We start from the raw sequence: 114,535 nt of genomic DNA, 5'->3' as shown, positions 1-114,535 counted from the left end.
GGCGAGGTCGTCGTCCGCCTGCGCAGGAGGGGCGTGTGATGCGCCAGTACGCCGGCAACCGCATCGGGCTGGCCGTGGTCGGAGCGACCCTGCTCGTCCTCGGCGGCTACGCCTGGCTACGCGGCCACGGCCGCCTCCTCGACCTGTCGCGCGGCGGCAAGGTGCTGCCGCAGGACGTCGTCCGCCCGCTGTCGGGCGACCCGTGGCCGCTGTGGACGCTCGCGCTGGTGCTGGCGCTGCTGGCGGTGCTGTGCCTGCGCTGGCTGCTGCTCGCGCTCGGCTACGGCCGCCGCGGCGTGCGCGCCGGCACCGCCACCGCGATGCTGTGCGTGGGGCTGAAGTCGGTGGACGGCCTGGCCAGGGCGGGCGTGCGGGTGGCCCCGCAGGGCATCCGCATCGCCCTGACCTGCCCGTCCGCCACCGACATGGGCGCCGTGGTGGCGAAGCTCGACCAGGACATCGTGGGACGCATCAGGCGCGAGGTGGGCGACGACGAGACCGGCGCCGTGGTGCGGCTGCACGTCCGACGGTAGGGGTGTCAGGCCAGGAAGCCGCGCAGGAGGGCGGCGGTGCCCTCCAGGTGCTCGCAGACCGCGCGCCGGGCCGCGTCGGGGTCGCCGGCCAGGACGGCGTCGACGATCGCCTGGTGCTGGGCGGCGGCGTGGTCGATGTTGACCTGGAGCATCGGGATGGCGTTCAGCAGGTCGCTCACCCGCGAGCGGGCGTCGGCGCAGGTCGTCGCGAGCAGCGTGGAGCCGGTCAGCTCGGCGATCGACAGGTGGAAGGCGGTGTCGAGGCGGCGGTAGTCCTCCAGCGTCGCCTGCTCCAGGTCCGACAGGCGGCGCAGCAGCACCTGGCGCTGCTCGGCGGTGAGCGGGGTCGCCGCCAGCACCTGGGCCGCGCCGCACTCGACGGCCAGGCGGAAGGTGAGCGCGTCGTCCAGGTCGTCGCCGCCCATCTCGGCCACCATGCGGCGCAGGCTGCCGGTGCCGGGGCGGGGCGGGGTGTAGGTGACGAACGCGCCGCCGTAGCGGCCCCTGCGCACGTCGAGGTAGCCGGAGTCCTGCAGGGCGCGGATGGCCTCGCGAAGGGTCACCCTGCTGATGCCGAGTCGCGCCGCGAGCTCGCGCTCGGGCGGCAGCTTCTCGCCGGGCGCGACCACGCCCAGTTTGATCGCCTGGAGCAGCCGCTCCACGGTCTCCTCGAAGGCGTTGCCGGCGCGTACCGGCCTGAGCACCGTCATCAACCGCGCGGAGTCGTCCAACGTGTCCCGTCCAACGTGTCCTCGAAGTCTTGACAACAGATCCCGGCATGCACCTCAATGGTCTGAGACTAGCCCAATCAATGGCCTGGCGCGCGCGTCGGGCCGGATCGGAGCGGCGTAGCGTGAACGAGCGAGCGAGCACGGGCCTCCTCTCGGTCGAGGAGCTGCGCGACGAGGTGGCGGCCGGGCGGATCGACACCGTGCTGCTCGCCATCGCCGACATGCAGGGCCGCCTGCAGGGCAAGCGGCTGTCGGCCCGCTTCTTCCTGGACGAGGTGCTCGCCCACGGGTCGGAGGGCTGCAACTACCTGCTCGCCGTGGACGTCGACATGAACACCGTCCCCGGCTACGCCATGTCGTCCTGGGAGCGCGGGTACGGCGACTTCGTCATGCGTCCAGACGTGTCCACCCTGCGCCGGATCCCCTGGCAGGAGGGCACTGCCCTGCTGATGGCCGACCTGGTCTGGGAGGACGGCGCCGACGTCGCCGCCTCGCCCCGCCAGGTCCTGCGCAGGCAGCTCGACCGGCTCGCCGAGCGCGGCCTGGCCGCGTACGTCGGCACCGAGCTGGAGTTCGTCGTCTACGAGGACACCTACGAGGACGCCTGGCGGCGCGCCTACCGCGACCTGACCCCCGCCAACCTCTACAACGTCGACTACTCCCTCCTCGGCACGGCCAGGATCGAGCCGCTGCTGCGCCGCATCAGGCGCGAGATGGAGGGCGCCGGCCTGTACGTCGAGTCGGCCAAGGGCGAGTGCAACCTGGGCCAGCACGAGATCGCCTTCCGCTACGACGAGGCGCTGAGGACCTGCGACAACCACGCGATCTACAAGAACGGCGCCAAGGAGATCGCCGCCCAGGAGGGCAAGTCGATCACCTTCATGGCCAAGCCCAACCAGCGGGAGGGCAACTCCTGCCACATCCACATCTCGCTGCGCGGCCTCGACGGCGACCCGGTGATGGCCGGGCAGGGACCGCACGGCCTGTCGGAGCTCGGCGCCCGCTTCGTCGCCGGCCAGCTCGCCTGCATGCGCGAGCTGACCCTGCTGTACGCGCCCAACGTCAACTCGTACAAGCGGTACGTGCCGGGCAGCTTCGCGCCGACGGCGGTCAAGTGGGGCGTGGACAACCGCACCTGCTCGCTGCGGCTGGTGGGCCACGGGCAGTCCCTGCGGGTGGAGAACCGGGTGCCGGGCGGCGACGTCAACCCCTACCTGGCGGTGGCGGCGCTGGTCGCGGCCGGGCTGCACGGCATCGACAGGGAGCTGCCCCTGGAGGACGCCTTCGAGGGCAACGCCTACGCCTCGGGCGCCGAGACCGTCCCGCACACGCTGCGCGACGCGCTCACCCTGTTCGAGGGGTCGAAGCTGGCCAGGCAGACGTTCGGCGACGAGGTGGTGGAGCACTACGCGAACAACGCGCGCGTGGAGCTGTCCGCCTTCGAGTCGGCGGTGACGGACTGGGAGCTGTTCCGTGGTTTCGAGAGATTGTGACGTCGCATGAAGATCATTAATCCGGCGACCGAGGAGGTCATCGCCGACGTCGAGCTCGCCGACGCCGCCGAGGTGGACCGGGCGGTCGAGCGGGCCCGCGCGGCGTACCGGGGCTGGCGCGAGGTCGCGCCGGGCGACCGGGCGCGGCTGCTGCGCGGGTTCGCCGAGCTGGTCGACGCGCACGGCGAGGAGCTCGCGCGCCTGGAGCTCGACAACGCCGGGCACACCATCGGCAACGCCCGCTGGGAGGCCGGCGCGGTGCGCGACGTCCTGCACTTCTACGCGGGCGCGCCCGAGCGCAACCACGGCAAGCAGATCCCGGTGCCCGGCGGCGTGGACGTCACCTTCCAGGAGCCGCTGGGCGTCGTGGGCGTCATCGTGCCGTGGAACTTCCCCATGGTCGTCATGACGTGGGGCGTCGCGCCGGCGCTGGCCGCGGGCAACACGGTGATCGTCAAGCCGGCCGAGTGGACGCCGCTCACGGCGCTGCGGCTGGCCGAGCTGGCGCTGGAGGCGGGCCTGCCCGAGGGCGTGCTGCAGGTGCTCCCCGGCGAGGGCGAGGTCGCCGGCGCCAGGCTGGTCGACCACCCCGGCGTCGCCAAGATCGTCTTCACCGGCTCGACCGAGGTGGGCAAGCAGATCGCCGCCAGGGCCGCGGCGCACGTCAAGCGCGTCACGCTGGAGCTGGGCGGCAAGTCCGCCAACATCGTCTTCGCCGACGCCGACCTCGACAGGGCGGCCGCCACCGCGCCGTACGCGGTCTTCGACAACTCGGGCCAGGACTGCTGCGCCAGGTCGCGGCTCCTCGTGCAGGCCGACGTGTACGACGCCTTCATGGAGCGGCTGGCGGAGGCCGTCAGGAACGTCAAGGTCGGCGACCCGCTCGACGAGGCCACCGAGATGGGCCCGCTGATCAGCGCCGAGCACCTCGACCGGGTCCGCGGCTTCGTCGAGGGCGCCCCCTACCTGCAGGGGGCCTGCCCCTCGGGCAAGGGCTACTGGTTCCCGCCGACCGTGCTCACCCCGTCGCTGACCGACCGGGCGTTCACCGAGGAGATCTTCGGCCCGGTCGTGTCGGTGGTGCCGTTCGCCGACGAGGCCGAGGCGGTGCGCATCGCCAACGACACCGTCTACGGGCTCAGCGGCTCGATCTGGACGCGCGACGTCGGCAGGGCGCTGCGCGTCGCCCGTGCCGTCGAGGCGGGCAACCTCTCGGTCAACTCGCACTCGTCCGTCCGCTACTGGACCCCCTTCGGCGGATTCAAGCAGTCCGGCCTCGGCCGGGAACTCGGCCCGGACGCCCTCGCGGCGTTCACCGAGACCAAGAACGTCTTCATCTCCACGGACTGACACAGGCCGACACAGACTGACACGGAGTGACAATGCAGCGTTTGCAGGACCGCGTCGCCGTCATCACCGGCGCGGGCAGCGGCATCGGGCTGGCCACCGCCCGCAGGTTCGCCGAGGAGGGCGCGAAGGTCGTCTGCGTCGACATCGACGAGGAGGCGGGCACCAAGGCCGCCGCCGAGGTCGGCGGCCTGTTCGTCAAGGCCGACGTGACGAGCGAGGCCGACGTCGAGCGGATGTACCGCACCGCGTTCGAGACGTACGGCAGCGTCGACATCGCGTTCAACAACGCCGGCATCTCCCCGCCCGACGACGACTCCATCCTGGAGACCGGCATCGACGCCTGGCGGCGCGTCCAGGAGGTGAACCTGACCAGCGTCTACCTGTGCTGCAAGCACGCGCTGCCGTACATGCGCCGGCAGGGCAAGGGGTCGATCGTCAACACGGCGTCGTTCGTGGCGGTCATGGGGTCGGCCACGTCGCAGATCTCGTACACGGCCTCCAAGGGCGGCGTGCTGGCCATGTCGAGGGAGCTCGGCGTGCAGTTCGCCAGGGAGGGCATCAGGGTCAACGCGCTCTGCCCAGGGCCGGTCAACACGCCGCTGCTGCAGGAGCTGTTCGCCAAGGACCCGGAGCGGGCCCAGCGGCGGCTGGTGCACGTCCCCGTCGGACGGTTCGCCGAGGCGAGCGAGATCGCGGCGGCGGTCGCGTTCCTCGCCAGCGACGACGCCTCGTTCATCACGGCCAGCGAGTTCCTGGTGGACGGCGGCATCTCCGGCGCCTACGTCACCCCGCTGTAGGGAGGCGGCGTGCGGCGTCCGTTGATCGGGATCACGACGTACGTGGAGCCCGCGCGGTTCACGGTGTGGGAGCTGCCGGTGGCGCTGCTGCCGTCGATGTACGTGGAGCAGGTGGCGCGGGCCGGCGGGCAGCCCGTGCTCCTGCCCCCGGCGGGCGACCCGGCGCAGGCCGTGGCCCGCCTGGACGGGATCGTCCTGGCGGGCGGCGGCGACATCGACCCCGCCAGGTACGGCGAGGAGCCGCACGAGCGCACCGGGTACGTCAGGGACTTCCGCGACACGGCGGAGTTCGCGGCCCTGGCCGTCGCGCTGGACGCGGAGCTGCCGTTCCTCGGCGTGTGCCGCGGCCTGCAGGTGCTGAACGTGGCGCTCGGCGGCACCCTGCACCAGCACCTGCCCGACGTGGTCGGCCACGGCGGGCACTCGCCCGCGCCGGGCCGGTTCGGGCACCTGCCGGTGACGGCGACGCCGGGCAGCCGGATGGCGAAGGCGCTGGGGACGCGGCCCGTCACCGTCCCGCACTACCACCACCAGGCGATCGACCGCCTGGCGCCGGGGCTGACCGTCACGGCGACGGCCGAGGACGGCACGGTCGAGGCGGTCGAGCTGGACTCGGCGCCCTTCGTGGTGGCCGCGCAGTGGCACCCCGAGGCCGCCGAGGGGGGAGAGCTGTTCGAGGCGCTGGTCGCCGCCTGCTGACCGGGGCCCATATCACGGTGGTATGGGAAAGTGCTGGGTACCGCGCGGCCCGCGCGCGGTGTCACCCTGGGGTGCGTCCCCAGCCGGCCGGGGTCCTCCCACTCCACACCCCCCTGAGGAGCCACGAGAGTGAACCCCAGACTCGGGTCGGGTGCCGTCGCCGTGCTGGCGCTGGCCCTGGCCACCGCGGCGCCGGCGGACGCCGCCACCCTTCCGCCGCCGGCCTCCGTCTCGGCCGCGTCGCACGCGGTCTCCGCCGCCGGGCCGCCGGGCCCGGACGAGCGCAGGAACGCCATCTCCACCGCCCGCGCCGCGATCACGTCCCGCGCCGGCGCGGTGCGGGCCGCCGACGGCGACTCCTTCGCGCTCGCGTCCACCGTGGCGGGCCCGCGCGGCCTGCAGTACCTGACCTTCTCCCGCGCCCACCGCGGCCTGCCCGTGTACGGCGGCGACGTGGTCGTCGCCACCGACGGGTCGGGCGCCGTCGTCACCACGCTCACCACCGGGCAGCGGGCCGCGATCGACGTCCCCACCAGGCCCGCGGTGAAGGCCGCCGACGCGGCAGTGACGGCCAGGGCGGAGCTGCCCGGCGCCGCGGGCGTCGCCGACCCCGTGCTCGTCGTCCACGCCGCGTCCGGGCGGCCGCGCCTGGCCTGGGAGGCCGTCGTCACCGGCGCCCCCGGCCGGCCGGCCGCCCTGCACGTGTACGTGGACGCGCGCACAGGGGAGGTGTTCGACCGCTGGGACGAGGTGCGTGACGGCACCGGCAACAGCCGCTACAACGGCAACCCGGTGACCATCGACACCAGCCCCTCGTACACGATGCGCGACCCGCGCAGGAGCGGCGTCCAGTGCGGCGGGCAGAACGGGCAGCCGTACACGAAGAGCACCGACAGCTGGGGCAACGGCAGCGGCACCGACCTGGAGACGGCCTGCGTGGACGCGCTGTTCGCCGCGCAGAAGGAATGGGACATGCTGCGCGACTGGCTGGGCCGCAACGGGGTCAACGGCCAGGGCGGCGGCTACCCGGCGCGGGTCGGCCTGGCGGAGGTCAACGCGTACTGGACCGGCTCGTACGCCACGTTCGGCCGTAACTCGGGCGGCACCCAGCAGCTCACCTCCATGGACGTCGTCGGCCACGAGTTCGGCCACGGCGTCTTCCAGTTCTCCGGCGGGGGCGGCGCGGGCAGCGGCAACGAGACCGGCGGGCTGAACGAGTCCACCGGCGACATCTTCGGCGCGCTGACCGAGGCGTACGCGAACGAGGCCGCCGACCTCGACCCGCCGGACTACCTGGTGGGCGAGGAGGTCAACCTGTCGGGCTCGGGGCCGATCAGGAACATGTACAACCCGTCGGCGCTCGGCGACCCGAACTGCTACAGCTCCGCGATACCGAACACCGAGGTGCACGCGGCGGCCGGGCCGCAGAACCACTGGTTCTACCTGGTGGCCGAGGGCACGAATCCGGCGGGCAAGCCGGCGAGCGCCCGCTGCGACGGCGGGGCGGCGATCACGGGCCTCGGCATCCGCAAGGCGGGCGAGATCTTCATGGCCGCGCTGAACACCAAGACGGCGCCGTGGACGCACGCCAAGGTCAGGGTGGCCACCCTGCAGGCGGCCAAGACGCTGTACCCGGGCAGCTGCGCCGAGTTCGCGGTGGTCAAGGCCGCGTGGGACGGCGTCAGCGTGGGCCGCCAGGCCGGCGAGCCGACCTGCGAGCAGCAGAGCGACGACTTCTCCGTCGGGCTCCAGCCCGCCTCGGGCACGGCCGCGCCCGGCCAGAGCGTCACCACCACGGTGACGACCACGGTCACGGGCGGCTCGGCCCAGCAGGTCACGCTGCGCACGGGCCCCCTGCCCGCCGGGGTCACCGCGTCCTTCGACCCGGCGACGATCAGCGCGGGACAGAGCTCCAGGCTGACGCTGGCCACCTCGGCGGCCAGCCCGCAGGGCACGCACGCGATCACGGTGATCGCCGACGGCACCGCCGTGGACCGGCAGGCCGCCTTCACCCTCCAGATCGGGCAGGCGTCGCAGGACGACTACACGATGACCGTGACGCCGTCGTCGGCCTCGGTGCCCGCCGGGCAGTCGGCCACGGCCACGCTGAGCACCCAGGTCACCGCCGGCCAGGCGCAGAGCGTGGCGCTGTCGGCCTCGGGCGCGCCGTCGGGTGTGAGCGTGTCGTTCAGCCCGCGCACGGTCACGGCGGGGCAGTCGGCCACGGTGACGGTGACGACGACGGCGTCGGTCGCGCCGGGCACGTACCCGATCAGCCTGAACGGCGACGGCACGAGCGCCGACCACGCGGCGGCGTTCACCCTGACCGTGACCGGCGGGCAGGACACGACGTGGGCGCCGTACACCGCGTACGCCGCCGGTGACCAGGTGACCTACCAGGGCGTGCGCTACCGCTGCCTGCAGGGGCACACCAGCCTGCCCGGCTGGGAGCCGCCGGGAGTGCCGGCGCTCTGGCAGCCGGTCTGACCGGTCCGGCCCAGGAAGGCCCCGGCATGCACCCGCGTGCCGGGGCCTGTCCGATTTGGGGAGGCCCGGGGCGCGACAACACCCCCGTCGCGGCACTAGGCTGGCCTGCATCACCGACGGAAGCCGTGCGGGAGAGCGTCCTGACAGCCGGTCAGGGCCCCTGAAGGAGCAAGCCCTCCCCGCGAACCTCTCAAGGCAAAGGACCGCTCGGCCGAGGTGACCTCTGGAAAGCAGGCCGTTGGGCCTCGCCGAAGGTGAAAGTCCGGCAAAACCCGGGCGAAGCTCTCAGGCATCGATGACAGAGGGGGAGGATCCTGGCATCCGATCCTGCCCCGAGGTGCGACACATGTCCCGACCGACACCGCTGAGAGCCGTCCACGAGGAGCTGGGCGCCACCCTCACCGACTTCGCCGGATGGCTCATGCCCCTGCGTTACGGGAGCGAGTCCGCCGAGCACAACGCCGTGCGCACGGCCGCCGGGCTGTTCGACCTCTCGCACATGGGCGAGATCTACCTGACGGGCCCGCAGGCGGGCGAGGCGCTCGACCACGCGCTGGTCGGCCACCTGTCGGTGCTGGTCCCCGGCCGCGCCAGATACACCATGATCGTGAACGAGCGCGGCGGGGTGCTCGACGACCTCATCGTGTACCGGCTGGCCGACGACGAGTTCATGGTCGTGGCCAACGCCTCGAACTACGAAAAAGTGGCCGAAGAGCTGATCAATCGCTCTAAGTCGTATGACGTGGTTGTCGAGGACCGCTCCGACCGCGTCGCGCTGATCGCCGTCCAGGGCCCGCGCGCCCAGGAGATCCTGGCCACCCTCACCGACGCCGACCTCGACGGCCTCAAGTACTACGCGGGCCTGCCCGGCGTGGTCGACGGGCGCAAGGCGCTCATCGCGCGCACCGGCTACACCGGCGAGGACGGCTTCGAGCTGTTCGTGGCCAACGACGACGCCGCGCCGCTGTGGCACGCCCTCATGGCCGCCGGCGAGCCGTACGGCATCAGGCCCGCCGGGCTGTCCAGCCGCGACACGCTCAGGCTGGAGGCCGGCATGCCGCTGTACGGCAACGAGCTGAGCGTCGAGCTGACCCCGTTCGACGCCGGGCTGGGCAGAGTGGTGAAATTCGACAAGCCGGGCGACTTCGTCGGCAGGGCGGCGCTGGAGGCGGTCAAGGACCAGCCGCCCGCGCGCCGGCTGGTCGGCCTCGTCGCCCGGGGCCGCCGGGTGCCCCGTCACGGGTACCCCGTCACCAAGGACGGCGCCGTCGTCGGCGAGGTCACCAGCGGTGCGCCCTCCCAGTCACTGGGCAAGCCCATCGCGATGGCCTACGTCGACGCCGGGGCGCACGAAGGTCTGGCCGTGGACATCCGGGGCAGCCAGGAACCCGTGGACCTGGTAGAGCTGCCCTTCTACAGGAGGAACAAGTGAGCAACATCCCTGACGACCTGAGCTACACCAAGGAGCACGAGTGGGTGGCCGGGCTCGACGACGGCATCACCGTGACCGTCGGCATCACGGCCTTCGCGGCCGACGCCCTTGGTGACGTGGTCTACGTGCAGCTTCCCGAGGTGGGCGCCAACGTCGAGGCGGGCGACTCCATCGGCGAGGTCGAGTCCACCAAGTCGGTGAGCGAGATCTACACGCCGGTCGGCGGCGAGATCGTCGAAGTGAACCAGGCCGTCGTGGACGACCCGTCGCTGGCCAACAGCGACCCGTACGGCGACGGCTGGATGTTCCGCGTGCGCGTCGAGGGCGAGCCGGAGGACCTGCTGTCCGCCGAGGAGTACACCGCCCTCACCTCGGGCCAGTCCTGACCTGACCGCCGGGGCCCGCAGGGGCCCCGGCCCCCGAGACACGAAGGGCGCCTTCCATGGCGATCAGCGTCTTCGATCTGTTCAAGATCGGCATCGGGCCGTCGAGCTCGCACACGGGCGGCCCCATGGCCGCCGCGCACAAGTTCGCGCGGGGCCTGCACGAGGACGGCCTGCTCGACCGCGTGGCACGCGTCGAGGCCATCCTGTACGGCTCGCTGGGCCTGACCGGCAAGGGCCACGGCAGCGACAAGGCCGTGCTGCTCGGCCTGTCCGGGGAGAAGCCCGAGCTGGTGGACGTCGACTCGATCGACGGCCGGCTGGCCGAGATGCGCGCCTCCGGCACGGTCGAGCTGTTCGGCGTGCGCGAGATCCCGTTCGTCGTGGGCGAGGACCTCGTGTTCGAGCGCAAGATCTCGCTGCCCGAGCACCCCAACGGCATGCGGTTCACCGCCTTCGACGCCTCCGGCGAGAAGGTGCGCGAGAAGGTCTACTTCTCCGTCGGCGGCGGCTTCGTCGTCGACGAGAAGGCCACGGGCGCCGACCGCATCAAGCCCGACGACACCGTGCTGCCCTACCCCTTCAGCACGGCCGAGGAGCTGCTCAAGCACTGCTCGAACACCGGCCTGTCGATCTCCGGTCTCATGCTGGAGAACGAGAAGGCCTTCGGCCGCACCGAGGACGACATCCGCGAGGGCGTGCTGAACCTGTGGCGGGTGATGTCGGCGTCGGTGCGGCGCGGCATCACCAAGGAGGGCGTGCTGCCGGGCGGGCTGAAGGTCAAGCGGAGGGCCCACCAGCTCTACCGCCGCCTGCAGACCGAGCCGCCGGAGAAGGACCCTCTCCAGGCGATCGACTGGGTGACCCTGTTCGCGCTCGCCGTCAACGAGGAGAACGCGGCGGGCGGCCGCATCGTCACCGCGCCCACGAACGGCGCCGCCGGCATCATCCCGGCCGTCCTCACCTACTACACCCGCTTCATCCCGCAGGCCGACGACGAGGGCGTGATCCGCTTCCTGCTGACGGCCGCCGCCATCGGCGTGCTGTTCAAGGAGAACGCCTCCATCTCGGGCGCCGAGGTCGGTTGCCAGGGCGAGGTGGGCTCCGCCTGCTCCATGGCCTCCGCCGGGCTCACCGAGGTGCTGGGCGGCACCCCCGAGCAGGTCGAGAACGCCGCCGAGATCGGCATCGAGCACAACCTGGGCCTGACCTGCGACCCGATCGGCGGGCTGGTGCAGATCCCGTGCATCGAGCGCAACGCGGTGGCCTCCAACAAGGCGATCACGGCGGCGCGCATCGCCCTGCGCGGCGACGGGCGCCACTTCGTCTCGCTCGACAAGGCGATCAAGACGATGCGCGACACCGGCCGCGACATGCTGGACAAGTACAAGGAGACCTCCCGGGGCGGCCTCGCGGTCAACGTCATCGAGTGCTGACCCGTCCTGAGTGGTACCGTAAAGTGGTACCACTCGGAGGGAGGGTCATGTCCATCACCGCCAGCGAGGCGCGCCGCCGCCTGTTCCCGCTCATCGAAGAGGTCAACAACGACCGCACCGCCGTGGAGATCGTCTCCAAGAGCGGGAACGCCTACCTGGTGGCCGCGGAGGAGTACGAAGCCCTCCGGGAGACGGCCTATCTGCTGCGTTCCCCCGCCAACGCCCGCCGGCTGATCGAGTCCTACCGGGAGGCCGTCGAGGGACGCCACGAGCGGCACGAACTGCTGGACGACGAGGCTCCGCGGTGAAGGTGGCCTTCACCAGCCAGGGCTGGGAGGACTACGTCCACTGGCAGACGGCCGATCGCCAGATCCTCAAGCGGATCAACCGGCTCATCGAGGACGCGCTGCGCGACCCCTTCGACGGGATCGGCAAGCCCGAGCCGTTGAAGTACGCCCTGGCGGGCGCCTGGTCACGGCGCATCACCGAGGAGCACCGCCTGGTGTACCTCCCGACGGACGACGAGATCGTCGTCCTGCAGGCCCGTTATCACTACGAGTGGTGAGCCGGTCCCTCGTGGCGGGCTTTACGATCGGTTCGTAGAGCCATGGGGAACTGGTTGCAGCAAAGCATCGTCGCCACGGGACGGCTCCCGCTGTTCTGCTTCTTCGTCGCGCTCATCGTGGCGTTCATCGCCACCCGCATCAACGTCCGGCTGATCAGGGCGAAGATCGGGTGGTTCCGCGACGTGAACGTGGGCGAGATGCACATCCACCATGTCGTCTTCGGCGTGGTGCTCATGTTGGTGGGAGGCGTGGCGGGGCTGATCGTCTCGGCGGCCTCCCAGGTGGGCTACGCCGTCGCGGCGTCGGTCTTCGGCGTGGGGTCGGCGCTCGTGCTGGACGAGTTCGCGCTGATCCTGCACCTGCACGACGTGTACTGGGAGGAGGAGGGGCGGACGTCGGTCGACGCGGTGTTCGTCGCCGTGGCCGTCACCGGGCTGCTGCTCATCGGGCTGCGCCCGCTCTCCTGGGACTACGGCACGCCGGTCAACCCCGCGGCGCTGATCGTCGCCAACCTGCTGCTGGCCGTCGTCACGCTGCTCAAGGGCAAGATCTGGACAGGCCTCGTGGGCCTGTTCGTGCCCGTCCTGCTGCTCGTGGGGGCGGTCAGGCTGGCCAGGCCGGGCTCGCCGTGGGCGCGCTGGTTCTTCGTGGGGCGCTCGCCGCGCAAGCTGGCCAAGGCGCTGCACCGGGAGGAGCGCTGGCGCCGCCCGGTCATCAGGGCCAAGATCGCCTTCCAGGAGTTCCTGTCGGGGCGGCACGACCTGCCGCCGTCGCGCCGCGGCCGCCGGTCCCGGTGAGGATCCCGATGGCGGGCCCGGCGGTGGTGCGGTGAGCGGCGACCTCGTGGGCGGGTTCGCGCCCTTCCACGCGCGGGTGGCCGCCGCCCTGGCGCCCGCGCGCGAGCGGTACGCCCTGGTGCTTGCCGGGGGGTACGCGCTGCGCCCCTACTCGGGGCGGATCTGCGGCGGGCTCGGCTTCGTCACCGCGGCCGCGCCGCTGATCGACGCCGCCGCGGCCGCGGTGCGGGCGTGCCGGGCCGCCGGTCTCGACGTGCTGGTGGGCGACGCGACCGTCCGCGAGAGCCGCCTGACCGTCACGGACCCGGACTCCGGGCGGTCGTGCCCTCTCACCCTGCTGCGTGAGGCGCTCCAGCGGCCCCCGGTGCGGTGGGAGGGCCTGCCTGTGCTGCACCCCGACGACGCCGCCGGGCTCGCCATGCGGGCCCTGCACGGGCGGGGGCTCGCCCGTGACCTGATCGACGTGGCCGCCGTCTCGCACCTGTACTCCTTCCGCGAGCTGGAGCGGCTGGCCGGACCGCACTGCGACGGGTTCTCCCCGAGGGAGCTCGCGGGCCGCCTGGAGTTCGCGGCGCTCATGCGCGACGAGGAGTTCGAGGCGTACGGGCTGGGGGAGGGGCGCATCGGCGAGATCCGCCGGTTCGCGGACGCCTGGGTGGAGGACATCAAGCTGCGCCGGGCCGACGACGGCGACACCGACCACGACTTCCCCGACCTCCCGCCGGTGGACTGACCACCCGGCGCTGATCGGGATCGCCTCTCTTCACCTCAGTGACGCCGCTCCTTGCCGGAGGGCGCCGGGGCTCCTTCTCAAGGAGGAGACGTCAATGAAAGTTGACATACTTGGGTCGTCAATTTAGGTTGACGGGTGCGGATCGGGATGTCCCGTTCGTTGGAGCCTTTCGGAAAAGTGGGAGAGGAGGCGACGTGGTCAAGGAACTGCTCGCCTATGTGAAGCCGCACAGGAAGGTCCTGGTCGCGGGGGGATTATTGGGGCTTGTCGGCTCGGTGGCGGGTCTGGCGATGCCCTTGCTGGCCAAGTACGTGGTGGACGCCTTCGGCAGCGGCAGCTCGCTGGCCGGCCCGCTGGCCGGGCTGGCGGTCGCCGTCGTGGTCGGCGCCGCCGTCTCGGCGGGCGGCAACTACCTGATGGAGCGCACCGGCGAGGGCATCGTCCTCGGCGCCAGGCGCAGGCTGGTCGACCGCCTGCTGCGGCTCAGGGTGGCCGACGTGGACCGGCTCAAGCCGGGCGACCTGCTGTCGCGCGTGACCGGTGACACGACGTTGCTGAGGGCCGTGCTGACGAACGGCATCGTCGAGTCGATCGGCGCCGCGTTCATGCTGGTGGGCGCGATCGTCATGATGGCCGGCATGGACGCCGTGCTGCTCCTGGTCACGCTGCTCGTCGTGATCGTGGTCGGCGGCCTGGTGGGGCTGATCATGCCGAGGATCCGGCGGGCGCAGGCCGAGGCGCAGGACGCCGTGGGCGAGATGGGCGCGGTGCTCGACCGGGCGCTGCAGGCCTACCGTACGGTCAAGGCGAGCGGCGCCGAGGAACGGGAGATCGGAGTCGTCGGCGCGGCCGCCGAGCGGGCCCGCGACAGGGGCCTGCAGGTGGCCTGGTGGACCTCCCTGGCCGGGGTGGCGACCTGGGCGGCGGTGCAGATCGCCTTCCTCGCCGTGCTGGCGGTGGGCGGCTCGCGCGTCGCCTCCGGAGCGCTGGAGATCTCGTCGCTGATCGCGTTCCTGCTCTACCTGTTCTACCTGGTGCCCCCGATCGGGCAGCTCGTGCAGGGCGCCGTACAGCTCCAGCAGGGCCTGGCGGCGATGAAGCGGATCAAGGAGATCGAGGACCTGCCGGCCGAGCCCGTCGCCGAGCCCGTGTCGACGGACGCCGAGCCGGTGGGCGTGACGTTCGACGACGTGGTGTTCCGCTACGGCGACGACCGGCCGACGGTGCACGACGGCGTCACCTTCGAGGTGCCCCCCGGGGGGCTGACGGCGCTGGTGGGCCCGTCGGGCGCGGGCAAGTCCACCGTGTTCGCGCTGCTCGAACGCTTCTACGAGCACCAGGGCGGCACGATCAGGGTGGGCGGCAGGGACATCCGCGACTGGCCGCTCGCCGAGCTGCGCGCCTCGCTCGGCTACGTCGAGCAGGACGCGCCGGTGCTCGCGGGGACGCTGCGCGAGAACCTGCTCTTCGCCGCCCCCGACGTCACCGAGGAGGAGCTGCGCCGCGCGATCAGGCGCACCCGCCTGGACGACCTCGTGGCCAGGCTGCCCGAGGGCCTGGACACGGCGGTCGGCCACCGCGGCGTGCTGCTGTCGGGCGGCGAGAGGCAGCGGGTCGCCATCGCCAGGGCGCTGCTGCGCAGGCCGCGGCTGCTGCTGCTCGACGAGGCCACCTCGCAGCTCGACGCCGTGAACGAGCTGCGGCTGCGCGAGGTGATCGCCGAGGTGGCCACCGAGACGACCGTGCTGGTCATCGCGCACCGGCTGTCCACCGTCACGAACGCGGACCGGATCGTCGTCATGGAGTCGGGCGGGGTGCGCGCGGTCGGCACCCACGACCAGCTGGTCGGCGCGGACGAGCTGTACCGCGAGCTGGCCGCCACCCAGTTCCTGGCGGGATAGCGCAGGTTCGCGGCGGGCGCCGTCCGGCGTCCCGCGGGATCCGGGTCTCGCGGGACGCGGCCGGTTGCCGTACCCTTCGAGTGACATACGTGAATTTTTTCATTCAGGAGGGGCGATGAGCCGCACCGTGCGGGCGCCGCGAGGCACCACGATGACTGCGAAGGGGTGGCCGCAGGAGGCCGCGCTCCGCATGCTCCAGAACAACCTCGACCCCGAGGTCGCCGAGCATCCCGAGCAGCTCGTCGTCTACGGCGGGTCGGGCCGGGCCGCCCGCGACTGGCCCTCCTTCGACGCCCTGGTGCGCACGCTCACCACCCTGGAGGGCGACGAGACCCTGCTCGTGCAGTCGGGACGCCCCGTCGGCGTCTTCCGCACCCACGAGTGGGCGCCGCGCGTGCTCATCGCGAACTCCAACCTCGTGCCCGACTGGGCCAACTGGGAGGAGTTCCGCCGCCTGGAGGCGGCCGGGCTCACCATGTACGGCCAGATGACCGCCGGCTCGTGGATCTACATCGGCACGCAGGGCATCCTCCAGGGCACGTACGAGACGTTCGCGGCGGTGGCGGAGAAGCGGTTCGGCGGCTCGCTGGCCGGCACGATCACGCTGACCGCCGGGCTCGGCGGCATGGGCGGCGCGCAGCCGCTCGCGGTCACCATGAACGGCGGCGTCGCCATCTGCCTCGACTGCGACCCGCGCTCGGTCGCGAGGCGCATCGAGCACCGCTACCTCGACGTGCGGGCCGACTCGCTCGACGAGGCGCTGCGCCTGGCCTACGAGGCCCGCGACGCGCGCCGGCCCCTCTCGATCGGGGTCGTCGCCAACGCCGCCGACGCCGTGCCCGAGCTGCTGGCCCGCGGCGCGGAGATCGACATCGTCACCGACCAGACGTCGGCCCACGACCCGCTGATGTACCTGCCGGCCGGGGTGGCGTTCGAGGACATGGCCGCCGAGCGCGACAAGGACCCCGCCGGCTTCACCGAGCGGGCCCGCGCCTCCATGGCCCGCCACGTCGAGGCCATGGTCGGGTTCAAGGACGCCGGCGCCGAGGTGTTCGACTACGGCAACTCGATCAGGGGCGAGGCGAAGCTCGCCGGCTACGACCGCGCCTTCGACTTCCCCGGCTTCGTCCCGGCCTACATCAGGCCGCTGTTCTGCGCCGGCAAGGGGCCGTTCCGCTGGGCGGCGCTCAGCGGCGACCCCGCCGACATCGCCGCCACCGACCGCGCGATCCTGGAGCTCTTCCCCGAGAACGAGCCCCTCGCCAGGTGGATCAGGAAGGCGGGGGAGAAGGTGCACTTCCAGGGGCTGCCCGCGCGCATCTGCTGGCTCGGCTACGGCGAGCGCCACGTCGCCGGCGAGCGCTTCAACGACATGGTGGCCTCGGGCGAGCTGCGGGCGCCCGTCGTCATCGGCCGCGACCACCTCGACAGCGGCTCGGTGGCCTCGCCGTACCGGGAGACCGAGGCCATGGCCGACGGCTCCGACGCGATCGCCGACTGGCCCCTGCTCAACGCCATGCTGAACACGGCGTCCGGCGCGGCCTGGGTGTCGATCCACCACGGCGGCGGCGTCGGCATCGGGCGCTCCATCCACGCGGGCCAGGTCACGGTGGCCGACGGCACGGCGCTGGCCGGGGAGAAGCTCAACCGGGTGCTCACCAACGACCCGGGCACCGGCGTCATCAGGCACGTCGACGCCGGGTACGAGGAGGCGGTGGAGGTCGCCGAGGCCAGGGGCGTGCGCGTGCCGATGCGGGAGTCCTGACCTCGCGCGCTCGCCGCCGGTGGATGAGAATGCCGGGCGGGACGCGTTGGAGGTGGCGTGGCTGACGGACATCACGGTGACGATCACATCGTGTACCAGCGTGGGTACCACGGCGGGCTCGGCGTGCTGCTGGACGGGCGCAGGCTGTCGCCCGTCCAGCGCAGGATCGCCCACTACCTGTCGGAGCACCTGGACGAGGCCATCTTCCTGTCGAGCGTGGAGCTCGCGGAGCGGGCCGGGGTCAGCCAGCCGTCCGTCACCAGGTTCGCCACGGCGCTCGGCTTCGCCGGCTACCCCGAGCTGCGGCAGGCGCTGCGGCCGCTGGTGCTGGGCAACGGGGCCGAGGCGCCGCAGGAGAACCTCCTGCGCGGCGCCGTCGACTCCGAGATCAGGAACCTGGTGGCCGTGCGCGAGCGCCTCGCCGCGTTCCCGCTGAGGGAACTGGGCGAGGCGCTGGCCGCGACGGAGCCGCTGCCCGTGCTGGGCCTGCGCGTCTCGTGCGGGCTGGCCACCACGTTCGCGTACTATGCCCGCCGCATCCACCCCGACGTGCGGCTGCTGACGCACGGCGGCTCCGAGCTGTCCGACGGGCTGCACGCGGCCCGCAGGGCGGGCGCGGAGTGGCTGGTGGCGGTGGTGCTGCCGCGCTACCCCCGCGAGGCGCTGCAGGCCCTGGAGTACGCCGCGAAGCTGGGGCTGCGCGTGGCCGCCATCACCGACAAGCCGGGCCTGCCGGCCGAGGTGGTGCTCGACGCGCCGGTCGGCGACCGGCTCGTGTTCGACTCGCACGCGGCGCCGCTGGCGCTGGCGATGGCCCTGGTGGAGGCCATGGCCGACGCGGCGCCGCTGCGCACCCAGGCCCGGCTTGAGGAGTACGAGCGGATGGCCGAGGAGAACGGGACGTTCCTACCCGGCGATCCTGCGTAGCGACCGCATCGACCACATCGTGGTGAGCGCGGCCAGCGCGATGAACACCGCGAAGGAGATGGGGATCGACGAGTCGGACAGCCGCCCGGCGAACAGCGCCCGCCCCGCCTCGACGGCGTGGTAGAGCGGGTTGACCGGCGCGACCGCCTGCATCCAGCCGGGCGCGAACGAGATCGGGATGAACAGCCCGGCCAGCAGCATGACGGGCAGCATGAACAGGTTGAGCGTCTGCGACATGCCGTTCTCGTCGCGCACGGTCAGCGCGAGCCCCTGGGAGAGGCTGGAGGCGAACAGCCCGGTCGCGGCCATGAGCAGCAGCAGGAGCAGCAGCTCGGCAACGCCGATGCGCACCCCCATGAGCACGGCGACGACCAGCACGAGCACGGCCTGGACGACCAGCGTGGCCATGTCCCTGGCCACGCGGCCGAGGACGAGGGCGGGCCGCCAGGCGGGGCTGACGGCGTGGCGTTCGAGCGAGCCGTTGCGCAGGTCGGCGATCAGCCCGAACCCGGAGAACAGCGACCCGAACACCGCGATCATCATCATGGACGCGGGCGTGAACATCCGCAGCGCCTCGGCGGTGGTGCCGCCCGGGGTGAGCGACTTCAGCAGCGGGGCGAACATCAGCAGGTACAGCACCGGCTGCAGGATGCTGAACAGCGGCCAGATCGGGTTGCTGAAGGTCTTCTTCAGCTCGTAGCCCGTGAAGAGCAGAACGTGCCGGATCATGCGGCGGCTCCCGCGTCGCGGAGGGATCGGCCGGTCTTGGCCAGGAAGACGTCGTCGAGGGTGGAGCGGTCGAGCGCGATGGAGCTCAGGCCGATGCCCTGCTCCTCCAGGGCCCGCAGCAGCACGGGCAGGGTGTGCTCGCCGTCGTCGACGTAGACGCGCAGGGCGTCGCCGTCGACGCGGGTCTCGCGTGCGTACGGCTTGAGCGTCTCGGCGGCGCGCGCGGTCTCGTCCAGCCTGAGCGTGACGACGTCGCCGGAGACCTCGCGCTTCAGCTCGCCCGGGGTGCCCTCGGCGACGACGCGGCCGTGGTCGACGATCACGAGCCGGTCGCAGAGCGCGTCGGCCTCGTCGAGGTAGTGGGTGCTGAGCAGGACGCTGGTGCCGGCGTCGCGCAGCTCCCTGATGCGGTCCCAGAGGTTGGCGCGGTTCTGCGGGTCGAGCCCGGTGGTGGGTTCGTCGAGGAAGAGCAGGGGCGGGCCGTGGACCAGGCCGAGCGCGATGGACACGCGCCGCTTCTGGCCGCCCGACAGGGTGCGGCCGGGCCGGTCGGCGACCTCGGACAGGTCGAACCTGGCGAGCACGTCGGCGGCGGCCCCCTTGGGGTCGGGGACGCCGTGGATCCTGGCCGCCATGACGACCTGCGCCCTGGCGGTAGTGGTGTCCTCGACGCCGCCGGCCTGGCTGACGTAGCCGAGCCTGGCGCGCACGGCGGCGGGCTCCTCGCGCAGGTCGTGCCCGGCGACGACGGCCGTGCCCGCGTCGGGGGCGATGAGCGTGGCGAGGATCCTGATCGTGGTGGTCTTGCCGGCGCCGTTCGGGCCGAGCACGCCGAAGATCTGGCCGCGCTCCACGTCGAGGTCCACGCCGCGGACGGCCTCGACCGTCGTGGCGCCCTTCCTGTTCCTGGTGGTGAAGGTCTTGCGCAGTTCCTGCGCATGGATGATCACGGGGTATCAGCTCCTCATGGCAGTTCGTCCGCCTCGACGCGTGGGATGGCGTTCTCGACCCAGTCGAGCTGGGCCTGGTACATCGCCTGCGTCAGGCGCAGGTTCTCGTTCACGTGCCTGGGCGCGCCGTAGTGGTGTTTGACGCCGAAGATGTGGCCGATCGTCTCCACGTTCGTCCTGAGCCGGGCGGCCCTGGCATGCAGGCCGTCCAGGATCTCCTGCTTGCTGAGCTTGTCGATGAACGTCACGGCCACCTGGAACGGGTCGACGACGGGCTTGACCTCGTGCCAGGAGATCAGCAGCAGGCGGTGGAACTCCTGCCGCCCGGCCTCGGTCAGGGCGTAGACCGTCTTGCCGCCCCTGCCGCTCTCCACCACCTCCAGCAGCCCCTCGTCGGCCATCTTGCCGAGCCCGTGGTAGATCGAGCCGAACGCCACGCTGGCCCAGCCGTCGGCGCCCATCACCTCCAGGCGTCTGCGGACCCCGTAACCGCTCATGGGCCCGTCGAGAAGGCAACCGAGGATGAGGACGCGCGTCGAAGACATGCTCAAGTTTGTACTCAAATTTGAGCACCGGTCAAGGTCATCTAGGCTTGCCGCATGAGTGAACGACCGAAAGCGCTGGTCACGGGCGCGTCCCGAGGGGTCGGCGAGGCCGTCGCGCGGGCTCTGGCCCCCACACACCACGTCCTGCTGGGCGGCCGGGACGAGGCCGCGCTCGCCCGCCTGGCGGCCGAGCTGCCCGACGCCCGGCCCTGGCCGGTGGAGCTGTCCGCGGTCACCGAGGCCGACCTCGACGGCGTGGACCGGCTCGACGTCCTCGTGCACAACGCCGGGATCTGCCGCCTCGGCGGCATCGCCGAGCAGACCGCCGCCGACTGGCGGGAGACGTTCGAGGTGAACGTCGTGGCCGTCGCCGAGCTGACCCGGCTCGCGCTGCCCGCGCTCCGCGCCGCCTCCGGGCACGTCGTCTGCGTCAACTCGGGCTCCGGGCAGCGCGCCAACCCCGGCTGGGCGTCGTACGCGGCCAGCAAGTTCGCCCTGCGCGCCTTCGCCGACGCGCTGCGCCTGGAGGAGCCCGGCATCAGGGTCACCACGGTCTACCCGGGGCGCGTCGCCACCGACCTGCAGCGCGCCGTGCGCCGGCAAGAGGGCGGCCCGTTCGAGCCGGAGAAGTACCTGACGCCGGAGACCGTGGCCCGCGCCGTGGTCGCCGCGCTCACCGCCGGGCCCGACGCCCACCTGACCGAGCTGACCCTGCGGCCGAGCGCGGGCCCCGCCAACTGACCCCGCGATGCCACGGTGAATGGATCCATTCACTACAGTGGGTCCATGCTTGAACCACTCGCGCCCATAGGACGAGACCCCGACACCGACGGCTACGTGAGAGACGCCTGGTCACCGGCCGAGATGGAGCTGCGCGAGTGGTTCGCGGGCGAGGCCGCCAGGCGCGGCCTCGACCTCCGCGAGGACCGCAACGGCAACCTGTGGGCCTGGCAGGGCGAGCCCGGCCCCGGCCGGCCCGGCGTCGTCACCGGCAGCCACCTCGACTCCGTGCGCCAGGGCGGCGCGTACGACGGCCCGCTCGGCGTGGCGTCCGCGTTCGCCGCGCTCGACCTGCTGCGGGCGCGCGGCGTCACGCCGGCCAGGCCGCTCGGCGTCGTCTGCTTCACCGACGAGGAAGGCGCCAGGTTCGGCGTGCCCTGCGTCGGCTCCCGCCTGCTCACCGGCGCGCTCGACCCGGCCAGGGCCCTCGCGCTGAAGGACGACGACGGCGACACCCTCGCCGACGTCCTGACCAAGGCGGGCCGCGACCCCGGGCGGCTCGGCCGCGACGACGAGACGCTGTCGGCCGTCGGCACGTTCGTCGAGCTCCACGTCGAGCAGGGCCGGGGCCTCGTCCACGAGGGCCGCCCCGTCGGCGTGGCCTCCGCCATCTGGCCCCACGGCCGCTGGCGCTTCGACTTCCGCGGCCAGGCCAACCACGCGGGCACCACCCGGCTGGCCGACCGCGACGACCCGATGCTGCCGTTCGCCCGCATGGTGCTCGCGGCCCGCGAGGCGGCCGCGCGGCTCGGCGTCGTCGCCACCGTCGGCAAGGTACGCGTCTCGCCCGGCAACGCCAACGCCGTACCCGGGCAGGTGTCGGCCTGGCTCGACGCGCGCGGGGCCGGCGAGCGGGACGTGCGCGCGCTCGTCCGCGAACTCGCCGAAGGCGCGGGCGCCGCGGTCGCCGAGGAGTCCTGGACCCCCGTCGTCAGCTTCGACGAGGCGCTCAGGGACCGGCTGGCCCGCGTCGCGGGCGGCGGAGGCACGCCCGCGCCCGTCCTGCCCACCGGGGCCGGGCACGACGCCGGGATCCTCGCCACGGCGGGCGTCCCGAGCGCGATGCTCTTCGTCAGGAACCCCACCGGCGTGTCCCACTCCCCGGACGAGCACGCGGAGCAGGCAGACTGCGAGGCGGGAGTCGTGGCGCTGGCGGACGTGCTGGAGGACCTGTGTCGGTGACCTACTGGTGCGAGCGGGCCTGGCTGCCCGGCGGCGTCGCCGAGAGCGTGCTCGTCGAGGTCGAGGGCGGCAGGATCGCCGCGATCGGGCCCGGCGCGCCAGGCACGGCGCAGCGCCTGGCCGGCCTGACCATCCCCGGCCTGGCCAACGCCCACTCCCACGCCTTCCACCGCGCCCTGCGCGGCGCCACCCAGACCGGCGCCGGCGACTTCTGGACCTGGCGCACCCAGATGTACGAGATCGCCGCCAGGCTCGACCCCGACACGTACCTCGACCTGGCCAGGGCCGTGTACGCGGAGATGGCGCTCGCGGGCGTCACCACCGTCGGAGAGTTCCACTACCTGCACCACGCGCCCGGCGGACGCCCCTACCAGGACCCCAACGTCATGGGCCACGCGCTGATCCAGGCCGCCCGCGACGCCGGCCTGCGCGTCGCGCTGCTCGACACCTGCTACCTCACCGGCGGCATCGGCACGCCGCTGTCCGGAGCGCAGGAACGGTTCGGCGACGGCGACGCCGAGCGGTGGGCCGCCAGGGCCGAGGACCTCGCCGCCGCGTACGAGGGGCAGCCCGACGTGGAGATCGGCGCCGCGATCCACTCCGTGCGGGCCGTGCCGCCGGAGCAGATGGCCACCGTGGCCGAGTTCTCCCACCGGCACGCCGCACCGCTGCACGCGCACGTCTCCGAGCAGCGCGCCGAGAACGCCGCCTGCGCCGAGAGGTACGCCGCCACGCCCGTCGAGGTGCTGCACGAGCACGGCGCGCTCGGCCCGCGCTCGACCGCCGTCCACGCCACCCACCTCTCCGACGTGGACGTCGAGCTGCTCGGCCACTCGCGCACGTACGTGTGCATGTGCCCCACCACCGAACGCGACCTCGCCGACGGCATCGGCCCCGCCCGCGCGCTCGCCGACCGGGGCGCCAGGATCACGCTCGGCTCCGACAGCCACGCCGTCATCGACCTGTTCGAGGAGGCGCGCGCCGTCGAACTGGACGAGCGGCTCGCCTCCGAGCGGCGCGGCCACTGGCGCGCGGCCGACCTGCTGGCCGCCGCCACCTGCGACGGCCAGGCCTCGCTCGGCTTCCCCGACGCGGGCGAGCTCGTGCCCGGCGCCTGGGCCGACCTCGTGTCGGTGCGCCTCGACTCGGTCCGCACCGCCGGCGCGGGCGACCTGGAGGCCGTCGTGTTCGCCGCGACCGCCGCCGACGTCCACTCGGTCGTCTCCGGCGGGCGCCGCGTCGTCGCCGAGGGCAGGCACGTCCTCGGCGACGTCGGATCCATGCTGGCAGAAGCGATAGGACGGGTGCGATGACCACGACACTGCTCGACGGGATCGGGCTGCTCTACACCGGCGACCCCGAGCGGGAGGAGATCGAGGACGCCGCCCTGGTCGTCGAGGACGGCCGCGTCGCCTGGGTCGGGCACTCGCGCGGCGCGCCCGGCGCCGACGAGCGCGTCGACGCCGGCGGCAGGGCCGTCATCCCCGGGTTCGTCGACAGCCACGCGCACCTCGTCTTCGCGGGCGACCGCACGGCCGAGTTCCAGTCACGCATGTCGGGGCGGCCGTACACCGGGGGCGGCATCAGGACCACCGTCGCCGCCACCCGGCGGGCGGGCGACGCGGAGCTCGCCACCCGCGCCGCCGCCCTCGTCCGCGAGATGCTGCGCCAGGGCACCACCACCGTCGAGATCAAGAGCGGGTACGGGCTCACCGTCGAGGACGAGCGGCGCTCCCTGGAGATCGCGACCGGCCTGACGGACGAGACCACCTTCCTCGGCGCGCACGTCGTGCCCGAAGGCGTGGCGGCCGACGACTACGTGCGGCTGGTCACCGGCGAGATGCTGCAGGCGTGCGCCCCCTACGCCAGGTGGGTGGACGTCTTCTGCGAGCGCGGCGCCTTCGACGGCGACCAGTCCAGGGAGATCCTGACGGCCGGCATCCGGGCCGGGCTGCTGCCGAGGATCCACGCCAACCAGCTCGGCGAGGGGCCGGGCGTGCGCATCGCCTGCGAGCTGGGCGCCGCCTCCGCCGACCACTGCACCCACCTGACGTCCGCCGACGTCGACGCGCTCGCCTCCTCCGGCACCGTGGCGACCCTCCTGCCGGGGGCCGAGTTCTCCACCCGGTCGCCGTACCCCGACGCGCGGCGGCTGCTCGACGCCGGGGTCACCGTCGCCCTCGCCACCGACTGCAACCCGGGGTCGTCGTTCACGTCGTCCATGCCGTTCTGCGTGGCGCTCGCCGTGCGGGAGATGCGGATGACGCCGCTGGAGGCCGTCAGGGCGGCCACGTACGGCGGGGCGCGCGCCCTGCGGCGCACCGACGTAGGCTGGTTGCGTCCGGGCTCCCGCGCGGACCTCGTCGTCCTCGACGCGCCCTCCTACGTACACCTGGCCTACCGCCCCGGCGTCCCCCTCGTTCACCAGGTGTTCCATTCCGGCCTCCTCCTTGAGGAGGACGTCCAGAACCCTTCCGCGGTCGGAGCGTTTTAGGGAATCTTTGCTTGGGTCCGCACGTTGGCCGGGTATAGGACGCAGCTGCGGAACGAGGTGCCAGGGGATGGCAAGACCTACGGGGAGTCGCACGCAGGAGCAGCACGTCGCGGAGCGCGATCTGCTGGGGACGTACCTGGCCGAGATCGGTCGCGTCCCGCTGCTCACGGCGGAGGAAGAGGTTGAGCTCGCCAAGCGGATCGAGGCGGGACTCTTCGCCGAGCAGCTGCTCGACAGCGGCGGCACGGAGCCGCGCATCGGCGACGCGGCCGACGAGGAGCTGGAGCGCCTGGCGATCTCCGGCAGGCGGGCGAAGGACGAGTTCATCCAGGCGAACCTGCGCCTGGTCGTGGCGGTGGCCAGGAAGTACTCCGGCCGGGGGATGCCGCTCATCGACCTCGTGCAGGAGGGCAACCTGGGGCTGGTACGGGCGGTCGAGAAGTTCGACTACCGGCGGGGGTACAAGTTCTCGACGTACGCGACGTGGTGGATCAGGCAGTCGGTGGGGCGCGCCATCCACGAGCAGGCCCGCCCGGTGCGGCTGCCGACGCACGCCGGGGAGCAGATGACCCGGCTGATGCGGGTGCGCAGGGACATGCTGGCCGAGTTCGACGCGGAGCCGACCGACGACGACCTCGCCGCGATCCTCGACCTGCCGATCGAGCGGGTGCGCGAGCTGCGCCGCTGGGCGTCCGACCCGGTGTCGCTCCAGCTCGGCGTGGGCGACGAGGACGAGACCGAGCTCGGCGACATGATCGCCGACGAGACCTGGGCCGACCCGGAGCAGCAGGCCATCGACATCCTGGAGCGCGAGCGGCTCGACCAGTGGCTGACCGGCCTGGAGGGCCGTACCAGTGAGATGCTGCGCTGGCGCTACGGCCTGCTCGACGGTCGTGAGCACACGCTGACGGAGGTGGGGGAGCGCTACGGCATCGGCCGCGACCGCGCCCGCCGCATCGAGCGCGACGCGCTGGCCCGCCTGCGCAAGATGGCGACCGCCGCCGCCTGACCCCGCCACTTCCCGGCGAAGGCGCTCCCCTCGGGGAGCGCCTTCGCCGTTTTTCATGGGGGCACGCCGTCCAGCCGCATCCGTGGGGAACGTGCAGCCGCATCTGTGGGGAGGTCAAGCCGCGGCCGCAGGGGAGGTTCAGGCGCGTCCGTGGGGGAGGGACGGGACGCCGCATCTCGCCGACCGTGTGTCTGAGCGGTTGCTGTGCGTCGAGAGTGGTGAATGTCCGGGGTTGCGAGGAAATCTGCAGTTAACACTTGTGCCGGTGTAGTTCACACTCTACGCTGCGATTATCACAGACTTCCTGAGCACTTCCCCTCTGTCTTCCCAGAGTCTGTGGTGATCCCCCCTCTGGAGGTAGCGGGCATGAGTCCCGATCTCAAACATCGATCTGCCTCGGTGAAGTGGCTCGTGGGTGTCGTCGCCCTCGCGGCTCTGGTGGTCGCGGCGGCGCTCGACACCAAGGTCCTCTCGCCGCAGCAGGTGGCGGCACTCAACCCGCCCGCCTTCAACGCGGAGAGCTATGCGGCGGACAGGTTTCCCAAGGTCACAGCCCTGATCAAGGAGAAGGCCGTCGATCTCGCCGTGCTGGCCGCGGCCGTCGGATCCGACCAGGCGGCGGCCGGCGAGAAGTACGGTCAGGACCTCGGCAGCGGCAACTTCGCGTTCCCCGTCAAGGCGACGGGCACGGTCGAGGAGGTCGCCGACGGCTTCCTCCTGCTGGCCGTCCCTGACGTGCCGAAGGACGCCGTGGTGCGCGTCGCGGTGGGGCCGGCCGTCAGCGGGACGCCGGTTCGGGACGCCACGGGAACCATCAAGTTTGGTGATTTCACAGATCAAACTGACTACCAGTCCGTGGCGAACCAGTTCAAGCTTCAGATCCAGAAGACCGTGCTGGCCGGGCTCGACACCTCGTCGCTGAAGGGCAAGCAGGTCACCGTCCACGGAGCGTGGTCCACCGGCGGGCCCCCGAAGTCGTTCCTCATCCAGCCGGTCGCCGTCGAGGTGGCCCCGTGAGCGCCCGCCGCGACGGAGCCGCACGGGAGAACGCCCCGCTCCCCGACGACGTCGTCCTGCGCGCGGTCGACATCACCAAGACGTACGGCGTCACCCAGGCGCTCAAGGGCGTCAACTTCGAGGTTCGCCGTGGGAAAGTAACGGTTCTTTTTGGTGAGAACGGCGCGGGAAAGTCGACCCTGATGAAGATCCTCTCCGGGGTCGAGAAGCCGACGAGCGGCCACCTCGAACTCGACGGCGAGGTGATCGCCCTGGAGTCGACGACCCACGCGGTCGATCGAGGCATCTCGATCATCCACCAGGAGCTCAACCTCTGCCCCAACCTGAACGTGCGCGACAGCATCTTCCTCGGCCGCGAGCTGCGCCGCCGCGGCGGCGCGATCGACTACGCCAGGGAAGGCGAGATCACCCGCGAGGTGATGGCCCGGCTGGAGGAGGAGATCGCGCCGACGACGCTCGTCTCCGACCTGCGCCTCGGCCAGCAGCAGGTGGTGGAGATCGCGCGGGCGCTCGCCACGGACGCCCGCATCCTGATCATGGACGAGCCCACGTCGGCGCTGAGCGCGGCCGAGGTCATCGTCCTGTTCAAGGTGATCCGCGAGCTGAAGGCGCAGAACGTGGCCATCGTCTACATCTCCCATCACCTCGAAGAGGCGATCGAGATAGCCGACCACGCCGTCGTCTTCCGGGACGGGACGCTGGTCGCCACGGCGGACGCGGCCGACATCGACCTCCCCTGGGTGGTGTCCAAGATGGTCGGGCGGGCCGCCGAGTACGACTTCACCGGCGAGCCGCGCGAACACGGGGATCTCGCCCTCTCCATCGAGAACGTCCGGGTGCCGGACCAGGACGCGGGCGGCCGGCTGGCCGTCAACGACGTGTCGTTGCAGGTCCGGGCGGGTGAGATCGTCTGCCTGTACGGGCTGATGGGCGCCGGGCGGACCGAACTGCTGGAGGCGCTGGCCGGGCGGCAGCCCGTCGCGGCCGGTCGGGTGCTGCTCGGCGGGCAGGACCTGCGGCCGCTCTCCATCTCCCAGCGCATCGCCGCGGGCATCGGGCTGGTGCCGGAGGACCGGCAGCGCGACGGCCTCGTCCAGCTCATGTCGGTCGGGTCGAACATGTCGCTGGCGAGCCTGCGGTCCATGGTCAGGAGCTGGTTCGTCTCCAGGAAGAAGGAGAGCGCCGACGTCGGGTCCATGACCGGGGAGGTGCGGGTGAAGACCGCGGGTCCCGAGGCCCTGATCACCTCGCTCAGCGGCGGCAACCAGCAGAAGGTCGTCATCGGGAAGATGCTGCTGACCCGGCCCAAGGTGCTCCTGCTCGACGAGCCCACACGCGGCATCGACGTCGGCGCGAAGGGCGAGATCTTCGCGTTGCTCTTCCGCGAAGCCCGCAGAGGACTCGCGGTGCTGTACGCGACGTCCGAGATCAGCGAGGCGCTGACGGCCTCGCACCGGGTGGTGGTCATGTCGAAGGGACGCGTCGTGCGGGAGTTCGACCCCCGTACCACCAGCCGTGAGGAAGTCCTGGCCGCCTCCGGCGAGCCCGAGCCCGAAGCCCTACACATCGGAGCGAAGGAATGAGCGACACCCAGGCGGGCACCCAGGCCGCCACCGGCCCGCGGGCCCTGAGCCGCCGCGTGAACGTCAACAAGCTGCTCGTCGAGGGGCGCGCCCTCATCGCCCTGGCGATCATCATCATCGGCTTCTCGGCGATGTCGCCCCACTTCCTGGAGCCGGACAACCTCATCCTGATGACCCGGCACGTCGCCATGAACGCGATCCTGGCGATCGGCATGCTGCTGGTGATCCTCAACGGCGGCATCGACCTGTCGGTCGGCTCGACGGTCGGGGTGACCGGCGTGATCGCGGGATACCTGCTGCAGGGAGCGAACATCCCCTTCACGGATCTCGTCGCCTACCCGTCGGTGTGGGTGGTGATCCTCATCTCGGTGGCGGTGGGAGCCCTGGTCGGCTACGTCAACGGGCTGGTGATCACCCGGCTGAACGTCGCCCCGTTCATCGCGACCCTCGGCATGCTGTACGCCGCGCGCGGCATCGCCCTGCTGATCACCAACGGCGAGACCTTCACCGCGCTGCGCGGCGAGGAGAAGCTGGGCAACACCGGGTTCCTCTCCCTGCTCGCCGGCACCCCCCTCGGCATTCCGATGCCGGTGTGGCTGATGGTCGTCTTCGCCGTCGTGTTCTCCCTGCTGCTCAACCGCACCGCCTTCGGCCGCTGGCTGTACGCCACCGGCGGCAACGAGCGGGCGTCGGAGCTGTCGGGCGTACCGGTGAGGCGGATCAAGGTCCTGATCTACGTCCTCGCCGGCTTCTGCGCCGCCACCGTCGGTCTCCTGCTGACCGCCGACCTCCCGGCCGCGACCCCGCGCGGCGGTGAGCTGTACGAGCTCAACGCCATCGCCGCGGTGGTCATCGGCGGCGCGGCACTGTCCGGCGGCCGGGGCACGATCCGCGGCACGATCATCGGAGCCTTCGTCATCGGCTTCCTCGTCGACGGCCTCGTCCTGGTCGGGGTCTCCGTGTTCTGGCAGCAGGTGATCAAGGGCGCGGTCATCGTCCTCGCCGTCGCGGTCGACCAGATCCAGCAGAAGCTGCAGAAGCGCCGCGAGTTCAAGCGGGCCGCCGCGAGCCCGCCGTCCACGCCCGCCCCCGGCTCGGATCCGGCGCTCGTCGGCAGCCGGTGACACCGCCCCCGACCGATCACATCCCACCCCCATCCCCCACCATGAAAAGAAGGTGTCCGATGAAGCGCAGGCTCGCTCTGCTCTGCCTGCCGATGGCCCTCGCCGTCAGCCTGTCGGCTTGCGGCGGCTCCGGCTCCGGCTCCGGTTCCAGCTCCGGTCCCAGTTCCTCCGGCGGCTCCGGCGGCGGCGGCACGTTCGCCGTCATCACGGTCGACCCCTCCAACCCGTACTGGAAGGCCGAGGTCACCACCGCGGCGGCCGAGGCCAAGAAGCTCGGGTACGACACCACGGTGGACGCCCACAACAACGATCCGGACAAGCAGAACCAGTTCATCGACGCGGCCATCTCCAAGAAGGTCAAGGCGATCATCCTCGACCCGGCGGGCGCCAAGGAGAGCGTCGGGGCGGTGCAGAAGGCCACCGACGCCGGCATCCCGGTGTTCCTGGTCAACGCCGAGATCAACGAGCAGGGCATCGCGAAGTCCCAGATCGTGTCCAACAACGCCCAGGGAGCCACCCTCGGGGCCCAGGAGTGGGCCAAGGCCATGGGCGGCAAGGGCGAGTACGTGGAGCTGCTGGGCAACCCCACCGACAACAACGCCAAGGTCCGCTCCGACGGCTACGCCGAGGTGCTGTCCCAGTTCCCCGACCTGAAGCGGGTGCAGCAGGAGACCGCGAACTGGGACCGGGCCGAGGGCAAGCAGAAGATGGAGGTCATGCTGCGCGCCCACCCGGACATCACCGGTGTGGTGGCCGGCAACGACGAGATGGCCCTGGGCGCGGTCCAGGCGCTCAAGGACGCGGGCAAGCTGTCGAAGGTCAAGGTGCTCGGCTTCGACGGCAACCAGGACGCCGTCAACGCGGTCAAGGCGGGCGAGATGGTCGCCACCGTGCTCCAGCCCATCGTCCAGGGCACCACCCTGGCCGTGCAGCAGGCCGACAGCTACCTCAAGACCGGCAAGACCGGTGCCGCGCAGGAGAAGCAGGCACTCGACTGCATCCTCATCAACAAGGACAACGCGGACAAGCTCAACAACTTCGTCCTCAGTAACTGATTCACGACTAGGACGGACCGTTACCCGTCGACGGGCGGTCGGTCGTGGGCGGTGGCCGGTCCACCTCGCCCGCCGGCAAGGGCCTGGCCCGGCGGAGCGGCGGGGCAGCCGGTCGCCACATCTGGAGGATGCTATCCAGCGGCACGCGGGCCTTCTCCAGCGTCGCCTGTGTGCCAGTCCATGACCGACCCCCGCGATCACGAGGACATCAGATGAGCAACGGCCAAGGGCCATTCCGGCAGCGGGAGCGCAAGACCGAGACGCGGCAGCGGCAGATCGCCGAGCACGTCGCCGCTCAGGGCTCCTGCTCACCCCAGGAACTCGCCGCCGAGTTCAAGGTGAGCATCATGACGATCCACCGCGACCTCGAACAACTCGAGCGGCGCGGGATCGTGCGCCGGTTCCACGGCGGGGTCACCGCCCAGCCGTCCGGCGTCTTCGAGTCGCAGATGTCGTACCGGATGATGTCCAGGACGGAGGAGAAGCAGGCGATCGCGGCGGCGGCGCTGCGGTACGTCGACGCCGGCATGTCCGTGCTGCTCGACGACTCGACCACGGTCATGCACATGATCGACGGACTGCGCGACCGGGCCCCGCTGCACGTGGCGACGACGTTCCTGGAGGGCCTTCGCCGGCTCAGCCAGCTCGCGACCGAGGTGGACCTGACCGTCATCGGCCTCGGCGGGGTCTACGACATGCCGCACGACTCGTTCGTCGGGCTGCAGACCATCGAGCAGATCGCCGGCCTGCAGGCCGACGCGCTGTTCCTGTCCACCTCCGCGATCTCGCTGACGGACGCCTTCCACCAGGAGGAGCGCATCGTCGCACTCAAACGGGCGATGGTGCAGGCGGCGACCCGGCGGTACCTGCTGGTGGACCACAGCAAGCTGGGCCGCGTCGCCCTGCACAAGATCGTGCCGCTGGACGTGTTCGACCTCGTCATCACCGACTCGGGAGCGGACCCGAACGTGCTGGCCGCGTGGAAGGCGGCCGGCATCCGGTACGAGGTCGCCACATGACCGCCCATCGGCACCACCCCACATCGACACGCGCTTAGGGAAACTGGCGATGACGCATATCTACGACAACCCCTCGGACTTCAAGGAACACGTCATCGAGGGCTTCGCCGCGGCGTACGCCCGCTATGCCGAGCGGGTGCCCGGCGCATCCGGCTTCGTCCGGAGGGGCGGGCCCCGGGCGGGCAAGGTCAGCCTGGTCGTGGGCGGCGGCTCGGGTCACTACCCGTCGTACTCCGGCACGGTCGGCCCCGGCTTCGCCGACGGCTGCGTCCTGGGCGACGTCTTCGCCTCCCCCTCCGCGGAGCAGGTCGTGCGGGTCGCCCGGGCGGCCGACGGCGGCGCCGGCGTGATCCTGTCCTACGGCAACTACGCCGGGGACCGGCTCAACTTCGGCGCGGCGCAGGAGCGGCTGCGCGCGGCCGGCATCGACTGCCGCATGGTGTACGTCACCGACGACATCGCCTCGGCCGGTCCCGAGGAGGCCGACCGGCGGCGCGGCATCGCGGGCACCTTCCTCGTCTACAAGATCGGCGGTGCGGCCGCGGACAGCGGGTGCGACCTGGACACCGTCGAGCGGGTGATGCGCGCGGCCAACGCCGCCACCTTCTCGTTCGGGGTCGCGTTCGCGGGATGCACCCTGCCCGGCCGCGCCGAGCCGCTGTTCTCCGTCGACAAGGACCAGATGGAGTTCGGCCTCGGCATTCACGGCGAGCCGGGGATCCGTACGGGGGGCTGGATGCCCGCGGCGGAGCTGGCCCAGGCGCTGGTCGACGCCGTCCTCGCCGAGCGGCCCGCGGGCGCCGGCGGGCGGGCGGCGGTGATCCTCAACGGCCTGGGCAGCACCAAGTACGAGGAACTGTTCGTGCTCTACGGACACGTCCACCGCCTGCTCGCCGCCGCCGGGGTCGAGGCTGTGCTGCCCGAGGTCGGCGAGCTGGTGACCAGCCTCGACATGGCGGGCTGCTCGCTGTCGCTGACCTGGCTGGACGACGAGCTGGAACGGTACTGGGTCGCCCCGGCCGACACTCCCGCCTTCCGGCGCGGCGAGACCTCCACGCTGCCGACGTACGACCGCCGGGCCGCTGCGACGGAGCAGGAGGTGGCCGACGACCGTCCGGCGCAGGCCAGCCCCGCGTCCCGCGCGGCGGCCGCGGTCGCCCGGCGGGCCGTCGCGGCCATGACCGCGGTCGTGGCCGAGCACGAGGAGGAGCTCGGCCGGATCGACGCGGTCGCGGGTGACGGCGACCACGGCATCGGCATGCTCCGCGGGCTGCGCGCGGCCGAGGCGGCGGCCGAGGCGGCCGACGGCGGCGTCGGCGACGTGCTGACCGCCGCGGGCGACGCGTTCGGCGACAAGGCCGGCGGCACCAGCGGCCTGCTGTGGGGCGTGGCCCTGAGCGCCGTCGGCGCCGCACTCGGCAGCACCGCCGAGATCACCCCCGCGCTGCTCCGGGACGCCGTGCACGCCGGTGCGGCGGCGATCCAGCGGGTCGGCAAGGCCGAGCGCGGCGACAAGACCATGCTCGACGCCCTGCTGCCGTTCACCGAGGAACTGGACCGGCAGCTCGGCGCGGGAGCCGGCCTGTCCGGCGCGTGGCGCGCGGCCGCCGCCGCCGCGGTCGAGGCGGCGGCGGCGACCGCCTCCATGCGGGCGCGGGTCGGCCGGGCCCGGCCGCTGGCCGAGCGCGGCGTCGGCACGCCCGACGCCGGTGCCGTCTCGATGGGACTGATCCTCACCGCCGTCGGCGAGGTGCTCGCGCAGGCCGCGACCCTCGCGGACGCGCCCCCGACTCATGTGAATTCCACGAATCCGACCCCGGCCGATGTGACCGAAGGAGAACCGCGATGACCGCGACGAGCATTCAGCCGATTCCCGAGACCATGCAGGCCGTGGTCTGCCACGGCCCGGAGAACTACCGCCTGGAGGAGGTGCCCGTGCCCACGCCCGGCAAGGGCGAGGCACTCGTCCGCGTCGAGGCGGTCGGCATCTGCGCCAGTGACCTGAAGTGCTACCACGGCGCGGCGAAGTTCTGGGGCGACGAGAACCGGCCCGCGTGGGCCGAGACCGAGGTCATCCCCGGCCACGAGTTCGTCGGTGAGATCGTGCAGCTCGACGAGGAGGCCTCCCGCCGCTGGGGCGTGCAGGTCGGCGACCGGGTCGTGTCCGAGCAGATCGTGCCGTGCTGGACGTGCCGGTACTGCCTGCGCGGCGAGTACTGGATGTGCGCCCCGCACGAGATGTACGGGTTCAAGCGCCGCCACCCGGGAGGGATGGCGTCCTACATGGTCTTTCCGGCGCAGGCGCTCGTCTACAAGATCAGCAAGGACCTGCCTCCGGCCCACGCGGCGTTCACTGAGCCGCTGTCGTGCGCGCTGCACGCCGTCGAGCGGGCGAACATCCGGTTCGAGGACGTGGTGGTCGTGGCCGGCTGCGGCCCGATCGGACTCGGCATGATCGCCGGTGCGGCCGAGAAGTTCCCCGCCGAGGTGATCGCCCTGGACATGTCGGACGAGAAGCTGGAGCTCGCCAAGCTGTGCGGCGCCACCCGGACGATCAACGTCGCCGAGCAGGACGCCGTCGCGATCGTCAAGGAGCTCACCGACGGCTACGGCGCCGACGTCTACCTGGAGGGCACCGGGCATCCCTCGGCCGTGGCCCAGGGCCTGAACCTCCTCCGCAAGCTCGGCCGCTACGTCGAGTACAGCGTCTTCGGCTCCGACGTCACCGTCGACTGGAGCATCATCAGCGACGACAAGGAGCTGGACGTCCTCGGCGCGCACCTCGGGCCGCACTGCTGGCCGGCCGCGATCCGGCTGCTGGAGTCCGGGAAGCTGCCGATGGACCGGATCTGCAGCCACCAGTTCCCGCTGAGCCGGTTCCAGGACGGGCTGGACATGGTCGCCGACGGCTCGAAGTCGATCAAGGTGAGCCTGATCCCCGAGTGACGGCGCCGGCGGGCCCGGCCTCCGGCAGGTCCTGCCGCCGGCCGGCGGCAGCCGGCGGGCCCCGCGCCGGCTCCCGCCCACACCATGCCGGCGCGGCGCCCGCCGGCTGCCGCGGGCCTCGCGCCCAGGACCGAACGGGGCGACGCCGCCGCACCCGCGGCGGCGTCGCCGAAGAACCCCACGAAGGAGAACGTCGATGGGTGACAGACTGCGGATCGCGCTCGGCAGTGACGACGCCGGGCTCCGCTACAAGACACAACTCGCGAAAGATCTGCAGGCCGACGACCGGGTGAGCGAAGTGATCGACGTCGGCGTCGACGAGGACGAGGAGACCCACTACCCGCACGTCGCCGCGGCGGCGGCCCGGCTCATCGTCGAGGGCAAGGCCGACCGGGCCCTGCTCATCTGCGGCACCGGCATGGGTGTGGCGATCACCGCGAACAAGGTCCCGGGGATCCGGGCGGTGACCGCCCACGACAGCTACTCGGTGGAGCGGGCGGTGCTGAGCAACAACGCGCAGGTGCTCTGCATGGGCGAGCGGGTCGTCGGCCTGGAACTCGCCCGGCGCCTGGCCAAGGAGTGGCTCGGCTACCGCTTCGACCCCGGCTCCGCCTCGGCGGAGAAGGTCGCCGCGATCAGCGCGTACGAGGCCGGCGGCGAGGCGTGACGGCACGTCGGCGCCCCGGCCTCCCCGGTGGGGGACACAGCGGGCGACGGCGATGACTCCACGACCGAGCGAGAGAGAGGAGCCGGCGCGGGCCATGGTCTGGATCGGTACGAGCTGGAAGATGAACAAGACCATCGCGGAGAGCCGCGAGTACGCGCGGCTGCTCGCCGAGGCGCTGGCCCGGACGCCGCTGCCGGACGAGGTGCGGCCTTTCGTCCTGCCGGCGCACACGAGTCTCGCCGCCGTCCGCGACCAGCTCGCCGGAGCTCCCGTGCTGCTCGGAGCGCAGAACGCGCACTGGGCGGAGGAAGGCGCCGGTACCGGCGAGGTCTCCATGCGCATGGTCGCCGACGCGGGCGCCCGGCTCGTCGAGATGGGCCACTCCGAACGGCGGGAGCAGTTCGGGGAGACGGACGAGACGGTGGCGCGCAAGGCCAGGGCGGCGGTCGATCACGGCCTGCTGCCGCTGATCTGCGTCGGGGAGCCGGGGGCGGTGCGCGGGGCGGGTGACGCGGAGCGGTTCGTCACCGCGCAGGTGCGGGCGGCGCTGTCGCGGCTCCGCCCGGACGAGGTACGTCAGACCTTGATCGCCTACGAACCGGTGTGGGCCATCGGGGCCGGCGGCACGCCCGCGACCCCGGAACAGGTCGCGCCGGTGATGGGCCGGATCGCCGAGGAGGCCCGGCGGCTCGGTGACGGCGACGGCTGCCTGGCCCTGCTGTACGGGGGCGGCGTCGACGCCGGCAACGCCGCCGCGCTGCTGCGCGAGACGCCGGCCGACGGCCTGTTCGTCGGGCGGGCCGCGTGGAGCGTGGACGGGTTGCTGCGGCTGCTCGCGATCGGCCGCCGGCACGCCGAGGCGCCGGCGCTCGGAGGGGCCTGAAGCCGAAGGCCGACCGGCCCGGCGGGGGAGGAGAGATCCAGGCGCGCGCTGCCGAGGAGGGGATCCGGGGCGGGCTGCCGGGGAGGGGTCCGGGTGGCGGGCTGCCGGGGAGGGGTCAGGACCGCCGCGAACGGCCACCGGCCACGCCTGGGCTTCGGCCGCTGTGGCCGGTTGAACCTGTGCGGGCCTTTGGGGCGGCTGTGGCGGCGTTCACGGGGTTTTGAGCAGGCGGTTGAGGAAATCCTCCACGGCGGCCTCGGCGGTGGCCGTGGCGCCTCCACGGGCCACCAGGAGGGCGCTCTCGTTGATCGCCCCCAGCAGCATGTGCGCGTAGACGTCGAGATGCTCGCGCGGCACCGTTCCCGCGGCCTTCAGTGCGGCCTTCAGCATCCCGAACGAGTAGCGCTCCTCCATGGCGCGCCAGCGCTCCCACCCCAGCACCGACGGCGCGTCGATCAGCACCACGCGCCGGATCACCGGGTCGCCGGCGAGCCTGATCCAGGCAAGAGCGCCCGTCCTGAGCGCCGCCGCCGGGTCGGCCACGCCGCGCACCGCGTCGGCGATCCTGGCCCCGATGGCCGACTCGGTGGCCTCCAGCACCGCCTCGAACAGGGCGTCCTTGCCCGCGTAGTGGTGGTAGAGCGCGCCACGGCTGAGCCCGGTCTCCTGCAGGACGGTCTCGATCGAGGTGTCGTCGTAGCCGCGTTCGGCGAACAGCCGGGTGGCGATGGCGAGCACCCGCTCGCGGGTGGCCGCGCCGCGGTCCGCCTTGAGGTTCATGCACCCACTCTAGACAAACCGACTGTCAGTCGGTAATTTCACCGACCGACAGTCGGTCTGGAATCTGGAGGGGGACCCGTGGATGGCATCACCTACGTGGACGAGGGCAGCGGCCCCGTCGCGCTGTTCGTGCACGGCGTCGGCACCGGCGCCCACCTGTGGCGCAACGTCATCGCCGAACTGCGCGGCGAACGCCGCTGCGTGGCGCTCGACCTGCCGCTGCACGGCGGCAGCGCGCCGCGCGACGACCTGTCCATACCGGCGCTCGCCGACGCCGTCGAGGAACTGTGCGACGGGCTCGGGCTCGACCGGGTGGACCTCGTCGCCAACGACACCGGCGGCGCGGTCGCCCAGGTCTTCGCCGTCCGCCACCCGGAACGGCTGCGCACGCTCACCCTCACCAACTGCGACGTCCACACCAACACGCCGCCGGAGGCGTTCAGGCCCACGGTGGAGCTGGCCGAGCGGGGCGAGCTGGCGCCGCTCGTCGGCGCGCTGCTCGATCGGCCCGAGCTGATCGTCCACACCGCCTTCGGCCAGAGCTACGAGCGCATCGACGACCCCGCGGCGGTCGTGGACGCCTACCTGCGCCCGATCCTCGCCAAGCCCGGCGGCGCCCGCGCCTTCGAGCGGCTCGTCGCCTCGATCGACGCCGCCGACCTCGTGGCCGTCGAACCGGGCCTCGCCGCGCTCACCGTGCCCACCCTCCTGGTCTGGGGCACCGGCGACGTGTTCTTCGACGTGAGCTGGGCGTACTGGCTGCGGGACACGATCCCCGGCGCGCGCGAGGTGGTGGAGATCCCGGGCGGGCGGCTGTTCTTCCCGGAGGAGCGGGCCGCCGAGCTGGTGCCCTGCCTGCGGAGGTTCTGGGCGTCCTAGGCTCGGACCATGCGCATACGGACGATCTTCAGGTACCCGGTGAAGTCGATGCTGGGCGAGGAGGTCGCCGAGAGCGGGCTGAGCGCGCGCGGGCTCGACGGCGACCGGGCCAGGGCGGTGCTCGACGTGGCCACCGGCCTGATCGCCAGTGCCAAGAACCCGCGGCTGTGGCGCGGCCTGCTGGCCGTGGAGGGCGCCGCGGCGCCCGGCGACGAGGAGCTGTCGGCGCTGCTCGGACGCGAGGTGCGCCTGGTGGACGTGCCGCCGGGGGACGCGCGGCTCGAACGGTCGGTGCCGGAGGAGGTGCTGGACCGGGGGGTGGAGGCCGAGGTGCCCGCCACGCTGTCGACGCTGGGCGGCGCCGCGCCCGAAGGGACGTTCTTCGACTTCGCGCCGATCCACCTCGTCACCACCTCCACGCTGGCGGCGATCGGGGCGCTGAGCCCGCGCGGCGTCGTCGAGGCGGTCCGCTACCGCCCCAACCTGGTCGTCGAGACCGGGGGGTGGAGCGGGGGCGACCTGGGAGGTGGCTTCGCGGAGGCCGGAGGGCGGGGCGGGGGCGACCTGGGGGGCGGCTTCGCCGAGAACGCCTGGGTGGGCCGTGAGCTGCGCGTCGGGGAGGACGCGGTGCTGGAGGTGATCGCGCCCAGCCCGCGCTGCGCCGTCCCGACGCTGGAGCACGGCGGGCTGGGCCGTGACCCCGAGGCGCTGCGCGTGCCCGCCCGCCACAACCGGGTGCCGGTGCTCGACCTCGGCCCGCACCCCTGCGCCGGCGTGTACGCCAGGGTGGTCGAACCCGGCCGGATCAGGCGGGGCGACCCCGTCCGCCTCGTCCCCGGTCCCTGACCCCGCGGGCGGGAAAGGGCCGGAACCCCCGCTGTGAAGAGCCCGAAACGGGGGTGAAACACCGGCGCGGCGAGATTCACGAACGTGAAACACACCTGGTCGAGCCACGAAACCGCGACCGAACACGCTGTGGCCACACGTCACACGTAAGGAGGGTCGCGTCGTGAAGATCGATAGCGGCACCACAGCCTGGATGCTCGCGGCCACCGCGTTGGTGCTGCTGATGACTCCGGGGCTCGCGTTCTTCTACGGGGGCATGACCAGGGCGAAGAGCGTCCTGAACATGATGATGATGTCGTTCGGCGCCATCATCACCGTCACCGTCGCCTGGGTGCTGTACGGGCACTCGCTGACCTTCACCGACAACGGCAGCTCGATCCTCAACAAGGTGGTCGGCGGCTTCGACGCGCTGGGCCTGCAGAGCCTGGTGGACACGGCGACCAAGGACGACGGCACGGGCATGCCGAGCCTGGTCTTCTCCGCCTTCCAGCTGACGTTCGCCATCATCACGGTGGCGCTGATCAGCGGCGCGATCGCGGACCGGGCGAAGTTCGGCGCGTGGATGCTGTTCAGCGTCCTGTGGGCGACGCTCGTCTACTTCCCCGTGGCGCACTGGGTGTGGGGCACGGGCTGGCTCAACACCATGGGCATCGAGGACTTCGCGGGCGGCACGGTCGTCCACATCAACGCCGGAGCCGCGGCGCTGGCGCTCGCCCTCGTGCTGGGCAAGCGGCAGGGCTGGCGCAAGGAGCCGATGCGGCCGCACAACCTGACCCTGGTGCTGCTCGGCACCGGCCTGCTGTGGTTCGGCTGGTTCGGGTTCAACGCCGGTTCCGAGCTGGCCGTGGACGGCACGGCCGGGCTGGCGTTCATGAACACCCAGATCGCCGCCGCCGTCGCGGCGGGCGCCTGGCTCGTCGTGGAGAAGATGCGCGACGGCCACGCCACCAGCCTGGGCGTCGCCTCCGGCGCCGTGGCCGGCCTGGTCGCCATCACCCCCGCCTGCGGCTTCGTCGACCCGTGGGCCGCGATGCTCATCGGCCTGATCGCCGGCGCCGTCTGCGCGTACGCCGTGGGCATGAAGTACCGGCTCGGCTTCGACGACTCGCTCGACGTGGTCGGCGTGCACCTGGTGGGCGGCGTCATCGGCGCGGTCTCGCTGGGCTTCCTGGCCGCCTACCCCTTCCTCGACCAGCAGGGCAAGGGCCTGTTCTACGGCGGCGGCCTCGGCCAGCTCGGCCTGCAGGTGCTCGGCCCGGTCGCGGTCGGCGGCTACTCCTTCGTCCTCACCTGGGTCATGGGCAAGATCATCGACAGGACGATGGGCTTCCGGGTCTCCACCGAGGACGAGATCACCGGCATCGACGTCACGACGCACGCCGAGACCGGGTACGACCTCGGCACGGTCTACGCATCGGGCGTGGCCGGCTCCAACGGCTCCGCCGTCACCACTGCCGCGAAGAAGGTGGACGCATGAGGCTCATCACGGCGATCATCAAGCCGTTCAAGCTGGACGACGTGAAGGCGGCGCTCGAACAGTTCGGCGTCAAGGGCATGACGGTCAGCGAGGCGAGCGGCTACGGCCGCCAGCGCGGCCACACCGAGGTCTACCGCGGCGCCGAGTACCAGGTGGACCTGGTGCCCAAGGTGCGCCTGGAGGTGCTGGCCGAGGAGGACGACGCCGACGACGTGCTCGACGTCATCGTCAAGGCCGCCCACACCGGCAAGATCGGCGACGGCAAGGTGTGGTCGGTGCCCGTGGACACCGTGATCAGGGTGCGTACGGGAGAGCGGGGTCCGGAAGCCCTGTGATGACCCGCAGCGAAGCGCGGACGACGGGGTCCGCGCAGAGCACGGCGAGGGGGCGGCGCAGGTGAGGGGAGAGGCCCGCTCGTTCGCCGCGGCCCGCAAGGACCGGGTCGCCGAGGTCGACCGCTGGCTCAGGGACCTGTTCCGCACCGCGGCCTCCGGCGGCCGCGTCTCCCTGGTCGCCGTCGGCAGCCTCGGACGCGGCGAGCTCGCTCCCGGCAGCGACCTCGACCTGGTGCTCCTCCACGACGGCAGGGCCGACGTGGCGCGGGTCGCCGACCGCGTCTGGTACCCCGTCTGGGACTCCGGGCTCGGGCTCGACCACTCGGTCCGCACGGTGGAGGAGGCCGTCGCCGTCGCCGGGCAGGACCTGAAGGCGGTGCTCGGCCTCATCCAGGCCAGGCACGTGGCGGGCGACCCCGAGCTGACCAGGAAGGCCAGGGAGGCGGTGCTCGCCGGGTGGCGGGCCGACTCCAGGCGGCGGCTGGGCGAGCTGCGCGAGGCGGCGGACCGCCGGGCGCAGGCGAGCGGCGAGCTGGCCTTCCTCCTCGAACCGGATCTGAAGGACGGCCGCGGCGGGCTGCGGGACGTCCAGGCGATGCAGGCCGTGGCGGCGGCCTGGGTCGCCTCCGCGCCGGGGCCCCGGGCGCGGGAGGCGTACGAGTTCGTCCTCGACGTCAGGCACGCCCTGCACGTCGTCACCGGGCGGGCCGCCGACCGGCTGGTGCTCCAGGAACAGGACGCGGTGGCGGGCCTGCTCGGGCTGCTCGACGCCGAGGCGCTCATGCGCAGGCTCGCCGAGGCCGGGCGCACGATCGCGCACGCCTTCGACGCGACCTGGCGCACGGTTGACAGGTACCTGTCAGGGCCGGTGCCGCGGGGGCGCCGTCCGCTGGCCGACGGCGTGGTCGAGCACGGCGGCGAGGTGGTGCTCGCGAGGGGCGCCGACCCCCGCAGGGACCCGGTGCTCGTGCTGCGGGCCGCCGCCGCCGCGGCGGACTCGGGGCTGCCGCTCGCGCCCGCCACCGTCTCGGTTCTCGCGGCTCAGTCGGCTCCGATGCCGGTGCCGTGGCCGGACGAGGCCCGCGACGCGCTGGTGTCGATCCTCGGCGCGGGACGTGCCGCGGTCCCCGTCTGGGAGGAGCTCGACCAGGCGGGCGTCCTTGTCAAGTTGATCCCTGACTGGGAGCGCGTGCGGCACCGCCCGCAGCGCAACCCGATCCACCGGTTCACCGTCGACAGGCACCTGATCGAGGCGGCGGCCGACGCGGCGGGCCACACGCGCGAGGTGTCGCGTCCCGACCTGCTGCTGATCGCGGCGTTCCTGCACGACGTCGGCAAGGGCTGGCCCGGCGACCACTCGGCGACGGGCGAGGTGGTCGTACGCGACATCGCCGCCAGGATCGGCCTGCCGCCGCGCGACGTCGAGGTCCTGGCCACGGTCGTGCGCCACCACCTGCTGCTGCCCGAGACGGCCACCCGCAGGGACCTGGACGACCCGGTGACGATCGAGAAGGTCGCGGCGACGGTCGGCTCGCGCGAGGTGCTGGAGCTGCTCGCCGCGCTGGCGGTCGCCGACGGCCACGCGACGGGCCCGGCCGCGTGGAACGCGTGGAAGGCCGGGCTGGTCGCGGACCTGGTGCGCCGCGTCAGGTCGGTGCTGGCCGGGTCGCCGCCGCCGAAGGCGCCGACGCTCTCGGCGGAGCAGGCCGCGCTCGCCCGGCACGGCGGCGGCGCCGTCAGGGTGAACAGGGGGGCCGTCACGGTGGTCGCGCCCGACCGGCCGGGGCTGCTGTGGAGCGCGGCGGGCGTGCTGGCCGCCCACCGCCTCGTCGTCCGCTCGGCGTCCGCCGCGTCCGCGGGCTCGACGTCGGTGATCGAGTTCTCGGTCGTCCCCGAGTACGGCTCGCCTCCCGACCCCGCGACCCTGGAGGCGGACCTCCGGCTCGTCCTTGCCGGCCGTCTTGACATCGAGCAGCGGCTGGCGCGGCGCGCGCGGTCCATGAGGCCGCCCCGCGTACCTGTGGCTCCACCTCGGGTGACGCTGGTGGACGACGCCTCCGCGACGGCCACCGTGGTGGAAGTCAGGGCCCATGACAGGCCGGGTCTGTTGTGGCGGATCGGCCGTGCCTTCGGCGCGTGCGGTCTTGACGTGAGAGCCGCCCGCGTGGAGACTCTCGGCGCGGAGGCGGTGGACGTCTTCTACGTGGTGGACCGCGCCGGACGCCCCCTCAGCGACGACGCGCAGCGGACACAGGTCCGCGATCGGGTTCTTGCCGCGCTGCGGTAACCAACAGCACACAACTGACGGTCACCTTTGTAACGATTTTGTCCGAAATGCCTGGTACGTGAGGTGCTGCGGATACCTTGTGGACGGCTTTGTGGCCCGTAGCCGGAACGGGGACGATTGAGGGGTAGCGAGCAGTGACAACGGGGATCTCCGACAGCGGCGCCGGGGGGCGACGGGATCGCAGGAAGCGGCCGTTGCCACGGCTGGCCCTGCGCAACTGGCGCGTCAAGTGGCGCCTGACCGCACTCATCCTGGTCCCCACCGTCGCCGCCGTCGTGCTGGCCGGCGCCCGTGTGACCGCCTCGGTGCAGAGCGTCGCCGCCTACGACCGCACCGCCACCGCCGCCCAGCAGGCCACGCACCTGCGCGACCTGCTGCAGGCGCTCGGGCTGGAGCGTGACACGGCCGGCTGGTCGGCGGTCTCCAAGCAGCTGCGCAAGAAGCTCGCCCAGCGGCTCAGCCAGAGCAAGGCCACCGTCGACAGGCTCACCGCCGTGGTGCGCTCCGACCTGGAGGCGATGGACGACTCGTACGGCGTCCGCGTGGCCCACGCCGCCCAGCAGGCCCTCTACGACCTCGGCCGGCTGTCGAAGGTCAGGGCGGAGGGCACGCAGGACACCATCAGGTACGACTTCGTCGCCGACACCCTGCTCAAGCTGCACGACGAGCTGACCCTGATGGCCGACGACTCGCAGATCGTCGGCAACATGCGGGCTCTGAGCGCGCTCGCCCAGGCCAAGGAGGAGATCTCCCGGCAGCGCATCCAGCTGCTCAGGGCCTCGTACGCCCCGGCCAGTGTGGACGCCAAGGAGGTCGAGCGGTTCATCGCCTCCAACGCCCGCGAGCAGGGCGACATCGCCACGGTCGGCGCCGAGGCGGGGCCCGAGATCGGCCAGAAGCTGTCCAAGGCCCTCATGGGCCGCCCCGAGTACGTCAACTCGCAGCTCACCAAGTCCCGCGCGGTCACGCTGGCGAGCGGCAAGACCCCGGGCGCGACGCTCAACGACAACCTGATCTCGCAGCAGGCCACCGCCCGCGACGACTGGTTCCAGAACAACACCGTCACCATCGAGGTCCTGCACGACATCGAGAAGGAGCTCGCCGACAGGGTGAGCCTGCGCAGCCAGGAACTGCGCGAGTACGAGCTGCGCGCCGCGATCATCGCCGGCGCGCTGATCCTCGCGCTGCTGCTCGTCGTGCTGCTGCTGACCGTCGCGATCGCCCGCTCCCTGGTCGGCCCGCTGCGCCGGCTGCGCACCGAGGCCCTGGAGATCGCCGGCTTCCGCCTGCCCGACGTGGTGCGCAAGCTGCGCGTCTCCGGCGACACCGCCGGCGAGGTGCAGCCGATCGGCATCGAGGGCAACGACGAGATCGGCGAGGTGGCGAGGGCCTTCGACCAGGTGCACCGCCAGGCGGTGCGGCTGGCCGGCGAGGAGGCCGAGCTGCGCAGCAACATCAGCTCGATGTTCGTCAACCTCTCGCGCCGCACCCAGACGCTGGTCGAACGGCAGATCTCCCTCATCGACGGCCTGGAGAAGGGCGAGCAGGACGGCACCAGGCTGGCCGACCTGTTCAAGCTCGACCACCTGGCCACCCGCATGCGCCGCAACTCCGAGAACCTCCTGGTCCTCGCGGGCCACGAGGCCACCCGCAGGCGCAGCCAGCCGGCCAAGCTGATCGACGTGGTGCGCGCCGCGCTGTCGGAGGTCGAGGGCTACGAGCGGGTGCAGGTCAAGGTGCACCGCGCGATCTCCGTGGTCGGCAGCTCAGCCAACGACCTCGTGCACCTGGTGGCCGAGCTGGTCGAGAACGCCATCCAGTTCTCGCCGAACAACTCCCAGGTCGTGGTCTCCAGCAGCCTCATCGAGGGCGGCGGCGCGCTGCTCTCGGTCAGCGACACCGGCATCGGCATGACGGAGGAGGAGCTGGCCGAGGCCAACCGCCGCCTGGCCGAGCCGCCCGTCGTGGACGTGTCGGTGTCGCGGCGCATGGGCCTGTTCGTGGTCGGCCGCCTGGCGCTGCGCCACGGCATCCGCGTCCAGCTCAGGAGGGGCGACGACAACGGCCTGATCGCCATGGTGCTGCTGCCGCCCGCGCTGATCCCCGACGGCGCGCAGCAGCCGCTGCCGCAGCGGCCGGCGTTCGGCGGCGGCCACGTGCCGGTGCCCGCCTCGCCGGTGTCGCAGAACGGGACCTTCCGGTCGTTCAACAGCTTCGACTCCTTCGAGGGCGCGGCACGGCCGACCGGGTACACCAACGGCTCGCGGCCGGGCCCGCTGTCCTTCGACAGCGGGCCGGGCGCCGCGCCCCGGCAGGACTCCCCGCCGCACGACGCCGCCCCCGGCCCCGCGCGTCCCGGCGCGTTCGCCTCCGATCCCGGCGCGGCGCGTCCCGGCGCGTACCCGTCCGATCCCGGCGCGGCGCGTCCCGGCGCGTACGCCTCCGACCCGGGCGTGAACGGCTTCACGGCCGACACCGACGGCGGGACGTACCGCCGGTTCAGGTCCGGGACCGACAGCGGGTCGTTCCCGTCGTACCCGTCCGGCGGCGGCTCCTTCCCGCCGTTCCCCGCCGCCGGGGAGGGCGGGTTCCCGACGCCGCCGCCCGCGCAGGCGCCGGACGGCCGGGGCCCCTCCGGCCCGAACGTGCAGGTCCCGCCCTCGTACGGCACCAACGACGTGCGCAGGCCGGAACCCCCGGCGCCCTCGGTCGAGGTGTCGCCGCTGGAGCACGACCAGGAGGAGTTCCTCCCGATCTTCGCCTCGGTGGAGTCGGCCTGGTTCCGCAGGCCGCTGGAGGAGCAGGCGGCGCAGGGCTCCGAAGATGAGGCCAGCCCCCCGCAAGCCGTACCCTCTGGGGAGGAAGCGTGGCGAACGGCCGCGGACGCCGGATGGCGCGCGGCGGCCGCCGCCAGCGACCCCAGTCTCGGCGGCATCACCGCCGCCGGGCTTCCGAAGCGCACCCCCAAGGCGAACCTGGTGCCCGGTTCGGCGAGCCAGCCCGCGCAGCAACAGCAACGGCAGGCGCCGGCTCCGCCCGTGTCGGCGGACCGGATCCGCAACCGGATGGCCAGTTTCCAGCAGGGGGTGCGGCGGGGCCGCCAGGAAGTACGTGGACAGGAGGAACAGAGTGAGTGAGCGTCCCGCTGGGGAGGATGCGTGACAACCCTTAGCCATGAGGCGCACCGGTTCGACTGGCTGATCACCGACTTCGTGCGCAACACTCCCGGAGTGGCGCACGCGGTGGTGGTCTCGGCCGACGGCCTGTGCCTGGCCGCCTCGGAGGGCTTCCCGCCGGACCGGGCCGACCAGCTGGCCGCCGTGTCGGCCGGACTGCTCAGCCTGACCGTGGGCGCCTCCAGGGTGTTCGAGGGCGGCGCGGTGACGCAGACCGTGGTCGAGATGCAGCGCGGGCTGCTTCTCGTCATGGCGATCAGCGACGGCTCCGTGCTCACGGTGCTGGCCGGTCCCGACTGCGACATGGGGCTGGTCGCGTACCAGATGACGCTGCTGGTCGACCGGGCGGGGCAGGCGCTGACGCCGGCCCTGCGCGCGGAACTCCAGGCCGCCAGGACGCGGTGATGTGATGGAACTGACGGGAGCAGGCCGTGTACGGCAGTGACGGAGCAGGGGACGAGGAGCCCCTGTTCCGGCCTTACGCGGTGACCGGCGGCCGTTCGGAGCCGCGTTACCACCTGGCGATGGAGACGCTGATCTCGTCCATGTCGATCCCGGACGACGAGATGGCCCTGCTCACCCCCGAGCAGGAGGCCATCATGCAGCTCTGCCGCTCGTTCCGGTCGGTCGCCGAGATCTCGGCCCTGCTCCGCGTCCCGCTGGGCGTGGCCCGGGTGCTTGTGGCGGACATGTCCGACGAAGGGCTTGTCCGCCTGCACCAGCCACGCCTCAGCCAGGGACAGCCAGACCTCAACATGCTCGAAAGGGTGCTCAGTGGACTTCGCAGGCTCTAGCCCCGGCCTCACGTCGACGAAGATCGTCGTGGCGGGCGGGTTCGGCGTCGGGAAGACGACGTTCGTGGGGGCGGTGTCCGAGATCCTGCCGCTCACGACGGAAGCGGTCATGACCGACGCGTCCGCGGGCATCGACGACCTCGGCATGACGCCGAACAAGCAGACCACGACCGTCGCCATGGACTTCGGCCGGCTCTCGCTCGACCGTGACCTGATCCTGTACCTGTTCGGGACGCCCGGCCAGCACCGGTTCTGGTTCATGTGGGACGACCTGGTGCGCGGCGCCATCGGCGCGGTGGTGCTGCTCGACACGCGGCGGCTGGCCGACAGCTTCCCCGCCATCGACTACTTCGAAGAGGCCAAGCTGCCGTTCGTCGTCGGCGTCAACGGCTGGGACGGGCAGTTCATGCACTCCGACGAGGAGGTGCGTGAGGCGCTCGCGCTGGGTCCGCACGTCCCGATCGTGCGCACCGACGCCCGCAACCGCGAGTCGGTCAAGGCGACGCTGATCGCGCTGGTCGAGCACGTCGTGCGGCTGCGGGCCGCGCCCGCGTACTAGCCGATCGTCGCCGGGCGGGGCCGGTCCGCCCGCCGGCCCGCCCGCGGGCTCAGCCCTCGGCGCGCTGCTCGACCAGGGCCTCGATGCCGTCGAGCACCCGCCGCAACCCGAACTCGAAGGCGTGCTCGGCGCTGTAGGCGGCGCCGAGCTCCTCGCCGGCCGCCTGGCCGACCCTGGCCGCCACGGGGAACCTGGCGGGGTCGGCGATGCGGTGGAAGAACGGCGCGTGCGCGGCCCACCACTGCTCGTCGGTCAGGCCCGTGCGGCTCTCCGCCTGCGCGGCCTCCACCGCGCCGCGCGCCGTGCCGTGGACGAACCCGGTGATCAACGTGATCACGGAGTCCATCTCCAGGTCCGACAGGCCGATGCCGTCGACGGCGCGCAGCTCGTAGTCGTACTTGGCCGTGACGTTCGGGCCCAGCACCGGGCGGCTCACCGCCACCTGCAGCAGCCACGGGTGGCGCAGGTAGAGGGACCAGTTCTCTCTGGCGATCAGTTCCAGCCTGGCCCGCCAGCCCCCTGGCACGTCGTCGGGTTTGGCGGTCTCGCCGTACACCGTGTCGAGCATGACGTCGAGCAGCTCCGGCTTGCCCGGCACGTACGTGTAGAGGGACATCGTCCCCACGCCCAGCTTCTCGGCCACGCGGCGCATCGACAGCGCCTGCAGGCCCTCGGCGTCGGCCACGTCGATGGCGGCGCGCACGATGCGGTCGACGCTCAGCTCCGGCTTGCCCTTGCGGCTGGCGCGCTCGCTGGTGCGCCACAGCAGGGCCAGGCTGCGGGCGGGGTCGCCCTTCCCCGAGTACTCCACGGTCACCTCCGTACGGTACAACGTACGCTTGTCCGTGCGTTACCGTAAGCTGTACGGTACGGCGTACGGCAAGAGGGAGGCGGCATGCTCGTCGCGCGGGGACTGCGCAAGACGTACGGGAAGCACACGGCGCTCCAAGGCATCGACCTGGACGTGGGCCGCGGCGCCGTGTGCGGGCTGCTCGGGCCGAACGGCGCGGGCAAGACCACGGCGGTCCGCATCCTCACCACGCTCCTGCGGCCGACGGCGGGCCGCGCGTCCGTCGCCGGGTACGACGTGGTCACCCAGGCGTCCCAGGTGCGGCGCAGCATCGGCCTCGTCGGCCAGCACGCGGCCGTGGACGAGCTGCTGACCGGCAGGCAGAACCTGGAGCTGTTCGGCCGGCTGCACCACCTGGGAGCGGCGCGGGCCAGGGCGCGGGCCGCCGAGCTGCTCGAACGGTTCGGCCTCGACCACGACGGCCCGGCGGGGGAGTACTCCGGCGGCATGCGGCGCAGGCTCGACCTCGCGGCCGGGATGATCGTGGACCCGCCCGTGCTCTTCCTGGACGAGCCCACCACCGGCCTCGACCCGCGCAGCCGGGCGGAGATCTGGGACCGCGTGCGCGAGCTGGTGTCGGACGGCACGACCGTGCTGCTGACCACCCAGTACCTGGAGGAGGCGGACCGGCTCGCCGACCGGGTCTGCGTCGTCGACCGGGGCCGCGTCGTGGCCGAGGGCACGCCGGGCGAGCTGAAGGCCGAACTCGGCGGCGACCGGCTCGACCTGGTGGTGCTAGACGGTGAGCGGCTGGCCGAGGCCGCCGCGATCGCGGCGGGCGCGGCGTCGGGCCCGGTGGAGACCGACCCGCACACGCGGAGGGTCAGCGCGCCCGTCGCCGGGCCGAAGGGCGCGGGCGGCGTCCGGGTGCGCGTCCTGACCGAGGTGCTGGCCGCGCTGGCCGACGCCGGGGTCGAGGTCGAGGACGTCGCCCTGCGCCGCCCCACCCTGGACGAGGTCTTCCTGACCCTAACCGGCGGCGGGGCCGCCGACGCGGCGCGGGAGAGGGCCGGGAGTCCCGAGCGAACGGAGGAAGGAGTCCGATGACCATCGCCGCACCCGCCCTGGACGGCCCCCTGACACGCCTCGGCCGGGCCCTGGCCGACGGCTGGACGGTCGCCAGGCGCGACCTGGTCCACTGGGCCAACCAGCCCCTGACGGTCGTCTTCGGGGCCGCGTTCCCCGTGCTGATCACCCTCGTGTTCGGCTACCTGTTCGGCGGCGCGGTGGACGTCCCCGAGGGCGCCGGCTACTTCACCTTCCTCATGCCCGGCATGTACGGCATGACGATGCTGTTCGGCCTGACGATCACCACGACGGCCGTCACCGCAGACGCCGCGAAGGGCGTCACCGACCGGTTCAGGTCCATGCCGATGGCGCCCTCGGCGGTGCTGGTCGGCCGGGCCGTCGCCGACATGCTGAACTCCGTGCTCATGCTGGCGGCCCTGCTCGCCTGCGGGCTGGCGGTCGGCTGGCGGCCGTCGGACCTGCCCGGGGCGGCCGCCGCCGTCGGCCTGCTGCTCCTGCTCCGCTTCTCCCTGCTGTGGGTCGGCGTGTACCTCGGCCTGCTCATCAGGAACCCGGGCGGCGTGACCGTGATGCAGACCCTGGAGTTCCCGGTCGGGTTCCTGTCGAACGCGTTCGTCGCGCCGTCCACGATGCCGGGCTGGCTCGGCGCCGTCGCCGAGTGGAACCCGCTGTCGTCCACGGTCGCGGCGGCCAGGCAGCTCTTCGGCAACCCGGGCTGGGGCGGCGGCTCCTGGATCGCCGAGCACGCCGTGCCCATGGCCGTGGCCTGGCCGCTGCTGATCACGGCCGTCTTCTTCACCCTGTCGGCACGGCTCTACCGGCGCCTGGACCGTTAGGGGCGGTGCCGGTGGAACTCCACCGGCTCGGGTGGGAGGGGCGGGTTGCCGAGGATGAGGTCGGCCGCCTTCTCGGCGAGCATCATCACCGGGGCGTAGATGTTGCCGTTGGTCACGTACGGCATCACCGAGGCGTCCACCACGCGCAGCCCGTCGAGCCCGTGCACGCGCATGGTCTCGGGGTCGACCACCGCCATCTCGTCCACGCCCATCCGGCACGTGCAGGACGGGTGGAGCGCGGTCTCGCCGTCCCTCGCGACCCAGGCGAGGATCTCCTCGTCGGTGCGCACCGACGGGCCGGGGGAGATCTCGCCGCCGTCGAGATCGGCCCAGGCCGGCTGGGACAGGATCGCCCTGGCGTGCCTGATCGCCTCCACCCACTCGCGGCGGTCCTGGTCGGTGGACAGGTAGTTGAAGCGCAGCGCCGGCTTCTCCCTCGGGTCCTTCGACCTGATCCGCACCGAGCCGCGGGCGTCGGAGTACATCGGGCCGATGTGCACCTGGTAGCCGTGCCCGCCCGCGGGCGCCGACCCGTCGTAGCGCACCGCGATCGGCAGGAAGTGGAACATCAGGTTCGGGTAGGCGACGTCGTCGTTGGAGCGGATGAAGCCCCCGGCCTCGAAGTGGTTGGTGGCGCCCGGACCGCGCCGCAGGAACAGCCAGTTCGCGCCGATGAACGGCCTGCGCCACAGGGCGAGCGAGGGCTGCTGCGACACCGGCAGCCTGCACGCGTGCTGGACGTACACCTCCAGGTGGTCCTGGAGGTTCTCGCCGACGCCCGGCAGGTCGTGCACCACGTCGATGCCGAGCGGCTCCAGCAGGGCGCGCGGCCCGACGCCGGACAGCTGGAGGAGCTGCGGCGAGTTGATCGCGCCGCCGCACAGGACGACCTCGCCGGCGTCGACGCGCTCGCCGTCGCAGACGACGCCGACGGCCCGCGTGCCCTCGAACAGGATCCGCTCGACGAAGGCGCGGGTCCTGACCGTCAGGTTGCGGCGGTGGCGCACCGGGTGCAGGTAGGCGCGGGCGGCGCTGAGGCGCCGGCCCCGGTGGATGTTCCTGTCGAAGGCGGCGAAGCCCTCCTGGCGGTAGCCGTTGACGTCGTCGGTGAGCGGGTGCCCGGCCTGCTGCACGGCCTCGAAGAACGCCTCGAACAGCGGCCCGCGGGCGGGGCCGCGTTCCAGCTTGAGCGGCCCGGAGCCGCCGCGGAAGTCCGACCCGGGCTCGGCCAGGCAGGTCTCCATCTTCTTGAAGTACGGCAGGCAGTGCGCGTAGTCCCAGTTCTTCATGCCGGGGTCGGCGGCCCAGCGCTCGTAGTCGAGGGGGTTGCCGCGCTGGAAGATCATGCCGTTGATGCTGCTCGACCCGCCGAGGACCTTGCCGCGGGCGTGGTAGATGCGCCGGCCGTCCATGTGCGGCTCGGGCTCGGACTCGTACTTCCAGTCGTAGAAGCGGCTGCCGATGGGGAACATCAGCGCGGCGGGCATGTGGATGAAGACGTCCCAGAGGTGGTCGGGGCGGCCGGCCTCCAGGACGAGGACGGAGACCGACGGGTCGGCGCTGAGCCGGTTGGCCAGGGCGCAGCCGGCGGAGCCGCCGCCCACGATGACGTAGTCGAAGCTCACCGGGGCATCCAGTCCTTCCAGATGATCTTGTTCTCGGCCACCCACTGCCTGGCGGCCTCCTCGGCGGTCATCCTCTTGTTGATCATGTTGCTCGCGACCGCGTTCTGGTTGTCGTTCGTCCAGGTGAAGTTGCGCACCAGCTCGTACGCCTTGCCGCCGCGCTCGGCGAAGCCCCGGCTGACGATCTTGTCGAGCAGATACGGCGGGTAGTCGCAGGCGACCGCGGCCGGGTCGCGGTCGCAGCCGACGGCGTACGGCGGCAGGTTCACCTTGACCAGCTTGACCTTGGTGAACAGCCATTGCGGCTCGTAGAAATACATGAGCAGCGGTTTCTTGTTGCGGGTCGCGTACTGCGCGGCCTTGATGAGGGCGTCCTCGCCGCCGGAGTAGACGACCCGGTAATTGAGCTTGAGGTTCTTGATGAGGGCCTCGTCGTTCGTCACGAATGAGGGGTCGCCATCCAGAACCTGTCCGGCATTTCCGGTTTTGTCGGTCCGAAACAGGTGGGCATACCTGTTCAAATTCCGATAGTCGGTTATGTCGGGATATTCCTTGGCCATCCACTCAGGGACATACCACCCGATCACCCCTTTGTTCCCGGTGAGCCCTGCGGACAGCGCGACCTTCCGCTTCTCGATGTACTCCTGCTTGAGGTCCTCGTGCCCCCAGCTCTCGACGATGACATCGACCTTGCCGCTCTCGAAATCCCTCCAGGAATCGCTTTCCTTCATCTCCCGCGTCTTGACCTGGTAGCCCAGCTCGTGCTCCAGCAGGTAGGCCAGCACGGCGGCCTGGGCCTGGTAGCCGACCCAGCCGTGGATGTCGATGTTGACCGTGCCCTTCGACCCGGCGGCCGGCGCCGGCTCCTCGCCCGAGCAGGCCGACAGGAGCAGCGCCACCGCCAGGGGCACGGCGAGCGTCTTCGTACGCATGAGAGGTCTCCGCGGCCGGGCCCCGTGGCGGAGGCCCGGCCCGACAAGGGGTGCGGTCAGGAGGGGGAGGTCACTTCGGCAGCCACGCCTGCCACTTGGCGGTGTTGGCGTCCAGCCACTTCTTGGCGGCCTGCTCGCCGGTCATGCCGTTGTTCGTCATGTCGTTGGCCACGGCGTTCTGGTCCTCGTTCGTCCACTGGAAGTTCTTGACCAGCTCGTACGCCTTGCCGCCGGTGTCGGCGAACCGCTTGCTGACGACCTTGTCGAGGTCCATCTCCGGGTAGTCGCAGGCGACCTTCTTCGGGTCGGCGTCGCAGCCCTCGGTGTACTCCGGCAGCTTGACCCGGACCAGCTGGGTCTTGTTGAACAGCCAGTGCGGGTCCCAGAAGTAGAACAGCAGCGGCTTCTTCTGCTCCTGCGCCTGCTGGGCACCCTTGATCAGCGACGCCTCGCTGCCGCCGACGACGACCTTGTAGTCCAGCTTGAGGTTCTTGATCAGGGCTTCCTCGTTGCTGACGTACGACGGGTCGCCGAACAGCAGCTGCCCCTTGCCGCCCGACTCGGAGGTCTTGAACAGGTGGGCGTACTTGTTGAGGCTCTTGTAGTCGGTGATGTCCGGGTACTGGTCGGCCATCCACTTCGGGATGTACCAGCCGATCACGCCCTTGTTGCCCGTCGAGCCCGCCTCGACCGCGACCTTCTTCTCCTCGACGTACTTCTTCTTCAGGTCGGGGTGGCCCCAGTTCTCGATGATGACGTCCACGTCGCCGGTCTCGAAGCCCTCCCACGCGAGCTGCTCCTTGATCTCGGGCAGCTCGACGTCGTAGTGCAGCTCGTTCTTGAGCAGGTACGCGACCACGTTGGCGCTGGCCTCGTACCCCACCCAGGGGTTGATCGCGATCTTCACGGTGCCCGCCGAGCCGGGGGCGGCCGAGCCGCCGCCGGGCTGCGGCGCCGCCGAGCCTGAAGGGGTGCCGACCGTGGCGCCGCCGCAGCCGGCGGCGGCCATACCGAGCACGAGGAGGCCTGCGAGCAGGCGAATCTTCATGTGAGTTTCCTTCTCCGGGGGGACGGGCGCCCGTCGGCGCCCTGCGTGATGCGGTCGAGCATGACTCCGAGCAGGACCGTGGCGACGCCGGCGACGAACCCCATGCCGAAGTCGGCCCGCTGGGAGAAGCCGACGACGACGTCGTAGCCGAGCGCGCCCGCGCCGACCAGGCCGCCTACGACGACCATCGCCAGCGTCATGACGATGCCCTGGTTGGCGGCGAGCAGGATGGCCCGCCTGGCCATGGGCAGCTGCACCTTCCACAGGAGCTGGCCCGGCGTGGACCCGGCCGACAGGGCGGCCTCCACCACCGGGGCGGGCACCGCCCTGATGCCGTCCTCCACCAGGCGGGCCACGGGCGGCACCGCGTAGACGACCGACGCGAAGATCGCGGTGAACCTGGTGCTGCCGAACAGCGCCAGCGCGGGCAGCAGGTAGACGAAGGCGGGCATGGTCTGGGCCGCGTCGAGCAGGGGCCGCTGCAGGGCCGAGTACCGCGGCGAGCGGGCCGCGGCCACCCCCAGCAGCAGGCCGAGGACCAGCGTGACGAGCACCGCCACGGCGACGGTCGTCATCGTCTGCATGGCGTGCTCCCACAGGCCGAGCAGCGCGATCGCGAGCAGGCAGCCGAGCGCGGTCAGCGCGGGCCGCGCGCCGCTCACCCGCCAGGCGAGCGCCAGCACCGCGAGCGCGACGAGCCACCAGGGGGCGGTCGTGAGCAGGCCCTCCAGCGGGTTCAGCAGGGCGTGGGAGGTGAGGTCCTTGACGAACGTCGTGGCGCCGTACCAGGTGGACTCGACCCAGTGGACGGCCTCGTTCACCGGCGCGGCCAGGTTCACCGTCCACTCCTGCGGCCAGGTCGCGGGCAGCACGGGGGTGAGCGCGAGCCCGGCGGCGGCGAGCGCCCCGGCGGCGGCCAGGTCCAGGCGGCCGGCACGGGAGCGGGGGCCGCGCCGGGCGAGCGCCGAGAGCATCCGGTCGAGCACCACCGCCGTGACCACGATCGCCACGCCCGCCGGGAGCATGAGGCCCACCTGCGCCCTGGACAGCCCGCGGATGATGTCGCCGCCCAGGCCGGGGGCCGAGATGAGGTTCGCGATGACGACCATCGACAGCGCCATCATGACGGTCTGGTTGGCCGCCAGCGCGATCCTGGGCCTGGCCAGCGGCAGGCGCACCTTGAACAGCGTCTGCGCCGGGGTCGCCCCGAGCGATGCCGACGCCTCCACGGCGGCGGGGGAGACCTCCTGGATCGCCAGCGACGTGATGCGGATGGCGGGCGGGATCGAGTAGATCATCGTGGCGATCGCCCCCGCGGGCGCGCCGATGTGGAAGAACAGCACCAGCGGCGCCAGGTAGGCGAACGTCGGCATGATCTGCATGACGTCCAGCACCGGCGTGACGAGCCCCCGCACGCGGCGGGACAGGCCCGCCCAGACGCCGAGCGGCACCCCGATCGCCAGCGAGAGCAGCACCGAGGCCCCGACCAGGGCCAGCGTCTCCACGCTCGACTCCCACAGCCCCAGCACGCCGAACGAGCCCACGCCCGCCACGGCGAGCAGCGCCACCCGCCACCCGCCCGCCAGCCAGGCCATGCCGCCCATGACGCCGACGAGCCCCGGCCACCCGAGCGCGTTCAGCACCGTCTGGAAGAGCCCGTGGACCTCGGCGACGTAGAGGCGGACGTAGTTGAGGAAGTACAGGAACACCGGGTTGAGGTCCCGCTGGTCGTCGATCCACTCGCGCAGCTCGGTGACGGCCAGGAACTGCGGGGCCTCCTTGTCGTGGGGCAGTGTCCCGGTGCCGCGGAAGACCGCGTACGCGGCCGCCAGCAGCGCCGCCGCGCCCGCGTACCACGCCCAGCGCGGCAGCCCGCCACGTGACGCCGCGCCTTCGGCCGTGCCGGCCGCCGTGACCTCCACCGGGGCGGGGAGCCGCTGCTGGGTGGTCATGCGCCCGCCCGCTCCGTCAGGTCCCGGCCGGACAGGAACGCCAGCAGGTCCACCCGGTCCACGACGCCGACGAGCGTGCCGCCGTCGACCACCCTGATCGGGCGGGACGAGACCGACGCCGCTTCGAGCGCGTCCTTGACGAGCGTGGCGGCGGGCAGCTCGGGCCCGTCCAGCGGCTCGCCCGGCTCGGGCTCACGGCTGATCCTGCGCAGCGTCAGGACGTGGCTCCTCGGGACGTCGCGCACGAAGTCGGCCACGTAGTCGTCGGCGGGCGAGCCCACCAGCTCCTCGGCCGTGCCGACCTGCACGATCGAGCCGTCGCGCATGATGGCGATGCGTTCGCCGAGCTTGAGCGCCTCGGACAGGTCGTGGGTGATGAAGACCATCGTCTTGCCCACTTCCCTGTGCAGGCGGACGACCTCGGCCTGCATGTCGCGGCGGATCAGCGGGTCGAGCGCGCTGAACGGCTCGTCGAACAGCATCACCTGCGGGTCGACGGCCAGCGCCCTGGCCAGGCCGACCCGCTGCTGCATGCCGCCGGAGAGCTGGTCGGGGTAGGCGCCGGCGTGGCCGTCGAGGCCGACGAGGGAGAGGATCTCCGCGGCGCGGGCGTGCCTGGCCGCCCTGCCCACGCCCTGGATCTCCAGCCCGTACGCCACGTTGTCGACGACCCGGCGGTGCGGCAGCAGGCCGAAGTGCTGGAAGACCATGCTGACCCGGTGGCGGCGGATCTCGCGCAGCCGCGCGGGGGAGGCGCGGGCGATGTCCTCGCCGCCGATCCTGATCTCCCCGGCGGTCGGCTCGACCAGGCGGGTCAGGCACCGGACGAGCGTGGACTTCCCGCTGCCCGACAGTCCCATGACGACGAAGACCTCGCCGGGGCGCACGTCGAAGCTGACGTCGCGGACGGCGGCGGTGCACCCGGTCCTCTCTCGCAGTGCGGCGGGGTCGAGGTGCCTGTCGTCGCCGCCGAGCACCCGGTGCGCCCCGGCGCCGAAGATCTTCCAAAGGCCCTCGACGGTGATGGCCGCGCTGTCGGGAGAATCCCGCACACTCGCCTCCTCGTTTATGACGGGCCACAACATATGGCGTGCATTAGGCAAAGCTCAATGGTGTGACTCTCCAGAGACCTGCGTGCTCCTCCGGCGTTACGCAGTTGGAACGCGCTAATCACCCATAAGTGGACACTGATCGCATGAGGGGTTTATTTCTCTCTTGATCATTTCGAAGTAGGGGCTCCAGGTTCTCTGCTCTCCAGTCACATGAATCAACTTTTGTCGCGTTATGTTCGATTGGCCGTACTGGGTGGGATGTGTTCCAATTACCCGGCACTTGCTGATTTCCCCCGGGGTCCGGAACCCCTCATATACGCCGATTCGGGCGAGAGGTTGCGTTCGGTGAGTACAGAGTTGGGCGAACGGCAGTCAGCCGAGGGAAACTGGCGGCTGCGCAACTGGCGGGTCCGGGCACGCCTCGTCGCCCTCATTCTGGTCCCCACCACCGCGGCCGTGCTGCTCGGCGGCATCCAGGTGTTCACCTCCACCGGCGCCGCCTCCGACTACGCGGCCACCAACCGCCTGGCCCGCCTGTCCGCCCAGGTGGGAGAGCTCACCCACCTGCTGTCCGCCGAACGCGCGCGGACGTCCTGGTTCATCGCCCGCAAACGCCCCGAGAGCCTGCTGGGCACGGTCAGGAGCCAGATGTCCGCGGTGGACCAGTCCGTCAGCGAGGTGCGCGCCACCGCGCACCAGGTGGCCGGCGAGGTCACCGGGCGCACCGCCGACCAGATCGAGAACATGCTCAGCCGCCTGGACGACCTCGCCGGGCTCCGCCAGCAGGCCCTGGAGGCCAACCTCCTGCCCGGCGCCGCCGTCGAGCTCTACACCACCGTGATCGACAACCTGCTGTCGATCCACGGCGAGCTCATCAAGGGCAGCACCGACGACGAGCTGTTCCGCCAGAGCCGCATGCTCGACGGCCTCGCCCGCGCCAAGGAGAGCCTGTCGCTCCAGCAGGCCCTCGTCACCGTCGCGCTCGCCGAGGGCGCGTTCGACCAGGCGCAGCTCAGGACCTTCCTCGGCGAGCTGTCCAGGGAGACGGCCGAGCGCAGGGACTTCGCCGCCGAGGCCACCGCCGGGGAACGCCGCTTCTTCGACGAGACCGTCAACGGCCAGTCCGCCGACCGCATGCTGTTCCTGCGCGAGCTCGTGCTCATCAGGGCCACCAGGGGGCTGCCGCTGCGCGGGCTCGACCTGTCCGCCCGCGACGACGCCAAGGAGTGGTTCGACGCGGCGACCGTCGTCGTCGACGCCATGCGGCAGGTCGAGCGGCGCCAGGCCGACGGCATCGTCGGCCACAGCGAGACGCTGAGCTCCGGCGAGCGCGGCCAGGCCCTCGTCACCGCGGGCGCCGTGCTCGCCCTGCTCGTGGCCGTCCTGCTGATCACCACGGGCGTCGCCAGGTCGCTCGTACGGCCCCTGCGCAGGCTGCGCGGCGAGGCACTGGAGATCGCCGGACGCCGGCTGCCGGAGTTCGTCCAGCAGCTGCGCGAGTCGCGGGACGGCGCCACCACTCCCGACGTGCCGCCCATCGGCGTCTTCACCAGGGACGAGGTCGGCGAGGTCGCCCGCGCCTTCGACGAGGTGCACAGGGAGGCCGTCAGGCTCGCCGGCGACGAGGCCAGGCTGCGCGCCAACGTCAACGCCATGTTCGTCAACCTCTCCAGGCGCAGCCAGACCCTCGTCGAACGGCAGCTCACGCTCATCGAACGGCTGGAGCGCGGCGAGCGCGACGACACCAGGCTCGGCGACCTGTTCAAGCTCGACCACCTGGCCACCCGCATGCGGCGCAACAGTGAGAACCTGCTCGTCCTCGCCGGGCAGGAGGCCGCGCGCAAGTGGAGCGAGCCGGTCGAGCTCATGGACGTCGTGCGCGCGGCGGTCGGCGAGGTGGAGAGCTACGACCGGGTCAGCGCCCAGGCGCACTCCGAGGTGGCCATCGCGGGCCAGGCCGTCACGGATGTCGTCCACCTGCTCGCCGAGCTGGTCGAGAACGCCGTGTCGTTCTCGCCCGGCGACACCAAGGTGGTCATCAGCAGCAGCCGCATCGACGGCGGCGGGCTGATGGTGTCGGTCACCGACAACGGCATCGGCATGAGCCAGGAGGAGCTGGCCCAGGCCAACGACCGCCTCGCCAACCCGCCCGTCGTGGACGTGTCGGCGTCGCGCCGCATGGGACTGTTCGTGGTCGGCAGGCTCGCCCTGCGCCACCGCATCAGGGTGCTGCTGCGGCGGGGCGACGTCGGCGGGCTGACCGCCATGGTGCTCCTGCCGGAGGTCCTGCTGGCGCCGGTGCCCGCAGCACCTGGGATGCCCGGGATGGCGGGGACGTCCGGCATGGGCGGGATGCCGGGGATGGCGGAGGCCGGGGGACCCCGGCACGCCGTCGCCGCACCGCTGGCGGCTCCGACGCACGACCCGACGCACGACCCGACGCCGGGAACCCTCCAGCCGGGCGGCCTTCCGGCTGGGGGCCTTCAGGGTGGGGGCCTCCACCCTGGGGGCCTCCAGCCGGGGGGCCTCACGGGCGGGGCGGCGTACGGGACGCCCTCCACGCCGGGACCCGGCCACCCCTCCTTCGACCTGCCCACGCCCGAGCCGTCCTCCTGGTTCAGCTCGCCGCACACGTACTCCGGGGAGACGTCCATGCCGGACCTGCCCCCTGCGGCGCCGTCCGGGCCCGCCCGTCCGGGGCCGCAGGAGCCCTCGCACCTCCCCGCCGACGACTTCCCGCCCGGGTTCTCCGAGGTCGAGACGGGCTGGTTCACCAAGCCCGCCGCGACCCAGGACCACCGGGACCCCGGCTGGTCGTCACCCGCCGACCAGGGCTGGCGCGCCGCCGGCGCGGCGGAGCAGCCGGTGATGGACGGCACCACCGGCTCGGGACTGCCCAAGCGGACGCCGAAGGCGAACCTCGTCCCCGGCGTGGCGGCCACGCCGCCGCCCCCGCCCCCGGCCCCGCCCCCGTCCCCCGACCGGCTGCGCAGCAGGCTGGCCAGCTACCAGCAGGGCGTGCGCAAGGGCCGCGCCGAGCTAGAGGAGGACTGATGCACGAACTGAGCCAGGGTGCCAGAGACGTCAACTGGCTGGTGAGCGGCTTCGTCGACGACGTCCCCGGGGTGGCGCACGCCGTGGTCGTCTCCGCCGACGGCCTGCCCATGGCCTTCTCCCACGGGTTCCCGAAGGACCGCGCCGACCAGCTCGCCGCCGTCGCGGCCGGCCTGGTCAGCCTGACGCACGGCGCGGCCAGGGTGTTCGAGGGGGGAGCGGTGACCCAGTCCCTCGTGGAGATGGAGCGCGGCCTGCTGCTGGTGATGTCCATCAGCGACGGCTCCTGCCTGGCGGTGCTGGCCGCGCCCGACTGCGACATGGGGCTGGTCGCGTACCAGATGACGGTCCTGGTCGAGCGCGCGGGGCAGGTGCTCACCCCCGCCGTACGGGCCGAGCTGTCGGCCACCCGGGCCCGGTGAGGGACGCGCTGGTGAGAGACGGACTGGTGAGGCTGGGCGACGGCCTGAGGGGAGCGGACGTTGACATCGTGGCATGACGGGGAGCCGGAGCCCGAGCGCAGCTCGCTGGTCCGGATGTACGCCGTCACCGGCGGACGCACCGCTCCGCGCACCGGCCTCGCCATGGAGGCGCTGGTGTCGTCGGCGACGTCGGCGCAGCTCGGCATGGCGTACACGCGGGAGTACCGCGCGATCAGCGAGCTGTGCCGCCAGGTGCGGTCGGTGGCGGAGATCTCCGCGCTGCTGAACGTCCCGCTAGGGGTGGCGCGCGTGCTGGTCGCCGACATGGAGGCGGAGGGGCTGGTACGGGTGTACCAGCCCCAGCTCGACGCGGGCCTGCCCGACAGGAGGCTGCTGGAACGCGTCCTCATCGGGCTGCGCAGGCTCTAGGCCGCGGGTCCTACGACTGGGCGCCCCACCAGTAGGCGGCGACCAGTTCGGCCACCAGGGTCTCGGTGAGCAGCGCGACCGCCGGGTCGTCGTCGTGCGGGTAGCGGACGGCCGCCGCCGCGTCCTTGACCTCGCCGCCCACCGTGACGACGGTGGAGCCGCGCTGCCTGACCCAGTCCATCGCCTGCTCGTCGTAGCGGGAGCCGGGGAAGAGCAGCGCCCGGTAGTCGAGCGTCTTGGTGAGGTAGACGTCCACGTGCGACCAGTCGCCCGCCTCGCAGGCGTCGGCGGCGCGGCGCGGGCCCTCGCGCAGCATCAGCGCCGACTGCTCGGCCGACGACAGCCGCTCGGCGGGCGCGACCGCGTAGACGCCGTGCGGGCCGTCGAGCAGCTCCAGGGTGAGCGGCAGCCACTCGTCCCTGCGCTCCAGCAGGTCGGCGGTGGCCTCGGCGCTCCTGCGCAGCAGGCCGGGGACGTCCGGGCCGGCGCCGGTGAGACGCCGCTCCAGCGCCAGCAGCAGCGCCAGAGTGTGCTGGAACGTCCGGCAGGCCACCCCGCCGCGCTCCTCGCCCGCCCGCATCGGCACCACGAGGTCGGCGTGCTCGGTCAGGGGGGAGCCGGGGACGTTGGTGAGCGCCGCCATGAACGACGGGCCGCCCGCGTACCTCGCGGTGGCGTCCAGGGTCTCCCTGCTGCCGCCGGTCGCCGAGATCGGCACGACCAGCGTCTCCGGTGAGGCGGGGAAGGCCGCGGCGGCCGACGCGTACTCGGCGTAGGCGTCGATCCCGGCGGCGCGCAGGCGCAGCGCGGCCACGCCGGCGGCGTAGCGGGAGCTGCCCATGCCGAGGAACACCACCCTGCGCACGGTTCCGGGCAGCGCGGCGAACGGGTCGTCCGCCTCCAGGGACGCGGCCAGGGCGGCGAGCGCCGCGGGCTTGGCCTCCAGGTCGGACAGGAACAGCTCGGGGTTCACGGGGTCTCCTCGGGGTACCAGGTGCGCAGCACGCCCATGGGGGCGTAGCGCCAGCGGGGCAGGTGGCGGGCCGCGTAGATCAGCTCGCGGCACTCCTGCTCGATCTCGAAGGGGCGCAGCAGGGACTCGTCCAGCAGGTCGGGCCGGCCGCGCGCGGCCAGCCTGCCGCGGTAGGCGTCGAGCAGCAGGGCGCGCGCCCGCGCCGCCCAGGCCGTGGCGCGGCCGGCGGGCACGCCGCGGCGCAGGATCGCCACCTGGGCGACGTGCTCCAGGCTGGTGGCGAGCTGCGCGACGTCACGCGCGGCGGGCTGGTACGGCTGGGCGCCGGCGACGGTCGGGTTGCCGTCGAAGTCGATGACCGCGTAGCCGTCGCGCCAGCGCAGGATCTGGCCGACGTGCAGGTCACCATGAATCCTGATGAGCGCCCCCGCCGCTGTGCCCGTCGCCGCGCCCGCCGCTGTGCCCGTCGCTGCGCTTGTCACTGTGCCCCTGGCTGGGGTGGCGAGCGGTGCGAGGCCGGCCCGCAGCGTCTCCGCGTGGGCGGCGAGCCAGCGGCCGTCGTCGCCGTCGGTCAGCTCCAGCGCCTCGCGCAGCGCCTCCTCGGCCCTGGCCAGCAGCCCCCCGCCCTGGCTCCCCGCCTCCCCGCCCTCAGGGAAGCTCGCGGAGGAGGGCCCGGAGGAGCTCGTGGGGGAGGGCGCCGGGGAGGGCCCGGGGGAGTGGCCCGCAGATGCCGGGGTGGGGGCCGGGTAGGTGGACAGGGCGAGGTGGAGGTCGGCGGTGAGGCGGCCGAGGTCGGCGGCGAAGGCCGTCTCGTCCGCCTCGGCGTCGTCCACGCACCACTCCCAGCCGTCCCTCGCCTCCGGCAGGTATCCGGTGACGAGCGCGACGAGCAGTTCCCGGCCCTTGTCAAACAGAGTCAGGGCCGCGTAAGGGGGAGCCGTGTCGTTGAATCCTGCCTCAACGAGATGAGCGAGCAGCTCGGGTGCCGGATGAGGGAGAGGAACAGGCGGAGTGAGCCATTTGACCACCACCTGCTCGGCCACCACCACCGAGTAGTTGGTCTGGTCGACATGGGGTCCGAAGTCGCGTTCAGCCGGCACCCCGGTGTGCGGACTCCCAGGATCGTACGAGAGGGTGGGCAGCGCGCGGAAACGGCGTACCGCAAGGGGATGCGGCACGTCCCCCGCCAACAGCGGCAGGAGCGCGGCGGTGATGCCGCGATCTCGCGCGGTGAGTGGCTTCTCACCCAGAGAGAGCAACCGGCTGGTTATTGAATCCCAATTCAACTGCTGGACCAAACTTCCAGGTAGCAATGTCGGGAAAAGTCTTGCCCATGTTGATTTCTGCTGCAACACTCCTGGTCTGGTCTGCCGTGCCGCCTTGGTCGCGCGACCCCTTGTACATCGCAATCCAGAAGGAGTAGCGGCCGTGTCCCGTACCCGGTTCACCAGTCGTCTTCCGGCCGCCGTGGCGGTGGCCGGCCTAGCGCTCGCCGCCGCGGCGTGCGGTGGTGAGTCGTCGAACAGTTCAGGCGGCACGAGCGCAGCGGCAGCCGACCTCAAGCCCAACGCCGACCTGTCGAAGCAGAAGCTGCAGATCACGGTCTGGGACGGCTACACGCCGAAGGAACTGCCCGAGAAGGCCAAGGAGAAGCTCAAGGTCTCGGAGGTCGAGGTCACGCTCCACGCCACGAACGAGGAGGCGATGACCAAGCTGACGGCCGGCGGCGACAGCGGCATCGACGTGGCGTTCGTGTCCGGCCAGTACGCCCAGGCGCTCAACGCCCAGGGCCTGCTGGAGCCGATCCACCCCGAGCTGATCCCGAACCTGGCCAACCTCTACCCGGAGGCCACGCAGCTCTCGTACGACAAGGGCAACAAGTACTCCGTGCCCTACACCTGGGGCACCACCGGCATCTGCTACCGCAGCGACCTGGTGAAGGCGAAGCCGACCAGCTGGAACGACATCCTCAAGCCGCCGTCCTGGGCCGACAAGAAGGTCACCATGATGACCACCGAGCGCTGGCTGGCCCTGCCGGCGCTCAAGGCGCTCGGCTACTCGGTCAACACCGAGAAGGACGAGGAGATCGAGAAGGTCAAGCAGCTTCTCCTGGACGCCAAGCCGCACCTGCTGGCCTACGACGACACCACCTTCGGCGACCGGCTGAAGAGCGGCGAGGCCGTCATGGTCGAGGCGTGGGACGGCTGGTGCCCCACCACGGACGAGAAGCAGAACATCAAGTTCGAGGTGCCGAAGGAGGGCAGCGACCTCTGGGTGGACACCATGGTGATCATGAAGTCCTCCAAGAACAAGGAGGCCGCGCACGCCTTCATCAACTACATCCTCGACCCCGAGATCCACCGCTGGGCCGCCGAGAACATCAACTACAAGGTCCCGAACAAGGCCGCCATGGACAAGGTGACCATCTCGCCGGGCTCGCTGCTGGGCATCAAGCCCGCCGAGCTGCTCAACGGCGAGTCGCTCATCGACCTGGGCCAGGCCTCGACCAAGTACACGCGGCTCGCGGAAGAGATCAAGGCTCAGTCGTAAGCAAGTAGTCGTAGGCACATCGTGAAGTCAGAAGCAAAGGCCCGGCCGGCGTCCCGAGGACGCCGGCTGGGCGCGTTCGTCTTCCTCTCGCCGGGCCTGACGTACCTGATCGTGCTGCTCCTGGTGCCGCTCGGCCTGATGGTGAGCTACACGGTCTTCCAGCGCGGGCGCTTCGGCGGCGTGGTGTACGAGTTCACCACCGAGAACTTCTCCCGGCTCGTCGACCCGCTCTACCTGGGCGTCCTCGGCACCTCGCTGCGCATCGCCGCGGTGACGACGCTGATCGCGCTGCTCGTCGGCTACCCGACGGCGTACCTGATCGCGCAGCTCCCGAACCGGTGGAAGACCGCCGCCCTCGTGGCGATCGTGCTGCCGTTCTGGACGAACTTCCTCATCCGGGTCTACGCCTGGATCATGCTGCTCAGCGGCCCCGGCGTGGTGAACTCGCTGCTCGGGACCAAGCTGGAGCTGCTGTACAAGGAAGGCACCATCGTCGCCGGGCTGCTCTACTCGTACCTGCCGCTGATGGTGCTGCCGCTGTACGCGACGATCGAGAAGCTCGACCCGCAGCTGCGCGAGGCGTCGGCCAACCTGGGCGCGTCGGCCTTCACCACGTTCCGCAAGGTGACGCTGCCGCTGACGCTGCCCGGCGTGATGACGGGCTGCCTGTTCGTGTTCGTGCCGAGCTTCGGCAACTTCGTCATCCCCGAGATGCTCGGCGGCAACAAGACCGTGATGGTGGGCAACCTGATCCGCAACCAGTTCCTGTCGGCGCGCGACTGGCCGTTCGGCTCGACGCTGGCGCTGGCGCTCGTCGCGGTGCTCGTGGTGCTCCTGCTCGTGCAGTCCTGGGCGGCCCGCCGTGCGTAGGCCGAGACTCCTGTACGTGCCGTTCTGGGCCACGTACGTCTTCCTGTACCTGCCGATCGTCGTGCTCGTGCTGATGTCGTTCAACTCGGGCAAGTCGGTCTACACCTACGAGGGCTTCAGCCTGAAGTGGTACGGCGAGCTGGCCGGCGACGAGCGGATCAGGGAGGGCCTGGTCAACACGCTGATCGTGGCCGCGGGCTCCACGGTGATCGCCACCGTGCTGGGCACCCTGCTGGCCGTCGGCCTGGCCAGGCACACCCGCTCGAAGCTGCTCGACGCGCTGGCGCTGATGCCGGCCGTGCTGCCCGACCTGGTGCTCGCCATCGGCCTGCTGGTCTTCTACGGCATGATCCAGATGACGCTGGGCCTGCACTCGGTGATCCTCGCCCACGGCCTGTTCTCGATGGCGTTCGTGGCGGCCGTGGTGCGCACCCGGCTGACGAACGCCGACACGTCGCTGGAGGAGGCCTCCCGTGATCTCGGGGCGGGCCCGGTGTCCACGTTCATGCGGATCACGCTGCCGCAGCTCCTGCCCGGCATCGTGGCGGGCGCCCTGCTGGCGTTCACGCTGTCGCTGGACGAGTTCGTGATCGCCTTCTTCACGGTCGGCAACAGCGACCAGACGCTGCCGATCGTCATCTATTCGATGATCCGTTTCGGGGTGACCCCGAAGATCAACGCGCTGGCCGCGATCCTGCTCCTCGTGAGCTTCACGGCCGTGATCGCGGGGCAGCGCCTGACCAAGATCGGGGAGACGCGTGCTCAAGATTGACGGGGTGACGCGCAGGTTCGGCGACGTCACCGCGCTGGACGAGGTGTCGCTGGAGATCGGCCAGGGCGAGTTCTTCGCGCTGCTCGGGCCGTCGGGCTGCGGCAAGACGACGCTGCTGCGCATCATCGCGGGCTTCGAGACCCCCGACGCGGGCACGGTCACGCTCGACGGCGAGGACCTGCTGGCCAAGCCGCCGAACCGGCGTCCCATCAGCCTGATGTTCCAGTCGTACGCCCTGTTCCCGCACATGACGGTCGCCAAGAACGTGGCGTACGGGCTGGAGCGGGAGCGGCTGCCCCGGCAGGAGATCAAGCAGCGGGTCGGCGAGGTGCTGGAGACGGTCGGCCTGTCGGCGCACGGCGACAGGAAGCCGCACCAGCTCTCCGGCGGCCAGCGCCAGCGGGTGGCGCTGGCGCGTTCCATCGTCAAGCGGCCCCGCCTGCTGCTGCTGGACGAGCCGCTGTCGGCCCTGGACAAGAAGGTCAGGGCGGACATGCAGCTGGAGCTCAAGCGGCTGCAGAACGAGGTCGGCATCACGTTCGTGGTCGTCACGCACGACCAGGAGGAGGCCATGTCGCTGGCCGACCGCATCGCGGTCTTCGACAGCGGCAGCGTGCGCCAGGTGGACGAGCCGATCGAGCTGTACGAGCGGCCCCGCTCGCCGTTCGTCGCCGACTTCGTCGGAGCCAACAACATCTTCCGCGGCACCGCGAGCGGCCTGGACGGGCTCAAGAGCGCCGAGTTCGGCATGCTGCCCGGCACGCCCCTGGAGGAGCTGGAGGCGGACGCGGAGGCGCTCCTGGCCGTCCGGCCCGAGAAGGTCGAGCTCGTGGACGAGAGCGCGGCCCGCGGCTTCAAGGGCACCGTCCTCGACGTCAGCTTCTACGGCGGCGTCTCCCACATCTCGGTGGAGGTGGAGGGCCGCGACAGGCCCGTGCTGGCCGCCGTGCAGGGAGCCGGCAAGATGAAGCAGGGCGCCAAGGTGAAGGTGCGCTGGAACGCCGAGGACGCCGTCATCATGGCGGCGGCGGGTCAATGACAGAGGTCGTTGCCCGTCGCCGTGCGGGCGTACGACAGGATCAGCTCGGCCGCCTCGGCCGGGCCGATCAGGGGGTGCCTGGCGGTGATGCGGTAGCCGTAGGCGTCCTCCAGCGCCACCAGGTTGCGCGAGATCGTCAGGGAGTCGGCGCTGAGCCTGAACACGCCCAGCGCCGCCCCCGTGTCCAGGATCGCCTGGTACATCGACACCTGGCGGTCGTAGAGCGACGTGAGCAGCACGCCGTACACGCGGTGCCGGCCCGCGGCGCCGCCGAGCTCGTTGAGCAGGCGGACGTCCGGGTCGAGCGGCCCGGTGGGCAGGCCCGACCTGATGGTGACGACGAGCTTCCTGACCGGGTCGGTGAGGGACGAGAGCTGGCGCAGCCGCTGCTCGTAGAAGCGCTCCATGCCCGAGTGCTGCGCCTCGACCAGCAGCTCGCCCAGGTCGGGGTAGTGGTAGAGCACGGCGCCGGAGGTCAGACCGGCCTCCTCCGCGACGTGCGAGAGCTGCACGCCGTCGACGCCGTGCCGGATGATGGCCCTGCGCGCCGCCTCGATCAGGTCGATGCGCCGGTCGTTACGGCTTTTGCGCTGAGCCACGCCCACCACCTTCACTCGTTCTGCTGCCGTTCAGTTAGTCGTGACCATAGTGCCGCGAAGTTGACCTTCCCGCTAGATGAGTATTTGAATTCCTCTTCAATTCGCTAGTGCCCCGGAGGGCTCGATGTCTCTCACCATCCTGTTCATGCCTGAAAGCGCCTACGGGCCGACCAACAACTGCATCGGCATCGGCGACATCCTGCGCCGCCGCGGCCACCGCGTGGTCTTCGCGGCGGAGGCGTCCTGGAAGGGCAAGCTCGAGGCGCTCGGCTTCGAGGAGGACCTCGTCGATCTCGCGCCCCCCGCGGAGGACGCCGAGGAGCAGGACCCGGGCCAGTTCTGGAAGGACTTCATCCGCGAGACCGCGCCCGAGTACCGCAAGAGCACGCTGGAGCAGCTCGAGACCGTCACCAAGCCGATCTGGGAGTCGCTGATCGACGGCGTCAAGTACTGCGAGCCGCAGCTCAAGGCCATCATCGAGCGCGTGCGGCCGGATGTCGTCGTCGAGGACAACGTCATCACGTTCCCCGCGCTGCTGACCACGGGTAAGAAGTTCGTCCGCATCGTCTCCTGCAACCCGCTGGAGATGCGCGGCGAGAACGTCGCCCCGGTCTTCTCCGGCCTGTCCGCCGACGACCGCGCCGAGTGGGACGCCTTCCGCGCCGAGTACGACCGCACCCACCGTGAGCTGTGGAGCGCCTTCAACGAGTGGTGCGTCGAGCAGGGCACGCGGCCGCTGCCCGATCTCGACTTCATCCACGAGGGCGACCTGAACCTCTACGTGTACCCCGAGGCGCTCGACTACGTCGACGCCCGCCCGCTCGGCCCCTCCTGGCACCGCCTCGACTCGTCCGTGCGCGAGACCGACGAGGACTTCGAGCTGCCCTTCGAGCGCGGCGAGGGCTCCCTCGTGTACTTCTCGCTGGGCTCGCTCGGCTCCTCCGACGTGGAGCTCATGCAGCGCGTGATCGACGTGCTGGCCACCACGCCGCACCGGTACATCGTCTCCAAGGGCCCGCTGCACGAGGAGATCAAGCTCGCCGACAACATGTGGGGCGCCGAGTTCGTGCCGCAGACGAAGATCATCCCGCTCTGCGACCTCGTCATCACCCACGGCGGCAACAACACCACCACCGAGGCGATCCACTTCGGCAAGCCGATGATCCTCCTGCCGCTGTTCTGGGACCAGTACGACAACGCCCAGCGCGTGCACGAGCTCGGCTACGGCGTCAGGCTCTCCACCTACGGCTTCACCGACGACGAGCTCACGGGCGCCGTGGAGCGGCTGCTCGGCGACACCGAGCTGCGCTCCAGGCTCGTCGCCGTGGGCGAGGAGATCCGCCGGCGCGACGGCCTGCGCAAGGCCGCCGACCTCATCGAGCAGCTCGGCCAGAACTGACGGCTCCGGCCGGCGACAAGCACCACAGGGACGAAGAACTTCCATGCGCGAACTGATCAACCCCGCTACCGGCCTCCCGGTCGCGGAGGTCCCCGACACCCCGGCCGAGGCCGTGGCGCCCGCCGTGGCGGCCGCCCGCCGCGCGTACGCCGAGTGGGGACAGACCACCCCCGCCGAACGCGCCAGGCTGCTGCTGCGCCTGGCCGACCTGGTCGAGGCCGACGCCGAGGAGCTGACCAGGCTGGAGGTCGAGGAGACCGGCAAGCCGGCCGCGGTGTTCCGCGACGGCGAGCTGCCCTTCGCGGTCGACAACCTGCGGTTCTTCGCCGGGGCCGCCCGCTCGCTGGAGGGCACGGGCGCGGGCGTGTTCAGCGCCGGCTACACCTCGGTCATGCTGCGCCGCCCCGTCGGGGTGGTGGGGTCGATCGCGCCGTGGAACTTCCCGTTCATCATGGCCGTCTGGAAGGTCGGCCCGGCGGTCGCGGCGGGCAACGCCGTGGTGATCAAGCCGGCGCCGCAGACGCCGCGCACGACGCTGCGCCTGGCCGAGCTGTTCGCGAAGGCGGGCGCGCCCGAGGGGCTCGTCCAGGCCGTGACCGGCGGCGCCGACGTCGGGCAGGCGCTGGTGACCGACCCGGGCGTGGACATGGTGAGCGTCACCGGCTCCACGGAGACCGGCCGCGCCGTGATGACGGGCGCCGCGACCACGCTCAAGCGGGTGCACCTGGAGCTCGGCGGCAAGGCCCCCGCCCTGGTCTTCGAGGACGCCGACCTGGCCGAGATGGCCCGCGGCGTGGCCATGGGGGCCACGTACAACACCGGCCAGGACTGCACCGCCGCCACCCGCGTCTACGTCGCCAGGCCCGTGTACGAGGCGGCGGTGGAGGCGTTCAGGGAGGTCGTCGCCGGCATCACCGTGGGCGACCCCTGGGACCCGGCCACCGACATCGGCCCGCTGATCTCGGCCGCCCACCGGGAGCGGGTGCACGGGTTCGTCGCGCGCTCGGGCGGCCGCGTGGTCCACGGCGGCGCGATGGCCGAAGGGCCAGGGTTCTACTACCCGCCGACCGTTGTGACGGATGTCGCACAGGGCAGCGAGATCGTCCAGGGCGAGATTTTCGGTCCTGTCCTGGTGGTCCTGCCGTTCGACGGCGAGGACGAGGCGGTCCGGCTGGCCAACGACACCCGCTACGGCCTGGCGTCGTCGGTGTGGTCGCGTGACGTGGCGCGCGCCATGCGCGTCTCGCACCGTCTCGACGTGGGTGTGACCTGGGTGAACGACCACCTGCCCATCGCCAGCGAGGCCCCTCACGGCGGCGTGAAGGGCAGCGGGTTCGGCAAGGACATGAGCCAGGAGGCGGTGCAGGAGTACTCGGTGACCCGCCACCTGATGGTCAAGCACGCGGCGCCGGCCGAACGGGATTCGTTCCGGCCCGCCTGAAAACATGCGCGGCGATATGCGACCTAAAGGGCACCTTTGGTCGTATTTGATGGGATATGCACGGTTGGCCGATCTGGTACGGGTTGTGTTCCAATTACCCAGCCGGACGGAATCCCATGCGCCCCACGCGTGTCAGATTTTTTTTCGAGCACGTCTCGGCGAGAGGTAGCGAGGGTCAGTGAGGACGGACAACCCCCGGCACACCAAGTCAGGGGAGTACACAGGCGGGCGGTTCCAGCTGGGGAACTGGCGCGTGCGCTCAAGGCTGATCGCGCTGATCCTCATCCCCACCGTCGTGGGCGTGCTCCTCGCGGGTGTGCAGCTCGCCAACGCCATCGGCACCAGCTCCGAGTACCGGCGCCTGACCCAGGTCGCCGAGCTGGTGCAGCGCATCGGCGCGCTCAACCACGAGCTGGCCAAGGAGCGCACGCTCACCGCGTGGTACGGCGCCGACCACCGCAGGGCGGGCCGCCTGAGCCAGCTGCGCACGCAGCGCCAGGCGTCCGACGCGGCCAAGAAGCAGGTGCTCGCCGCCGCGGCGGACATCGACAGCTCGTACTCGCCGCGTATCCAGACCAGCGTCAGGAACATGAACCGGTGGCTCACCGGGCTGGACAGCCTCCGCGACTCGATCGTGGGCAACAGCAGCACCCCGCCCCGAGCCGCCATCCGCACGTACACCACGATGATCGAGGTGCTGTCGGGCGTCCAGGGCGACCTGGGCGACGGCGTCGCCGACGACCGCCTCCAGGGAGACGTCGCCGCCCTCGGAGCGCTCCAGCGGGTCAAGGAGGAGGTCTCGCGCCAGCAGGCCATCCTCATCGTCGCCCTCATCGAGCGCAGCCTCGACTACGACGACCTGTCCGACTTCCTGGGCTCCTGGAACCGGCAGCAGGCCGAGCTCGGCACCTTCGACCAGGAAGCCGACGTGCGCACGCTCCAGGCGTACAGGAAGGGCGTGCGCGGCATCGACATCGACCGCGCCGACGCCATGCGCCAGCGCGCCCTCGCCCAGCTGCGCGAGTACAACCGGATCAGGGACCTCGACGTCACCTCCCGCAGGGACCTCACCCTCTGGTACGACAGCACCACCCTCACCGCCAACGCCATGCGCAAGGTCGAGGACACGCTGGCCACCCAGATCGTGACCCGGGCCCGCGAGCTGAGCGACACCGAGCAGCGCAACGCCATCATCTCCGGCGCGACGATCCTCGTCCTGCTGGTCCTGGTCCTCGTCATCACCACCCGGGTCGCCGGTTCGCTGGTGCGTCCGCTGCGGAAGCTGCGGGCCGAGGCGCTGGAGGTCGCCACCAGCAGGCTGCCCGAGACGGTCCGCATCCTGCGCGAGTCCGGCGACGGCGCGCAGGTGCCCGAGGTGCCCTCCATCGGCGTCAGCACCCGGGACGAGATCGGGGAAGTGGCCCGGGCCTTCGACGAGGTCCACCGCGAGGCGATCCGGCTGGCCGGCGACGAGGCCAAGCTGCGCGCCAACGTCAACGCCATGTTCGTCAACCTCTCCCGCCGCAGCCAGACGCTGGTCGAGCGGCAGCTCCAGCTCATCGAGGGCCTGGAGCAGGGCGAAGAGGACGAGCAGCGTCTGGCGAACCTGTTCAGGCTCGACCACCTGGCCACCCGCATGCGGCGCAACAGCGAGAACCTCCTGGTCCTCGCCGGCCAGGAGGCCGCGCGCAAGTGGAGCGAGCCGGTGCCGCTCGTCGACATCGCCCGCGCCTCGCTCTCCGAGGTCGAGAACTACGAGCGCGTCCAGATCCAGATCCCGTCCGGCACGCTGATCGTCGGCCCCGCCGTCACCGACGCCGTCCACCTGCTCGCCGAGCTGATCGAGAACGCCATCTCGTTCTCCCCGCGCGAGAGCAGGGTGCAGGTCACCAGCTCCCCCGCCGAGGGCGGCATGCTCGTGACGATCAACGACCAGGGCATCGGCATGAGCCCCGAGGAACTGGCCGAGGCCAACTGGCGGCTGGCCAACCCGCCGGTCGTGGACGTCGCGGTGTCGCGCCGCATGGGCCTGTTCGTGGTCGGCCGCCTGGCCCTGCGCCACGGCATCCGCGTCCAGCTCAAGATGCGCGAGACCGGCGGACTGAGCGCCATGGTGCTCGTCCCCGACATGCTGATCACCGGCGCGCAGGGCGCACCGCAGCAGGGCGGCCAGTACGAGGCGTTCACCAGCTTCGACCCGGCCGCCATGTTCGACCAGTCGTCGCTCAACGGCGGCACCGGCTACCACACGCCCCCGCCGCAGATGCCCGTCGACACCGAGTGGCCGGGCTCGCTGCCCGCGCCAGGCACGGGCAACTGGCCGTCGATCGCCGAGGATTCCCCTGCCGCGGCGGCGCAGGACGACGCGCGCTGGCCCTCGTTCGCCGAGCAGCCCCCGCCGCCCGCCCAGGAGGAGACCCGCTGGGGCTCCGTCGGCGCCGACGAGCCGCGCTGGCCGTCGTTCGCCGAGGAGCCGCCCGAGCCGGCCGCGCCTCCCATGCCCGCCGCGCCGCCCGCGCCGCCCGTGCCGGCGGCGCCCGCCGCCCATGACGACGAGCTGCGCTGGCCCTCCTTCGCGGAGACGCCGCCGCCGCTCGACGAGCCGCGCTGGCCGTCGTTCGCGACCGAGCCGCCCGCGAACAAGGAGGAGCCGGGCTGGGGCGGCTTCGGCGACCAGGCGCCGCGCAGGTCGCTGTTCGAGCCGGCCGAGCCGCGCCAGTCCGCGTTCGGCGACGTCCCGTCCATCTTCAGCGAGGACCCCCGCCCGTCCGCGTTCGGCGAGGAGCCCAAGCCCGCCGACGCCTTCTCGCAGAACGGTCACTCCGGGTTCAGCCCCTTCGGGCCCGGCGAGTACTCCTCGCAGGACCTGACGGGCCCCCTGCCCGTGGTGCGCACCTCGCCCATGGAGGAGCAGAGCGAGGAGTTCCTTCCGATCTTCTCGTCGGTCGGCTCCGACTGGTTCCGCAGGCCCGACCCCGAGCAGGTCGACCAGGCGCTGGAGCCCGAGGGCGACTCGGAGATCACCGGAGTGCACCCGGCCATCCCGGCCGACGCCGTGGCGCCCCCCGCTCCCGCCCCCGCCGCCGAGCGCGGGGACCGGCCGGCGCTGCCGCAGCGCAGGCCCGGCCAGTCCGGCGCGGGCGCGTCGTGGTCGTCGCCCGCCGACACCGGGTTCCAGGCGGCCCAGGCCGCGGCGGAGCCCGCCCAGGGCGGCACCACCCCCTCCGGCCTGCCGCGCCGCGTCCCCAAGGCCAACCTCGTGCCGGGCACGGCGAGCCTCGCCGAGCCGCCCGTCACGTCACCGGCGCCGCAGATCTCGCCCGAGCGGTTGCGCAGCCGGCTCTCCAGCTTCCAGCAGGGTGTCCGCCAAGGCCGTGCCTTCACCCGCGGAGAAGAGAATGAGGAGGACAAATGAGAGAACTGAGCCAGGGAGCGCGCGGTATAAGCTGGTTGATCACGGACTTCGTGAACAACGTGCCGGGCGTCGCTCACACGGTGGTCGTGTCGTCCGACGGTCTGCCGCTGGCCTTCTCCGAGGGGTTCCCCAAGGACCGGGCCGACCAGCTCGCCGCGGTGGCCTCCGGCGTGATCAGCTTGACGCAGGGCGCCGCGCGGGTCTTCGAGGGCGGCATGGTCACGCAGACCGTGATCGAGATGCAGCGGGGCCTGTTGATGATCATGTCGATCAGCGACGGCTCGTGCCTGGCGGTGCTCGCGGCCCCCGATTGTGACATGGGTCTCGTGGCCTACCAGATGACGTTGCTGGTGGAACGGGCGGGACAAGTTCTGACGCCGGCCGTGCGGGCCGAGCTGCAGGCGGCCCGCCCCCGCTGAGGGCGGTGACAGGAGATCATGGTGTCAGGTCAGGGTTGGGCTGGTGATAGCACTCCGCCGCATCCGGCGGCTCCCCGTCCGCAGAAGCCGAGTTCCCTGGTACGGCCGTATGCCGTGACCGGGGGGCGCACGGCGCCGCGGATGAAGTTCGCCATGGAGGCCCTCGTGTCCTCCGTGACGTCGGAATACCAAGATATTTCCCTACTCAGTCCGGAGTATCAGGCGATCATTCAGCTGACCCGGAACGTCCGGTCGGTTGCCGAGATCTCCGCCCTTTTACGCCAGCCCCTTGGCGTGGTCCGGGTGCTGATCGCCGACATGGCGTCGGAGGGCCTGATCCGGGTGCACCAGCCTGCGCTGGACGCCGGAAAGCCGGACCTCAACTTGCTCGAAAGGGTGCTCAGTGGACTTCGCAGGCTCTAGCCCCGGCCTAACCTCGACGAAGATCGTCGTGGCCGGGGGCTTCGGCGTGGGCAAGACGACGTTCGTGGGAGCGGTCTCGGAGATCCTGCCGCTCACCACCGAGGCCGTCATGACCGACGCGTCGGCGGGCGTCGACGACGTCTCGCTCACGCCGAACAAGACGACCACGACCGTGGCCATGGACTTCGGCCGGGTCTCGCTCGACCGTGACCTGATCCTGTACCTGTTCGGGACGCCCGGCCAGCACCGGTTCTGGTTCATGTGGGACGACCTGGTGCGCGGCGCCATCGGCGCGGTCGTGCTGGTCGACACCCGCCGTCTCGCCGACAGCTTCCCGGCCATCGACTACTTCGAAGAGGCCAAGCTGCCGTTCGTCATCGGGATCAACGGCTGGGACGGCCAGTTCCTCCACCAGGAGGAGGAGATCCGCGAGGCGCTGTCGCTCGGCTCGCACACGCCGATCGTCCGCCTCGACGCCCGCTCCAGGGACTCGGTGAAGTCCACGCTCATCACCCTGGTCGAGCACGCGCTGACGCGCCACATGCACATGCCGGCCTAGCCCGGAACGTCCGATGCCGCCGGAAGCGCTCCTTCCGGCGGCATCGCCGTCTCCGCAACCCACCGCCCTCACGGCCGGCGGTCCCCTGAGCACGCCGTCTCCTGGGTCTGCCGTCCCAGGACCACCGGTCTTCAGGGCCGTCGGTCTTCAGGATCGTTAGGTCTTCAGGGCAGCCCGTCGTCGGTCTTCAGGACCATCGGTCTTCGGGGCCGTCGCCTCCCGGGGTCGTCCTCCCGGGAGGCGGGCCGGCGGTCTCAGGCGGCGGCCTCTCCTGGCTTGCCCTTCTTGCGGGGCCTGCGCGGCTTGCGTGGCTTGCTCGGCTTGTTGCTCTCGTCGCCCTTGGCGGCCTCGGGCTCCGCAGCCTTGGCGTCGCCCTCCCCGGTGTCGCCGGTCTCGGCGGTCTTCGTCTCGGCGGTCTCGGTCTCGGCCGCCTTCACCTCGGCTTCCACGGCCTCCGCGCCCTGGGCGTCAGCGGGCTCCTCGGCGTCCTTGACCTCGGTCTCCTTGGCCTGGGCGTCGGCGGGTTCCTCGGCGTCCTTGACCTCGGTCTCCTTGGCCTGGGCGTCGGCGGGTTCCTCGGTCTCCTTGGTCTCCTTGGCCTCGGGCTCGGCCGCCTTCACCTCGGCTTCCACTGCCTCTGCGGCCTGGGCGCCGGCGGGCTCCTCGGCGTCCTTGGCCTCGGTCTCCTTGGCCTGGGCGTCGGAGGGCTCCTCGGGCTTCTTGGCCTCGGGCTCGGGCTCCACTGCGGGCTCGGGCTTCTTGGCCTCGGCCTCTGCGGGCTCGCCGTCCTTCGCCTCGCCGTCCTCGGCCTCGGTGGGCTCCGCGTCCTTGGTGGGGGCGGCGTCCTCGGTGGGCTTCGCCTTCGCGGGCTTGGCCGTCGCCTTGGCAGGCTTCGTCTCCGGGGTCTCCGGGGTCTCCGGCTGTTCGTCCTCGGGGGCGTCCGCCGTCGCGTGGCCGCGGACGAGGCGGCCGACCTCGGCGCGCAGGTGGACGAAGTCGGGGTGCTCGCGGGTGGTGATCTGGTCGCGGGGCGACGGCAGGTCCACCTTGAGGTCGCCCACGACGTGGGCGGGCGCCTTCGACAGCACCACGACCCGGTCGCCGACGTAGACGCTCTCGTCGATGTCGTGCGTGATGAGCACGATCGTCATCTGGTGGTGCCCGCGCACCTTGAGGACCAGGTCCTCCAGGTCCTCGCGGGTCTGGGCGTCGACGGAGCCGAACGGCTCGTCCATGAGCATGAGGCTGGGCCGGTACGCCAGCGCCCGCGCGATGGCGACGCGCTGCTGCATGCCGCCGGACAGCTGGAAGGGGTACTTGCGTCCGGCGTCGGCCAGGCCGACGGACTCCAGCGCCTCCTGCGCGGCCTCCCGGCGCTGGCGCTTGTCCATCTTCTTGCGGCGCAGCGGCAGCGCCACGTTGTCCTCGACGGACATCCAGGGGAACAGCGAGCGGCTGTAGTCCTGGAACACGACGGCCAGGTTGTCGGGCGTCTGGCGCACGACCTCGCCCTCGATCCTGACCTCGCCGCCCGAGGGCGTGATGAGCCCCGCGATGGAGCGCAGCAGGGTGGACTTGCCCGCGCCCGAGGGTCCGACGATGCACAGCAGCTCGCCTGCGGCAACGCTCAGGTTGAGCCCTTCGATGGCGTGGTGGGCGTTCGGTCCGCCCGCGCCGTAGATGTGGGAGAGGTTGTCAATCTCGAGCAAGGGATTTCCTCAGGGCGAGTCGAGGGACAGCAGGGCGACTCTATCGAAGCCGGGAATAGATGCCTATAACGTTCGCTATTCCGCTCGTGATCTTACTCTGGCCCGCTCGGCGCCGTCCTCGGGCGGAAGCGGGACGGGCGCTCTCGCCGGGGGTTCCGCGCCGCTCGGGGAGGCGTGGCCGGCGGGGAGGGAAAGGAGGCTCCGGCGTCGTCGCAGGTCAGGGCAGGTCGCAAAAGTCAGATGTTATGAAATCTCGCGATTTTGGGTATAGGAGCTTCTTTATCCAACTACGCTCGGCCCTCTCCGGTGTGAGGGGTTCTGATGCACGGATTCAGTGACCGAGAGCTCTCCTACTTGCGCGAGCACGATCTCGCGCGGCTGGCCACCGCCACCCCCGGCGGCGCGCCGCACGTCGTGCCCGTACGGATCCACCTCGACGAGGAGCGCGGCGTCATCGGCGTCGGCTCCCGGGTGCTGCCCGGCGCGGCCCGCCCCAGGCGCTACCGCCGCCAGGTCGAGGACAACCCGCAGGTCGCGCTCGTCGTGGACGACTTCGCCGAGTCGGGGCCGCGCGGCCTCAGCATCCACGGGCTCGGACGCGTCCACACCGAGGGCGGCGAGCGGCTCAAGGACGGGTTCGAGCCGGTCTGGGTTGAGATCATGCCGGTGCGGATCTCGTCCTGGGGCATCGACTCCGCCCCGCACGACCCGCCGCGCACCCGGATCGTCGGCGAGGGCCTGTGACGGTTCACGACGCGTGGTGCCAGGCCAGCACCCGCCGCTCGGCCACGAGGAACAGCTCGTTGAGCAGGTAGCCGAGGACGCCGAGCAGCACGATGCCCGCCCACATGGCGGGCAGGTCGAACGTCGCGTACGCGTCGGTGATCTGGAACCCGATGCCGTTGGTCGTGCCGGGCAGCAGCTCGGAGAACACCATGACGATCAGCGAGAGCGACAGCGCCAGCCGCAGTCCCGCCACCATCTTGGGCAGCGCCGACGGCACGACGACCCGCCACAGCCGCTCGGCCCGCGTCAGCCGGAACACCTGGCCGGTCTGCAGGTGCAGCGGCTCCACGGAGCGGGCGCCGTCGGCGGTGTTGAGCAGCACCGGCCAGACGATGCTGAACACGATGAACGCGAGCTGCATCCGCAGCCCGAAGCCGAACACCACCAGGAACACGGTCACGAGCGCCGGCGGCGGTATCGCCCGCAAGAACTGCAGCACGCCGTCCAGGTAGTCGTAGACGCGGGCGGACAGTCCGACCGCGAGCCCGAGCGCCACCCCGGCGAGGGCGCCGCCCGCGTAGCCCGCGGCCATCCGGCCGAGGCTCGGCAGGATGTTGTCCACGGCCGGGTCGGTGAGGAACAGCCGGCCCGGCGGCCCGGAGAACCACATCGCGTGCATGCGCGCCACGATCTGCGAGGGCGGCGGGAAGAACGGGCTGCCCGCCGCCCGGGTCGCCGCCTCCCAGGCGGCCACCAGCACGGCCAGGACGACCAGCCGGAACAGCGTCGTCCCCGCCCGCGTGCTCATGCCGCCTCCCGCGCGACGTGGTGCCAGCGGAAGAAGCGGCGCTCGACGGCCACGAGCAGGGCGTTCACCAGCACGCCGAACACGCCCACCCAGAAGACCCCGGCCAGGATGTCGGTCATCCGCGCGGGCACCGCGATGCCGGCGAAGAAGATGAACACGCCCATCCCCTCGCCCCGCCCGGCGACGATCTCGGTGCTGACGGTCAGGATCAGCGCCACCCCGGCGGCCAGGCGCACGCCCGTCATGATGAACGGCGCCGCCGACGGCAGGCTGACGCGCAGCAGCACCGCCGCAGGCCCGAACCCGTAGGCCCGCAGCGACTCCTTGGCCACCGGGTCCACCTCGCGCAGCCCGTACATGGTGTTGTAGAGGATCGGCCACAGGGAGGCGTACACGACCAGGGTGATCCGGAGCTGCAGGCCGGTGCCGAGGACGAGCGCGACGAGCGGGATCAGCGCGACCGACGGGATGGGACGCAGGAACTCCACCACCGAGCGGGTCGCGGCGTCGATCACGGGGACGCTGCCCAGCAGCAGCCCGAGCGGCACCGCGAGCACGGCGGCGAGCCCGAGCCCGGCGGCCCAGGCGAGCAGGCTGGTGAGCGCGTGCCCCTGGAAGGCGGGGTCGGCCGGCAGCGCCAACGCGCGCCGCACGATCAGCGTCGCGGGCGGCAGGAAGTCCGCGTCGACCAGTCCGGTGCGGCTCACCAGCTCGACCAGCGCGGCGAAGCCGATCGCCCCCGCCGCCCCGCGCGCCCACCGGGTGCGGGCGGTCGCGGGACGGGCGGGGGCCAGGGTCGTGGCGCTCACCCCGAGGTGGTGGGCGACATCAGGGACTTGACGTCGATGGCCTTGGTGAGCCAGTGGGCCTCCAGCATCCAGTCGGCCACCCGCTGCAGCCGCACCGGGTTGTCGCTGCTGGAGAAGAACGGGAACGTCACGGTCGCCGCGGTGGCCGCGTCGATCTGCGTGAACGTCGGCAGCACCTTGGCCACCACCTCGCGGTTGTTCTCCATGAGCTTGGCGGCGTTGTGGATGGCCCGCTGGAAGGCCGCGGCGGTCTTCGGGTTCTTGTCGTACCAGTCCTGGGTGCCGACGTACCCGGAGATCGGGAACTCGGCGGCGGGGCCGGACGCCGGGTCGAGGATCTTGCGGGCCCCCATCTGGGAGGTGGCCGCGGTGACCATCGGCTCGCCGAGGTAGGCGGCGTCGATCTGGCCGCCCTTCCAGGAGGGCATGATGTTCTGGAACGTCACCTGGACGTACTTGATCGAGGCCGGGTCGACGTTGTTGGCCTTCAGCACCTGCGTCAGCGCCAGTTCCTGGAAGTTGTGCAGGACGTTGACGTTGATCGTCTTGCCTTCGAGGTCCTTGGCCGTCTTGATGGGCGAGTTGGGCAGGGCCATGATGCTGAGCGAGTCGGGGGCGGCGCGCGAGCCCTCGGCGAGGATGCGCACCTTCAGCGTGCCCTTGTCGTGCGCCTGGAACATCGACACGTAGTTGCCGAACATCGCGTCGATCTCGCCGTTGAGCAGCATGGGGATCGCCTCGGGCGCGGCCTGCACGACCTGCGGCGTGACCTCCAGGCCCTCCTTCTCGAAGAGCTTCTGGTCGATGGCGACGTAGAGCGCGGCGCTGTCGATGGCCGGCAGGGTAGCGATCTTCAGCTTCGTCTTCTCCAGGCCGCCGGCCGCGGCCGACGGCGGCGCGCTCGCGCCGGTCGAGCCGCCGGTGCTGCACGCCGCGGCTCCAAGCGTCACTGCTAACCCGATGATCGCGGCCCTGGCGAGACGGCCAAGCCTCATGTCAGGGACTCCCTTCCTTGATGGGTGGAGCCGATAGGGGGGACCGGGCGGCTTGCCTCCCGGGGCGGTGTTCGCCTGACGGACAACAGGGATGAACCGTAGCACCTACGTAGGGATCAGTAATCGCGAAGATAACACTTGATGTTGCAATGCTGGATTACCGCTATATCGTAAAAAATTGTCGCGAGACAAGAATCTTGGTGTTTGTGGGCTACCGGGATCCTTGATCCCTTGGTGGGCCACTGCGCAAGGAGGTGATCCGCGGGATCTGATGTGACGGATGAGGCGATCGCGAGCACGCATATCTGCGGACCGAAAATCGGGTTTGCGGACGTAATGCGCTGCTGTTTCAGCAGGTCGCACGGGGTCAACCAATTCTGTCACAGTTTCCGGACAGCTAGGGATAAATGCCCCAAGTGAGCACGATCGGTGGTTGGTCATCCTCAACTGGTGTGCTCAAATGACCCTCGTTCAGGATTGTACGAATAGCCGCACATAGCCCCACATGCCCCCCGCACATGCACTCACCTGCATGGCCGTCGAGAATCCCCCTCCAGGGCGAGAGGTTGCGAAGGCAAGTGAGAACGCAGAACGCAGAAGCGTCCGCCGACCGCGAGCCGTACGGGCACCAGAAGCGACGGCTGCCCAAACCTTCATCGAACAGATTCGGTCTGGGGAACTGGCACGTCCGCTCCCGCCTCGTCGCGCTGATCGTCGTTCCCACCGCCGTTGCCGTGGGGCTCGGCGGGCTCAACGTGATCAACTCGCTCCGCGACGCCAGCACGTACCAGACCCTGCGCGAGGTCGCCGAGCTGAGCGAGCAGCTCGAGGCCGTCACGCACGAGCTGTCCTTCGAGCGCGACCAGACGGCCCTGTTCATCGCGCAGGGCCGGCCCCAGGCACGCGAACCCGAGCTGCGGACGACGTACAACGGGGTGGACAACCTGATCGGCGAGGCCAAGGCACGGGCCCAGGCGGTCATGGACACCCACGCCGACGCCGTCAGGCCGGTGCTGCGGCGGCTGCAGGAGATCGCGACCCTGCGCGAGACGGCGGTCAAGGGCCGCATCCAGCCGCTGCCGACCACCGAGAAGTACTCCCAGATCATCTCCACCCTGCTCCAGTTCCACGACCAGGTCGGCCAGGTGGCGATCGACGACGACATCGCCCACAGCGCCGCCGCCATGGCCGCGATCAGCCGGGCCAAGGAGCAGGCGTCCAGGCAGCGCGGCATCCTGGCCAGCGCGCTCGACAAGAAGGGCTTCGACAGCGGCGAGCTCGACGCGCTGAGCGCGGCCAAGGCCCGCGAGGAGAGCGAGGAGACCCTCTTCGCCACCCTGGCCAACCTCGACCAGCTGGAGCTCTACCGCAACACCGTCGTCGGCCGCGACGTGGACCAGACCGACCTGTTCCGCATGCGGGCCATGGCGCAGGCCACCGAGAGCAAGCCGCTCGCCGTCGGCGCGAAGTCCGACAAGGACGTGTCCACCTGGTTCGACGTCAGCACCGGCAAGATCGACGCGCTGCGCGGCGTGGAGAAGGCGCTGTCGTCCTCGGTGATCCTGCGCGCCCGCGCCCTGGAGGACGCCGCCAACCGCTCGGCGCTCGTCTCGGGCGTCCTCATCCTGATCCTGCTCGTGGTGGTGCTCGCGATCATCTCGCTCATCGCCAGGTCGCTCATCAGGCCGCTGCACAAGCTGCGCGGCGAGGCGCTGGAGGTGGCCGGCCGCCGCCTGCCCGAGACCGTGCGCAAGCTGCGCGAGAGCGGCGACGGCGGCGTCCCCTCGGTGCCCCCGATCGGGGTGACCACGCACGACGAGATCGGCGAGGTCGCGCGGGCGTTCGACGAGGTGCACAGGGAGGCGGTGCGGCTGGCGGGCGAGGAGGCCCGGCTGCGCAGCAACGTCAACGCGATGTTCGTGAACCTGTCGCGGCGCAGTCAGACGCTGGTCGAGCGGCAGATCACCCTGATCGACGGCCTGGAGCAGGGCGAGCAGGACGAGGAGCGTCTGGGGAACCTGTTCAAGCTGGACCACCTTGCCACCCGCATGCGGCGCAACAGCGAGAACCTGCTGGTGCTCGCCGGCCAGGACCCGCCGCGCCGCTGGAGCCAGCCGGTCAAGCTGGTGGACGTCGCCCGCGCCTCCCTGTCGGAGGTGGAGTACTACGAGCGCGTCGTCCTGCAGGTGCCCGACGGCGTGTCGGTCGCGGGCCAGGCCGTCAACGACGTCATCCACCTGCTGGCCGAGCTGGTGGAGAACGCGCTGTCGTTCTCCCCGCGCGAGACCAGGGTGACGATCTCCGGCAGCCGCATCGACGGCGGCGGCGTGATGCTCTCCATCACCGACGCGGGCATCGGCATGACCCCGGAGGAGCTGGCCCAGGCCAACGACCGCCTCGCCGACGCCCCCAGCATGGACGTCTCGGTGTCGCGCCGCATGGGCCTGTTCGTGGTGGCCCGCCTGGCGCACCGCCACGGCATCAGGGTGCAGCTGCGCCCGCACGCGTCGGGCGGGCTCACCGCCATGGTGCTGCTGCCCGAGTCGCTGCTCAGCGCTGAGCCCGCCGCGTACGCGGGGGCGGGCAGCGGGTTCATGGACGAGCCGTTCGCCGGGCCGCAGCCGGCCATGCCGATGTCGGCCCCGCCGATGCCGGCGCCGCCGATGTCCGCCCCGCCCCTGGTCCCGCCGATGTCGGCCCCGCCCAGGTCGGCCCCGCCGATCGCGCCGCTGGGCGACTGGCCTCAGGCGCCGTACCAGATGGGCCCCGGGCATCCGTCCTTCCCGTCGGTGCCCGATTCCGGCAACTCGTGGCCGTCGCTGCCGCCGTGGCCGGTCGAGCCGCGCGCCGGGTTCGACGCCGCCGACGTGTGGGCGCCGCCGCCGCAGCGCGGCCCGTCATGGGACGGCGACAGCCTGCCCAGGCGGCCGGTGCCCGAGCAGCAGCAGCACGACTGGAGCTACGACTCCGCCCCGCCGCCGCGGCCCAGGTACGACCTCCCCGACGCCGAGCCCGGCCCGACGGACCCGATCCCGCAGGTGCCGCCGGCCTCGTCGGGCGACGACTACCTGCCGATCTTCGCGGCGGTGGAGTCGGCGTGGTTCGGACGCAACGGCGAGAGCTGGGGCCCGTCCAAGGCGGACGAGGGCTGGAGCGCGGCGAAGGCGGTGGTGGAACCGGTGCGTGACGGATCGACGGCGGCGGGCCTGCCGAAACGGGTGCCGAAGGCGAACCTCGTCCCGGGGTCGGCCGGCGGTGGCTCCGCCGCCCCCAAGGGGGTGACGCCGATGCCGACGGTGTCGCCGGACCGGGTGCGCAGCCGCCTGTCGAGCTTCCAGCAGGGGTTCAGGGCGGCGCGTGACGACATCACCGAGGGCAGGACGTTCCAGCCCGGCGCACCGGGAGGACCCGGCGCCGGCCCGTCCGCCCCTTCGAACCTCAGGAACAGTGACAGTGAGGAGGACGCGTGAACGACTTGAGCCACGCGGCTCGGGGGGTCGACTGGTTGATCACCGACTTCGTCAGCACCGTGCCGGGCGTCGCACACGCGGTCGTCGTGTCGTCCGACGGTCTGCCGCTGGCGGCCTCGGCGGGTTTCCCGCCGGACCGGGCCGACCAGCTGGCGGCCATCGCGTCGGGTCTGGTGAGCCTGACGCAGGGTGCCGCCCGGGTGTTCGAGGGCGGTGCGGTCAATCAGACGATCGTGGAGATGCAGCGCGGGCTGATGCTGATCATGTCGATCAGTGACGGTTCGTGCCTGGCGGTGCTGGCCGCCCCGGACTGTGACATGGGTCTGGTGGCGTACCAGATGACGTTGATGGTCGATCGCGCGGGCCAGGTGCTCACCCCGGCCGTGCGCGCCGAGCTGCGCGCCACCCAGTCCAGGTGATGCAGGTGACCGACCCTCGATGGAACGGCGGCCGGCCGCAGCGGCCCCAGCCCGACCATCACCCCCAGCAGCACCCCGACCAGCAGCCGCAGCCGCCGCAACCGCAGCCGGCGCCGCCCCAGCGGCCCGCCGACCCCGGCTCCCCGGTCCGCCCGTACGCCGTGACGGGCGGGCGGACCGCCCCCCGGGTGAAGCTGGCGATGGAGGCGTTGGTGTCGTCGGCGACGGCGGAGCATCGGGAGTTCTCGCACATCACGCCGGAGTATCAGGCGATCAGTCAGTTGTGCCGTCAGGTGCGGTCGGTGGCTGAGGTGTCGGCGTTGTTGCGGATTCCTCTGGGTGTGGTGCGGGTGCTGATCGCGGACATGGCGGCCGAGGGTCTGGTCCGGGTGCATCAGCCGCAGCTGGATGCGGGTAGGCCGGACGTTACTCTGCTTGAAAGGGTGCTCAGTGGACTTCGCAGGCTCTAGCCCGGGTCTGACCTCGACGAAGATCGTGGTGGCCGGTGGTTTCGGGGTGGGCAAGACGACGTTCGTCGGTGCGGTGTCGGAGATCATGCCGTTGACGACGGAGGCGGTCATGACGGACGCCTCGGCGGGGATCGATGATCTGAATCTGACGCCGTTGAAGTCGACGACGACGGTGGCGATGGATTTCGGGCGGGTGTCGCTGGATCGGGATCTGATCTTGTATCTGTTCGGTACGCCGGGTCAGCACAGGTTCTGGTTCATGTGGGATGACCTGGTGCGGGGTGCGATCGGTGCGGTGGTGCTGGTCGACACGCGGCGGTTGGCGGACAGTTTCCCGGCGATCGACTACTTCGAGGAGGCGCAGTTGCCTTTCGTGGTGGGGGTCAACGGGTGGGACGGTCAGTATCTGCACAGCGACACCGAGGTGCGCGACGCGCTGACACTCGCCCCGCACATCCCCTTGATCCGCCTCGACGCCCGCTCCAAGGACTCCGTGAAGAGCGCTCTGATCAACCTGGTCGAGCACGCGCTGACGGTCCGCATGGCCGTGCCAGGCTGGAGCGGCTAGCGGAGCGGATAGGCTGAGTCCAGACGTACACCCGCTTCGAGGACTGGCCAACCACGTGTTCGAGACGCTATCCGACCGGCTCACAGCGGTCTTCTCCTCCCTCCGATCCAAGGGTCGGCTGTCCGATGCCGACATCGACGCCACCACCCGCGAGATCCGCATCGCGCTGCTCGAGGCCGATGTCGCGCTCCCGGTGGTCAAGGCGTTCGTCGCCCAGATCAAGGAGCGCGCCCGCGGCGCCGAGGTCTCCCAGGCGCTCAACCCGGCGCAGCAGGTCGTCAAGATCGTCAATGACGAGCTGATCGAGATCCTCGGCGGCGAGACCAGAAGGCTCCGCTTCGCCAAGACGCCGCCCACGGTCATCATGCTCGCGGGTCTGCAGGGCGCCGGTAAGACCACCCTGGCGGGCAAGCTGGCCCGCTGGCTGCGCGAGCAGGGCCACACGCCCATGCTGGTCGCCGCCGACCTCCAGCGGCCCAACGCGGTGCAGCAGCTCCAGGTCGTCGGCGAGCGCGCGCAGGTCGCCGTGTACGCGCCCGAGCCGGGCAGCGGAGTCGGCGACCCGATCGCCGTGGCCCGCCGCTCCCTCGACGAGGCCAGGCGCCTGCAGCACGACATCGTCATCATCGACACCGCCGGCCGCCTGGGCATCGACCAGGAGATGATGCAGCAGGCCGCCGACATCCGCGACGCGGTCAGGCCCGACGAGGTCCTGTTCGTGGTCGACGCCATGATCGGCCAGGACGCCGTCACCACGGCGCAGGCGTTCATGGAAGGCGTCGGTTTCGACGGCGTCGTGCTCACCAAGCTCGACGGCGACGCGCGAGGCGGCGCGGCCCTGTCGGTCAGGCACATCACCGGCAAGCCGATCATGTTCGCCTCCACCGGCGAGAAGCTCGAGGACTTCGACGCCTTCCACCCCGACCGGATGGCGTCCCGCATCCTCGACATGGGTGACATCCTCACCCTGATCGAGCAGGCGCAGAAGACCTTCGACGAGGAGCAGGCCGCCAAGATGGCGGGCAAGCTCACCTCGGGCCAGGACTTCACCCTCGAGGACTTCCTCGAGCAGATGATGATGGTCCAGAAGATGGGCCCCATCAAGAACCTGCTCGGCATGATGCCCGGCATGGGGCAGATGCGCGACCAGATCAACTCGATCGACGACCGCGACCTCGACCGCATCGCCGCCATCATCCGCTCGATGACGCCCGCCGAGCGCCAGGACCCGAAGATCATCAACGGTTCGCGGCGCGCCCGCATCGCGGCCGGCTCCGGCGTCACCGTCACCGCCGTCAGCAACCTCGTCACCCGCTTCTTCGAAGCGCAGAAGATGATGAAGCGGATGGCCGGCGGCATGGGCATCCCCGGCATGCCGGGCGGCCGCGGCAAGGCGGCCAAGGCGGCGAAGAAGGCCAAGAAGGGGCGGCGCGTCAGCGGCGACCCGCGCAAGGCGGCGCTGGAGCGTTCGGGCGCGGCCGAGTCGCAGCCCGAGCCCAAGCCGGGCGGGCTCCTCGGCAACCTGGGCGGCAAGCTGCCTCCGGGCGTCGAGCTGCCGCCCGGGTTCGACCCGTCCAAGTTCAAGCTGCCCGGCCAGAACTGACACCCCGCCGGGCGGGCCCTGCGATCTGGGCTTCCGCCCAGCGGCGGTTTGGAAGAGGTCAGGGCTCCCGCGCGGCGGCGGTTCGGAAGAGGTCAGGGCTCCCGCGCGGCGGCGGTTTGGAAGAGGTCAGGGCTCCCGCGCGGCGGCGGTTCGGAAGGGGACAGGGCTTCCGCGCGGCGGCGGTCGCCTCCCGGGTCTTCCGGGTCTTCCCGGAGGGGATCAGGGGTTCCGGAGGGCGGGCCTGGTGGCGGCGGCGGGCTTGCCGAGGCTTTGCGTCGCACCGCCGCGTCGCGTCCTGGGCAGTGCCGTCGATCTGGCACAATGACATGTTGGAACACCGTGACCAGGCGGGTGCCCTCTCACCTCCCGCAGGCCGCGTCTGTCCCTGGAGCGTCGTCTCGTCGTGCCCCACTCGGTGAGACGCCGTTCACCCACGCTCGAATGCAGGAGAGACCACACCCGTGGCAGTCAAGATCAAGCTCAAGCGGCTCGGCATGATCCGCAACGCTCAGTACCGTATCGTCGTCGCCGACAGCCGCACCAAGCGTGACGGCCGGGCGATCGAGGAGATCGGCCTGTACCACCCGAAGGAGAACCCTTCGCGCATCGAGGTCAACGCCGAGCGTGCGGCTTACTGGCTGGGTGTCGGCGCGCAGCCGACCGAGCCGGTTCTCAAGCTGCTCAAGCTCACCGGCGACTGGCAGAAGTTCAAGGGCGAGCCCGCCCCTGCTCCTCTGAAGGTCGCCGAGCCCGCGCCTGACCGTCACGCCATCTACGAGGCCGCGGCCAAGGAGGCCCTGTCCGGTGGCGACACCGGCACGGCCGCCACCACGCCGAAGAAGGCCAAGAAGAAGGACGAGGCCGAGGCCCCCGCCGAGACCCAGACCGAGGGCGAGGCCTGACGTGCTCGAGGAGGCCCTCGAGCACCTCGTCAAGGGCATCGTCGAACATCCCGACGATGTCCGGGTCCGCGCTCGCCGCATCCGCAGCGGGCGCGTCCTGGAGGTCCGGGTGCACCCCGAGGACCTGGGCAAGGTCATCGGACGCGGCGGGCGCACCGCCAAGGCGCTGCGCACCGTCGTGAACGCCCTGGCCGACGGGAAGTACGTGCGAGTCGACCTCCTCGACCTGCACGAAGCGGTCCGTTAGCGTCAGGTTTCCGCGCCCTCATCGGTTCCTGCCGATGGGGGCGCTCGCGTTGGAAGGGAAGGTATCGGTGCAGCTGGTCGTCGGCCGGATAGGCCGCCCGCACGGGGTTCGCGGTGAGGTCACCGTGGAGGTGCGCACCGACGATCCCGATCTGCGTTTCGCCGTCGGCGCGTCCGTCGCCACCGACCCGCCCGGGCGCGGGCCGGTCGTCGTCGAGGGCCGCCGCTGGCACAAGGGCATGCTGCTGCTGTCGCTGGAGGGCGTCCACGACCGCGACGCCGCCGAGGAGCTGCGCGGCACCATGCTCGTCATCGACTCCGCCGAGGTGGAGCCGCTCGCCGACCCCGACGAGTTCCACGACCACGAGCTCATCGGGCTGGCCGTCGAGACCGTCTCCGGCGAGGCCGTCGGCGAGGTCACCGACGTCCTCCACCACGGCCAGGACCTCCTCGTCGTCCGCAGGAGCGGCCGCGACGAGGCGCTCATCCCGTTCGTCAAGGCCCTGGTGCCCGTGGTCGACCTGCAGGCGGGCCGCCTGGTCGTCGATCCGCCCGAGGGGCTGCTGTGATGCGGCTCGACATCATCTCGATCTTCCCCGAGTACTTCGCGCCGCTCGACGTCTCGCTCATCGGCAAGGCCCGCGAGCGCGGCACCCTCGACGTACGGGTGCACCAGCTGCGCGACTGGACCCACGACGTGCACAAGACCGTCGACGACACCCCCTACGGCGGCGGGCCCGGCATGGTCATGAAGCCCGAGGTGTGGGGCGAGGCCATCGACGACGTGATCGGCGAGGGCAAGCCGCGCATGATCGTGCCCACGCCGAGCGGCAGGCCGTTCACCCAGGAGCTCGCGCAGGAGCTCGCCGGCGAGCCGTGGCTGCTGTTCGCCTGCGGCCGGTACGAGGGCATCGACTCCCGCGTCATGGCCGAGTACGGCTCCCGCCTGCAGGTGGACGAGGTCAGCATCGGCGACTACGTCCTGGCCGGGGGAGAGGTCGCGGTGCTGGTGATGGTCGAGGCGGTCGGCAGGCTGCTGCCCGGCGTCCTCGGCAACGTCAACTCCGTCACCGACGACTCGTTCGCGCCCGGCTCGATGCAGAACCTCGTCGAGGGGCCCGTCTACACCAAGCCGCCGGTCTGGCGCGGGCACGAGGTGCCCGGCGTGCTGCTGTCCGGGCACCACGGGAACGTCGCCAGGTGGCGGCGCGACGAGGCGCTGCGGCGCACCGTGCGCAACCGTCCCGACCTCGCCGCGGCGCTCGACCCCGCCACGCTCGACAAGCACGACAGGAAGCTCCTGGGGGAGCTGGCGTTTCGCGTCGGGCCGGAAGATGTGGCAAACTGAATCGCTGCCGACCATCACACGGTCGGTCCGTCATGCCCGGGAAACGGTCCCGGGCGCTTCACATCAGCAGGCGTGTCCGCCACGAGCTCTGGCCGGGTGGACCTCCGCGTGCTCACGAGGACTTGAGGACTAGCTCTCATGCACACGAAGATCCAGGAGCTCGAGAAGGCGACCCTGCGCAGCGACGTGCCGAACTTCCGTCCCGGTGACACCCTTGAGGTGCACGTCCGGGTCGTGGAAGGCAACCGCTCCCGCATCCAGGTCTTCAAGGGCTTCGTGCTGCGCCGTCAGGGCAGCGGCGCCCGCGAGACCTTCACGGTCCGCAAGGTCAGCTACGGCGTCGGCGTCGAGCGCACCTTCCCGGTGCACAGCCCGGTCATCGAGAAGATCGTTCTCGTGACCCGTGGCGACGTCCGCCGCGCCAAGCTCTACTACATGCGCGACCTGCGCGGCAAGGCCGCCCGCATCCGCGAGAAGCGCGAGACGACCGCCGCCAAGTAACCCGCGTTCTTCCCCGAATGGCCCGCGCAGTGCGCGGGCCATTCGGCTTTACAGGGCCGTTTCCTTTATGTGGAGCGACTCGGGCTTGGGTGTAACGTCGGTCGAGGCTTGTCGAGCCGCCCAATCATCTAGGCTCGTCACCGATGACTAGCGAGAGCCAGGAGTACGGCGCGTCGCGCCGCCCTGTCGAGGACGAGGTGGACGTGGTCGCCGAAGAGACTCAGATGCCGGCAAAGGGCGGGAAAAACGAGAAGAAGGGGTCGTTCTGGAAAGAACTTCCCGTTCTCGTCGTCGTGGCGCTGGTGCTGGCACTGATCATCAAGACGTTCGTCGTCCAGGCGTTCTACATCCCCTCGGAGTCGATGGAGAACACCCTCCTCAAGAACGACCGCGTCCTGGTGAACAAGCTCGTCTACCACACCCGTGACATCGAGCGCGGCGACGTCGTGGTCTTCTCCGGCGTCGACTCCTGGGACGGCGAGTTCCAGCTCGAAGAGCCGTCCAACCCCGTCGCCGGCTTCTTCCGCTGGGTCGGCACCGCGTTCGGCATCGTCCCCGGCGAGAAGGACTACATCAAGCGCGTCATCGGCGTCGGCGGCGACCACGTCAAGTGCTGCGACACCAAGGGCCGCATCACCGTCAACGGCACCCCGATCGACGAGGAGAGCTACCTCTACCCGGGCAACGTCCCCTCCGACCGGTTCTTCGACATCACCGTGCCGCCCGGCCGGCTGTGGGTGATGGGCGACCACCGCTCCGTCTCGCTCGACTCGCGTTCCCACACCGGAGACCCCGGCGGCGGCTCCATCCCCGAGAGCCAGGTCATCGGCCGCGCCTTCGTGATCGTCTGGCCGTTCAACCGCATGACGACGCTGTCCATCCCCGACACGTTCGCGCAGCCCTCACTCCAGGCGCTCGGCGGGTCCGCCCCGCTGGTCGCAGGGTTCACACTGGCCGTACCCTTGGTCCTGGTCCGTCGGCGGTGGCTCGGAAGGAAGCGCTGATGGCCGTCACCGAGAAGGCGGAGGGCGTGGCGAAAGAGAAGAAAAAGGGCGGATTCCGCGAGACGATCCTGCTGCTGGTGCTCGGCGTGGGCATCGCGCTCCTCCTGCAGACGTTCGTCGTCGGGTCGTTCTACATCCCGTCCGAGTCGATGGAGAACACCCTCCTCATCAACGACCGCGTCTTCGTCAACAAACTCGCCGGCAAGCCCGACCGCGGCGACATCATCGTCTTCAAGGGCTGGCGGGGCGGCGAGGACACCATCAAGCGCGTCATCGGCGTCGGCGGCGACAAGGTGGCCTGCTGCGACTCCAAGCGTCGCGTCACCGTCAACGGCACACCGCTCGACGAGGAGTCGTACCTCTACCCCGGCGACTACCCGTCCGGCGAGGAGTTCAAGGTCACGGTTCCGCCGGGCAAACTCTGGCTCATGGGCGACCACCGCACCGCGTCAGCCGACTCCCGCTCCCACATGGAGGAGCCCGGAGCCGGCTTCATCTCGGAGGACGACGTCATCGGCGTCGCCGTGGTCCGCTACTGGCCCCTCAACCGCGCCACGATCTTCACCCGCCCGGAAACGTTCGACAAAATCAAGTAAGAGCCCGGGCCACACCGGCGTCGGTGCGGGAACCCGAACCGACGCCGACACCGCGAGGCGGCCACAACAGCTTCACCCAAAGGGCCGTCAGACCACCACAGCGCCCGCCCCCGGCCACAACAGGGCCCGATTCGAATGACGCAGGGCTCGTCGCCGGTGACCGTAGGGCCCGTCTCCAATGACGCGGGGCTCGTCGCTGCCCACCATTGGGCCGGCCTGTTTCCATCCGTGGTGACCATAGGCCCTGTTTCGAAGGATGCAGGGTTCGTCGCCGGTGGTCGTGGGGTCTGCTCCAGTCATGCGGGGCTGGTCGCCGGTGGCGGTGGGGCCCGTTTCCCATCACCGCAGGGCCTGTCCCCGGTGGCCATAGGGCCCGTCCGTTTCCATCCCAGGTGCTTATGGGCCCCGTCGGTCTCCCATCGCTGCAGCATTCGTCCCCGGTAGCCGCTGGGGTCTGCTCCAGTCGTGCGGGGCTGGTCGCCGGTCGCCGTGGGGTCCGTCTCCCAGCACCGCAGCACTCGTCCCCGGTCACCGCGACGCCCCAGGCAGCCAGTGCCAGGGGCGGCCCCGAGGCGTGTCGGCTTGTGGGATCAAGTCGCTGTCCCGGGCCGTCATGGGAGGCTCCCACCAGGGCCCTCATCGTGTCCGGCGGGGTTGCTCCGAACGGCGCGGGTGGGCGCGGGGGCGCGGCAGCTGCTTCGTCAAGCCATTGCGGGGTCAAGTAAGGGGCTTCCAGTCGCGGTTTGCGGCGATTGGGGCGTACGCTGCCTCTGTCATGACAGTTGCGTTCCGCCCTCGGCCAAGCGTCGTCCGGCGAGATTCCGGACTCTACGCCTATGAGCGGGCGCTGGCTCGCCGCGGCCTCACCCCGATCGCCGGCGTCGACGAGGCGGGCCGCGGAGCCTGCGCCGGCCCTCTCGTCGTGGCGGCCGTCGTCCTGCGCAGGCCCGTCGACGGCTTGGGTGACTCCAAACTGCTCTCCCCGGCGGTGCGCGAACGCCTGTACGAACAGATCGTCGCCAGATCGCACGTGGGCGTCGTCGTGATCCCGCCAGAGGAGATCGACGCCAAGGGTTTGCACAGGTGCAACGTCTCGGGAATGCGGCGGGCCGTCGCGCAGTTGGCCTGTGATCCGGAGTACATCCTCATCGACGGCTTCCCAGTGCCAGGACTGCCGGCGCCGTCGCTGGCCGTCTGGAAGGGGGATCAGGTGGCCGCATGCGTGGCGGCGGCGTCGATCGTGGCCAAGGTGACAAGGGACCGCCTCATGGTGGATCTGGACACCAGCTTCCCGCAGTACGGTTTCGCCGACCACAAGGGATATGTCACCCCAGGGCATCGCCTTGCCCTGGACACGCACGGCCCGTGCCCGCACCACCGGTACTCCTTCGTCACGGTGGCCAGGCGGATGGGCGAAAATGAAATGGGGGCCGGGGTTGCCTGACCAGGCACACCGGGGGACCGGTACGACAGGAGGACCGCGATGAGCGCAGAGGATCTCGAAAAGTACGAAACCGAGATGGAGCTGCAGCTTTACCGCGAATACCGCGATGTCGTCGGTTTGTTCACATACGTCGTGGAAACTGAGCGCCGCTTCTACCTCACCAACTCGGTCGACCTCGACGTCCGCACCGCGGAGAACGGCGACGTCTTCTTCGACGTCAAGATGCAGGACGCCTGGGTGTGGGACATGTACCGTCCTGCGCGCTTCGTCAAGAACGTCCGCGTAGTCACCTTCAAGGACGTCAACATCGAGGAACTGGCCAAGGCCGACCTGGAGATGCCCAAGGAAGGCTTCTCCGGCTGACCTGTCGAACGCACCCCTCCACCACCCGCCCGACCGGCCGAGGCATGGCCCACCCACGCCGCTGGCCGGGCGCAAGCCTGCCGACCCTTTATCCGCCCACATGCTGAGTCCGCCCTCACGACGTCGGTGCCCCAAGGCGGCGTGAACCGGTTCCCCGAGGTCATTGAGCTGGTTTCCCGGGGGTGGCGTGGGCTGGGTTCCCGGAGGTGGTTGAGCTGGTTTCCCGGGGGTGGCGTGGGCTGGGTTCCCCGAGGTGGTTGAGCTGGTTTCCCGGGGGTGGCGTGGGCTGGGTCCCCAGGGTGGCGTGAGCTCGGTTCCCGGGGTGGTGTGAGCCGGTTCCCGGGGGTGGCGTGGGCTGTGGGTCCCCAGGGTGGCGTGAGCTGGGTTCCCCAGGGTGGGATGTTCCCGCGGGGTGGGGTGACCGGTTCCCGGGGGGCGTGAGCTTGGTCCCCAGGGTGGGGGGAGCCGTGGGCTCCGGGGTTGCCCGGATCCAGGAGTGTGACCCCGGGAGATCGCGTTCCGCTTGTGACGACCGGTTTTCCGGTGTCTGCCCTATGGCTTGTGGGTCAGGGTGGGTTGTTCGTTGGTCTGGGCGGCCATCGCCATCCTTCGAGGGCCTAGTCGAAATCGAAGGAGACCGGGGCGATGGCCGCGGACAACAGTGTGGCGGGTGGCAGCCGCCGAGCGGGGCGAATCTCGATCGGGAACTCCCACTTGATGGAGTACTCCAGGCTGGAGGCACCCGAACCACGCGTCGTCTGAACCATCGGTCGTCCGTACAAACCCTCCAACGGCTGCGGCTCGCCTATCTGAAGCGTTCAACCGTTGATCAGCGAAGCAGGACGACGGTCTGCCTTCCGGACGCAGAGACGACACTTCCTGTGTTCAACGGCCGCGCCCGCTCCCGTGGCGTGCGCGGGGCGGGCTCGGGCATGTAGACCACCGGCCTGCCGGTCGCCAGGGGTCGCTGCCGTGCGAGGCGCGGCCGCCCGCGGCGCCTGCCGGCGGAGCTCGACATGCACGCTGGTCCTCGGCCGCCGCGCAGAACGGCGGGTCCGGCGGCATGCGGAAGGACGACGTAGATCGACCGACGGACGGATAAGCAGCAGGCGCGAAGAGCCGCCGTCGCGAGTGCCGGGCACGGGCGACGCGGACCCGTGACCGTCGTCAGAGATGTACAGCGTCGGACTCCTGATCAGGGGTATGGGGCGCTGCTTGTCTGTCCTCCTGTCTGAAGGCAGCCGGCTGATCCTTGCCGGGCTGGGACGTACAGGTTCGTGTTGGCCGGAGCGGCGGCCGGGTCGCGTTGTCAGATGCGGGCGGATCGCCCGTCAGGTGAGAACGCCGTGGGCGGTCGGGAGAGGGGCCGGGGGGAGGTCGTCGGGGTGGTCCTCCGGGAATGGGAGGTCGTCGGGGGCGTCTTCGCGGGCGGGTGGCGTGTCGAGGGCGGCCGACTCCGGCGCTTTCCGGTAGGCGGCGGAGGTGGTTCTTCGCAGGCGCCAGCCCTTGTCCGTGCGTTCGACGTACCCCGCTGCGCCGAGGCCGCCGAGGGCGCTGAGGGCGACGTCGAGGCTGACGCCGGCGGCGACGGCGATGGAGGCCGGTCCGGCCCCGCCTCGGGCGGGGACGGCGTCCAGCACCTTCTTGGCCGTTTCGTTGAGCCTGTCCCTCGGGACCGCGGCGCCCCGGGAGTGCGAGGCGAGGTCGTCGCCCATGGTGCCCACCAGGTCGATCATCTCCTCCGGGGAGGTCACGCAGACCGCTTTGCGCTCGCGGAGCAGTTTGTGGCAGCCCGCCGACAGTCCGGAGGTGGTCGGGCCGGGTACGGCGGCGAGGTGCCGGTTGAGTGACAGGGCGTGGCCCGCCGTGTTGAGCGCGCCGCTGCGCAGCGCCGCCTCCACCACGACGGTGCCGCGTGACAGAGCGGCGATGAGGCGGTTTCTGATGAGGAACCGGGCACGGGTCGGGTGGACTCCCGGTGGGCATTCGGAGACCAGGACGCCCTGCTCACGCACCGCGGTGAAGAGGTTGTGGTGCCCGCTGGGGTAGCAGACGTCGACACCGCAGGCCAGTACGATCACCGTCGGAGACTGGCCGACGAGGGCGCCGCGGTGTGCGGCGCCGTCGATGCCGTACGCGCCTCCCGAGACGACCGTCCAGTCCGCCTCGCTCAGGCCCACCCCGAACTGCGCGGCGATGTGCAGCCCGTACGCCGTCGCCGCCCTGGCTCCCACCACCGACACCGACCTGAGGCAGGAGAAGCGCAGGTTCGCCGAACCGTGCAGCCACAGGCCGAGAGGGCGGCTCGCGCCGAGCTGGTCGAGCTGCGTCGGCCACTCGGGACCGCCGGGGATGATCAGGCGGGCGCCCAGCCTGCCACCTGTCTCCAGGTCGGCGGCCGGGTTCGAGGCGTCGAGGCGGGCGTGCCAGGCGTTCAGTCGTGCTACGAGATCTGGAGGACGCTCCTGCTCGGCCTCCTGCGCCGCGAACTCGGGCGGCAGCGCCCGCGCCCGGATCGCTTCCACGGCGTTCGCCGCGCCGCAGTGGGCGACCAGGCGCCCCATGAGGGTGTCGCCGACGTCGGCCGCCCGCATGAGCGCCGCCCTGGCCTCCTGCTCGGTGCTGCTCATCGGTCTTCCTGCTCCTTTTCTGGCGTTTCGTCGTCGGTGGTGGCTGGTGGTTGCTGGGGCCCGGGCCTGCCGGTGGTGTGGCGTCCTTCATCTGCCCCCGCCTCGCCCCCCGGCGGCCCGAGCTGTACTGCGGGTGGGGCGGTTGTCGGGCAGCCACAGTGGACTCACGCCTGCGCCCGTGCCGCCCTCTTCCCCGTAACGGGTGACGAGCCGGGCGGCACGGCCGTCGTCGCGGGATTACGGCCACAGTGACCGGGCTCACGGGGCAGGTGCAGAGAGCGGGTCGCAGCGCATAGGTCCAGTGAGCGAGCTCATCTGCTCGTGTCGAGCGCGGGCTCATCTCCTCACGTCCAGCGGGCGGGGTCGCCTGCTCGGGTTGAGCGGGCGGCGTCATCTGCACAGCTCCGGCGGACAGGGTCGCCTGCTCGCGTTGAGTGGGCGGGGTCGCCTGCTCGCGTTAAGTGGGCGGGGTCACGCGCTCACCCCCAGCCAGAAGCTCAGGGCTGCCGCCGTCTCGTCCTCGCCGGGGTGGCTCTTGCCGGCCAGGTCGGCGAGGGTCCAGGCGACGCGGACCACCCGGTCGAGCCCCCGAGCGCTCAGCGTTCCCGCGTCGAGGCAGGACGTCATCGGCTTCATGGCGTCGTCGGGCGGGCGGTAGTCGGCGTGCAGCAGGGAGGAGGGGATCTCCGCGTTGGTACGCCACGGGGTGCCGGCCAGCCGCTTGGCCGCGCGCTCCCGGGCCACCAGGACGCGTTCGGCCACGGTCTTGCTCGACTCCACGAACTGGCGGTCGGCCATCAGCTCACGCCTGGACGAGCGGGCCACGGTGACCTTCATGTCGACCCGGTCGAGGAGCGGGCCCGAGAGCCGGCCCAGGTAGCGGCGCTTGATCGTGGACGTGCACCGGCAGTTGGCGCCCTGGTCGTCCGCCTGGGCGCACGGGCACGGGTTGGCGGCCAGGACGAGGATGAACCTGGCAGGGAAGGTGACCGACCCCACCGACCGGGACACCGTGACCTGGCCGGACTCCAGCGGTTGGCGCAGCGCGTCGAGGACGTGGCGGGGGAACTCCGGTGCCTCGTCCAGGAACAGCACGCCCCGGTGGGCCAGGGACACCGCGCCGGGGCGCACCACCGAGCTGCCCCCGCCGATGATCGCGGCTGCGGTGGCGGTGTGGTGCGGGCCGACGAACGGCGGGCGGTTCATCATGGGGCTCTGCGGGGGCAGGACGCCCGCCACGGAGTGGATGGCGGTGACTTCCAGGGCGTGATCGAGCGCCAGGTCGGGCAGCAGGGTGGGCAGGCGTTCGGCGAGCAGGGTCTTGCCGGTGCCCGGCGGGCCGAGCATCCAGAGGTTGTGGCCGCCCGCGGCGGACACCTCCAGCGCGCGGCGGGCGACCGGCTGGCCGACCACGTCGGACAGGTCCACGGCCGGCCTGTCGAGCACCCGGGTCGTGGCGGGAGCCGCGTCGGGCACCGGCTCGGGCGGCGCCTCGCCTCTGCGCAGCCACTCCACGAGCTGGCGGAGGTCGGCGACGGGCACCACCTTGACGTCGGGCACGAGGGCGGCCTCGGCGGCGTTCGCGGCGGGAACGACCACGGTGGCGTCGCCCTGCTCAGCCGCGCCCAGGATGGCCGGGAGGACGCCGCGCACCGGGCGCAGACGGCCGTCGAGGCCGAGCTCGCCCAGGAAGAACGGCTCCGCGATGCGCTCCGCGGGAACGACCCCGGAGGCGCCGAGGATGGCGACGGCGATGGACAGGTCGAACTGGCTGCCCCGCTTGGGCAGGCTGGCGGGGAACAGGCTGATCGTGATGCGCGCGTCGGGCCACGGGTAGCGGCTGTTGACCATCGCCGACCTGACCCGCTCCCGCGCCTCGCTCAGCGCGGCGTCGGGGAGGCCGATGAGGTGGATGCCCGCCAGGCCGTTGCCCACGTCGGCCTCCACCTCGACGCTGCGGCCGGAGACTCCGATCAGCGCCACGCTGCGGGTACGGGCGACCGCCACCTAGATCACCCCTCGGATGTGCCGGAGCGCGAAGGCTCCCGCGAACCGTTCCAGGGCGACGACGTCGACCCGCACCGTCTCGTAGCCGCGGGACTGGGTGGCCAGCCAGGTGGCGGCCAGCACGCGGAGCCGGGCCAGCTTGTGGGGCCGGACCGCCTCCAGCGCGGTGCCGTGCGATCGGCCCGAGCGGGTCTTCACCTCGACGACGACCAGGGTGGGGCCATCCTCGGCGATGACGTCGATCTCGCCGCGGCGGCAGCGCCAGTTGCGTTCGAGGATCTTCATCCCCTTGGCCTCCAGGTAGGTCACGGCTAGCTGCTCGCCTTGCCTGCCGAGTTCGTTCTTCGTGGCCATGTGCCACCTCCTCCGGGCGCCGACTTTCCCGGATGCGAGGGTGCGGCCGGGTCGCCGAACCAGGTTCTGTGGATGGATGGCGGAGAGTGCGGCCAGCCTGTGGATGACGGTCCTTCCCAGCGACCGGCGTTGCAGGGCAGGCTGTTCAGGCTTTCGGCGAGGGCCGTGTCGCCTCCTCGGGGAGGATGGCGTTGGGGTGGCCCGAGGACGTGCCGATTCCTCTGATGTTCACGGGTGGTGCGATGACGTGCTGAACCTCCAGTTACCCAGAGGTTGGGCGGGCCCTGTGCGTGTGCGGTGTGATGAGGTTGCGGGGGTATTAGGTGGCCTCGGTGTTCGGTGGGAGGTGCTTGGCTGTGGGGCACGGCGATGATCGCGGGGAGTCGGCGACTCCTGTCTCCGGGGAGGTGGTGGCTCCCCCCGCTGCGCAGGCCGGGCACCTCCGCCCGCTCGTTCAGCGGCCTGCCGTGGGGGTTTCTCCCGAGGGGGAGGCTGGGCACCCTCGCCCCCTTGCTCAGTCGTCTGCCGTGGTGGCTCCCCCCTCGGGGGTGGAGGAGGTGGTGGCGGAGTTCGAACGGTACTTGCGGTTCGAACGAGATCTTTCTCCGCATACCGTCCGGGCTTACCTCTCGGACATCCGGGGACTGCTCGACCACCTGCGTGGACGGATCGAGGCGCTCGACATCGCGACATTGCGCGCGTGGCTCGCCGGGCAGCATGCCGAGGGCAAGGCGCGGGCCACGCTGGCCCGGAGGACCGCGTGCGCGCGTACCTTCACCGCTTACTGCCACCGGCGGGGATGGCTGGCCGCGGACCCCGGCCTGCTGCTGGGCAGCGCCAAGGCGGTGCGGCCGCTGCCCGCGGTGCTCGACCAGGAACAGGCGCAGGCGGTTCTGGAGCGGCCCCCGAACGCGGCCGAGCCGAAGGACCTCCGCGATCAGGCGATCCTGGAGCTCCTGTACGCCACAGGGGTGCGGGTGAGCGAGCTGTGCGCGCTCGACGTCGACGACGTGGACCGGGACCGGCACGTCGTCAGGGTGCTGGGCAAGGGACGTAAGGAACGTTCGGTGCCGTTCGGGCTGCCGGCGCTTCGCGCGCTGGACGCCTGGTGTGTCAACGGGCGTCCGTTGTGGGTGGGGCCGAGGTCGGGTGCGGCGCTGTTCCTGGGGGTGCGGGGCGGGCGCATCGACCAGGGCACCGTGCGGCGGCTGGTCCACTCGCGGATCGCCCAGGTGGACGGCGTCCCGGACATGGGGCCGCACGGGCTGCGGCACACGGCGGCCACCCACCTCCTGGAAGGTGGTGCGGACCTGCGCAGTGTCCAGGAGCTGTTGGGGCATGAGTCGTTGAACACCACGCAGATCTACACCCACGTCTCCATCGACCGCCTGCGCGCGGCCTACCGTCAGGCGCATCCCCGGGCTTGAGTCCGATCCCTAATAGGTAGGCTGTCTATACGTAGGCTGTCTACTTAGGGAGGGATCGTGGCGCGTGGAGCGCGGAACCTGCTCGTCTGGCTACACGTGATCACTTCCGTCGGCTGGATGAGCCAGGCGCTGGGGCTGTTCGCGCTCATGGTGTACGGGACGACGGCCCGCGAACCGAAGGCGTACGCGATGGCCGAGATGCTCGACGCGCAGGTGCTGGCGCAGCTGGCCAACGCCTCTGCCTTCACCGGGATCATGCTCTCGGCGCTGACGCGATGGGGCTACTTCCAGTACTGGTGGGTGATGGCGAAGTTCGTCATCACGCTGGTGCAGCTGTACGCGGGCATCTTCCTGCTCGGGCCGCAACTCGGCGCGCTCGCCACCGGGCAGCAGCACGCCTCGCCCGCGCACCTGGCCGGGCCGGCGCTGATGGCGTCGGCGATTGCGTTCCAGGGGTGGCTGTCGATTGCCAAGCCCTGGAAGCGGACGCCCTGGGCGGCGGCCCCGGCCAGGCCGCCCGAGCCGTCGGCGTGGTTCGTGGGCTTCCTCTTCGCGGTGCCGCTGCTCGACCTGCTGCTCGCGGCGCGCCTCGGGCACCCGGCGCCGCTGTTCTTCGCGCTGACCGCCGTGACGTACCCGCTGTGGCGAAGACGGCTGCTGCGCAGGGAGGCGCGGCTTCGGACCTCGTGATGTGGCCGGCGCGCGGGCTTCTTCGTCGCCTGTGGGCGTCAAGGCTTCGGCGTCCGTCGGCGTACCCCTCGGCGGTGGCGTCCGGAGGCCGAGGTGAGGCGTTCTGAGTCGGTGTGGTGGTGTCCGCCCCTCGGGCGGCGGCGTCGGAGGGCGGCGAGCAGGAGGGCTGCGGCGATCAGGGCTCCCGCGCCGATCGCGGGAGCCGCGGAGGTCGCGGCGGAGAGGGTGAGCGACGGGAGGTGCCTGCCCCGAGGCCCTTGCTGGGAGGCGGAGAGGGACTGTGGGGAGTCCCTTGGGCGAGCGTGCGGGGGCGGCTGGGAGCGGTCGGGGGCCGGGGGCGCCTGCTCCAGCGGTGAGGACCAGTACGGCAGCAGGCGGACGTCGCCGTGGGCCAGGAGCATGAGGGGGTTCGCGTAGTCCGGGCCGTCGAGCAGGCCCCAGTGGAGGCACGACGTCTGGCAGTGGCCGGTCGGTTCGGCGACGGTGCCGATGCGGTCGCCGGCGGCGACGGGCTGACCCTCGCGTACCGACGGGGTGAGCGGGAGGTAGGTGGTGCGCAGGTCGTCGGCGTGCTTGATGCTCACCACGCCCGTGCCTGCCACCGGCCCCGCGTGGCTGACGGTGCCTGGGCCTGCGGCGAGGACCGGTGTGCCGGTGGGAGCGGCGAGATCGACGCCCCGGTGGCCGGAGAGCCAGGGGGCCGGGGGCGGGGCGAAGCGCCGCAGGACCTGGGGGTGGCCGTCCAGGGGCCAGCGCCAAGGGGGCGGGGCGGCCTGGGCGGGAGGGGTGAGGACGTGCAGGGGAATGAGGAGCGCGAGGGCGATCAGGGGCAGGGTGTGGCGTGGCCGGGTGGGGTGGTGGCGGTGTCGTGGTGGCCGGAGGGCGCGCCACCGGGGCGGCACGGTGGGGGGTGTGGACGGCAGGGGCCCGACGCTGTCTACGGGGACGGGCGGTGGCGTCGGTGGGCGGGTGAGCATGAGGACGGAGTGTGGTGGGCGCTGCGGGCGCCGCGGGTGGGCGAATCCGGTTCTGTGGAAAACCGGCTGTGTGACCTGCGGGCGTGTGCGCCTGGCGGCGGAAGAGGCCGGGCCTCTGGTGGCCGGGGGAGGAAGCGGCTGTGGGTTCTTGGGCTGGCCGGTCGGGGGACGGGCCTGAGCGTTTGGGCTGACTGGTCGGGAGACGGGCCTGAGCGTTTCGGCTGACTGGTCGGGGGATGGTCTGGGCGTCTGGCTGGCTGGTCGGGGGAACGGTCTGGGCGTTGGGGTGGCTGGTCGAGAGAGGGCCTGGAAGCTTCCCGTGGGTGATGGAGGTGGGTGGGGGTTCTTGTTCAGACCAGGGGTTGGCGTTTGGGGTGGGGGTTTTCCCAGGTGGTGCGGGGCGGGAGGCTCGTGGAAGGGCGGGAGGGGCGGGGGCGTAGCGGGGACGTCCAGATCCAGATGGTGCTCAGGGCGATGCCGGCTGCCGAGAGGAGGACGACGGGGCGCAGGCCGACGAGTTCCGCGAGCGCGCCGCCCGCGAGCCCGCCCAGCGCCAGGACCCCCTGGACGGCGAACGTGGTGGTCGCGTTCACCCGGCCGCGCAGCTCGGGCGCCGTCTCGATGAACATGATCGCGCCCATGCAGGTGGCGAAGGCGACGACGATGCCGCCGGTGATGGTCCCGGTCACGGCGAGGACGGCGAGTTTCCACCACAGTGGACCGGTGAGCAGGCCCACGGCCAGGATCTCGATGGGGAAGAACAGGACGGAGGCGAGCAGGACCCGGTTCTCGCCGTACCGCTTGGACAGCCGGGCGGTGAGCCAGGCGCCGGCGATGCCTCCCAGCCCGCTGAGCGCGATCAGCACGCCGATGAGCCCCTTCGGGATGCCGAGGGTGTTGACCATGTAGAGCATGGAGACGGCGGTGTACGCCATGGCGAAGAAGTTGATGGTGACGCCTGCTCCGAGCAGGGCGCGCAGGGTGCGGTTGGTGACGGTGATGCGCAGCCCCTCGGCCACGTCCCGCCGGATGCCGCGTGAGGCGGCGGGTTCGTGGCGTTCCTCGGTGCGGATGGAGCGGAGGAGGAGGGCGGAGGCGAGGAAGGTCAGGGCCTCCGCGAGCACGGCCAGGGGCGCGGTGAGCACCTGGACGAGCAGGCCGGCGAGGCCGGGCCCGCCGACGGAGGCGACGGAGTACGAGGCGTGGAAGCCCGCCATGGCCTCCGTGCGCTGGTCGGGGTGGACGACGGCGGCGATGTGGGGGAAGTTCGCGGCGCGGAAGAGCACTCCGGCGGCGCCGATCACCAGGGCGACGGCGACGAGCCACGGAACGGTGAGTACGCCGAGCAGCCAGGCGAGCGGGACGGTGGCGGCGGCCGCGCAGGAGACCAGCTCGCAGCCGATCATCAGGGGCCGGTGCCGGGTGAGGCGGTCGGCGACGGCTCCTGCCTGCAGGCCGAGCAGCAGGGCGGGGATCGAGGCGGCGGCGGTCAGCAGGCCCATCTCGAAGGGGGACGCCGTCAGCAGGGTCACGGCGGTCAGGGGGACGGCCAGCTTGGACACTTCGGAGCCGGTCACGGAGATGGTTCGCGCGGTCCAGAGCAGGCGGTAGTCGCGCTGCCTGCGCAGGGGCGGGGGCGGCGCCGGCGCGGCGGTGTCCGCGTCCTCCGGCGAGATGTGAAGGGAACGCTTCATAAGTTATGAAGGTAATCCTTCAGAGTCGTGAAGGCAATCCTTCACATATCGGCGATCCTCCGCGACCGGCCGGGTACGGTGGGCGCATGACACGGGACAGTGAGGGGCTGAGCGATCCCAAGGCCATGAGGGCCCTCGCCCATCCCGCGCGCCTGGCGATACTCAACAGGCTCGGCGTCCAGGGCAGCGCCACCGCGACCGAGGTGGCCGAGAGCGCGGGCATCACGCCCAGCGCGGCGAGCTACCACCTGCGGATGCTCGCCAAGTACGGCTTCGTCGAGGACGCGCCCCCGCGCGGCGACGGGCGGGAGCGCCTGTGGCGGCCGGTGGCGTTCGCCGTCGGCGTCGAGCCGGACGACGGGCCCGAGGTGCGTGACGCGAAGGTGGCCCTGATCGCGGCCCTGCGCAGGATCGCGAACGAGGAGGTCGAGCGCGCGCTGTCCGCCCTGGACCAGGAGCCGGAGGAGTGGCGTGAGGCCACCCGCTTCCAGCGGGTGAGGATCAGGGCCGACGCGGCCGAGCTCGCACGGCTGGCCGACCAGATCGACGAGCTGTTGCAGCCGTACGTGGCCAGGCGGCGGCCGGAGGAGGACGCGCCGAGCGGCGCGCGGATCGCCGAGGTGCAGGTCAACCTCTTCCCCGTGGCGGCCCGACCGGTGCCAGGCCTGCCCACGGAGGACCACGGCCACCCGGCCGTGAGCCCAGGCTGAGGGGACACGCCGTGCTCCCGGCTCCTGGCGTGACCGGGGGCCGGGGCGGTCAGGTTGATGGTCCTGCCGTGCCCCTGGCCTCCGTGGGACTGCCGAGGCCAGGGGTGGTCAGGTTGATGGTCTTGCCGCGCTCCCGGCCTCCGTGGGGCTGCCGGGGCCAGGTCGGCGGTCCTGCCGTCGTCTCCGCTCCTGCGCGACTGCGGAGGCGGCGGGCGGCCAGGCTGAAGGGCCGTGTCGGGGCCGGCGGTCCCGCAGGGACCTGGGGCTGAGCTGAAGGGCGTGCCGGGCTACCGGTCCCGGGCGCGGCCAGGCTGAAGGGCGTGTCGGGCCGGCGGTCCTGCTGGGCTGCGGGTCTCGGGCGTGGCCAGGCTGAAGGGTGTGTCGGGCCGGCGGTCCTGCTGGGCTGCGGGTCCCGGGGGTGGTCGGGCTGGAGGGGCGTGCGGGCCGGCGGTTTCGTTGGGCTGCGGGTCTCGGGCGTGGCCTGGCTGCGGGGCTTGTCGGGTTCTCGGTCCCGCGGGACCCCGGGCGCGTCCAGCCTCAGGGGGCTCTCTGGCTGGTGAGGCGGCGGCGCTTGGGCGGTGGTCCGCGGCCCGCCGCGGGCCCGTGGTTCCCCGCGACGGGCGCGGACGTCGACCTCCGGCGGTCAGCCGGGGGTGGCGTGGGAGGTAGACTTTTCGGTGGCCTGTGACAGCAGGCCGACTTCGCATGCCCCATCGCGGATCGCTCCGTCGGTCCGGGTCCTCGGGCCCGGCTGGAGCGGTTTCGGGGCATCAGGGGCGGCAGACGACGCGCTGCCGCGGCACAACCGAGAACCGCGCCCCGCACCGCGGGGCGCCAGACCTGGAGGACCATCACATGGCCCCCGTCGTCACCATGCGACAGCTGCTCGAGAGCGGCGTTCACTTCGGTCACCAGACCCGCCGGTGGAACCCGAAGATGAAGCGCTTCATCTTCACCGAGCGCAACGGCATCTACATCATCGACCTGCAGAAGTCGCTGTCGTACATCGACCGCGCCTACGACTTCGTCAAGGAGACGGTCGCCCACGGCGGCACGATCCTGTTCATCGGCACGAAGAAGCAGGCCCAGGAGGCCATCGCCGAGCAGGCCGCCCGCGTGGGGATGCCGTACGTCAACCAGCGCTGGCTGGGCGGCATGCTCACCAACTTCTCCACCGTGCACAAGAGGCTTCAGCGGCTGAAGGAGCTCGAGGAGCTCGACTTCGACAACGTCGCCGGCTCGGGGCTCACCAAGAAGGAGCTCCTCATGCGGCGCCGCGAGAAGGACAAGCTCGAGCGCACGCTCGGCGGCATCCGTGACATGGGCCGGGTTCCGAGCGCGGTGTGGGTCGTCGACACCAAGAAGGAGCACATCGCGATCAGCGAGGCCAAGAAGCTCGGCATCCCTGTCGTCGCGATCCTCGACACCAACTGCGACCCCGACGAGGTCGACTACCCGATCCCGGGCAACGACGACGCGATCCGCGCCGTCGGCCTGCTGACGAGGGTCGTGGCCGACGGCGTCGCCGCCGGTCTGATGGCCCGCTCCGGCGCGGCCCGCGGTGACGAGAAGCCGGCCGCCGCCGAGCCGCTGGCCGAGTGGGAGCGCGAGCTCATCGAGCAGGGCGCCGGCGAGCAGGCGTCCGCCGAGACCGCCGAGGCCGCGCCGGTCGAGGCCGCGCCGGCTGAGGTTGAGGCCGCGCCGGCTGAGGCTGAGGCTGAGGCTGCGCCGGCTGAGGCCGCCGCCGAGGGCGAGCAGCAGGCCTGACGGCACGGCGAGCGCGTTTGACAGAACAACGCTCGGGGTGAGCACGGCGACGTGAGACGCCGAGCGAGGCGGCCGCCCCGGGCCGGCGATCCGCCGGCCCGGGGCGCACCGGCCGCGCCGGACGAGGTGGACACCGTAAGGGGCCGCCGGGCCGGGTGCAGGTGGCCGAGCCGGCCGCCGCGGCCCCGGCTGGGCTCCCCGGCGGTCGCCGGTCGGGTCCGGGCCGCACCTCGGACCAGGCTTCGGGCGAGGTTCCCGTACGGCACGCGCCTGCCGTACCCACCCAGGCGGACGACGGCAGCACCGGCGCCCGCCCGACCAACGACGACGACATCCCACAAGGAAAAAGAGCAATGGCTTCCGTGAACATGGCCGATGTCAAGCGGCTTCGCGAGATCACCGCTGCCGGCATGATGGACTGCAAGAAGGCGCTCGAGGAGTCCGAGGGCGACTTCGACCGCGCCATCGAGCTCCTCCGCCTCAAGGGCGCCAAGGACGTCGGCAAGCGCGAGGCGCGCACCGCGTCCAACGGCCTCGTGGCGCTGCAGCAGGACGGCGACTCCTCCGCCGCGCTGCTCGAGCTCAACTGCGAGACCGACTTCGTCGCCAAGGGCGAGCGCTTCCAGGAGCTCGCCTCCCAGGTCGTCGCGCACGTCCTGGCCACCAAGCCGGCCGACGTGGCCGCGCTGCTCGAGTCCTCCTTCGACGGCAAGACCGTCAAGGAGCACCTCGACACCGCCAACGCCGCGCTGGGCGAGAAGATCGAGATCCGCCGCTTCGCCGTGCTCGAGGGCGGCTACATCGGCTCGTACATGCACCGCACCGACCCGGCCCTGCCGCCGGCGGTGGGCGTGCTCGTGCAGCTCGACAAGCCGAACGCCGAGGTCGCCAAGGACATCGCGCAGCACGCCGCCGCGATGGCCCCGCAGTACCTCAAGCCGGAGGCCGTCCCCGCCGAGGTCGTCGAGAAGGAGCGCAAGCTCTTCGAGGAGATGACCCGCGAGGAGGGCAAGCCCGAGGCCGCCATCGGCAAGATCGTCGAGGGCCGCGTGAACGGCTGGTACAAGGACTTCACCCTGGTCCAGCAGGCGTTCGTCAAGGACAACAAGAAGAGCGTGGGCAAGTACGCCGCTGAGAACGGCGTCGAGGTGCTCTCGTTCGTCCGCTTCAAGGTCGGCCAGGCTTAGGCTTGACCGAGCCCTCAGCCGAACGAACCACCGATTGAAGGAGGCCGCCGCCGTGCAGGACCACCGGGAGTCAGCCCACGAATCCACACGGACGGCGGCTTCCTCGTCTCCGAACCCGCTCCGTTGGAAGCGGGTGATGCTGAAGCTGTCGGGCGAGGCGTTCGCCGGGGGCGCCGACCTGGGCATCGACCCGGTCGTCGTCGACCATCTGGCCGACTCGATCGCCGAGGCCGTACGCGAAGGCGTGCAGGTCGCCGTCGTGGTCGGCGGAGGCAACATGTTCCGCGGCGCCACCCTGTCGCAGGGGGGCATCGACCGCACCAGGGCCGACTACATGGGCATGCTCGGCACCGTGATCAACTGCCTGGCGCTGCAGGACTTCCTGGAGCGCCGCGGCGTCGAGACGCGGGTGCAGACGGCCATCACCATGCAGCAGGTCGCCGAGCCCTTCCTGCCGCGCCGGGCGATCCGCCACCTGGAGAAGGGGCGCGTGGTCATCTTCGGCGCCGGGCTCGGCTCGCCGTTCTTCTCCACCGACACCGCGGCGTCCCAGCGCGCGTTGGAGATCGGCGCGGAGGCGCTGCTCAAGGGCACGCAGGTCGACGGCATCTACGACTCCGATCCGCGCAAGAACCCGGACGCGGTCAGGTTCGACCACCTCGACTACGGAGAGGTGCTCATCCGTGACCTCGCGGTCATGGACGCCACCGCGATCAGCCTGTGCAAGGACAACGATCTGCCCATCGTGGTCTTCGACCTGATGGGCGAGGGCAACATCCTGCGAGCGGTCCGCGGTGAGAAAATCGGCACGCTGGTGAGCCCCGCAGGCAAATAGGGAGCGAGCCCGCACCGCCAGCCAGAAGACAGGGAGCCGCTGTGATCGACGAAACCCTCCTCGAAGCCGAGGAGAAGATGGACAAGGCCGTCTCCGTCGCGAAGGAGGACTTCGCGACCATCCGGACGGGCAGAGTCACCCCCTCGATGTTCAACAAGATCAATGCCGAGTACTACGGTTCGCCGACGCCGATCCAGCAGTTGGCCTCGTTCCACGTGCCCGAGGCCCGCATGGTGCTCATCCAGCCGTACGACAAGGGCTCGATGGGGGCGATCGAGAAGGCCATCCGCGACTCCGACCTCGGCGTGAACCCCAGTAACGACGGCCAGGTGATCCGCGTGTCGTTCCCCGAGCTGTCGGAGGAGCGCCGCAAGGAGTACATCAGGGTCGCCAGGAACAAGGGCGAGCACGCGAAGGTGTCCGTGCGCAACATCCGCCGCTCCGCCAAGGAGGTCCTCGACAAGATGGTCAAGGACGGCGAGGCGGGCGAGGACGAGGTGCGCCGGGCCGAGAAGGAGCTCGACGACATCACGCAGAAGCACGTCGCCAAGATCGACGAGCTGCTGAAGCACAAGGAAGCCGAGCTGCTCGAAGTCTGAGCGGCGCGCCGCCGGCGGACCGCGTCCTGCGGGCCGCCGCAGGTGCGGCCGGCGCACCTGGGGCACGCCGCTCTCGGCGGCTCGCCGCGGGTGACGGCGCGCATCCCCGGCGGGCCGCCGGGCTTGCGGCTCTTGCACCTACGGCCCTCGCCGGTGAGGCGGGGGCCGTGCACATGGAGAGACTCTGTGGAAGATCGTACGGCTGGCACCAGCCCGAGCGGCGGCGGCCGTACCGGCAGGAACCTGCCCGCGGCCATCGCGGTGGGCGCGGGGCTGGGCGCGCTGGTCCTGGTCACCCTGTACACGATCAAGGAGCTGTTCCTCCTGGTGCTCGTGGCCGCGGTGGGCGTGGGCACGCTTGAGCTGGTCAAGGCGTTCGGCACGCGTGGCATCAAGGTGCCGGCGGCGCCGGTCCTGGCCGGACTGGTGGTGATGCAGGCCGCGGCGTACTGGGGCGGGGCCGTGTGGCTGGTGGCCTCGTTCGCGGTGTTCGCGTTCGTGCTGCTGGTCTGGCGGATGTTCAGCGACGGCACCGACGGTTTCGTGCGTGACGGGACGGCGTCGGTGTTCACGCTGTTCTACCCGCCGATGCTGGCGGCGTTCGCGGCGCTGCTGCTGCGTCCCGAGGACGGCGACCACCGAGTTCTGATCTTCATCGCGGTGACGGTGGCCAGCGACATCGGCGGGTACGCCGCCGGGGTGCTGTTCGGGCGGCACAAGATGACGGCGATCAGCCCGAAGAAGACCTGGGAGGGCTTCGCCGGGTCGGTCGTGGCGTGCGTCGCGGTCGGGGCGTGGCTGGTGTCGTGGCTGCTGCACGGCGAGCTCTGGCAGGGGGCGGTGATCGGCGCGCTGGCGGCGCTGCTGGCCACGGTGGGCGACCTCATCGAGTCGATGATCAAGCGTGATCTCGGGATCAAGGATCTCGGGAGCATCCTGCCGGGGCACGGCGGCCTGATGGACCGGCTCGACTCGCTGGTCACGACGCTGGTGCCGGTCTGGATCCTGATGACCCTGTTCTTCTGACGGGACGCCGCGCCTCCGCCGCGACGCCGTACCGAGGGCCGCTGTCCTGGTGACCGCGGGCTGTCCTCCCAAGGGCGGGTGTGCTTCCGGCCGACGCCGCCGGGTGCGCGCCGCCGGGGCGGGGCGTCAGTGCCGCTGGTCCTCCAGCGCCTCGCTGGTGACCGGGGTGAGCCAGAGCCAGCGGACCGCCTCACCCGCGAAGGCGAAGCCGGACATGTTCGGCATGTCGGGGGGGTTGGCCTGCATGAGCACCCCCGAGTACTGCGGGCCGAGCGGGAACGTCTCGGGCTCGTGGTACCACTTGGCCGTGTGCCCGTGCCCCAGCCAGGTCACCGAGTGCCACGGGTACTGCGCCAGCCACACCAGCAGCAGCGCCGCGTCGCGCGGGTCGTCGCGGGTGGCGACGGCCAGCTCGATCCTGGCGTACGCGCCCGGCTGTTCGATCCACTGCTCGATCGTCGGCATCCGCTGGCAGCTCATGCCCACGGTCGACAGCACGGTGTAGCCGCGGCCGCCGTGGGGCGGGCGCTCGGTGATCCCCACGGTGGGAAGGCGGTCGCCGCCGGCGTCCCAGTACCGTCCCGCCGGGCCGAGGACGCGGTCGAGGTGGCCCATGGCGAACTGCTGGAACGACGGCCAGGCGCCTTCGCTGTAGCGCCAGTGCCAGTAGGATCTGGCGTTCCCGATACGTGGGGCGAGCCCTTCGAGCGCCTCCGAGAGCGCCCACGCGAACGGCGACTCGCCCACGGCGTCGCGGGCGTAGCCGGGCATGCCCCTGCTCATGTCGGCCCAGCCGGGGATGACGGCCAGCAGGTCGTCGTTCTCGTACAGCGCGACGCCGTCGCCCTCCTCGAACCACAGGGCGGTGAGCTGGCCGAGGTGGCGGCGGCCCTGCGGGTGCAGCGTGTTGGCCCTCGGCATGATCGGGGGCAGGCTGGACGTCACCCTGGCGAGGTCCACGACCGCCGGGGCGGGACGGTGGTTGGCGAGCCAGCACGCGCCGTGGACGGTGCCGTCGGGCGAGCACAGGTAGGCCACCGAGGCGTCCTCGTCGCGCTCGACCACGAGCGTCCGGCTGCCGTACGGGTTGCCGGCGGTGAGGACGACCTCGGCCGCCCCCTCACCGGACGCCGACCGGGAAATCGCCATACGAGATGACTGTAGATTGGACCGAGACTCTGAGGCGAGCCCGTGGCGCACCCTGAACCGGGGGCGAGGGGTCCTCGGCAGGAATGCCGCCTCCCGCGCGGGCGTTCACTAACCCTGGTCGTAACTCTCCAAGCGAAGGCAGGACCGTGTCACAGCAGCCAGGCCAGCTCACGTTCGTCGCGCCGCGCCGGGCCAAGCCCGCACGGCACCTGGCCGACCTGTCCATGGCCGACCGCCGGGCCGCCGTCACCGAGCTGGGGGAGAAGGCGTTCCGCGCCGACCAGCTCTCCCGCCACTACTTCGAGCGGCTCACCACCGACGTCTCGGCCATGACCGACCTGCCGGCCGCGTCCAGGGAGAAGCTGTCGGCCCTGCTGCCGTCGCTGCTGACGCCGGTCAAGGAGCTGACCACCGACCGCGGCACCACGCGCAAGACGCTGTGGCGGCTGTTCGACGGCGCGCTGGTCGAGTCGGTGCTCATGCGTTACCCCGACCGGGTGACGATGTGCGTGTCGTCGCAGGCCGGATGCGGCATGAACTGCCCGTTCTGCGCCACCGGGCAGGCGGGGCTGACCCGCAACATGTCCACGGCCGAGATCGTCGAGCAGGTGGTCGCCGGTGCGCGCGCGCTCGCGGCCGGCGAGGTGCCGGGCGGCCCCGGCCGGGTGAGCAACGTCGTGTTCATGGGCATGGGCGAGCCGCTCGCCAACTACAAGCAGGTGATCGGCGCGGTGCGCCGCCTGGTGGAGCCGGCGCCGCACGGCCTCGGCATCTCCGCGCGCGGCGTCACCGTCTCGACGGTCGGGCTGGTGCCCGCCATCGGCAAGCTCGCCGACGAGGGGCTGCCGGTCACGCTCGCGCTCTCGCTGCACGCGCCCGACGACGAGCTGCGCGACACCCTGGTGCCGATCAACACCCGGTGGAAGGTGGCGGAGGTCCTCGACGCGGCCTGGTCGTACGCGGCCAGGACGAAGCGGCGCGTCTCCATCGAGTACGCCCTGATCAAGGACATCAACGACCAGGAGTGGCGGGCCGACCTGCTCGGCAAGCTGGTCAAGAACAAGCTCGTGCACGTCAACCTCATCCCGCTCAACCCGACGCCGGGCTCCAAGTGGACGGCCTCCCGCCCGGAGGACGAGCGGGCCTTCGTCCGGCGCCTGGAGTTCCACGGCGTCCCCGTGACCGTGCGCGACACGCGCGGCCGCGAGATCGACGGCGCCTGCGGCCAGCTCGCCGCCGCCGAGTAGGCGCGCGGCGTACCGGTGACGTAGCAGGGGCCTGCCGGGCCGCGGCGGCTCACTGGGCTCGCCGCAGACGGCGTCGCGCGTAGAGCAGGATGCCGATCGCGCACCACAGCAGGGCCGGGAGCACGAGCCACGGCAGCCGGTCGAGCAGCAGCCCGTCGTGGGCGGCACGCGACCACGCCAGGAGCGGCACCGTGAGCCAGTACACCCTGGACGCGCTGACCAGCAGCATCACGATGACGGCGAGCACCAGCGCCATGATCGACAGTGCGGGGGAGGCGACGGACGCCCGGCTGGTGAGCGCGCCGAGCACGGTGCCTGTCAGCGCGCCGAGCACGTACAGGAGGAGCACCGAGGGGAGCGCGGCCCCGGCCGGCAGGGCGCTCGCGCCGAGCAGCAGCGCCCAGCAGGCGGCCAGCCCGGCGAGGACGAGGCAGGCCGCGAACGCCGCCATGAGCCCGGCCGCGATCTCGCGCACCCGGCCGCCCACGAGGACGGCCGACATGGCCCGCTGCCCGTCGGGTTCGGTGTCGAGGAGGCTGCGCGAGGCCCAGGCCAGCACGGGGACGGTGAGCGCGGCTCCGTCGGCGGCCACGGCCACCTCCTCGCCCAGGGGCGCCGGGGAGCCGTACACGATGGCGAGCAGCGCCAGCATGAGGAGCAGCGCCTGGTGGACGCGGTGCGAGCGGACGTAGGCGGCCACGCGGAAGGTGGCCAGGGCGATCACGGGGTCTCCTCGATCTCGCGGGTGGGGTAACCCTGCTCCCGCATGCCGGTGAGGAAGGCGGGCAGGTCCTCGACGGGCAGGGTGACGGCGACGGTGACCTGCCCGGCGCCGCGCTCGGTGACGTGCCCGCCGGCGGGGGCGCCTTCCTTGAGGTGGCCGTCCACCAGCGACCACTGGCGCAGGCCGGGCAGGCCGCGCAGGCCGCCCTGGTGGTCGGAGGCGACGACCACCCCGCCCCGCGCGGCCACCTCGGCCGCGATGCCGGGCAGCGCGGCCGAGGTGGCCGTGTCGAGCCCCGCGAAGGGCTCGTCGAGCACGAGCAGCCCGGGGTCGGACATGATCGCCTGCACCAGCCCCACCTTGTGGGCGCTGCCCTTCGACAGCTCGCCGAGCGGCAGGCGCAGCAGGTGCTCCATGCCCAGACGTTCGGCCCACGGCTCCCAGCGGGCGCCGCCGCGGACGCGGGCCATGTGTCGCAGGTACGCGGTGACCGTGAACGGCTGGCCGGTCGGGAACCGGTCCGGCGCGAAGCCGACGACGGCGGGACGGCCGGTGATCGCGCCCGCCGACGGTTCGGCCAGCCCGGCGAGCAGGCGCAGCAGGGTGGACTTGCCCGCGCCGTTGGGCCCGCTCAGCTCGATCACGTCGCCCGGCGCGAGGCCCGCGTCGGCTTCCCCGATGACGGTGGGGCCGCGCCGCCCGTAGCGGAAGGAGACCTGGGAGAGACGCATAGCCCTGCAAGCTATAGGTACGGTCGCATCGGCGGGATAAAGAGCCCCACAATGGAGGTATCCCCCAGCACATCTCAAGAGGAGTGCGCTTGAACCGCTTTCCGCGTGTCATGGGTATGCGTTCAGGCTATGACCCGGTGGACGTCGACACCCTCATCGCACGCATCGAGTCGACCTTGGGCAGAGGGCGGTCCGACGTCGAGCCCGTGACGGCCGACGAGGTCCGCAACGCGACGTTCCGTGCCAGGCGCGGCGGCTACCAGGAGACGGCGGTGGACTTCGCGCTGGAGGCCTTCGTGGTGGCGCTGGAGACGCAGGCCAGGCGTCCCGTGCGGCTGGCCATGGCGGAGCCGACCGGGCAGTTGCTGCGCGAGGAGTGGTTCGAGGCGCAGGCGGCCCGGGTGGAGCGCGCGGCGTTCCGGCCGGCGCGGATGGGCGCGGGTTACGACGAGGACGAGGTCGACGCGCTGCTGGACCGGATCGTCGCCACGCTGCGCGGCACCACCTCCTACCCGGTGTCGGGCGGTGAGGTGCGCGAGGTCAGGTTCTCGACCGTGCTGTTACGCGCCGGCTACCTGATCGCCGACGTCGACGCCTTCCTCGCGGGCATCGCCGACGTCCTGGACCAGCGGGCCCAGAGCGGCTGAGCCCGCCGCACGCCGGTCCACCGGCGTGCCGAAGCGGTGCGGCCCATCGGGAAGGGCGCCCTGCCGGTGGTGACGAGGGTGCTGACGGGGAGCTGGGGCGGCTGCACGGTCATGGCGCTGGGGCGCGGCGAGCTGGTGGACGCCCGGTCAGGCACGAGCTGGAGCTCGAACTCGCGCTGCGGTAGCGGTCAGGCGGCCTGCTCCTTGTGCCGCAGCAGGGCGACGAGGACGGAGGTCGCAGGGGCCGCGAGGAACGCCCCGGTGATGCCGATGAGCACGCTGCCGACGGTGATGGCGACCAGGATGACGGCTCCGGGCAGGTCGAGCGCCCTGCCGTAGATCTGCGGCGCGAGGACGTGCCCCTCCACCTGCTGGACGAGCACGGTCACGGCGACGACGATCAGCGCGACCAGCCATCCCTTGGCCACGAACGCCACGACGGCGGCGAGCAGCCCTGCCATGAACGCCCCCACGACCGGGAGGAACGCGCCGACGAACGTCAGCACGGCCAGCGGCAGCGCGATCGGCACGCCGAGTATCCACAGGGCGACGCCGATGAAGAAGCCGTCGAACAGGCCGACGAGGGCGACGCCGCGGATGTAGCGGCTGATCACGCCGAGCACGAGCGCGCCGGTGGCGCGGGCGCGCGGCCGGTACGCGGCGGGCACGAAGGCGACGAGCCAGCGGTACAGCCGGTCGCCGCCGTGCACGAAGTAGATGGACAGGATGACGGCGAGCACCGCCCCGACGACGATCTCGCCGACGGTCTTGACCCCGGCCAGCGCCCCACTGGTGATCTTCTGGCCCTGCTTGGCCAGGTAGTCCCTGACCTGCTGGGCGAGCTGCCGGTCGTCGATGCCGAGCCGGGTGGCCAGCCCGTGCAGGTCGTCGACGACCTTGCCGATGCTCGCGTGCATCTCCGACACGCTGTTGACGGTCGGGGGCACGACCAGCGCCATGACGGCCGCGGCGACCAGCAGTCCGCCGGCGAAGACGAGGGACGTGGCGAGCGCGTGGCTGAGCCCCCGGCGCCTGAGCCAGCGGGCCGGGGGCATGAGCAACGACGTGATGAACAGGGCGATGACGATCGAGATGGCCACAGTGCGGACCAGGTACAGGCAGTAGAGGATCACCGCGATGATCGCGATCCACCCCAGCGCGCGCCACGGCCTCATCGTTCGCCCCCCCGATCGTGCCTGGTCACAGGCGTTCCCAGGGAAGATCGGGGGCAACCCTGGCTAGGAGGGGGGCGTGAGGTGGGCCCGCTGGGACCGCTTGCCCGTCTCGTAGCCCTCCCTGGCGGCCCGGGTGGCGTCGCT

General features: G+C 71.5%; 108 protein-coding genes and 2 riboswitches (2 of these 110 only partly in view). Of the genes, 80 read left to right on the top strand and 28 right to left on the bottom strand.

The features are described from left to right. Both BMX74_RS21995 and BMX74_RS21990 read left to right on the top strand, forming a co-directional pair. Positions 1-39 carry the 3' end of a DUF6286 domain-containing protein gene (locus tag BMX74_RS21995; RefSeq protein ID WP_055507103.1) on the top strand. Its footprint begins 558 nt before the window's first position, so 39 of the gene's 597 nt are visible here — the last part of the coding sequence; its start codon lies beyond the left edge, outside the window; it ends in the stop codon at positions 37-39. Beyond that, the gene (locus BMX74_RS21990) at positions 36-533 is read left to right on the top strand and encodes a hypothetical protein (protein WP_055507106.1); all 498 of its coding nucleotides are present in this window, start codon (positions 36-38) and stop codon (positions 531-533) included. The genes BMX74_RS21995 and BMX74_RS21990 overlap by 4 nt, the downstream gene beginning before the upstream one ends. Positions 534-538: 5 nt before the next feature. On the opposite strand, the gene BMX74_RS21985 is transcribed toward BMX74_RS21990, so the two are convergent. Then, positions 539-1,243: a FadR/GntR family transcriptional regulator gene (locus BMX74_RS21985; RefSeq protein WP_055507108.1), complete on the bottom strand. Its 705-nt coding sequence runs from the start codon at positions 1,241-1,243 to the stop codon at positions 539-541. A gap of 143 nt (positions 1,244-1,386) precedes the next feature. Between BMX74_RS21985 and BMX74_RS21980 the strand changes: the two genes are divergently transcribed. From BMX74_RS21980 to BMX74_RS21910, 15 genes are all read left to right on the top strand, one after another. Next, positions 1,387-2,757, top strand: coding sequence for a glutamine synthetase family protein (locus BMX74_RS21980; RefSeq protein WP_055507110.1), 1,371 nt, complete (start codon positions 1,387-1,389; stop codon positions 2,755-2,757). A gap of 6 nt (positions 2,758-2,763) precedes the next feature. After that, complete coding sequence (locus tag BMX74_RS21975) at positions 2,764-4,107, top strand: aldehyde dehydrogenase family protein (RefSeq protein WP_055507111.1); 1,344 nt, start codon at positions 2,764-2,766, stop codon at positions 4,105-4,107. 32 nt (positions 4,108-4,139) lie between these two features. Beyond that, complete coding sequence (locus BMX74_RS21970; protein ID WP_055507114.1) at positions 4,140-4,904, top strand: 3-oxoacyl-ACP reductase; 765 nt, start codon at positions 4,140-4,142, stop codon at positions 4,902-4,904. 9 nt (positions 4,905-4,913) lie between these two features. After that, positions 4,914-5,603, top strand: coding sequence for a gamma-glutamyl-gamma-aminobutyrate hydrolase family protein (locus BMX74_RS21965; RefSeq protein ID WP_055507116.1), 690 nt, complete (start codon positions 4,914-4,916; stop codon positions 5,601-5,603). Between the two features lie 129 nt (positions 5,604-5,732). Beyond that, positions 5,733-8,090, top strand: a complete 2,358-nt coding sequence (locus BMX74_RS21960) for a M4 family metallopeptidase (protein WP_055507118.1) — start codon at positions 5,733-5,735, stop codon at positions 8,088-8,090. A gap of 118 nt (positions 8,091-8,208) precedes the next feature. After that, positions 8,209-8,306: riboswitch (glycine riboswitch) on the top strand. Beyond that, positions 8,307-8,402: riboswitch (glycine riboswitch) on the top strand. 34 nt (positions 8,403-8,436) lie between these two features. Further along, positions 8,437-9,522: a glycine cleavage system aminomethyltransferase GcvT gene (gene gcvT, locus BMX74_RS21955; RefSeq protein WP_055507120.1), complete on the top strand. Its 1,086-nt coding sequence runs from the start codon at positions 8,437-8,439 to the stop codon at positions 9,520-9,522. Beyond that, entirely contained in the window at positions 9,519-9,908 is a 390-nt protein-coding gene (gene gcvH, locus BMX74_RS21950; RefSeq protein WP_055507122.1) for a glycine cleavage system protein GcvH, read from the top strand. The genes gcvT and gcvH overlap by 4 nt, the downstream gene beginning before the upstream one ends. A 56-nt stretch (positions 9,909-9,964) precedes the next feature. Then, the gene (locus BMX74_RS21945) at positions 9,965-11,341 is read left to right on the top strand and encodes an L-serine ammonia-lyase (RefSeq protein ID WP_091102446.1); all 1,377 of its coding nucleotides are present in this window, start codon (positions 9,965-9,967) and stop codon (positions 11,339-11,341) included. Positions 11,342-11,388: 47 nt separating this feature from the next. Continuing rightward, positions 11,389-11,649: a type II toxin-antitoxin system Phd/YefM family antitoxin gene (locus BMX74_RS21940; RefSeq protein WP_055507126.1), complete on the top strand. Its 261-nt coding sequence runs from the start codon at positions 11,389-11,391 to the stop codon at positions 11,647-11,649. Next, the gene (locus BMX74_RS21935) at positions 11,646-11,906 is read left to right on the top strand and encodes a Txe/YoeB family addiction module toxin (protein WP_055507128.1); all 261 of its coding nucleotides are present in this window, start codon (positions 11,646-11,648) and stop codon (positions 11,904-11,906) included. The genes BMX74_RS21940 and BMX74_RS21935 overlap by 4 nt, the downstream gene beginning before the upstream one ends. 54 nt (positions 11,907-11,960) lie before the next feature. Then, positions 11,961-12,704: a hypothetical protein gene (locus tag BMX74_RS21930; RefSeq protein WP_337959859.1), complete on the top strand. Its 744-nt coding sequence runs from the start codon at positions 11,961-11,963 to the stop codon at positions 12,702-12,704. A 31-nt stretch (positions 12,705-12,735) separates the two neighbouring features. Next, positions 12,736-13,437: a hypothetical protein gene (locus tag BMX74_RS21925; RefSeq protein ID WP_256257070.1), complete on the top strand. Its 702-nt coding sequence runs from the start codon at positions 12,736-12,738 to the stop codon at positions 13,435-13,437. Between the two features lie 194 nt (positions 13,438-13,631). Further along, entirely contained in the window at positions 13,632-15,338 is a 1,707-nt protein-coding gene (locus BMX74_RS21920; protein ID WP_091102444.1) for an ABC transporter ATP-binding protein, read from the top strand. Positions 15,339-15,453: 115 nt separating this feature from the next. Further along, on the top strand, positions 15,454-17,103 hold the full coding sequence (hutU, locus tag BMX74_RS21915) for a urocanate hydratase (protein ID WP_055507134.1): 1,650 nt from the start codon (positions 15,454-15,456) through the stop codon (positions 17,101-17,103). Positions 17,104-17,193: 90 nt separating this feature from the next. After that, the gene (locus tag BMX74_RS21910) at positions 17,194-18,030 is read left to right on the top strand and encodes a MurR/RpiR family transcriptional regulator (protein WP_055507136.1); all 837 of its coding nucleotides are present in this window, start codon (positions 17,194-17,196) and stop codon (positions 18,028-18,030) included. On the opposite strand, the gene BMX74_RS21905 is transcribed toward BMX74_RS21910, so the two are convergent. Genes BMX74_RS21905 through BMX74_RS21895 form a run of 3 tightly spaced genes read right to left on the bottom strand, consistent with a single transcriptional unit; the run spans position 18,010 to position 20,254 of the window. Further along, the gene (locus tag BMX74_RS21905) at positions 18,010-18,759 is read right to left on the bottom strand and encodes an ABC transporter permease (RefSeq protein ID WP_055507137.1); all 750 of its coding nucleotides are present in this window, start codon (positions 18,757-18,759) and stop codon (positions 18,010-18,012) included. The two genes, BMX74_RS21910 and BMX74_RS21905, sit on opposite strands and share 21 nt — an antisense overlap. Then, positions 18,756-19,709, bottom strand: a complete 954-nt coding sequence (locus tag BMX74_RS21900; protein ID WP_337959858.1) for an ATP-binding cassette domain-containing protein — start codon at positions 19,707-19,709, stop codon at positions 18,756-18,758. Before BMX74_RS21900 ends, BMX74_RS21905 begins: the two co-directional genes overlap by 4 nt. A gap of 14 nt (positions 19,710-19,723) precedes the next feature. Next, a complete protein-coding gene (locus BMX74_RS21895) occupies positions 19,724-20,254 on the bottom strand; it encodes a PadR family transcriptional regulator (protein WP_091102442.1) in 531 nt (176 codons plus the stop codon). Positions 20,255-20,308: 54 nt separating this feature from the next. On the opposite strand from BMX74_RS21895, the gene BMX74_RS21890 reads away from it, so the two are divergent. From BMX74_RS21890 to BMX74_RS21825, 14 genes are all read left to right on the top strand, one after another. Continuing rightward, complete coding sequence (locus BMX74_RS21890) at positions 20,309-20,995, top strand: SDR family oxidoreductase (protein ID WP_055507141.1); 687 nt, start codon at positions 20,309-20,311, stop codon at positions 20,993-20,995. A 45-nt stretch (positions 20,996-21,040) separates the two neighbouring features. Further along, positions 21,041-22,216 carry an allantoate amidohydrolase gene (locus BMX74_RS21885; RefSeq protein WP_055507143.1) on the top strand — a complete coding sequence of 392 codons (1,176 nt, stop codon included), beginning with the start codon at positions 21,041-21,043 and terminating at the stop codon, positions 22,214-22,216. After that, positions 22,207-23,529 (top strand): formimidoylglutamate deiminase, encoded by a 1,323-nt coding sequence (locus tag BMX74_RS21880; protein WP_091102440.1) that lies wholly within the window; start codon positions 22,207-22,209, stop codon positions 23,527-23,529. The genes BMX74_RS21885 and BMX74_RS21880 overlap by 10 nt, the downstream gene beginning before the upstream one ends. Beyond that, complete coding sequence (hutI, locus tag BMX74_RS21875) at positions 23,526-24,710, top strand: imidazolonepropionase (RefSeq protein ID WP_091102438.1); 1,185 nt, start codon at positions 23,526-23,528, stop codon at positions 24,708-24,710. The genes BMX74_RS21880 and hutI overlap by 4 nt, the downstream gene beginning before the upstream one ends. A 67-nt stretch (positions 24,711-24,777) precedes the next feature. After that, positions 24,778-25,719 (top strand): sigma-70 family RNA polymerase sigma factor, encoded by a 942-nt coding sequence (locus BMX74_RS21870; protein WP_055507149.1) that lies wholly within the window; start codon positions 24,778-24,780, stop codon positions 25,717-25,719. Between the two features lie 411 nt (positions 25,720-26,130). Beyond that, positions 26,131-26,736, top strand: a complete 606-nt coding sequence (locus BMX74_RS21865; protein WP_176573520.1) for a DUF2291 family protein — start codon at positions 26,131-26,133, stop codon at positions 26,734-26,736. Further along, positions 26,733-28,319, top strand: a complete 1,587-nt coding sequence (locus tag BMX74_RS21860) for a sugar ABC transporter ATP-binding protein (protein ID WP_091102436.1) — start codon at positions 26,733-26,735, stop codon at positions 28,317-28,319. Before BMX74_RS21865 ends, BMX74_RS21860 begins: the two co-directional genes overlap by 4 nt. Beyond that, a complete protein-coding gene (locus tag BMX74_RS21855) occupies positions 28,316-29,443 on the top strand; it encodes an ABC transporter permease (protein ID WP_091102434.1) in 1,128 nt (375 codons plus the stop codon). Before BMX74_RS21860 ends, BMX74_RS21855 begins: the two co-directional genes overlap by 4 nt. A 59-nt stretch (positions 29,444-29,502) precedes the next feature. After that, the gene (locus BMX74_RS21850; RefSeq protein ID WP_082535449.1) at positions 29,503-30,498 is read left to right on the top strand and encodes a D-ribose ABC transporter substrate-binding protein; all 996 of its coding nucleotides are present in this window, start codon (positions 29,503-29,505) and stop codon (positions 30,496-30,498) included. Positions 30,499-30,710: 212 nt separating this feature from the next. After that, positions 30,711-31,517, top strand: coding sequence for a DeoR/GlpR family DNA-binding transcription regulator (locus BMX74_RS21845; protein ID WP_055507157.1), 807 nt, complete (start codon positions 30,711-30,713; stop codon positions 31,515-31,517). Positions 31,518-31,566: 49 nt separating this feature from the next. After that, entirely contained in the window at positions 31,567-33,366 is a 1,800-nt protein-coding gene (locus BMX74_RS21840) for a dihydroxyacetone kinase family protein (protein WP_055507160.1), read from the top strand. Next, entirely contained in the window at positions 33,363-34,463 is a 1,101-nt protein-coding gene (locus BMX74_RS21835; RefSeq protein WP_091102432.1) for an alcohol dehydrogenase catalytic domain-containing protein, read from the top strand. The genes BMX74_RS21840 and BMX74_RS21835 overlap by 4 nt, the downstream gene beginning before the upstream one ends. 196 nt (positions 34,464-34,659) lie before the next feature. After that, a complete protein-coding gene (locus tag BMX74_RS21830) occupies positions 34,660-35,130 on the top strand; it encodes a ribose-5-phosphate isomerase (protein ID WP_055507164.1) in 471 nt (156 codons plus the stop codon). Positions 35,131-35,224: 94 nt separating this feature from the next. Beyond that, positions 35,225-36,013: a triose-phosphate isomerase gene (locus tag BMX74_RS21825; protein ID WP_256257065.1), complete on the top strand. Its 789-nt coding sequence runs from the start codon at positions 35,225-35,227 to the stop codon at positions 36,011-36,013. Positions 36,014-36,223: 210 nt separating this feature from the next. Here BMX74_RS21825 and BMX74_RS21820 read toward each other — a convergent pair whose 3' ends face one another. After that, a complete protein-coding gene (locus BMX74_RS21820; RefSeq protein WP_055507168.1) occupies positions 36,224-36,793 on the bottom strand; it encodes a TetR/AcrR family transcriptional regulator in 570 nt (189 codons plus the stop codon). A gap of 78 nt (positions 36,794-36,871) precedes the next feature. Between BMX74_RS21820 and BMX74_RS21815 the strand changes: the two genes are divergently transcribed. From BMX74_RS21815 to BMX74_RS21775, 9 genes are all read left to right on the top strand, one after another. Continuing rightward, on the top strand, positions 36,872-37,672 hold the full coding sequence (locus BMX74_RS21815; protein WP_218154012.1) for an alpha/beta fold hydrolase: 801 nt from the start codon (positions 36,872-36,874) through the stop codon (positions 37,670-37,672). A gap of 9 nt (positions 37,673-37,681) precedes the next feature. Beyond that, positions 37,682-38,518, top strand: a complete 837-nt coding sequence (locus BMX74_RS21810) for an MOSC domain-containing protein (protein ID WP_055507172.1) — start codon at positions 37,682-37,684, stop codon at positions 38,516-38,518. Between the two features lie 163 nt (positions 38,519-38,681). Further along, a complete protein-coding gene (locus BMX74_RS21805) occupies positions 38,682-39,995 on the top strand; it encodes an ammonium transporter (RefSeq protein ID WP_176573521.1) in 1,314 nt (437 codons plus the stop codon). Beyond that, on the top strand, positions 39,992-40,330 hold the full coding sequence (locus BMX74_RS21800) for a P-II family nitrogen regulator (RefSeq protein ID WP_055507174.1): 339 nt from the start codon (positions 39,992-39,994) through the stop codon (positions 40,328-40,330). Before BMX74_RS21805 ends, BMX74_RS21800 begins: the two co-directional genes overlap by 4 nt. 61 nt (positions 40,331-40,391) lie before the next feature. Further along, complete coding sequence (locus tag BMX74_RS21795; protein WP_091102425.1) at positions 40,392-42,617, top strand: [protein-PII] uridylyltransferase; 2,226 nt, start codon at positions 40,392-40,394, stop codon at positions 42,615-42,617. A 194-nt stretch (positions 42,618-42,811) separates the two neighbouring features. Further along, positions 42,812-45,754 carry a sensor histidine kinase gene (locus BMX74_RS21790; protein WP_055507177.1) on the top strand — a complete coding sequence of 981 codons (2,943 nt, stop codon included), beginning with the start codon at positions 42,812-42,814 and terminating at the stop codon, positions 45,752-45,754. Positions 45,755-45,775: 21 nt separating this feature from the next. Further along, the gene (locus BMX74_RS21785; RefSeq protein ID WP_043616017.1) at positions 45,776-46,198 is read left to right on the top strand and encodes a roadblock/LC7 domain-containing protein; all 423 of its coding nucleotides are present in this window, start codon (positions 45,776-45,778) and stop codon (positions 46,196-46,198) included. Between the two features lie 26 nt (positions 46,199-46,224). Next, positions 46,225-46,587 carry a DUF742 domain-containing protein gene (locus BMX74_RS21780; protein ID WP_055507179.1) on the top strand — a complete coding sequence of 121 codons (363 nt, stop codon included), beginning with the start codon at positions 46,225-46,227 and terminating at the stop codon, positions 46,585-46,587. After that, on the top strand, positions 46,568-47,146 hold the full coding sequence (locus tag BMX74_RS21775; RefSeq protein ID WP_055507181.1) for a GTP-binding protein: 579 nt from the start codon (positions 46,568-46,570) through the stop codon (positions 47,144-47,146). The genes BMX74_RS21780 and BMX74_RS21775 overlap by 20 nt, the downstream gene beginning before the upstream one ends. A gap of 49 nt (positions 47,147-47,195) precedes the next feature. Here BMX74_RS21775 and BMX74_RS21770 read toward each other — a convergent pair whose 3' ends face one another. Next, positions 47,196-47,963 carry a TetR/AcrR family transcriptional regulator gene (locus BMX74_RS21770; RefSeq protein ID WP_055507183.1) on the bottom strand — a complete coding sequence of 256 codons (768 nt, stop codon included), beginning with the start codon at positions 47,961-47,963 and terminating at the stop codon, positions 47,196-47,198. A 78-nt stretch (positions 47,964-48,041) separates the two neighbouring features. On the opposite strand from BMX74_RS21770, the gene BMX74_RS21765 reads away from it, so the two are divergent. Together BMX74_RS21765 and BMX74_RS21760 are read left to right on the top strand one after the other, a co-directional pair. Further along, positions 48,042-49,043: an ATP-binding cassette domain-containing protein gene (locus tag BMX74_RS21765; RefSeq protein WP_055507185.1), complete on the top strand. Its 1,002-nt coding sequence runs from the start codon at positions 48,042-48,044 to the stop codon at positions 49,041-49,043. Beyond that, complete coding sequence (locus tag BMX74_RS21760; protein ID WP_055507187.1) at positions 49,040-49,861, top strand: ABC transporter permease; 822 nt, start codon at positions 49,040-49,042, stop codon at positions 49,859-49,861. Before BMX74_RS21765 ends, BMX74_RS21760 begins: the two co-directional genes overlap by 4 nt. On the opposite strand, the gene betA is transcribed toward BMX74_RS21760, so the two are convergent. The 5 genes from betA to BMX74_RS21735 all read right to left on the bottom strand — a co-directional run bounded on the left by betA (position 49,858) and on the right by BMX74_RS21735 (position 56,503). After that, entirely contained in the window at positions 49,858-51,486 is a 1,629-nt protein-coding gene (gene betA, locus BMX74_RS21755; protein ID WP_177227465.1) for a choline dehydrogenase, read from the bottom strand. The two genes, BMX74_RS21760 and betA, sit on opposite strands and share 4 nt — an antisense overlap. Beyond that, on the bottom strand, positions 51,483-52,418 hold the full coding sequence (locus BMX74_RS21750; protein WP_055507189.1) for an ABC transporter substrate-binding protein: 936 nt from the start codon (positions 52,416-52,418) through the stop codon (positions 51,483-51,485). The genes betA and BMX74_RS21750 overlap by 4 nt, the downstream gene beginning before the upstream one ends. A 70-nt stretch (positions 52,419-52,488) precedes the next feature. Beyond that, entirely contained in the window at positions 52,489-53,466 is a 978-nt protein-coding gene (locus BMX74_RS21745; protein WP_055507191.1) for an ABC transporter substrate-binding protein, read from the bottom strand. Continuing rightward, entirely contained in the window at positions 53,463-55,418 is a 1,956-nt protein-coding gene (locus BMX74_RS21740; RefSeq protein WP_091102423.1) for an ABC transporter permease, read from the bottom strand. Before BMX74_RS21740 ends, BMX74_RS21745 begins: the two co-directional genes overlap by 4 nt. Beyond that, positions 55,415-56,503 (bottom strand): quaternary amine ABC transporter ATP-binding protein, encoded by a 1,089-nt coding sequence (locus BMX74_RS21735; protein ID WP_055507193.1) that lies wholly within the window; start codon positions 56,501-56,503, stop codon positions 55,415-55,417. The genes BMX74_RS21740 and BMX74_RS21735 overlap by 4 nt, the downstream gene beginning before the upstream one ends. Positions 56,504-56,815: 312 nt before the next feature. Between BMX74_RS21735 and BMX74_RS21730 the strand changes: the two genes are divergently transcribed. The 3 genes from BMX74_RS21730 to BMX74_RS21720 all read left to right on the top strand — a co-directional run bounded on the left by BMX74_RS21730 (position 56,816) and on the right by BMX74_RS21720 (position 60,375). Next, positions 56,816-59,524: a sensor histidine kinase gene (locus tag BMX74_RS21730; RefSeq protein ID WP_091102421.1), complete on the top strand. Its 2,709-nt coding sequence runs from the start codon at positions 56,816-56,818 to the stop codon at positions 59,522-59,524. Next, a complete protein-coding gene (locus BMX74_RS21725; protein ID WP_055507197.1) occupies positions 59,524-59,946 on the top strand; it encodes a roadblock/LC7 domain-containing protein in 423 nt (140 codons plus the stop codon). The genes BMX74_RS21730 and BMX74_RS21725 overlap by 1 nt, the downstream gene beginning before the upstream one ends. Before the next feature lie 114 nt (positions 59,947-60,060). Next, positions 60,061-60,375, top strand: a complete 315-nt coding sequence (locus BMX74_RS21720) for a DUF742 domain-containing protein (protein ID WP_236715052.1) — start codon at positions 60,061-60,063, stop codon at positions 60,373-60,375. 10 nt (positions 60,376-60,385) lie between these two features. On the opposite strand, the gene BMX74_RS21715 is transcribed toward BMX74_RS21720, so the two are convergent. Together BMX74_RS21715 and BMX74_RS21710 are read right to left on the bottom strand one after the other, a co-directional pair. Next, positions 60,386-61,348: an SIS domain-containing protein gene (locus BMX74_RS21715; RefSeq protein ID WP_055507201.1), complete on the bottom strand. Its 963-nt coding sequence runs from the start codon at positions 61,346-61,348 to the stop codon at positions 60,386-60,388. Further along, positions 61,345-62,448: a hypothetical protein gene (locus BMX74_RS21710; RefSeq protein WP_091102418.1), complete on the bottom strand. Its 1,104-nt coding sequence runs from the start codon at positions 62,446-62,448 to the stop codon at positions 61,345-61,347. The genes BMX74_RS21715 and BMX74_RS21710 overlap by 4 nt, the downstream gene beginning before the upstream one ends. Positions 62,449-62,776: 328 nt before the next feature. Here BMX74_RS21710 and BMX74_RS21705 point away from each other — a divergent pair, with 328 nt between their 5' ends. From BMX74_RS21705 to BMX74_RS21690, 4 genes are read left to right on the top strand one after another with little or no spacing between them, the layout of a single operon-like run. Next, positions 62,777-63,898: a polyamine ABC transporter substrate-binding protein gene (locus BMX74_RS21705; RefSeq protein ID WP_082535453.1), complete on the top strand. Its 1,122-nt coding sequence runs from the start codon at positions 62,777-62,779 to the stop codon at positions 63,896-63,898. 21 nt (positions 63,899-63,919) lie between these two features. Then, on the top strand, positions 63,920-64,768 hold the full coding sequence (locus tag BMX74_RS21700; RefSeq protein ID WP_236715035.1) for an ABC transporter permease: 849 nt from the start codon (positions 63,920-63,922) through the stop codon (positions 64,766-64,768). Continuing rightward, positions 64,761-65,540, top strand: coding sequence for an ABC transporter permease (locus BMX74_RS21695; RefSeq protein WP_055507207.1), 780 nt, complete (start codon positions 64,761-64,763; stop codon positions 65,538-65,540). The genes BMX74_RS21700 and BMX74_RS21695 overlap by 8 nt, the downstream gene beginning before the upstream one ends. Further along, complete coding sequence (locus BMX74_RS21690) at positions 65,527-66,579, top strand: ABC transporter ATP-binding protein (RefSeq protein WP_055507209.1); 1,053 nt, start codon at positions 65,527-65,529, stop codon at positions 66,577-66,579. The genes BMX74_RS21695 and BMX74_RS21690 overlap by 14 nt, the downstream gene beginning before the upstream one ends. Here the strand turns inward: BMX74_RS21690 and BMX74_RS21685 are convergent. Next, positions 66,573-67,178 carry a TetR/AcrR family transcriptional regulator gene (locus BMX74_RS21685; RefSeq protein WP_055507547.1) on the bottom strand — a complete coding sequence of 202 codons (606 nt, stop codon included), beginning with the start codon at positions 67,176-67,178 and terminating at the stop codon, positions 66,573-66,575. The genes BMX74_RS21690 and BMX74_RS21685 overlap by 7 nt on opposite strands. A 145-nt stretch (positions 67,179-67,323) precedes the next feature. Here BMX74_RS21685 and BMX74_RS21680 point away from each other — a divergent pair, with 145 nt between their 5' ends. The 6 genes from BMX74_RS21680 to BMX74_RS21655 all read left to right on the top strand — a co-directional run bounded on the left by BMX74_RS21680 (position 67,324) and on the right by BMX74_RS21655 (position 74,834). Next, positions 67,324-68,577: a glycosyltransferase gene (locus tag BMX74_RS21680; RefSeq protein ID WP_256257064.1), complete on the top strand. Its 1,254-nt coding sequence runs from the start codon at positions 67,324-67,326 to the stop codon at positions 68,575-68,577. Between the two features lie 43 nt (positions 68,578-68,620). Next, positions 68,621-70,018, top strand: a complete 1,398-nt coding sequence (locus tag BMX74_RS21675) for an aminobutyraldehyde dehydrogenase (protein ID WP_055507213.1) — start codon at positions 68,621-68,623, stop codon at positions 70,016-70,018. 253 nt (positions 70,019-70,271) lie between these two features. Continuing rightward, a complete protein-coding gene (locus tag BMX74_RS21670) occupies positions 70,272-73,433 on the top strand; it encodes a sensor histidine kinase (RefSeq protein ID WP_177227464.1) in 3,162 nt (1,053 codons plus the stop codon). Continuing rightward, positions 73,430-73,852, top strand: coding sequence for a roadblock/LC7 domain-containing protein (locus tag BMX74_RS21665; RefSeq protein WP_055507217.1), 423 nt, complete (start codon positions 73,430-73,432; stop codon positions 73,850-73,852). The genes BMX74_RS21670 and BMX74_RS21665 overlap by 4 nt, the downstream gene beginning before the upstream one ends. A gap of 18 nt (positions 73,853-73,870) precedes the next feature. Continuing rightward, entirely contained in the window at positions 73,871-74,275 is a 405-nt protein-coding gene (locus tag BMX74_RS21660; protein ID WP_055507219.1) for a DUF742 domain-containing protein, read from the top strand. Further along, a complete protein-coding gene (locus tag BMX74_RS21655; protein ID WP_055507221.1) occupies positions 74,256-74,834 on the top strand; it encodes a GTP-binding protein in 579 nt (192 codons plus the stop codon). The genes BMX74_RS21660 and BMX74_RS21655 overlap by 20 nt, the downstream gene beginning before the upstream one ends. 254 nt (positions 74,835-75,088) lie before the next feature. On the opposite strand, the gene BMX74_RS46500 is transcribed toward BMX74_RS21655, so the two are convergent. After that, complete coding sequence (locus tag BMX74_RS46500; protein ID WP_337959857.1) at positions 75,089-76,543, bottom strand: ABC transporter ATP-binding protein; 1,455 nt, start codon at positions 76,541-76,543, stop codon at positions 75,089-75,091. A 321-nt stretch (positions 76,544-76,864) separates the two neighbouring features. Between BMX74_RS46500 and BMX74_RS21645 the strand changes: the two genes are divergently transcribed. Next, positions 76,865-77,287: a pyridoxamine 5'-phosphate oxidase family protein gene (locus BMX74_RS21645; RefSeq protein ID WP_082535455.1), complete on the top strand. Its 423-nt coding sequence runs from the start codon at positions 76,865-76,867 to the stop codon at positions 77,285-77,287. A 4-nt stretch (positions 77,288-77,291) separates the two neighbouring features. Here the strand turns inward: BMX74_RS21645 and BMX74_RS21640 are convergent, their stop codons facing one another. Genes BMX74_RS21640 through BMX74_RS21630 form a run of 3 tightly spaced genes read right to left on the bottom strand, consistent with a single transcriptional unit; the run spans position 77,292 to position 79,881 of the window. Beyond that, positions 77,292-78,077 carry an ABC transporter permease gene (locus BMX74_RS21640; protein WP_055507225.1) on the bottom strand — a complete coding sequence of 262 codons (786 nt, stop codon included), beginning with the start codon at positions 78,075-78,077 and terminating at the stop codon, positions 77,292-77,294. Beyond that, positions 78,074-78,886 (bottom strand): ABC transporter permease, encoded by an 813-nt coding sequence (locus BMX74_RS21635; RefSeq protein WP_177227462.1) that lies wholly within the window; start codon positions 78,884-78,886, stop codon positions 78,074-78,076. Before BMX74_RS21635 ends, BMX74_RS21640 begins: the two co-directional genes overlap by 4 nt. After that, complete coding sequence (locus BMX74_RS21630; protein WP_091102411.1) at positions 78,883-79,881, bottom strand: ABC transporter substrate-binding protein; 999 nt, start codon at positions 79,879-79,881, stop codon at positions 78,883-78,885. Before BMX74_RS21630 ends, BMX74_RS21635 begins: the two co-directional genes overlap by 4 nt. Before the next feature lie 578 nt (positions 79,882-80,459). On the opposite strand from BMX74_RS21630, the gene BMX74_RS21625 reads away from it, so the two are divergent. From BMX74_RS21625 to BMX74_RS21560, 14 genes are all read left to right on the top strand, one after another. Further along, positions 80,460-83,351, top strand: a complete 2,892-nt coding sequence (locus BMX74_RS21625; protein WP_177227461.1) for a sensor histidine kinase — start codon at positions 80,460-80,462, stop codon at positions 83,349-83,351. Next, on the top strand, positions 83,348-83,770 hold the full coding sequence (locus BMX74_RS21620) for a roadblock/LC7 domain-containing protein (RefSeq protein ID WP_055507231.1): 423 nt from the start codon (positions 83,348-83,350) through the stop codon (positions 83,768-83,770). The genes BMX74_RS21625 and BMX74_RS21620 overlap by 4 nt, the downstream gene beginning before the upstream one ends. Beyond that, positions 83,770-84,240 carry a DUF742 domain-containing protein gene (locus BMX74_RS21615; RefSeq protein WP_055507233.1) on the top strand — a complete coding sequence of 157 codons (471 nt, stop codon included), beginning with the start codon at positions 83,770-83,772 and terminating at the stop codon, positions 84,238-84,240. Before BMX74_RS21620 ends, BMX74_RS21615 begins: the two co-directional genes overlap by 1 nt. A 7-nt stretch (positions 84,241-84,247) precedes the next feature. Further along, positions 84,248-84,808, top strand: coding sequence for a GTP-binding protein (locus BMX74_RS21610; protein WP_055507558.1), 561 nt, complete (start codon positions 84,248-84,250; stop codon positions 84,806-84,808). A gap of 55 nt (positions 84,809-84,863) precedes the next feature. Next, entirely contained in the window at positions 84,864-86,411 is a 1,548-nt protein-coding gene (ffh, locus tag BMX74_RS21605) for a signal recognition particle protein (protein ID WP_055507246.1), read from the top strand. A gap of 461 nt (positions 86,412-86,872) precedes the next feature. After that, the gene (gene rpsP, locus BMX74_RS21600; RefSeq protein WP_055507248.1) at positions 86,873-87,313 is read left to right on the top strand and encodes a 30S ribosomal protein S16; all 441 of its coding nucleotides are present in this window, start codon (positions 86,873-86,875) and stop codon (positions 87,311-87,313) included. A 1-nt stretch (position 87,314) separates the two neighbouring features. After that, the gene (locus BMX74_RS21595) at positions 87,315-87,560 is read left to right on the top strand and encodes an RNA-binding protein (RefSeq protein ID WP_043634919.1); all 246 of its coding nucleotides are present in this window, start codon (positions 87,315-87,317) and stop codon (positions 87,558-87,560) included. 67 nt (positions 87,561-87,627) lie between these two features. Beyond that, a complete protein-coding gene (gene rimM / locus BMX74_RS21590; RefSeq protein ID WP_055507250.1) occupies positions 87,628-88,128 on the top strand; it encodes a ribosome maturation factor RimM in 501 nt (166 codons plus the stop codon). Continuing rightward, positions 88,128-88,907, top strand: coding sequence for a tRNA (guanosine(37)-N1)-methyltransferase TrmD (gene trmD, locus BMX74_RS21585; protein WP_091102405.1), 780 nt, complete (start codon positions 88,128-88,130; stop codon positions 88,905-88,907). Before rimM ends, trmD begins: the two co-directional genes overlap by 1 nt. A 138-nt stretch (positions 88,908-89,045) precedes the next feature. Then, positions 89,046-89,408 (top strand): 50S ribosomal protein L19, encoded by a 363-nt coding sequence (gene rplS / locus BMX74_RS21580; RefSeq protein ID WP_055507254.1) that lies wholly within the window; start codon positions 89,046-89,048, stop codon positions 89,406-89,408. Positions 89,409-89,551: 143 nt separating this feature from the next. Then, the gene (gene lepB, locus BMX74_RS21575; RefSeq protein ID WP_055507256.1) at positions 89,552-90,412 is read left to right on the top strand and encodes a signal peptidase I; all 861 of its coding nucleotides are present in this window, start codon (positions 89,552-89,554) and stop codon (positions 90,410-90,412) included. Next, entirely contained in the window at positions 90,412-91,008 is a 597-nt protein-coding gene (lepB, locus tag BMX74_RS21570) for a signal peptidase I (protein WP_055507258.1), read from the top strand. Before lepB (BMX74_RS21575) ends, lepB (BMX74_RS21570) begins: the two co-directional genes overlap by 1 nt. Positions 91,009-91,783: 775 nt before the next feature. Next, positions 91,784-92,452 (top strand): ribonuclease HII, encoded by a 669-nt coding sequence (locus BMX74_RS21565; RefSeq protein WP_055507260.1) that lies wholly within the window; start codon positions 91,784-91,786, stop codon positions 92,450-92,452. A gap of 39 nt (positions 92,453-92,491) precedes the next feature. Continuing rightward, on the top strand, positions 92,492-92,815 hold the full coding sequence (locus BMX74_RS21560; protein ID WP_055507262.1) for a DUF2469 domain-containing protein: 324 nt from the start codon (positions 92,492-92,494) through the stop codon (positions 92,813-92,815). Between the two features lie 1,331 nt (positions 92,816-94,146). Here BMX74_RS21560 and dprA read toward each other — a convergent pair. The 3 genes from dprA to BMX74_RS21545 all read right to left on the bottom strand — a co-directional run bounded on the left by dprA (position 94,147) and on the right by BMX74_RS21545 (position 97,806). Then, entirely contained in the window at positions 94,147-95,445 is a 1,299-nt protein-coding gene (gene dprA / locus BMX74_RS21555) for a DNA-processing protein DprA (protein ID WP_091102403.1), read from the bottom strand. Positions 95,446-95,916: 471 nt separating this feature from the next. Continuing rightward, positions 95,917-97,452 carry a YifB family Mg chelatase-like AAA ATPase gene (locus tag BMX74_RS21550; RefSeq protein ID WP_091102401.1) on the bottom strand — a complete coding sequence of 512 codons (1,536 nt, stop codon included), beginning with the start codon at positions 97,450-97,452 and terminating at the stop codon, positions 95,917-95,919. After that, the gene (locus BMX74_RS21545) at positions 97,453-97,806 is read right to left on the bottom strand and encodes a YraN family protein (RefSeq protein ID WP_055507266.1); all 354 of its coding nucleotides are present in this window, start codon (positions 97,804-97,806) and stop codon (positions 97,453-97,455) included. Positions 97,807-98,354: 548 nt separating this feature from the next. Between BMX74_RS21545 and BMX74_RS21540 the strand changes: the two genes are divergently transcribed. Next, positions 98,355-99,233, top strand: a complete 879-nt coding sequence (locus tag BMX74_RS21540; protein ID WP_337959856.1) for a tyrosine recombinase XerC — start codon at positions 98,355-98,357, stop codon at positions 99,231-99,233. Positions 99,234-99,329: 96 nt separating this feature from the next. Next, complete coding sequence (locus BMX74_RS21535) at positions 99,330-99,923, top strand: hypothetical protein (RefSeq protein ID WP_055507268.1); 594 nt, start codon at positions 99,330-99,332, stop codon at positions 99,921-99,923. A gap of 38 nt (positions 99,924-99,961) precedes the next feature. On the opposite strand, the gene BMX74_RS21530 is transcribed toward BMX74_RS21535, so the two are convergent. Both BMX74_RS21530 and BMX74_RS21525 read right to left on the bottom strand, forming a co-directional pair. After that, on the bottom strand, positions 99,962-100,900 hold the full coding sequence (locus BMX74_RS21530; protein WP_091102397.1) for a M23 family metallopeptidase: 939 nt from the start codon (positions 100,898-100,900) through the stop codon (positions 99,962-99,964). Between the two features lie 350 nt (positions 100,901-101,250). After that, a complete protein-coding gene (locus BMX74_RS21525; protein WP_091102393.1) occupies positions 101,251-102,594 on the bottom strand; it encodes an MFS transporter in 1,344 nt (447 codons plus the stop codon). Positions 102,595-102,680: 86 nt separating this feature from the next. Here BMX74_RS21525 and BMX74_RS21520 point away from each other — a divergent pair, with 86 nt between their 5' ends. The 6 genes from BMX74_RS21520 to BMX74_RS21495 all read left to right on the top strand — a co-directional run bounded on the left by BMX74_RS21520 (position 102,681) and on the right by BMX74_RS21495 (position 108,718). Further along, positions 102,681-103,304, top strand: coding sequence for a helix-turn-helix domain-containing protein (locus tag BMX74_RS21520; protein WP_091102391.1), 624 nt, complete (start codon positions 102,681-102,683; stop codon positions 103,302-103,304). An 855-nt stretch (positions 103,305-104,159) separates the two neighbouring features. Beyond that, on the top strand, positions 104,160-105,071 hold the full coding sequence (gene rpsB, locus BMX74_RS21515) for a 30S ribosomal protein S2 (RefSeq protein WP_091102388.1): 912 nt from the start codon (positions 104,160-104,162) through the stop codon (positions 105,069-105,071). Between the two features lie 353 nt (positions 105,072-105,424). Further along, on the top strand, positions 105,425-106,258 hold the full coding sequence (tsf, locus tag BMX74_RS21510) for a translation elongation factor Ts (protein WP_055507276.1): 834 nt from the start codon (positions 105,425-105,427) through the stop codon (positions 106,256-106,258). A 136-nt stretch (positions 106,259-106,394) separates the two neighbouring features. Beyond that, positions 106,395-107,093: a UMP kinase gene (gene pyrH, locus BMX74_RS21505; protein WP_055507278.1), complete on the top strand. Its 699-nt coding sequence runs from the start codon at positions 106,395-106,397 to the stop codon at positions 107,091-107,093. Positions 107,094-107,134: 41 nt separating this feature from the next. Next, positions 107,135-107,692 (top strand): ribosome recycling factor, encoded by a 558-nt coding sequence (frr, locus tag BMX74_RS21500; protein ID WP_055507281.1) that lies wholly within the window; start codon positions 107,135-107,137, stop codon positions 107,690-107,692. A gap of 186 nt (positions 107,693-107,878) precedes the next feature. Beyond that, positions 107,879-108,718 (top strand): phosphatidate cytidylyltransferase, encoded by an 840-nt coding sequence (locus tag BMX74_RS21495; protein WP_055507283.1) that lies wholly within the window; start codon positions 107,879-107,881, stop codon positions 108,716-108,718. A 126-nt stretch (positions 108,719-108,844) separates the two neighbouring features. Here the strand turns inward: BMX74_RS21495 and BMX74_RS21490 are convergent, their stop codons facing one another. Next, positions 108,845-109,867 carry a suppressor of fused domain protein gene (locus BMX74_RS21490; RefSeq protein WP_091102386.1) on the bottom strand — a complete coding sequence of 341 codons (1,023 nt, stop codon included), beginning with the start codon at positions 109,865-109,867 and terminating at the stop codon, positions 108,845-108,847. A gap of 146 nt (positions 109,868-110,013) precedes the next feature. Here BMX74_RS21490 and rlmN point away from each other — a divergent pair, with 146 nt between their 5' ends. Further along, positions 110,014-111,114 (top strand): dual-specificity RNA methyltransferase RlmN, encoded by a 1,101-nt coding sequence (gene rlmN, locus BMX74_RS21485; protein WP_055507287.1) that lies wholly within the window; start codon positions 110,014-110,016, stop codon positions 111,112-111,114. A 49-nt stretch (positions 111,115-111,163) separates the two neighbouring features. Here rlmN and BMX74_RS44255 read toward each other — a convergent pair whose 3' ends face one another. Beyond that, positions 111,164-111,838, bottom strand: a complete 675-nt coding sequence (locus BMX74_RS44255) for a hypothetical protein (protein ID WP_091102383.1) — start codon at positions 111,836-111,838, stop codon at positions 111,164-111,166. Next, positions 111,835-112,569, bottom strand: a complete 735-nt coding sequence (locus tag BMX74_RS21475; RefSeq protein WP_091102380.1) for an ABC transporter ATP-binding protein — start codon at positions 112,567-112,569, stop codon at positions 111,835-111,837. The genes BMX74_RS44255 and BMX74_RS21475 overlap by 4 nt, the downstream gene beginning before the upstream one ends. A 116-nt stretch (positions 112,570-112,685) precedes the next feature. On the opposite strand from BMX74_RS21475, the gene BMX74_RS21470 reads away from it, so the two are divergent. Further along, on the top strand, positions 112,686-113,216 hold the full coding sequence (locus BMX74_RS21470; RefSeq protein ID WP_055507294.1) for a DivIVA domain-containing protein: 531 nt from the start codon (positions 112,686-112,688) through the stop codon (positions 113,214-113,216). A gap of 188 nt (positions 113,217-113,404) precedes the next feature. Here the strand turns inward: BMX74_RS21470 and BMX74_RS21465 are convergent, their stop codons facing one another. Next, a complete protein-coding gene (locus BMX74_RS21465) occupies positions 113,405-114,391 on the bottom strand; it encodes an AI-2E family transporter (protein ID WP_091102378.1) in 987 nt (328 codons plus the stop codon). 63 nt (positions 114,392-114,454) lie between these two features. Beyond that, positions 114,455-114,535: the 3' end of a 3D-(3,5/4)-trihydroxycyclohexane-1,2-dione acylhydrolase (decyclizing) gene (iolD, locus tag BMX74_RS21460; RefSeq protein WP_091102375.1), read on the bottom strand. The gene runs 1,779 nt beyond the window's last position; 81 of the gene's 1,860 nt are visible here — the last part of the coding sequence; the start codon falls outside the window, past its right edge; the stop codon is at positions 114,455-114,457.

The sequence above is a fragment of the Nonomuraea pusilla genome (genome assembly GCF_900109355.1).
GTDB lineage: Bacteria > Actinomycetota > Actinomycetes > Streptosporangiales > Streptosporangiaceae > Nonomuraea > Nonomuraea pusilla.
Note: the sequence above shows the minus strand (reverse complement) of the source record. Positions and strands in the feature narration are given on the sequence as shown.

Excerpts from the sequence above, each read along its gene's own strand:
- BMX74_RS21525 (WP_091102393.1), bottom strand. The coding sequence starts at position 102,594 with ATGAAGCGTTCCCTTCACATCTCGCCGGAGGACGCGGACACCGCCGCG.
- BMX74_RS21735 (WP_055507193.1), bottom strand. The coding sequence starts at position 56,503 with ATGTTGTGGCCCGTCATAAACGAGGAGGCGAGTGTGCGGGATTCTCCC.
- BMX74_RS21490 (WP_091102386.1), bottom strand. The coding sequence starts at position 109,867 with ATGGCGATTTCCCGGTCGGCGTCCGGTGAGGGGGCGGCCGAGGTCGTC.
- BMX74_RS21675 (WP_055507213.1), top strand. The coding sequence starts at position 68,621 with ATGCGCGAACTGATCAACCCCGCTACCGGCCTCCCGGTCGCGGAGGTC.
- BMX74_RS21680 (WP_256257064.1), top strand. The coding sequence starts at position 67,324 with ATGCCTGAAAGCGCCTACGGGCCGACCAACAACTGCATCGGCATCGGC.
- BMX74_RS21985 (WP_055507108.1), bottom strand. The coding sequence starts at position 1,243 with ATGACGGTGCTCAGGCCGGTACGCGCCGGCAACGCCTTCGAGGAGACC.
- dprA (WP_091102403.1), bottom strand. The coding sequence starts at position 95,445 with ATGAGCAGCACCGAGCAGGAGGCCAGGGCGGCGCTCATGCGGGCGGCC.
- BMX74_RS21850 (WP_082535449.1), top strand. The coding sequence starts at position 29,503 with ATGAAGCGCAGGCTCGCTCTGCTCTGCCTGCCGATGGCCCTCGCCGTC.
- BMX74_RS21845 (WP_055507157.1), top strand. The coding sequence starts at position 30,711 with ATGAGCAACGGCCAAGGGCCATTCCGGCAGCGGGAGCGCAAGACCGAG.
- BMX74_RS21945 (WP_091102446.1), top strand. The coding sequence starts at position 9,965 with ATGGCGATCAGCGTCTTCGATCTGTTCAAGATCGGCATCGGGCCGTCG.
- BMX74_RS21835 (WP_091102432.1), top strand. The coding sequence starts at position 33,363 with ATGACCGCGACGAGCATTCAGCCGATTCCCGAGACCATGCAGGCCGTG.
- BMX74_RS21520 (WP_091102391.1), top strand. The coding sequence starts at position 102,681 with ATGACACGGGACAGTGAGGGGCTGAGCGATCCCAAGGCCATGAGGGCC.
- BMX74_RS21750 (WP_055507189.1), bottom strand. The coding sequence starts at position 52,418 with ATGCGTACGAAGACGCTCGCCGTGCCCCTGGCGGTGGCGCTGCTCCTG.
- BMX74_RS21660 (WP_055507219.1), top strand. The coding sequence starts at position 73,871 with ATGGTGTCAGGTCAGGGTTGGGCTGGTGATAGCACTCCGCCGCATCCG.
- BMX74_RS21760 (WP_055507187.1), top strand. The coding sequence starts at position 49,040 with ATGACCATCGCCGCACCCGCCCTGGACGGCCCCCTGACACGCCTCGGC.
- pyrH (WP_055507278.1), top strand. The coding sequence starts at position 106,395 with ATGCTGAAGCTGTCGGGCGAGGCGTTCGCCGGGGGCGCCGACCTGGGC.
- rpsB (WP_091102388.1), top strand. The coding sequence starts at position 104,160 with ATGGCCCCCGTCGTCACCATGCGACAGCTGCTCGAGAGCGGCGTTCAC.
- gcvT (WP_055507120.1), top strand. The coding sequence starts at position 8,437 with ATGTCCCGACCGACACCGCTGAGAGCCGTCCACGAGGAGCTGGGCGCC.
- BMX74_RS21885 (WP_055507143.1), top strand. The coding sequence starts at position 21,041 with ATGCTTGAACCACTCGCGCCCATAGGACGAGACCCCGACACCGACGGC.
- BMX74_RS21475 (WP_091102380.1), bottom strand. The coding sequence starts at position 112,569 with ATGCGTCTCTCCCAGGTCTCCTTCCGCTACGGGCGGCGCGGCCCCACC.
- BMX74_RS21905 (WP_055507137.1), bottom strand. The coding sequence starts at position 18,759 with ATGATCCGGCACGTTCTGCTCTTCACGGGCTACGAGCTGAAGAAGACC.
- BMX74_RS21720 (WP_236715052.1), top strand. The coding sequence starts at position 60,061 with ATGTACGCCGTCACCGGCGGACGCACCGCTCCGCGCACCGGCCTCGCC.
- BMX74_RS21740 (WP_091102423.1), bottom strand. The coding sequence starts at position 55,418 with ATGACCACCCAGCAGCGGCTCCCCGCCCCGGTGGAGGTCACGGCGGCC.
- BMX74_RS21530 (WP_091102397.1), bottom strand. The coding sequence starts at position 100,900 with ATGCTCACCCGCCCACCGACGCCACCGCCCGTCCCCGTAGACAGCGTC.
- BMX74_RS21665 (WP_055507217.1), top strand. The coding sequence starts at position 73,430 with ATGAGAGAACTGAGCCAGGGAGCGCGCGGTATAAGCTGGTTGATCACG.
- BMX74_RS21975 (WP_055507111.1), top strand. The coding sequence starts at position 2,764 with ATGAAGATCATTAATCCGGCGACCGAGGAGGTCATCGCCGACGTCGAG.
- tsf (WP_055507276.1), top strand. The coding sequence starts at position 105,425 with ATGGCTTCCGTGAACATGGCCGATGTCAAGCGGCTTCGCGAGATCACC.
- BMX74_RS21765 (WP_055507185.1), top strand. The coding sequence starts at position 48,042 with ATGCTCGTCGCGCGGGGACTGCGCAAGACGTACGGGAAGCACACGGCG.
- BMX74_RS21645 (WP_082535455.1), top strand. The coding sequence starts at position 76,865 with ATGCACGGATTCAGTGACCGAGAGCTCTCCTACTTGCGCGAGCACGAT.
- BMX74_RS21870 (WP_055507149.1), top strand. The coding sequence starts at position 24,778 with ATGGCAAGACCTACGGGGAGTCGCACGCAGGAGCAGCACGTCGCGGAG.
- BMX74_RS21890 (WP_055507141.1), top strand. The coding sequence starts at position 20,309 with ATGAGTGAACGACCGAAAGCGCTGGTCACGGGCGCGTCCCGAGGGGTC.
- lepB (WP_055507258.1), top strand. The coding sequence starts at position 90,412 with ATGGCCGTCACCGAGAAGGCGGAGGGCGTGGCGAAAGAGAAGAAAAAG.
- BMX74_RS21560 (WP_055507262.1), top strand. The coding sequence starts at position 92,492 with ATGAGCGCAGAGGATCTCGAAAAGTACGAAACCGAGATGGAGCTGCAG.
- BMX74_RS21745 (WP_055507191.1), bottom strand. The coding sequence starts at position 53,466 with ATGAAGATTCGCCTGCTCGCAGGCCTCCTCGTGCTCGGTATGGCCGCC.
- BMX74_RS21830 (WP_055507164.1), top strand. The coding sequence starts at position 34,660 with ATGGGTGACAGACTGCGGATCGCGCTCGGCAGTGACGACGCCGGGCTC.
- rplS (WP_055507254.1), top strand. The coding sequence starts at position 89,046 with ATGCACACGAAGATCCAGGAGCTCGAGAAGGCGACCCTGCGCAGCGAC.
- BMX74_RS21820 (WP_055507168.1), bottom strand. The coding sequence starts at position 36,793 with ATGAACCTCAAGGCGGACCGCGGCGCGGCCACCCGCGAGCGGGTGCTC.
- lepB (WP_055507256.1), top strand. The coding sequence starts at position 89,552 with ATGACTAGCGAGAGCCAGGAGTACGGCGCGTCGCGCCGCCCTGTCGAG.
- BMX74_RS21725 (WP_055507197.1), top strand. The coding sequence starts at position 59,524 with ATGCACGAACTGAGCCAGGGTGCCAGAGACGTCAACTGGCTGGTGAGC.
- BMX74_RS21940 (WP_055507126.1), top strand. The coding sequence starts at position 11,389 with ATGTCCATCACCGCCAGCGAGGCGCGCCGCCGCCTGTTCCCGCTCATC.
- BMX74_RS21800 (WP_055507174.1), top strand. The coding sequence starts at position 39,992 with ATGAGGCTCATCACGGCGATCATCAAGCCGTTCAAGCTGGACGACGTG.
- hutU (WP_055507134.1), top strand. The coding sequence starts at position 15,454 with ATGAGCCGCACCGTGCGGGCGCCGCGAGGCACCACGATGACTGCGAAG.
- BMX74_RS21470 (WP_055507294.1), top strand. The coding sequence starts at position 112,686 with ATGCGTTCAGGCTATGACCCGGTGGACGTCGACACCCTCATCGCACGC.
- hutI (WP_091102438.1), top strand. The coding sequence starts at position 23,526 with ATGACCACGACACTGCTCGACGGGATCGGGCTGCTCTACACCGGCGAC.
- BMX74_RS21970 (WP_055507114.1), top strand. The coding sequence starts at position 4,140 with ATGCAGCGTTTGCAGGACCGCGTCGCCGTCATCACCGGCGCGGGCAGC.
- BMX74_RS21565 (WP_055507260.1), top strand. The coding sequence starts at position 91,784 with ATGACAGTTGCGTTCCGCCCTCGGCCAAGCGTCGTCCGGCGAGATTCC.
- BMX74_RS21895 (WP_091102442.1), bottom strand. The coding sequence starts at position 20,254 with ATGTCTTCGACGCGCGTCCTCATCCTCGGTTGCCTTCTCGACGGGCCC.
- BMX74_RS21640 (WP_055507225.1), bottom strand. The coding sequence starts at position 78,077 with ATGAGCACGCGGGCGGGGACGACGCTGTTCCGGCTGGTCGTCCTGGCC.
- BMX74_RS21630 (WP_091102411.1), bottom strand. The coding sequence starts at position 79,881 with ATGAGGCTTGGCCGTCTCGCCAGGGCCGCGATCATCGGGTTAGCAGTG.
- BMX74_RS21825 (WP_256257065.1), top strand. The coding sequence starts at position 35,225 with ATGGTCTGGATCGGTACGAGCTGGAAGATGAACAAGACCATCGCGGAG.
- BMX74_RS21615 (WP_055507233.1), top strand. The coding sequence starts at position 83,770 with ATGCAGGTGACCGACCCTCGATGGAACGGCGGCCGGCCGCAGCGGCCC.
- trmD (WP_091102405.1), top strand. The coding sequence starts at position 88,128 with ATGCGGCTCGACATCATCTCGATCTTCCCCGAGTACTTCGCGCCGCTC.
- BMX74_RS21810 (WP_055507172.1), top strand. The coding sequence starts at position 37,682 with ATGCGCATACGGACGATCTTCAGGTACCCGGTGAAGTCGATGCTGGGC.
- BMX74_RS21855 (WP_091102434.1), top strand. The coding sequence starts at position 28,316 with ATGAGCGACACCCAGGCGGGCACCCAGGCCGCCACCGGCCCGCGGGCC.
- BMX74_RS21840 (WP_055507160.1), top strand. The coding sequence starts at position 31,567 with ATGACGCATATCTACGACAACCCCTCGGACTTCAAGGAACACGTCATC.
- BMX74_RS21545 (WP_055507266.1), bottom strand. The coding sequence starts at position 97,806 with ATGGCCACGAAGAACGAACTCGGCAGGCAAGGCGAGCAGCTAGCCGTG.
- BMX74_RS21465 (WP_091102378.1), bottom strand. The coding sequence starts at position 114,391 with ATGAGGCCGTGGCGCGCGCTGGGGTGGATCGCGATCATCGCGGTGATC.